The sequence below is a fragment of the Methylobacterium guangdongense genome (genome assembly GCF_038442355.1).
Classification (GTDB): domain Bacteria; phylum Pseudomonadota; class Alphaproteobacteria; order Rhizobiales; family Beijerinckiaceae; genus Methylobacterium; species Methylobacterium guangdongense.
This window is the reverse complement of sequence record NZ_JBBXMX010000019.1, coordinates 1-94,918: the sequence shown is the minus strand read 5'-3', so window position 1 is coordinate 94,918 and position 94,918 is coordinate 1. Positions and strand designations below refer to the sequence as shown.

Below are 94,918 nucleotides of genomic sequence, written 5' to 3'. Positions count from 1 at the left end.
GGCGGGCGCCGGCCGCGCCCTCGCCGGTGACGGTGACCGCCTGGCTGATCGGCCGGGTGACCGAGACCAGCACCTGCGGCTGGATCGCCTTGCCGGCGAGTTCGTTCTCGATCAGCCCCTGGACGTCTTGGGGCCGTCGGCCGGCGACCTTGATGCGGCCGGCATAGGGCACCGAGATGGCGCCGTCGCGCCCGACCGGCTGCTCGGGGATGAGGGCGGACTTGGAGCCGGCCGAGAAGCGGTCGGCCACCAGCGGTCCGGAGAACAGGCCGCCGGATCCGGCCTCCCAGATCGAGACCGAGACCATGTCGCCGATGCCGATGACCGGCTCGGTGGAGGGGCGGTGGTCGCCGAAGGAGGCGAGCAGGCTGTCCAGCGGGCGGCCGCGCAGGGCCTCGACCACCGCGGGATTGACGTCGATGATCTCGTAGCGGGTCAGCAGGCCGCCATCGGCGGTGGCCACCTCCGCCCCCGCCTGGATCGCACTCGCCGTCGGACCCGCCGCAGGCAGGTACGTGCACCCGCCGGCGGATCCGGCCGCCAGGGCGGCCATCAGGGCGGTGCGCGCCGTCTTACGCAGCATCACAGAGTCTTCTCCAGCCGATCCCGCGCCATCGCTGGCCCGGACCGGGACATCCAGTTAGATCGCCAAACGCTGCGATCGCTTTAACGGCCGTGCGACCGCCCTCGCGGAGGGCTGCATCATCCATCGCTAATACGTCACCAGCATGGCACCGCCACGCTTCGCGCCGGCAAGCTTGACCATATCACGGTGCGGCGGCGCTGTCCGCAGGCTCGGTCGCGATCGTACCGCGCAACGCCCGCCCCAGGGCGTCGGCCGCGATGTCGAGCCGGCGCGGGGGTGCCGCCGGCCGGCCGAACCGGAACAGCGCATAGTCGGTCGTCCGGCCGCCGAATCCCGGCGTGCAGGCGGGCAGCGAGGGGGCGTGATCGCCGAACACGCAGAGCGTCATGGTCTGGCCGCGCCCGGCGGCCAAGCGGTCGAGCCCGGCCACGACCGCCTCGACCATCTGCCCGGTATGGGCGACATGGTGCATGTACTGCGCCTGCGGATCGTCGAGGCCGGAGAGGCGGCCGGGCTTCCAGGGCCCGTGATTCTCCATGGTCACGCAGAACAGGAACAGGGGCGTGCGCCGTGCCCCGACCTCTGCCAGCAGGCGCTCGCCGAGGGCCACGTCCCCGACATAGGGGCCGACCCGCTCGGCCGTCCCGAACGCCTCCTCCATCACGAGGTCGCTGAAGCCGAAGGCCTCCATCACCTGCGCCCGGCGGAAGAAGTCCCGGTGGAACGGATGCAGGAACAGGGTGTCGTAGCCGCGGCTCCGGGCCAGCCGGGCGAGGCTCGTCGGCTCGTCGCCGCTGCGGGACGTGTAGGGGTCGTAGCGGCCGAAGCCGAGGGTTTCCGAGGGCCGCCCGGTCAGCACCGCGTGCTCGCTGCGCATCGTGTAGGCGCCGTGCGCCGGGACCTGGAGACGGCCGTACTGCGCGGCCCGGCTGCGGACCAGCTCCATCACCGGCAGGGCCGGGCCACCCAGGCGCTCCGGATCGATGAACGATTCGAGCTGGATCACCACCACCACGTCGTCCCCCGGGCCGGGGGGCAGTTCGGGCGGCTCGGGCACGGGCGCGCTGCCCGCGAAGGCCCGGGCGGCGTAGCCCAGAAGGCTCGCCGGCAGGCCGACCCGCGCCACGTCCGCCTCAAGGTCGGGGCGCGGAAACCAGCGGGCGATCAGCCGGGCGAGCGGCGGTCGCGGCGCGGCCCAGGCCAGGAGCGCGAGCAGCAGCGGCAGGCCGACGAGCGCCAGGACCCGCGGGAGGGTGGCGGCCGGCAACACGCTCGGCTCGGTCAGATACCAGAGCACGGTGACGCCCAGGGTGGCGAGGACCGGGATGCTGACCCGCGGATGCCACAGGGGCGGGATGTAGTAGAGCTGCGGGTGGCGCGGCACCTGCGGCAGCAGGGCGAAATCGCTGAACAGCAGCGGCTCGCCGATCACCGAGCGCTTGGCCCGGCTGACCACGATCAGCGCCGTGACGGAGATCACCAGGGTCAGGCCGGCGAGCCAGGGCCGCCAGGAGAATGCGAACCAGAACAGCAGGATCAGCAGGTAGCCGAGGAGCCGCAGGGCGAGATCCCGCGGGGCAAGGCTCGCCCGGGTGAGCGAATCCCCGGCGAAGAATTCCAGCGCGAGACAGAGCGCGAGCGCGAGGCCGGTGGCGATGAGGAACGTCGTCAAGACTCGAAACACTCGGCGTGGGGCAGCGTCAGCACTGCCGGGAAAAGATGTGCGCGGGCAAGGCGTTGCGGGCCGTTCCTGAAGCCGCGGAAGCGGAGCCGCCCCGGAGTCGCCCATCTGACAGCCGACATGAACGGCACGCGCTATCGCTTTGATGTCGCGGACACATCATGCCCTACCGTGGACCGGCCTCGCGGCCGACGCCCCTTCGGCTGCGCAGGGCCCGGACGATCGGGTTCAGGAGCCCGTAGCGCGCGCGCATCACCCAATGGGCGGTGCGGCCGATCGACAGGGCGCTGCGCGGGGCCGCCTCCCGGGCCGCGCTCAGGCGGTCGAGGAGCTGCTCCGGGCTGCACGGCTTCATCGCCACGGGGTCGAGATAGCGCGGGTAGAGAATCATCGCCCCCGCGACCAGCTCGTCGAGGCCGAGCCGACGGCCGCGATCGGCCCCGGGGGCCAGGTCCTCCGACAGGCCCCAGCCCGCGTAGAACGGCCGGCCATGGGTCGCCACGGTCAGGCCGCGGATCAGCGCCTCGAACCCGGCGAGCGACGTCATGGTCTCCACGTGATGCACCCGGTCGAGGAGATCGACGATGCTGATGCCGGCGACGATCCGGTCGGCGAGCATTAGCGCCTCCGCCTCCGGGATGAGGCCCGGGCGGAAGCCGGCCTCCACGTCGGGGTGCGGCTTGTAGAGCAGGAACGCGTCCGGATTGCGCCGCCGCGCCGCCTCAAGCAGCGCCCGGTTCGAGCGGACCAGCGGGGAGCCGTGCCGGACCGAGGCGTCGTCCTCCACCTGGCCCGGCACCAGCACGATCTTCCGGCCCGCGGGCCAGTCGAGGGCGGCGGCGTCGAGCCCGACATTGTACTTGCTGAGCCGGCGCGCCACGACCTCCTCGCGCAGGCGCTTCGCCCGGGCGACGAGATCCGGCGTGAAGTCCGACTCCGCCAGCAGGCGCTGCAGCCGGCTCTCCCGGCGCGGGTCGTAGTAGATGCCGAGATCGTCCACCACGATCGAGGCGCCGGGCTGCAGGCTCGCGCCGAGGCCGACCGAGCGCAGGAACCCGTCCTCCACCCGGGCAAGCGGCAGCCCGGCCTCCGCGCAGGCCGCCTCCAGCTGGCCCGGCGCCCGGGTCGCCCAGGCGAGGACGCGGCCCTGATGGCGCTGCCCCGCCGCGACGGCGGCCTCGGTGGTCATGGTGTGGAGCGGGCGTCCGGCGGGGCCGGCTCCCAGCACGTCGAGGGCGGGCCGCTTCCAGCGCGACATCCCGACATAGATCACCCGGCGGTCGTTCTCGGCGAAGCGCGCCCGGAGCCACGCCACCCGCTCCGTGCAGGCCGCCCGATCGATCGGCGCCCGGGTCCAGGGATCGAGGTAATGGACCCCGCCGTCCCCGCCGAGCGGCCGTCCGTCGAGGCTGATCCGCAGGGAGGCGAAGCCGCGCTCCGGATCGTCGTAGGGACTCAGAAGCGGGCCGGGCGCGACCGCGAGGCGGCGGCGGCCCATCAGCTCGAGCAGCCGGTCCGCCGCGCTCCCCGCCCCCCAGGCCACGCCGGCGGCGCCGGGATGCACCCGCCCGAAGGCGAGGCCCGTCGCGGCCTCGATCTCCGCCCGGAGGCGGCGGATCGTCCGGCCGGTCGCGTAGAGCGACAGGGGCGGTTCAAGGGGCATGGTCTCGACGCATCTCTGGTTGTCGGGCTCCGCACCACCGGGGGGACCGGGGGGACCGGGAGGACCGGGAGGTTCGCCCGCCTGTAGCGCATTTTCGCGCCGATGGCGTGGAATGGACAGTGTGGGATTTCGGGGACAACCCGGCCGGTTCCGCAGCCGCGCCATACACCTGAAAGGATTTGGACATACCGTCGCCGTGATTGGCCGCTCAATCCGAGTCGGAGCCGCAAATCCGCGACCGTTGCAGACGGGCCACGCGGGTGCGGAAATGCCGTGCTGCGGCACGGCCTTGGATTGCGAGGCCGCGGGGCCTCGTGCCACCTCACGGCAACGTGCCGGGCCGGTTCGGTCAGTCCCAGGGTCAAGGAAGAAGCGCCGCGGAATGCAACAGCCCGCCCTCGACGCCCTCCGCGACCGCCCGGCGACCTTCCTGTTCCTACAGGGTATCGCCACGCCGTTCTTCTCCGATCTCGGGAAGGCGTTGCGCGCGCGGGGCCATCAGGTCCGGCGCATCAATCTCTGCCCCGGCGACTGGCTGTTCTGGAACGGCGCGGCCGACAATTACCGCGGCCGCCGCGAGGCCTGGGGCATCTACCTCGAAGATTATCTGACCCGCGAAGGCGTCACCGACATCGTGCTGTTCGGCGATTGCCGGCCGTTCCACAAGGCCGCGCGGATGATCGCCGAGGATCGCGGCCTGCGGGTCCACGTGTTCGAGGAGGGCTATATCCGCCCGAACTGGATCACCTGCGAGCTCGGCGGCGTGAACGGGTTCTCGTCCCTGCCGCGGACCGCCGAGGAGATCCGCGCCCTGGCCCGGCGCCTGCCGCAGCCCGGCCGGGCGATGCCCTCCACGGGCGACATGGCACGCCGGAGCGTCTGGGACGTCGGCTACAACCTCGCCAACGTCCTGTTCCCCTACCTGTACCCGCATTTCCGCAGCCATCGGCCGACCCATATCGCGGCCGAATACGCGGGCTGGATCAAGAAGTTCGCCCGCCGCGCCCATACCCGCCGCGAGGCGGCCCGCTGCGACGAGATCTACCGCGCGGTCGGCTGCGACTACTTCCTGCTGCCGCTGCAGCTCGACAGCGACTACCAGATCCGGGTCCACTCGCCGTTCCTCGGCGTCGAGGGCTTCATGGACCGGGTGATCAAGTCCTTCGCGGATGCCTCGGCGGCGCCGACGCGCCTCCTCGTGAAGCTGCACCCGCTGGACAGCGGCCTGATCAACTGGCGCAAGTTCGCCCGCGCCTCTGCCCGCCGCCACGGCGTGAGCGACCGGCTCGACTTCATCGACGGCGGCGACCTGCCGGCCCTGATCAAGGGTGCCCGCGGCGTGGTCATCGTCAACTCGACGGTGGGGATGCTGTCCCTGGAGATGGGCTGCCCGACGCACGCGGTCGGCACCGCGATCTACAACATGGCCGGCCTGACCCATCAGGGCGACCTCGATGGCTTCTGGAAGAACCCGACCCCGCCCGACATGGGCCTGATGGCGGATTTCCGCCGGGTCGTGCTGCACCGGACACAGGTCAACGGCGGCTTCTTCTCCAAGGAGGCGATCGACCGGGCCGTGGCCGGCTCCGTGCCGCGGATGGAGTCGGCCCTGCCGGATTCGATGCTGGCGGCGGCGCGGGCGATCCGCGAGGCGGCGGAGCGGAACGGCGAGCTGGCGCCGGTCTACTGACGGCTTTCAGCGATCGGCTTTCATCGCCGCCGAGTCCCGCCGACCCTTGATCTTTCCATACCGGGCGGCGTAACCCGCCGCATGCCTCGCATTCTGATTACCGGCGCGTCGAGTGGCATCGGCGCGGCGCTGGCGCGCCACTACGCGCAGCCCGGCGTGAGCCTCATCCTCGTCGCCCGCAACGCCGGACGCCTCGAACGTGTCGCCGACGATTGCCGTGCCCAGGGCGCCGTCGTCGCGGTGGCCCGCCTCGATACCCGCGACCGCGCCGCCGCCATGGCGCTGGTTCACCGGACCGATGCGGAGGCGCCCCTCGACCTCGTGATCGCCAACGCGGCGGTGAACGGCGGCAACCAGGAAGGGCAGGTGGAGGCCGAGGACGTGGCCTTCGAGACCGCCGACATCAACTACACCGGCTCGCTCAACGTGGTGCTGCCCACCCTGACGCTGATGCTCCAGCGCGGGCGGGGCCAGATCGTCCTGCTGTCGTCCCTGGCCGCCTACGCCCCGTTGCAGGACGCGCCGGCCTATAGCGGTGCCAAGGCGGCCCTCGTCGCCCACGGCCTCGCCCTGCGGCAGAAGGTCGGGCCCCGGGGCGTGAAGGTCAACGTCGTGACACCCGGCTACGTGAAGACCCCGATGGGCGGCGAGCTGAAGGGCTGGCGTCCCTTGGAGATCAGCGCTGAGGAGGCGGCCGTGCGCATCGCCAAGGGCATCGCGGCCAACCGCGACGTGATCGCCTTCCCGTTCATCCTCACGGTGCTCGCCCGGACCGTGCTGCTCCTGCCGGAGAGCGTCCGCAAGGCCGGACTCTACGCCTTCCGGTTCCAGCGGCGGAAACGGCGCTGATATGGCCCGGCCCCGGATTGCGCTGTTCGTCCTGGAGGCGCTGCCGAACGCCCGGGTGGTCCGCCGGTTCGTCGCCGATCATCCGGCCGACATCGCGTTCGTGGGGCTGTCCAACGCCGAGCGGCCGTCGAGCGGGGGCCTGACCGGGCAGGTCCGGCGGCACCTCGCGCGCTCGGGCCCCGGCATCCTGCCCTATCTGGCGGTCAATTTCGGGCTGCCCGACCTCCTGCGCCCGCTGGCGCCGTTCACCCAGGCGGTCTCCGGCAGCGGCGACGCGCCCGAGGCGACCCCGCTCAAGACCCTCTGTCGCCGCCTCGGCATCCCGACCCTGACGGTCGACGACGTCAACGGCCCCGAGGTCGCGCAGACGCTGCGCGACGCGGCCCCCGACCTGATCCTCACCTACCATTTCGACCAGATCCTGAAGCCCGGGACGATCGGGCTGGCGCGGCTCGGCGGCATCAACGGTCATCCCGGCCTGCTGCCGCGCCATCGCGGCCCGGTGCCGACGATCCACGCGCTCTCCGACGGGCCCGGCAGCTTCGGCATGACCCTGCACCGGCTCGCCGCCGCGATCGATGCCGGGGCGATCCTGTCCCAGGAGGCTGTGCCGCTGCCCCCCGGCACCACCGCCACCCGGGCCGCCGTGGCGCTCCACGCCCATGGGCGCGGGATGCTGGACCGGCTGCTCGACGCGGTCGCCCGCACCGGCGCCCTGCCGGAGGGCCGGAGCTTCGAGGTTTTGCCGTACTGCCCGTTCCCGGACCGCGCCCTGCTGGCTTCCCTGCGCCGCCGGGGCCTGCGGCTCACCGACGGGCGGGATCTGCGGGAGGCGGTGAGCCTGTCCGGGCGGGTAACTTAACCGACCGTTAAGGCTGTCTGGTAAGGATGCAGTCGGCTCTTCTCTGCTCGCCCACAAGGCCCCGCGCATGCCGGATACCAGCGCGCTCCATGCGGCGTCCGACGTCCTCGCCGCGGGCCGGCAGGTCCAGGGCGGCCGGATCCGGGCGATCTCCGAGAACCTCGCCAACGCCGATTCGGTGTCCGAGACGCCGGGCGGCGCGCCCTACACCCGCAAGATCGCGGTGTTCGCCCCCGTGGTCCCCGATGACCCGCGCGACCCGGTCGGCCGCATCGTGCGCGACACCAGCGCGTTCCGCAGCCGCTACGACCCGTCGAACGTCGCCGCGGACCGCCGCGGCTACGTCCTGCTGCCGAACGTGAATGCCGCCACGGAGGCCGTCGATCTGCAGAAGGTGGTCCGGAACTACGAGGCCAACCTCAACGCCTCGGGCATCCTCGACAGGCTGAGCCGGGCGACGCTCGATCTCCTCAGCTAAGTCGGGCGTGGCGCCGTCCGTAGCCGGCGTAGACGGCGAGCCCGATCGCCAGCCAGAGCGCCAAGCGGATCCAGGTATCGGCCGGCAGCGAGGCCATCAGCACGAGGCAGGACAGGATGCCGAGCCCGGCGATGAGCGGCGCCGCCGGAACCCGGAACGGGCGCGGCCGGGACGGATCCTTGCGGCGCAGGATCAGCACCGTCGCGCAGACGAGGCAGAAGGCGAGCAGCGTGCCGATGCTGACGATCTCGCCCAGGATGTCGATCGGCACGAGGCCCGCTACCGCGGCGGTGAACAGGCCGATCACCGTCTGGCTGGCGGCGGGCACCCGCGTCACCGGATTGACCCGGCAGAAGACCGCCGGGAGGTATCCGTCGCGGGCCATGGCGAAGAAGATCCGGCCCTGCCCGTAGAGGGCGGTCAGCGCCGAGGTGGTCAGGCCGATCAGGGCGCCGATCTTGATCACGGTCGCGAAGGCCGAGAGCCCGATGGCGTCGACCGCCTTGGCCACCGGATCGGCGACGTCGAGGTCGCGGTAGGGCACGAGGCCGGTGAGCACGGCGGCCATCGCCACGTACAGCACCGTGGTGATCAGGAGCGAGCCGATCAGCCCCACGGGCGCGTCGCGCTGCGGCGCCCGGCACTCGCCGGCGGCGGTCGCCACCGTCTCGAACCCCACGAAGGCGAAGAATACCACCGCGGCGCCGCGGAAGACGCCGCTCCAGCCATAGGCGCCGAAGGTCCCGGCATTCTCCGGAACGAAGGGATGCCAGAGTTCGGGCCGGAGATGGACGGCGCCGACGCCCACGAAGGCCAGGATGATCGCGACCTTGCAGGCGACCAAGAGGCCGTTCACCAGGGAGGCCTCCCGGGTGGCGCGGGTCAGCAGACCCGTGAGCACCAGCACGATGGCGACAGCCGGCAGGTTGACGATCCCGCCGTCGCCGGGCGCCCCCGCGAGCGCCGCCGGCAGGCGCAGGCCGAAATCCGCCGCGAGCGACTGCGCGTAGCCCGACCATCCGACCGCCACCGTGGCGGCCGCGACGGCGAATTCCAGCACGAGATCCCAGCCGATGATCCAGGCGGGAAACCGGCCGAGGCTCTCGCGGGTGTAGGTGTAGGTGGAACCGGCCTCCGGGATCATGGCGGCCAGCTCGGCGTAGCACAGGCCGACGAAGCCGCAGGCGATCCCGCCAATCACGAGGGACAGGCTGAGCGCCGGCCCGGCATATTGCGCCGCCGCCGTCCCGGTGAGCACGAAGATGCCCGCCCCGATCGTGGCGCCGAGCCCGATGGCGACGAGGCCCGGGGCGGTGAGGCTTCGGGCGAGGGTCCGGTCCTGCCCGGACGCCACGTCGTCCCCCCTGGTCATCGCCGATTCCGCCATCCCGGTCGTGCTCCCTGATCGCCCGACAGACGGACGCGCAAGAGGCACGCCGCGCAGCTTGCCCAGGGCTTGTCGCACCACTGTCACGCGGACTGGATCACCTCCGAGGTTCCGCGTCGAGGTCCCTAGTCCGGCCGCTCCCGACCCGGGCTCGCGGTTGGCGTCCCCCCGGGCGCCGACGCCCCCGCGATCAGCCGCGTATCGGTCCGGAAGAGCCGGGCGACCCATCCGGCGAAGCGGATGAAGGCGCGGCCCTGCGGGGTGATCACGTAGCCGTCCGCGGTCGGGGTGACGTTGCCCGAGGCGCTTTGCTCGGCAAGGCGCCGCTCCATCTGGCGGAACGTGCCGAGATAGACCGCGTCGAACACCCGCCGCGCGCGCTCGGCATCGAATCTCTCGTCGGGATGTGCCGCCATCTGCCCGAGCAGGAACACGCTGACCGAGCGATCGACCGTGACGGGCAGGATCACGAAGCCGCTCAGGTTCAGGGACAGCGACAGCACACAGGCCCCGAGGGCGTCGCGCCGCCGCAGCCCCCAGGCGCGGCCGAGGCCGGAGAACGCCACGGTCGCCGCCAGCGTGAGCAGGAAGGCCACGATCAGCAGCAGGAGGCCGCGGTAGAACAGGATCGTCACCCCGGACCAGAGGTCCGTCTGGAACAGCAGCACGAAGATGCCGAAGCCGCCGGCGAGGGCGCCCGTGTACAGCAGCGCCTGAGCGGCGATCCAGCGCAGGGCCCGGCCGGCACGGGACGGGAGACGCTCAGTCATCGAGATCCTCGACGCGCAGGATCCGCACGCGCGGATCCGCATAGGCGGCCCTTGTGCGCCAAATCCAGGATTCGGGTTCGCCCCAGGGCTTATCCGCCGCCGTGACCACCAGGGCGCCGATCCCGGCCTCGGTCGCCCGACGGCGCACCTCCGCGGCGCGCAGGGTCGAATCGAAGATCGGCGTGACCACGGCGAGGCGCGCCGCCACCGCCTCGGGGCCTGCGCCGAACAGGCGCGCCTCGCGGTCGGCCACAGCCACGGGCTGCAGCCCGTACAGGCCGAAATCGAACACGCGCCGCGTGACAGGCGCGGCTTGCAGGACCAGATTCCGGGGCAGATGCGTGCCCGCCCAGGCATAGGCGGCGCGCAGCGACCGATCGATATCCGGGCGCCGGTTGAGGATGGCGAATTGCGGATGGTCGGCGGCCGGATAGGCGCGCATCCCGACGAAGCCGTAGAGCGTCGACGCGTAGCCGAGGATCAGCAGCGCGCCGAGCGATCCCGAGAGTCGGAGTCGCGCCCCCGGGCCGATCCGGGTCAGCGCCACGACGGTCCAGACGAGCGCCGAGACCTGCGCGAGCAGCACCACGCGGGCGCCGAGGTCGTTGTAGAGGATCGCCGAGCGGACGAAGCCGCCGAGCAGCAGGCCGGCCGCCGCACAGATCGTGAGCAGACGCCCCGCCTGCCTTGCATGGGCCTCCCGTCGCGGCACGATCTGCCAGAATAGGAGTGCGCCGCCCGCGAAGAGGCCCAGCGCGACGTAGTAGTTCATCGGCAGCAGGATCAGCCGGAGCAGATCGAGGCCCGGCCCGTCGTCGATCTGTTCCAGAGGGCCGAAGCGACGGATCGCGAAGCGGATCGTGCCGCCGGTATCGGCCCGGTTCTGGAGGATACTGAGGAGGTAAGGCGCGGCCAGGACCGCGCTGAGGGACCCGGCCGCCGCGAGCCGGGCGGCGTCGCGCCAGCGGTGCTCGAACCCGAGCAGCGCCAGCCAGAGCCCGGCCGCCGCGGCCGTACCCAGGCAGACCCAGACCGAGAGCCCAGCACAGGCCGCGAAGGCGATCGCCGCCGTGACGAGGCACGCGATATCCGCACGGCGATCCGGCCGCGCGTCATCGGCGCGCTCGGCGAGCACCAGGAGGCCGAGCCAGCCCGCCAGGGCGGCCGCCACGTGGTGCGGCACCCAGACCAGGGCGGTCGGCCAGTTGACGACCTGCTCGTTCAGCCATTCCGGAATCGGAATCCAGAAGCCCGAAGCGGCCCGGTTCAGGAGCACCAGCAGGATGTCGAGGCCGCCCGCCGGCAGGAGCACGAGCACCGCCCGGCGCAGGAGCCGGGGCGACACGTCCCGTGCGAGCCCCGTGGCGGCGAGGAGGCGATCCAGCAGACCCAGGAGTGCGATCCCGGTCCATGCGGCGAGACCCGCGAAGGCGGTGCGCCCGTCGACCAGCCGGCCGCCGGCCCAGTCCACCAGGGCGGTGAGCGTGTAGAAGTAGTAGTAGTATCCCGCCCGCTCGGGCCGGGCGAAGAACGGGTCCACGGGCGGCAGGCCGTGCTCGACGATCGCGCGGGTCAGGGCCGCGTGCTTGACGAGGTCGATGATCGTGAGCGGCTGGTGGAGGGCGGCGCCGGTGTCGATGTCGATCAGCGCGTAGGCCACGATCCCGAGCCAGAGCGCGCCGAGCGCGCCGGCCGGGCGATCGAGGGGCCCCCGCAGGTCCCGGAGGGCCGAACGCAGGACGGCGAGCCCGAGGCCGACATTCGCCAGGGCCGCCACGGGCACGCCGGCCGCCTGGATCAGCAGGGCGTCGAGGGCGGGCAGGAGCGCGATGCCCAGGAGGGCCGCACACAGGCCGCGCCGGCCTGGCGACAGCGTCCGGAACGCGAGCACGCCGGTGACCGAGCCCAACGCGTAGCCCGGCAGGAGGACGAGGGGAACACCGAGCAGCGCCGCGAGCAGGACACCGCACACATCCGAGAGGGTGCCGTTCATCGCCGGGCCGCGTTTCGTGCGCGCTCCCGCGTAGCACCGGGGCGTTAACCGTTTCCTTGGGACGCGGAGTCTTCCGCGTCGGGCAAACGGATCACGTCATGGTTTCGGAAGGTCGGGACCTTTCGCGAGTCCAGGGCGGAGCCCGGAGCAGGAACTCAGGGCTCTGCCCTAAAAACCCGCCCAAGGGCTCGCCCTAGGGAAACCCGGAATCTCAGGTCCAGGACGTCGTCAGGCGCGCTTGGCCAGGAGCTGCTCGATCAGCGAGCCGCCCTTGTCGATCGCCGCCAGTTCCTCGGCCACCGCGTTGACGGTGTCGCGGATCTGGTCGGGCGTGTGCTCGGAGGTCAGGAAGAAGCGCAGGCGCGAAGCGCGCTCGGGCACCGCCGGGTGGATGATCGGCTGCACGTTGATGCCGCGCCGGAACAGGCGGTCCGACAGGGTCACGGCCTTCAGCGAGTCGCCCACGATGATCGGCACCACGGCGAGGCCGAGGCTGAAACCGGTATCGAGGCCGAGCTTCTTGGCGGTGGTCAGGAACAGGGTACCGTTCTGGCGCAGGCGCTCGACCCGCTCCGGCTCGGCATTCATCACGGCGAGCGCCGCCTCGGCGGCCGCGGCGAGGGGCGGCGACATGCCGACGCTGTAGACGAAGCCGCCGGCCGAGTGCTTCAGGTACTCGATCAGTGCGATCGGGCCGCAGATGTAGCCGCCACAGGTCGAGAGCGTCTTCGACAGGGTGCCCATCCAGATGTCGACCTCCTTGGGGTCGACACCGCAATGCTCGAACAGGCCGGCACCGGTGCGGCCGGTGACGCCGAGGCCGTGGGCCTCGTCGACCATCAGCCACGCATCGTAGCGCTTCTTGAGGGCGATGAGCCCGGCGAGGTCCGGCGCATCGCCGTCCATGCTGTAGAGGCCCTCGACCACGATCAGCGCCCGGCGGTGCTCGTGGCGGGTGGACTGGAGCAGGGTCTCCAGCGCGTCGAGGTCGTTATGCGCGAAGGAACGGCGCTGGGCGCCGGAGAGCTGCGCGCCGGTCACGATGCTGTTGTGCGACAGGGCGTCGTGGAAGATCACGTCGCCGGCTTCGAGCAGGGCGCCGATGGTGGTCACGTTGGTGGCGTGCCCGCTCACCATCACGACGCAGCCCTCGGACCGGTAGTGCTTGGCCAGCGCCTGCTCCAGGCTGATGTGCCCAGGCCGCTCGCCCGCCACGACGCGGCTCGCCGAGGCCGAGGTGCCGTAGGAATCGATCGCCTCGCGGGCCGCGTTGCTCACCCGCGGATGGCCGTTGAGGCCGAGATAGTCATACGACGAGAAGTTGGTGAAGGTCTTCTGGTCGATCCGGGTGGTCGCGCCGGCCTTCGCGTCGTGGACGCGGAAGAACGGGTTGCCCAGGCCGATCAGCTCGGCCGCCTGGCGCTGGAGCTTCAGCTCGCGGTAGCCCGGCAGGTTCTCGAAATTCTGCGCCGCCGACTGGCCGGCCGGGGAGGCCGCCTTGACGGGTGCCGGGCGCGGCGTGGCGCGCCCGAGGCGGTTCGTCACGAAGCCGGCGAGCGCCGCGCGCCCGCCGTCAGGCCGTGCCGTATCGGTCATGGGTTGGTCTCTTTGATCGCGCTGGATGTCTGCTCGATGAGTTCCCGGAGAGGCGCCATCATCTGCGCATCGATCTCACCACCGACATGCTTCGAGACGAGGCTCATCGCGACGCCGGCGGCCTCATCCATGGGCGCGGAAACCGCCTGAATTAAGGACTCCGACAGCTCGTTGACGGTCATGCCCGAGGAGAGACCCGCGGGGGGCGCATCGAGGGCGAAGCGCTCCTGCAGGCTGGCGCCGAGCTCGACGCCCATCAGCGAATCGAGGCCGATCTCCGAGAGCTGGCGCACGCGGCTGATGTCGTCCTTCGGCAGGCGCAGGATGCGGGCGATGTCCTCGACGATCGCGTCCGACACGGTCTTGCGGACCGAATCGAGGTCGCCGCCCTTGAGCAGGGCCCCGATGTTGATCGCCTGGACGCCGCCGGCCTCGGCCTGCTGGTCCGATCCGAGTTCCGCGTAGCTCGGCGAGCGCATCGTGGCGAGACGCTCGCGCGCCTTGCCCCAGTGCATCGCCGCGATGGCGATGACCGCCTCGTCCGGGGACGCGCCCTGGCTGCCCAAGGCCTCGGCCATCAGGTCGAGGCAGCGGCGGGCCTCCATCGGCGTGACGCCGACGCGGCCGGCGAGGCCTTCCATGACCGCCTTGTTGCGGGCGAGCATGCCGACATCGCCAATCGCACCCCAGGCCACCGCCAGAGCCGGCAGGCCACGGCGGCGGCGCTGGCGCGCCAGACCCTCCATGAAGCCGTTGGCGGCCACGTAGGAGCCCTGGCCCGGGTTGCCGATGAAGGTCGTCGCCGAGGAGAACAGGACGAAGTAGTCGAGGCTCCGGTCGCGGGTCGCGGCGTCGAGATGCTGCGCGCCGATCACCTTCGGGCCGATCACCGCGTCGAGCGCAGCCGCGTCGATGTTGGAGATCAGGCCGTCCTGAAGAACCGCCGCGGCGTGCAGCACGCCGGCCAGCTTCTTGCCCTTCTGCTCGATCTCGGCGAGCAGCCGGTCCACCGAGGCGCGGCTGGTGATGTCGACGGCCTTGGCCTCGACGGTCACGCCCCGGGCCGATAGCTCGGCCACGATCGCCTTGGCCTCGTCGGTGGCCGCGCCCTTCCGGCCGGCCAGCACGAGGTGCTTGGCACCCCGGTCGATCAGCCAGCGCGCCGCCTCCAGGCCGAAGCCGCCGAGGCCGCCGGTCAGCAGGTGGACGCCCGTCTCCGACACCGTGAACGGCTTGGCCGTGTCCTTCATGATCGTGCCGGCCTTGGGCGGGCTGATCACGATCTTCCCGATGTGGCCGGACTGCTGCATCAGCCGGAACGCGTCCGAGGTCTCGGCCGCCGTGAAGGGCTGATAGGGCAGGGGCTTCAGGCCGCCGTCGTTGAACAGGGCCATCACCTCGCGGAACATCCGCGCGCCGTCGTCGCCCTGGTGCTGGATCACCTGATCGAGGTCGACGCCGAAGTAGCTGAGGTTCCGCCGGAACGGGCGCAGGCCGATATGGGTGTTGGCGACGTAGTCGCGCTTGCCCAGCTCGATGAAGCGGCCGAACGGCCGGAGCGCGTTGAGCGAGCGCTCCATCGCCTCGCCGAACAGGCTGTTCAGCACGATGTCGACGCCGTCGCCGGTGATCGCCCGGATCTCGTCCACGAAGGCCAGCGAGCGGGAATCGAGCACGTGCTCGGCGCCCAGCGCCTTCACCAGCGCCCGCTTCTCGCGGGAGCCCGCCGTGGCGATGACCCGCGCGCCCTTGAGCTTGGCGATCTGCAGGGCCGCCAGCCCGACGCCGCCCGCGCCGCCATGGACCAGCACCCACTCGCCGCGCCGCATCCGGGCGCAGGAGACGAGGCCGTAATAGGCGGTGAGGAACGCCACCGGCACGGTGGCGGCCGCCATCGGGTCGAGGCCCTGCGGCATCGGCGCGACGACGAGGTCCGGCACCACGATATGGGTGGCGAAGCCCGATTGGGCGAAGGCGACGACCGGGTCGCCGACCTTGAAGCCCTTCACGCCCGGGCCGACGGCCGTGACGCGGCCGGCGCATTCGAGGCCGAGGCGGGGGCCGGCGAAGCCGTCCTCCAGGATCTCCTCGGGGAGCATCGAGAGCGCCCAGAGAACGTCGCGGAAGTTGAGGCCGGTGGCCTCGACCGCAATCTCCATCTCGCCCTTGCCGGGGGTGCGGCGCTCGGCCGGTCCCCAGACCATCTCGCTCAGGCCGCCGGTGTTGCTGCGCTCCAGGCGCGCGGCCTCGGCCGGCACCAGATCCGCCGGATCCCGGTGCTGCGGTCGGCCGGCATGGAAGCGCACGACCTGCGTCCGCTCGTCGTCCAGCACGATCTCGGTCTCCGGCGTGCCGGAGAGGATGAGGTCGCGCAGCCGCTCGGAGGCGCGCTTCGACGACATCTCGGGCGAGAGGTCGATGCGGCGGACGTCGAGGTTCGGGGCCTCGTTGGCGAGGGTGCGGGAGAAGGCCCACACGCCGGCCTCGATGTTGGTGGTCTGGCCGCCGCGGTCGCGGGTCGCGCCGGGGGCGACGACCCAGAGCCGGGTCTGGCGCGCGCCGAGATGCTCGGTACAGCGCTTCAGGCTGAGGCAGCGGTCGCGCAGCCGCTCGGACGCCTCGCCGCCGCGGGTGAAGGCCCCGGCCAGGAACACCACCGTGTCGGGGGTCTCCTTCTCCAGCTCCATCAGGGAGGTCTCGGAGTCGAGGATGATCGAGACGTGCACCCCGCCCGCGACCAGCAGGGTCGCCAGGGAGGAGGCGGTCTCGGCCGCAAACTCGTCGTCGGAGCCGATGATGAAGGCGAAGCTCTGCGCCGGGGCCGGGCCCGGGCGCACCGGCGCCTCCGCGGTCAGCAGCAGGTCGTCGCCGTTGGCCGACGCCGCCCGCTCGACCTCGACCTTGACGAGGCCGTGGGCGCTCAGGATGCGCTGCCAGCCCTCGATATCCTCGAGCCGGCCCACGGGCAGGCCGCCCGCCGCCTCCTCGAACCAGCCGGCCGTCAGGCCGAACACGAGGTCGCGGAACAGGGAGGCGCCCGGCTCCACGGCCACCAGCAGGCCGCCGGTGGCGAGCGCCCCGGCGAGCTGGCCCGGCAGGCCGCGATCGCCGCGGTGCAGGCTGCCCGACGCCAGGATCAGGTCGTAGCTGCCCGGGGCGAGCTCCTCGGCGGTCTCCACCACGGCGGCGGCGCGGCCGAGGGACAGGCGGGCGCGCTCGGCGAGCCGGCGGTCGGTCTCGAACACGGTGAGCCGGGCTTCGGCGGCGGCCGCGAAGGTCGCGGTCTGGGCCGAGAGCGGGCCGAAGCCGACCTGCAGGACGCGCAGCGCCCGCTCCTTGGGGAGCTGCGCGCGGCTGCGCTCGATCAGGCCGGCGACCACGTCGGCGCCGTGGCGCGCGGTGGCCGAGCGCAGCACGAAGGCGTCGATCGCCCCCTGCGGCAGGGCCGGCGCGTCGCTCAGCGTGCCGGCGAGCAGCCGGTCGACCAGGGCGCCGACATCGGCGATCAGCACCAGCTCGGCCGAGAGGTCCGGATGATCGCCCGCGATCCAGCGCATGATCTCGTCGGGGGCCGGGAGGGCGGAGCCGTCACCCAGCGTCCAATTCTGGCCGGCACGCTCGGCGAGACCGCTGCTCTCCAGGGCGTAGAGGGCGTTCAGCAGCCAGGGGCGCAGGGATTCCGGCACGCGGCTGTCGGTAACCGAGACGGTCTCACCCTGGGCCAGCCCGGAGGCGAGGCGGAAGGCGAGCGAGGTCGCCCAGCCCTCCAGCAGGAGGTGGCCCGGCGACAGGGCGGCGTCGGACGAGCCCTTCGCCTCGGCGGCGAGCGGACGCAGCCGTGCGGCCACGCTCGGACGGCGCTCCATCGGGATCGCGGTCGGCTCGGTGGCGAGTTCCGGCACCTGCGAGATCGCGAAGGCCGAGAGGTCGCCGCCGTTCTTGGCGCGCAGGGCCTGGAACCGGCCCTCGCGGATCGTGGCGATCACCGCGCCCTCGGCGTCGAGCAGGGTGAAGTCCGCCAGGATCGAGCGCTCGTTGCAGCGGCGGGTGCGGATGATCGAGCGGGCGATCACCGCGCCGGGGCGCAGCAGCCGGACCTCGCCGAAGCGCACCGGGATGTAGGCCTTGCCGCCGTTCTCGCCGAGCAGGTCGGCGAACAGCAGGATCAGCCCGTGGAAGCAAGCGTCCAGCCGGTTCGGCACGAGGCCGTAGCGGGTGTCGGGCTCGGCCGGCAGCAGGTCGGACACGATGGTGGCGTCGTCCAGCCGGGCGCTCATGGCGACCTGCTGGAAGCTCGGGCCGAAGGCGAGGCCGGAGGCCAGGGCCTTGGCGTAGAGCGCGTCGCCGGTCAGCACGTGGTCGCCCGCCGTGTCGAAGCTGAATCCGTCGAGATCCGGCGCCTTCGGGGCCGAGAAGCTGCCCTCGACGATCTTGGCCTGGGCGTGGAGCTGCCAGGGGGTCTGGGTCAGGCGCGGACGGCTCAGCACCTGGATGCCGTTGCCGGAGCCCGACAGGCGCACCGCGACCTCGCGCAGGGCCTCCTCGGCGAATACCATCGGGGCGACGATCTCGAAATCGGCCAGCACGACCTCATCGTCGCGCAGGGCTTCGCGGACGCAGGCGAGCGCCATCTCGACGAAGCCGGCGCCCGGCATGATCACCTGGCCGTCGACCTTGTGATCCTCCATTTCGGGCACGGTCACCGGATCGACGAAGCCGTTCCACTCCAGCCCGTCGAAGGTCGTGCGCGAGCCGATCAGCGGGTGGTAGGGGCGGGGGCTCATCGCGCCGACGCCCTCGGTGGTGTCGGCGAGGCGGAACGGGCGGCGCTGCCACGGATAGGTCGGCAGGCGCACATCGCCCTTCGGCGCGTCGCCGAACAGAACGGCCTCGTCGACCTGCGCGCCCTGGACCAGGGCGGCGCTGACCGCCTTGGCGATCGGATCGCCGCCCGACGCCTTGCGGTGCATCACGCCGACCGTGGCGGTCTCGATGCCCAGCGGCTCGACGGCGTCGCCGACATGCGACATCAGCGTCGCGCGCGGGCCGACCTCGACGAACACGCGGGCGCCGCGGCGGGTGGCGTCCTGCACGGCCTCGCAGAAGCGCACCGGCTCGCGGATGTTGCGCCACCAGTAGCCGGCGCCGAAATGGCTGCCGTCCAGCACGCTGCCGGTGACGGTGGAGACCATCGCGGTGGTGCCGGCGCGGGACTTCAGGCCCGCGAGATCGCGCAGCAGCGGCTTCTCGGTCGGGTCCATCAGCCGGCCGTGGAAGGCGTAGGCGAGGTCGAGCTTGCGCCCGCGGCGGCGCTTGCGCGACAGGGCCTTGAGGGCGGCGTCGATATCGGCCACGGGCCCCGCGACCGTCACGGCCTTGGGGCTGTTGTAGGCGGCGATGTCCAGGGTCGGGAAGTCCTTGAGGAAGGTCTCGACCTCCTCGGACGGCATCAGCAGCACCGCCATGGTGCCCTGGCCGTGCGTCGTCTCCTGGTGGTGGCTGCGGTAGTAGATGACCCGGACCGCATCCTCCAAGGTCAGGATGCCGGCGGCCTCGGCGGCCGCGATCTCGCCCACGCTGTGGCCGAGGACGTAGGACGGGACCAGACCCTTGGCCTTGAGGGCGGCCGTGGAGGCGCTCTCGATGGCGAAGATCAGCGGCTGCGAGACGCTGGTCAGCGCGAGGCGCGTGTCGAGATCCTCGGCGTAGAGCGCGTCCTTCAGAGACCAGTCCGAATAGGTCTGGAACAGGGTGTCGATCCGGTCGAAGGTCGCGCGGAAGACCGCGTTCTCCTCGTAGGCCTCGCGGCCCATCCCGGCCCACTGGCTGCCGTTGCCCGAATAGATGAAGGCCACCTCGGCGACGCGGTCGACCGCGGTGCCCGTGAAGGCGTCCTGGCTGTCCTCGCCCTCGCCGACGGCGCGGAGCGCGGCGGCGACGTCGGTCTTACCGTCGAGCGCGATGGCGAGGCGGGTGGACATGCGCTCGCGGCGATGCGCGACGGCCGCCGCGAGGGTCGGAGCCTGCGCGGGCTCGGCCTCCAGGCGCTCGGCGTAGTCGAGGGCCAGTTCGTTCAGCGCCGCCCGGCTCTGGGCCGAGAGCAGCAGAACCTGGGCCTCGGGCTCCGGCGCCGTCTCGGCGGCCTTCGCCCACGCGGGCGCGTCGGTGATCACCACGTGCGCGTTGGTGCCGCCGAAGCCGAAGGAGTTGACGCCGGCGAAGCGCTCGCGCGAACCGCGCGCGATCTTCAGCGGCGCGCGCACGACGTCCAGGTTGAGCTCGCCGAACGGGATCTCGGGGTTGAGCTCGGCCGCGTGCAGCGACGGGGGCACGAGGTCGTGCTCCAGCGCCAGCGTCGCCTTCATCAGGCCGGCGAGGCCCGAGACCGGCTCGGTATGGCCGATATTGGTCTTGATCGAGCCGATCGGTAGCGGCGCCTGCCGGCCGCGACCGAGCTTCGAGCCGATGGCCGAGGCCTCGATCGGGTCGCCCACCGGCGTGCCGGTGCCGTGCGCCTCCATGAAGGCGAGGTCGTCGAGCGGGATCCCGGCCTCGCGATAGACCTTCTCCAGCAGGGCGCCCTGGGCGTAGCCCGAGGGGAGCGAGATGCCGGTGGTCCGGCCGTCGGAGTTGATGCCGGAGGCGGCGACCACCGCGCGCACGGGGGCGCCGTTGCGCCGCGCGGCCTCGGCCGATTGCAGCACGAACACCACGCCGCCCTCCGAGCGCACGTAGCCGTCGGCGTTCTTGGAGAACGCCTGGCACAGGCCGGTGCGCGAGAGCATCTGCGCGGTGGAGAAGCAGATGAAGTTGAACGGGCTCGCCAGCACGTTGACGCCGGCGACGACGGCCGTGTCCACGCGGCCCGACCGGATCGCCTGCACGGCGTTGTCGAAGGCGACGAGCGAGGACGAGCAGGCCGTGTCGACCGTGAAGCTCGGGCCCTTCAGGTCGAAGATGTAGGAGATGCGGTTCGAGATGATCGACAGCGTGTTGCCGGTCGCCGCGTAGGCGTCGCCCGAGGCCGCGTCGAGGATGCGTAGGTTGCCGTAATCGAGCGAGGAGGCGCCGACGAACACGCCGATATTGCTGCCGGCCACGCTCGACGGGCGCAGGCCCGCGTCTTCCAGGGCTTCCCAGGTCAGCTCCAGCAGCATCCGCTGCTGCGGATCCATCTGCTCGGCCTCGCGGGGCGAGATGCCGAACACCGCCGGATCGAACGACCACACGTCGTCGATGATGCCCGCTGCCCAGGTGTAGCTCTTGCCGCGCTCATGGGCGCGGGGATGCGCGAACCGCTCCAGGGAGAACCGGTCGGCCGGCACCTTGCTGACGGCGCAGCGCCCCTCGGAGAGGAGTGACCACAGGCCGTCCACGCTGGGGGCCCCGGGCAGTCGGCATGCGCGTCCGACGATCGCAATGTCTGTACGTTGTGTCACGTTCGGTTCGCACACGCTCGTTATCGGAAGTCGGCTCGGCTCGCGACGAGTGAGTACCCTCTCACCCCTTACTGTGGCACCATTGCGGTGTCCAACCAGCCTGGATGCGAGGTCATCCCCGCGCGGCGAAATTGCCGAAGGCTGTGACATGTATTCATCAGAGACCTATCCAATTCCGGCGATCAGAACGCCAAGTTTGGACCGGTCGACTGGTCGTCGAGACGCCGGAACGATCATCAGAAAGCCACAGTTTCGCCCCGCGACCGGACAGCCGTCTGACGGCGTTGCGCCACGGCCATAAGAAGATCTTCGCAGGTGATCCGCGGATCATCACACAGATCAGGACGGGTTCGGCCCGGCGCCGGCGCCGTTTCGCCCGACGCCGCAATAGATAAAGCCGTGGCGTGCCGCGCTCTCGGGATCGTAGATGTTGCGCAGATCGACCAGGACGGGGGTCGCACCGCCGGACGCCATGGCCTGCCGCAGCCGGTCGAGGTCGAGGGCCCGGAAGGCGTTCCACTCGGTGACGATCACCAGCGCGTCCGCACCTTCCGCGCAGGCATAGGCGTTCTCGGCGTAATCCACAGACGGCATCAGAGCCCGGGCGTGCGCCATCCCTTCGGGATCGTAGGCCCGCACCTGCGCGCCCGCATCCTGCAGGCCCGCCACGATCGCCAGCGACGGCGCGTCGCGCATGTCATCCGTGTCGGGCTTGAAGGTCAGGCCGAGCAGCCCGATCGTCCGGCCCCGCACCGAGCCGCCGCAGGCCTTGATGATCTTCCGGGCCATGGCGCGCTTCCTCTGGTCGTTGACCGCCACCACGGTCTCGACCAGCCGCAGCGGCGTGCCGGCATCCTGGGCGGTCTTGACCAGCGCCAGGGTGTCCTTGGGGAAGCACGAGCCGCCGTAGCCCGGGCCGGCATGGAGGAACTTGGTGCCGATACGGTTGTCGAGCCCGATGCCGCGGGCGACCTGCTGCACGTCGGCGCCGACCGCCTCGCACAGGTCGGCCATCTCGTTGATGAATGTGATCTTGGCGGCCAGGAACGCGTTGGCGGCATACTTGGTCAGCTCGGCGGTGCGGCGACTGGTCACGAGGATCGGCGCGGCGTTGAGGTAGAGCGGCCGGTAGACCTCGCGCATCACCGCCTCGGCCCGAGCCTCCTCGGTGCCGACCACGATGCGGTCGGGCCGCTTGAAGTCGGAAATCGCCGCGCCCTCGCGCAGGAATTCGGGGTTGGAGGCGACGGCGCAGTCGGCCGCGGGGTTGGCCTCGCGGATGATGCGCTCGACCTCGTCGCCGGTGCCGACCGGGACGGTCGACTTGGTGATCACCACGGTGAAGCCCGAGAGCGCGCCGGCGATCTCCCGGGCGGCGTCGAACACGAAGCTCAGATCGGCGAAGCCGTCGCCGCGGCGGGACGGGGTGCCGACCGCGATGAACACCGCGTCGGCCTCGGCCACGGCCTCGCGCATGCTGGTGCGGAAGGCGAGCCGGCCCTGCCGGACGTTCTCGGCCACCAGCGCGTCGAGCCCCGGCTCGTAGATCGGCATGCGGCCGGCATTCAGGCTCGCGATTTTGTCGGGGTCGCGGTCGATGCAGACCACGCCGTGCCCGAAATCCGCCAGGCACGCCCCGGACACCAGGCCGACATACCCGGCCCCAATCATCGCGATCCGCATCCGGCCCTCCCGGCCACAAGCTCGAGCTTGCTGCAGCGCAGCATGGGCCGGGCGCCGCGGGGGTTCAAGCCGGGCAACCCTGGTTCTGCTTCAATCTGTAGCCCGTTTGCAACACACGGGAAGGGTGACTGTTTTTTGACAGCGGCGCGGTTCCGGCGGGGCGGCGCCGGCGGAATCGGGTCGGCTTCCCGCGACAGCCAGCCCCACGCCAGCATCCCCGCGCAAGGCGGCTTCGCAGGCCCGACGGCTTCCTGTAGAAGCGCCCCCGCCCGCCGGGCGCGCCGCAAGGCCGCCCCCGGGACCTGACCCGCGGATCGGCCACGATCGGCCCAGGATCAGCGAAGGACCGCGATGACCGAATTGCCGAACGTGCACGTACGCGCCGAAGTCCTGGCTCAGGCGCTGCCCCACATGCAGCGCTACGATCAGGAGATCGTGGTCATCAAGTACGGCGGCCACGCCATGGGCGACCGGTCGGCGGCCGAGGATTTCGCCGAGGACATCGTCCTCCTCGAACAATCCGGGCTCAAGCCGATCGTCGTGCACGGCGGCGGGCCGCAGATCGGCAAGATGCTCGACCGGCTCGGGATCCAGTCCGAGTTCCGCGGCGGCCTGCGGGTCACCGACGCGGCCACCGTGGAGGTAGTCGAGATGGTGCTCGCCGGCCTGATCAACAAGCAGATCGTCGGCTGGATCTCGGCCGAGGGCGGGCGGGCCGTCGGCCTGTGCGGCAAGGACGGCAACATGGTCCGGGCCAAGCGGGCGCTGAAGACCATGGTCGATCCCGAGAGCCATCTGGAGCAGACCATCGACCTCGGCCTCGTCGGCGAGCCGGAGCATGTCGAGCGCGGCGTGCTCGACGCGGTGCTGAAGGCCGAGCTGATCCCGGTGCTGGCGCCGGTCGCCTACGGGGCGGACGGGCAGACCTACAACGTCAACGCCGACACCTTCGCGGGGGCGATCGCGGGGGCGCTGCGGGCCAAGCGCCTGCTGCTGCTCACCGACGTTCCGGGCGTGCTCGACAAGGACAAGAAGCTGATTCCCGAACTCACCGTGGAGGATTGCCGTCGCCTGATCGCGGACGGCACCATCACGGGCGGGATGATCCCGAAGATCGAGACCTGCATGTACGCGATCGAGCGCGGCGTGGAGGCGGTCGTCATCCTCGACGGCAAGGTCAACCACGCGGTGCTGTTGGAGCTGTTCACCGATTACGGCGCCGGCACGCTGATCCGGCGCGGCTGAGGGCGCGCTCCGGCGACCGGCCTGCGCGGGGCGGAAACTTCCGCCCCGCGCAGGCATTGTCCTGCTCCGGGCCAGCCCCGAGCCAGCCAGGCTTGCGAGCTTGACCACAAAGATGTCAGATTCGCCCGCCCGGGGGCCATGAATCCAAGGGGATACGGTGCATCACCCCGACAAGGCCCAGTTCACCACGCCCGACGCGCGCGGCTTCGCCGAGGTCGATACCTGGGTGTTCGACCTCGACAACACGCTCTACCCGAGCGACGCCATGGTCTGGCCGCAGGTCGACGAACGGATCACGCTCTACGTGATGGGGCTCTACGGGCTCGACGGAATCTCGGCCCGCGCCCTGCAGAAGTACTTCTATCACCGCTACGGCACGACCCTGAAGGCGCTGATGGTCGAGGACGGGGTCGATCCCCACGCGTTCCTCGATTTCGCGCACGATATCGACCACTCGACGATCAAGCTCGACAAGGATCTCGGCGACGCGATCGAGCGGCTGCCGGGGCGCAAGCTGATCCTGACCAACGGCTCGCGCCGGCACGCCGAGAACGTGGCGGCCAAGCTCGGGATCCTCGACCATTTCGAGGACGTGTTCGACATCGCGGCCGCGGACTTCGTACCGAAGCCCGAGCGCTCGACCTACGAGCGCTTCCTGAAGGCCCACGGCGTCGAGCCGACCCGGGCCGCCCTGTTCGAGGACATCGCCCGCAACCTCGCGGTGCCGCACGACCTCGGCATGGCGACCGTCCTGGTGGTGCCGAAGGTGATCGACCCCTACCGCGAGGCGTTCGAGCAGGAGGCGGTGCGCGAGCCGCATATCGACCACATCACCGACGATCTGGCCGCGTTCCTGTCGAACTGCGTGCTGCCCGAGGCCGGGGCGGTGCCGGCCTGAGGGCGGTCCGCGCGGGCTTCGCAACGGCAATCGACAAGCCGGGATTGATCCTGTAGAGAGCCGGCCAACTCACAACAGGATCGCCGAAATCCTGGCGCCGACCGCCCATGAGGGGCGTCACGGCGCGACGGCTGGAGCTATGCCATGAACATCATCGAGCAGCTGGAGCGCGAGGAAGTCGCGCGCCTGGCCAAGACCATTCCGGATTTCGAGCCGGGCGACACGCTCATCGTCAACGTCCGCGTGAAGGAAGGCGAGCGCACCCGCGTCCAGGCCTACGAGGGCGTCTGCATCGCCCGCTCGGGCGGCGGCCTCAACGAGAGCTTCACGGTCCGCAAGATCTCCTACGGCGAGGGCGTGGAGCGCGTCTTCCCGGTGCATTCCCCGATGATCGATTCGATCAAGGTGGCCCGCCGCGGCAAGGTGCGCCGCGCCAAGCTGTACTACCTGCGCGACCGCCGCGGGAAGTCGGCCCGCATCGTCGAGCGCACCGACCGCTACAAGACCAAGGACGCCCCGGCCGCGGCGCCCGCCGCCGCCGAGTGACCCCGCGCGCCCACGGCGCGCCCCGACAGATCACGAAACCGGTTCGGCCATGCCGAGCCGGTTTTTTCATGTCCCGGGCTCCTCGCCCCGCGTTCCGCGCCCGGAGCCCGGAACGTGACCCTCGCCTTGCGGACCGCGCCGGTCAGGCAGCGCGAACCTGTCCGAGAAAACGCGCGATCTCATCGGAGAGCGCACCGGATTTCCGGGCGAGTTCTGCCGCGGCACCCAGCACCTGATCGGCCGCCCCCCCTGTCTCTTCGGCGACGCGTGACACGTCGGCCATATTGGCGGTCACCGTATCGGTGCCGCCGGCCGCCCGCGCGATGCTTTCGGCGATCGCCCCGGTGGCGACGCTCTGCTGCTCGATGGCGGCGGCAACCGTGATCGTCAGCCCGTTGACCTCCGCGACGGTCCGACCGATGCCCTGGAGCGCATCGACCGCTTGCCGGGTCGACGCCTGAACGGTGCCGATCCGGCCCGTGATCTGCTCGGTGGCGGTCGCGGTCTGTTGCGCCAGCGCCTTCACCTCCGCGGCGACCACAGCGAAACCCCGGCCGGCCTCACCGGCGCGGGCCGCCTCGATCGTGGCGTTGAGCGCCAGCAGGTTGGTCTGGTGGGCGATGGCCGCGATCATGCTGGCGACGGCGCCGATCTGCTCGGCCCCATCGGCAAGCTCGCCGACGATGGCATCCGTGCGCTCGGCCTCGGCGGCAGCTTGGTTGGTCAACGCCGAGGATTGGGTCATCTGCCCGGAGATCGTCTGGATGGTGCTCGCCATCTCCTCGGTCGCCGAGGCCACGCTCTGCACGTTCGCGGCGGTCGCATGGGCGGCCTCCGTGACGCGGGTCGCGCGGTCGCTGGTCCGCGCGGCCGTCCGTGCCATCGCCTCGGCGGTCGCCTGCATCGTGGCGACCGCCGCCGAGACCTGCGTCATCAGCGTCCCGGCCGTGGCCTCGAACGCTTTGGTCAGAGTGTCGAAGATCTGGCCGCGCCGGACCTTGGCCTCCGCCTCCTGCGCAACCGCGTGATCCAACGCGGCCTTCTCGATCAGCGCGCGCCGGAAGATCTCGACGGCCTTGGACATCCGGCCGATCTCGTCGGCCCGGTCGAGCCCGGGGACGGCCGCCGCGACATCGCCCTCGACCAGGGTCTGCATCCGGCGGCCGAGCCGGTCGAGCGGGCGCGTGATGCTCCGCCCCACCAGGACCGAGCCGAGCGCCCCGAGCACCCCGATACCGAGGAGCAGCACCCCGGCCGTGGCGGCCAGGGACAGGAAGGCCGTCCGGATATCGTCGGTGTAGGTGCCCGCCGCGATGAAGATGTCCCAGGGCTTGAACCGGACGGCGCGCGTGGCCTTCGGATAGAGCCCTTCGCGCCCTGGCCGGGGGTACATGTACTCGGTCAAGGTCGTGTCGGATGTCTTCAGCGCATCGATGATCGTTCCGGCCACGCGCACGCCGTTGACCGACGTGTTCAGCTGATTGGTGCCGATCAGCTTCCGATTGGGCACCGCCAGGACGGTGCCGTCCATCCCGTAGATGGCGACGTAGTTGGTCCCGCCGTCGAAGCGCATGGCGATGGCCGTTTCGGTCAGCTGGTGGAGGGCGGCGTCCCGGGTCAGGGCACCGCTCCGCACCCGCCCGTCGAGATCCTGGGCGTAGCTCACGAACAGCTCGGTGATCGCCTGCAGGGACTGCGTCCGCTCCGCCACCATCTCCCGGTAATAGAGCCGCAATCCGACAAGCCCGATGATCGCTATCATCGCCGCCATGAGCACTGTCTGTGCCAGAATCCTGTAAGATAACCTCAAGTTAGAAAATCGAAAGCTCATGTCAAATCTCGTCTTTGACGATTTTTCGATGATCTGCAGAGCACAAAGAGCGATGTCAACATGATCCGCGTTGCAAAAAATCTTGCCTGTCAGGACGCCGTCACTGCAACGCCGCTGTATCGACCCAACCCGCAGCGGCTTGACGCATCGATGCAGCACAACCTCAGCTCCATGCGGATGCCCCGCTCGTGAGGGATCTGCGCCGCGGCCTGGCCCCGAGGCCGGCGGGCAGGCCCCAGGGGCACCGAGACGGTGGGGTGCGGGCGATCGACCGCGGGCGTCGGTGCGGTGAGGGTCAGGCCGGGGCGAAGGGCGCCGACGCACTTCGCAACGGCATCGGAGGGTTGACGGACCGGGCGGCGAACAGGCTCGAGGCCCGCCCGCAGCGGGGTGCGGGCCTATGTCCGGGACGCACTCACGCCGCCCGCGGGCGACGGTGCGCGAACAGCCAGGGCAGGACGCAGGCGGCCGACGCGGCGATCGACAGCGCGTAGGCCAGGACCGGATCCATCGCCCCGAGGGTCGCGTGCACGCAGATATAAAAGGCCAGGACGCCGAACGCCCCCTGGGCGCTGCCGCGCACCACGTCGAGCGAGGCCCCGACCCCGTCCTGCATCCGCGCGAAGGCGATCAGCGGCCAGGAGATGATCGGGATCGGCGCCAGGACCCCGCTCAAGCCCGGCCCGAGCAGGGGCGCGAGGCTGGAGACGAGCAGGACCAGGGTCGTAGCCGCCGCCAGCCGGGCCGGCATGTCCCAGCGCGGCGGCCGGCGGGCCGGCGCGACGGGGGCGGGGCCCGACCGGCACAGGGCGACGACCAGCGCCATCATCGGCAGGTCGATCGCCGTGGCGAGCCATAGGCCGGGGCGGACGAGCCCGTGCAGCAGGGCGCCGCCCAGCACGAAGGCCGCGAGGGCAAGGCCGATGGCGGCGACAGCGCCCAGCCGCGGGGCGCAGAGGGCGTAGGCGAGATAGCACAGCGTCACCGCGCCGAGCCCCTCCGCCGAGCCGACCGCCGCCTCGCGGGCGAAGGGCTCGCCCTGCTCGACCGCGAGGTAGATCGAGATCGGTGCCGAGGTGAGCGGCAGGCCCGAGAGCAGGCCGCCGACGAGGCTGCCCCAGCGGCGCGCCGCCGCCGAGACGGCCCACATCAGCGTCGGGGTGACAAAGATCTTGGCGGCGATCAGGCTCACGGCAGAGTCCAGGCCCCCGCCCGATCAGGCGGCCGCGGGCGGCCCGTCATCCTCCGGCTCGGTCGGCGAATGGAGGATGTCCTCCAGTTCGTCGACCAGCCGGTCGATCTGGTCCTCGGTGGCGAGCACCTTCAGGACCTCGCCGGTCTCCGTCTCCACGGCCAATTCGATATGCGGCCCGACCCGGGCCGTGAGGATCCGGGCCAGGATCTTGATGGCGCTCATGCGACTGTCTCCTCCGCGGCGATGAGGCCGACCGCCGCCGCCGGCCCGCAGGTCGAGACCCCCTCGCGGGATCCGGCGACCCGGTCCTCCAGCAGCGCGATCAGCGGGACGCACGCGCGGCCGAGTCGGTCCGCGAGGCGCCTCCCCAGGAAAGCCCCGGCCCCGCAGGGGATCAGGGGCGCTGTCTCCGAAATATCCGGCCGGCCGAGCAGCAGCGCGGCGGCATCGTGCAGGAGGCGCAGCTGCGCCTCGGCGAAATGCCCGGCGAGCAGGGCCCAGGCCGAACCCGGGGCCTCCGCCCGGTCCCGCCCGACGATCCGGGCGAGGCGGGTCTCGCTTTCGGCCACGGACTTGCCTTTCCGGTCGCCGCTCGCCTGCTGGTCGGCCCCCTCGGGGAGCAGACCGAGGATCCGATAGGCGTCCGCCATATGGGCGAAGGTCTCGGTCATCAGTCGCGTGCGTCGGCCGCCGAAGGGGGCGTGGTCGGCAAGCGCGATCACGGGCGTGCGCACCACGCCCGTGTAGACGAGTTCCCCCGTCTCCAGGCGCTCGGCATCGCTGTAGCCCGTAGCCGCCGGTCGGCCGCCGACGATCGGGATCAGATCGGTGGTGGTGGAGCCGATGTCGATGAGCAGGGCGTCCGGGGCGCGCCGCCCGGCGAGCGCCGCGGTGGCGTGCCAGTTGGCCGAGGCCACGTCGGCGGCGACCGCCGCGGCCGCCTCCGGGGCGACGAAGCCGGACCGGCCGGCATAGATCCGCACGGGGCCGGCCAGCCGCGCCGCCGCCCATCCGGACAGGGCAGCCACGCCCTCCCGCCGGTCGGCGAAGCAGTCGGTCAGCTCGCCCGTCATGGTGACCGCGTGCCGGGCCTCGCCCCGGGCCCAGTCGGGCAGGGCCGCCAGCGCCTGATCGAGGGCGGGTACGCCCTGCCAGAGGGGGCAGGGGACCTGGACGGCCGCCACCACGCGTCCGGCCTCCACCAGGGCGGCCTTGACGTGAACCCCGCCGAGGTCCCACCCGATCGTCGTCTGGGCTGGTGAGAGCATGGGACCGCGATGAACGCCTCGATGGACCACGGATTCGGGCGCCCCGGCTTCGCGGTGATCCCGGTGCTCGATCTCCGGGGCGGCCGCGTGGTGCGGGCGCGCCGGGGCGAGCGCTCCTCCTATGCCCCGATCGAGACGCCCTTGGCAAAGGGATCCGCACCCGACGCGGTGGCGCGCGGCCTGTGCGACGCATGGCCGGCCACGATCCTCTACGTGGCGGATCTCGACGCGATCATCGACCGGGCGCCGCCGGACCTGGCGGCGCTCACGGCGATCACCCGCGCCTGCCCGGGCATCGCCCTCTGGGTGGATGCGGGCTTCGCCGATCCCGCAGGCGTCGCGGACTTTCTGGCAACCGGCCTCGGCCGGCCGGTAATCGGCAGCGAGAGCCAGGCCGATCCCGGACTGGCGACGCGCTTCGGGGACCGCGCCGTGCTCTCCCTCGACACGCGCGGCGCGGAGCGGCTCGGCCCTGCCGCCCTCCACGACGACCCGTCGCTCTGGCCGCCCGAGGTGATCGCGATGACGCTCGCCCAGGTCGGGGCCGGGCAGGGGCCCGACGTCGCGGCGCTTGCGGCGATCCAGGCGCGGGCCCCGGATCGCCGGCTCTACGCGGCCGGCGGCGTGCGCGGCCCGGCCGATCTGCGGGCGCTGCGCGCGGCCGGGATCGCCGGTGCCCTGGTGGCCTCGGCGCTGCACGACGGCGCCCTGTCCCGGGCCGACGCGCGTGGTCTTTGAGATCGGCATCGTCTCGTCCCGCAAGCCGGTGACCACCTTCCGGGACGATGCCCCGGCCCGACGCTTCCGGCCCGCGCCGGGCGCTGCTAAACCCCCCGGCAGACAGCCCGATCGCGCGAGCGTGCAGATGGACAAGTTCACCACCCTGGAGGGCGTCGCGGCGCCCATGCGGACGATCAACGTCGACACCGACCGGATCATCCCGGCCAAGTACCTCAAGACGATCAAGCGGACGGGCCTCGGCAAGAGCCTGTTCGCCGAGATGCGCTACCGTGAGGACGGCTCGGAGAACCCGAACTTCGTGCTGAACCAGCCGGCCTACCGGAACGCCAAGATCCTGGTGGTGGGCGACAATTTCGGCTGCGGCTCGTCCCGGGAGCACGCGCCCTGGGCGCTGGCCGATTTCGGCATCCGCTGCGTGATCTCCACGAGCTTCGCCGACATCTTCTTCAACAACTGCGCGAAGAACGGCATCCTGGCGATCACGGTCGCCCCGGAGGATCTGGAGAAGCTGTTCGAGGACGCCGAGCGCGGCGCGAACGCGACCCTGTCGGTCGATCTGGAGGCGCAGACCATCCGGGGGCCGGACGGCGGCAGCCTGCATTTCGACATCGAGGCGGGCCGCAAGCACAACCTCCTGAACGGGCTCGACGAGATCGGCCTGACCCTGGAGCGCGTCTCATCCATCGACGCCTACGAGCAGAAGCTCGCCCAGCGGGAATGGGCCTGAGGGCAGGGGATTCCAAAGCGCTCAGCCCTTTGGCGGGTCGCCAGGGCGGAGCCCTGGCGCATCGGATCCGGCCCGCGCTAACGCGCAGTTAACCCTCGTGCTGCCTGATTCGGCCGCTAACCGCGGATGAGAAACAGGAACGCCAGGATGCGCCATCAGTGCTTCGGGTCGGGCGTCGCGCTCGGGTTCGGTCTCCTCGCCGCGGGTGCCGCGAGCCTGCCGGCACGCGCGGGTTTCGACGGCTGCCTCGCCGGCATCCAGGCCCAGGCGGCGTCCGCGGGCGTGTCGGCCCAGACTTTCCGGTCGGCCACGAGCGGCATCAGCTACGACGACAAGGTGATCGAGCTCTCCCAGGCGCAGCCCGAGTTCAAGACGCCGATCTGGGACTACATGGCCGCCCTGGTCGATGACGAGCGCGTCGAGGATGGCCGCGCGGCGATGCGCCAGAACGCGGCCGCCCTGGCGCAGGCCGAGGCCCGCTACGGGGTCGACCGCTACACGATCGCGGCGGTCTGGGGGGTCGAGTCGAATTTCGGCAAGAACCTCGGCAAGATGCCGCTGGTCCAGTCGCTGGCGACGCTCGCCTGCTCCAACAACCGCCGCCGGGACTTCTTCCGCGGCGAGTTGATCGCCACGCTGCGGATCATCGAGCGCGGCGACATCGCGCCGGAGCGGCTCACCGGCTCCTGGGCGGGGGCCTTCGGCCAGACCCAATTCATGCCGACCACCTATCACCGCCTCGCCGTCGACGGCGACGGTGACGGGCGGCGCGACGTGGTCGATTCGACCGCCGACGCCGTCGCCTCGACGGCCAACTTCCTGCATGTCGCCAAGTGGCAGCACGGGCAGGTCTGGGGCTACGAGGTGAAGCTGCCCCGCGGCTTCAACGTCGGGGCCGCCGGACGCAGGAACAAGAAGCCGGTCGCCCACTGGGCGTCCCTCGGCGTGACCCGGATCGACGGCCGCCCGCTCTCGGGGGAGGGGCCGGCCGGGATCATCGCGCCGGCCGGGATCGACGGGCCGGCCTTCCTGGTCACGAAGAACTTCGACGCGATCTACTCGTACAACGCCGCCGAATCCTACGGCCTCGCCATCGCGGTCCTGTCGGACCGGCTGCGGGGGAAGGCGGGCGTCCAGGCGGCGTGGCCGACCGACGATCCGCCCCTGTCCCGGGCCGAGCGGCGCGATCTCCAGACCCGGCTGGCCGCCCGCGGCTACGATGTCGGCGAGCCGGACGGCAAGGTCGGCCAGAAGACCCGCGACGCCATCAAGGACGTGGAGCGCCGCCTCGGCATGACCCCGACCGGCCGCCCCGGCGGCAAGGTGCTGGAAGCCCTGCGCGGGGGCTGACGACCGCAAGGCTACACGGGGTCGGGTGGCCGCATCGCAGCCTCCGCACCGTGTCGTTCCCGGGCACATGCAGCGCCGGCGGATTGCGACGCGCACCGTTTGTGCGGTGCTGTTGGTCCTGTGGATCCCGGACACGGGCGAGCGGTGAGCCCAGCGCGCCGATCCCGCACCGCGCCCGCCCTATACCCACGCATTCAGGGTCTCCAAAACACGCACCGATGTCGGGTCGTGCTGAGCGGCATCGGCCGAGTGGCACGCTCTACGCACATTCGTCCCTGCGCCCAGAGCGAAGCAATTCCGTGTCGCGCTGCCCTGGGTCGCTTCGCCATGCGCGCGATGACGGAGACAGCCGCCCCCCCTCGACAGCACGGGCCCGCAGGCCTCGACCTGAAAAAACCCGCGGCCTCTCGGCCGCGGGTTCGAATTCCGTCCGTGCTGCGCCGGTCAGGCGGCGGTGCGCTTGCGGGCTTCCTGCTTGGTGTCGACGCCGGCTGCTTTGATCTCGGACAGCTTCTGCGCGACGTTGCGCGAGAACACGAACTCGGCCGGGCGCTGGTTCTCCAGGCTGACCTCCGGGGCCATCGCGCCGTCGGTCTTGATGCCGCGGATCGCGTGGACCAGCGGCTTCCAGGGCTTGCGCACCGAATCGACCACCGAGGAGGCCTCGTAGCCCGAGTGGACCATGCAGTCGGCGCACTTCTCGTAGTTGCCGGTGCCGTAGGAATCCCAGTCGGTGGTCTCCATCAGCTCCTTGAAGGTCGCCGCGTAGCCCTCGCCGAGCAGGTAGCAGGGCTTCTGCCAGCCGAACACGGTACGGGTCGGGTTGCCCCACGGGGTGCAGTGATAGGTCTGGTTGCCGGCCAGGAAGTCGAGGAACAGGCCCGACTGCTGGAAGGTCCACTTCTCGCGGCCCTTCTCCTTCCCATGACGGAAGACGCCGCGGAACAGGTCCTTGGTCGCCTTCCGGTTCAGGAAGTGCTTCTGGTCGGGGGCGCGCTCGTAGGCGTAGCCGGGGGAGACGGTGATGCCGTCGATGCCCATCCGGGTCACGCTGTCGAAGAAGTCGGCGATCTTCTCGGGCTGGGAATTGTTGAAAAAGGTGCAGTTGATGGTGACGCGGAAGCCCATCTCCTTGGCCTTCGCGATCGCCGCCACCGCCTTGTCATAGACGCCGCGCTGGCACACCGACTGGTCGTGCATCTCCTTGTCGCCGTCCAGATGGATCGACCACGTGAAGTACGGGCTCGGCTTGTACTCCTTGATCTTCTTCTCAAGGAGTAGCGCGTTCGTGCAGACGATCGCGAACTTCTTCTGGGCGATGATGCCCTCGACGATCTGCGGCAGATCCTTGTGCAGGAGCGGCTCGCCGCCGGCGATCACCACCACGGGGGCGCCGCACTCGCGCACCGATTCGAGCGCGTCCGCCACCGGCAGGCGCTTGTTCAGGATCTCGTCCGGGTAATCGATCTTGCCGCAGCCGGCGCAGGCCAGGTTACAGCGGAACAGCGGCTCCATCATCATCACGAGCGGGTAACGCTTGCGACCCGTCAGGTGCTGTTTCAGGATGTAGCCGCCGATCTTCGCGACGTACCGGAGGGGGATACCCAAGATTGCGGCTCCTTCACTTCGTCGGCCCCGGAGGCATCGGGGTGCTTAACACGAAAAAAAACGCGATTTCTAGCGATCTAGCTTGGAACTAATCTCAATCGGCCCTGTTTCGGCGGGGCGATGACATCATATTCCGCGCCTGACGCATCGGTGCCACATGAGCCGCCGGCGCGGGTCTCATGGGCGAGGACATTCAGCCGTTGAGGACAGCACGTGCATTGCGTCGGCAATGCGACCGGAAATCCCGAAATTCGGTTGCACGGCAACAAACGCGGTGCGCTAGCGCACATATCCTCCGCGGCGACCGCGCCGGGTCCGCCGCGTTGCAATCTGGCACCACCCTCTTTACTGAACCCCGGGGCGGCGATGCAAGCCGGGGCCCGAGCCTTGGCCTATGGCAGACGGCTGCGCCGCGATCCATATCGGCCGCGATCGGCGTATGGACGCGTGCCGTGCGGCCGGGGCGGACCGTGCGGCGTTCTTCCACCCCGGCACGCATCCGAGCGGATTGCGGGGCGATCGGCACGCGGGCTTTGAGCCCTGCCGGAGCCGGTCACCGGGATCCCGATGTGATCGATGGCATGTGTCGGCCGCGCCGTGCGCGCGTCCGAGGCAAACAGGCAGGGTGCTCGTGATCGAAAGTCTCGTCGCGTTCTCGGTACGGTATCGGTGGATCGTGATCGCCCTGGTGGCGTTCGTCACGGTCGCGAGCGCCGGAGTCGCGGCGCATCTGTTCCGGATCAACACCGATGTCGAACGGCTGATCGATCCCAAGGAGCCCTGGCGCCAGGACGAGATCAATTTCGAGCAGGCCTTCCCGCAGCGGTCGAACACCATCGTGGCGGTCATCGACGGCCAGACGCCCGAGGAGACCGAGGAGGCGGCGGCCAACCTCGCCAAGGCGCTGACCGCGCACAAGAACCTGATCGAGACGGTCTACCGTCCGGATGGCGGCCCGTTCTTCGACAAGAACGGCCTGCTGCTGATGCCGCAGGCCGAACTCGACAAGACCCTCGAATCGCTGACCCAGCAGCAGGGGCTGCTCGGCCCGCTGGCCGCCGATCCGTCGCTGCGCGGCATCATGCGGGTGCTGACGCTCGGCGCCCGCGGCGTGAAGACCGGGGACGCCAAGCTCGAGGATCTCGAGAAGCCCATGGGGCAGATCGACGCCACGTTGCAGAAGGTGCTGGCGGGCCAGCCGGCGCGGATGTCGTGGCAGGAGCTGCTCTCCAACGGTGAGAGCAGCGTCACCGACAAGATGAAGTTCGTGGTCATCCAGCCGGTGCTGGACTTCAACGCGCTCGAACCCGGCTACCAGGCGACCAAGCTGATTCGGAACGTCGCCCAGGATCTCAAGATCGATTCCGAGCACGGCCTGCGCATGCGGCTGACCGGCACGGTGGCGGTGGCCGACGAGGAGTTCGCGACGCTCTCGGAGGATGCGGGCGTCAATTACAGCGTGACGGTCGGCGCGATCGTCCTGTTCATCTGGCTGGCACTGCGCTCGGCGCCCCTGGTCGCGTCCGTGCTGATCACGACCTTCGCGGGCCTGATCGTCACCGCGGGTCTCGGCCTGGCGATGGTCGGCGAGCTCAATCCGATCTCGGTGGCCTTCGCGGCCCTGTTCGTGGGGCTCGGCATCGATTTCGGCATCCAGTTCGCCGTGCGCTACCGGGCGGACCGCTTCGAGCAACCCGAGATCGGCGCCGCGTTGCGGGCCGCCGCCCGGGGCGTCGGCTGGTCGCTGACGCTGGCCGCCATCTCGCTGCTGGCCGGCTTCTTCGCCTTCCTGCCGACCGCCTTCCGCGGCGTCTCGGAACTCGGCCTCATCGCCGGCGTCGGCATGATCGTGGCCTATCTGTTCGCCCTGACGCTGCTCCCGGCCCTGATCGCCGTGTTCAACCCGAAGGGCGAGAAGGAAGCGGTGCAGACCAACTGGCTGGTCGGCGTCGATCCCTGGATCATCCAGCACCGCAAGCCGATCCTGCTCGTGGTCGGCTTGATCACGCTCGCGGGCGCGCCGCTGCTCTGGCATCTGCCGTTCGACTCGAACCCGATGCACCTGCGCAGCGCGAAGACGCAGTCGATCGCCACCTATCTCGATCTGATCAAGAACCCGGAGACCAGCCCGAACTTCATCGATGTGCTGGCCCCCAGCGTCGACGCCGTCCCGGCCCTGTCGAAGAAGCTGATGGCGCTGCCGGTCACGGCCTCGGTCAACAGCATCGACACCTTCGTGCCGCGCGACCAGGACAAGAAGCTCGCGCAGATCGCCGACACGGCGCAGCTCCTCGATCCCGTCCTGAACCCCGGGCGCCGGCCGCCGCCGCCCACCGACGCGGACAACGTCAAGGCGCTCAAGGACGCCGCCACGGCGCTGAACGGTGTCTCGAACGACGCCAAGGGCGACCAGAAGGGGGCACAGGCCGCCAAGCAGCTGGCCGGTACGCTGGACAAGCTCGCCGCCGGCCCGGTGCCGCAGCGCGAGGCGGCCTCCGTCGCCCTGACCAAGGATCTCGGGCCGCTGCTCGCGCGCCTGCGCGACCTGCTGCACCCGGAAAAGATCACGCTGGAGAACCTGCCGCCGCAGCTGAAGGCCGATTGGGTGGCGGCGGACGGGCGCGCCCGCATCGAGGTCCACCCGAAGGGCGACTCGAACGACGACACGGTGCTGCGCCGCTTCTCGGACGAGGTGCTGAAGGTCGCCCCGCACGCCACCGGCGCACCGGTGGCCACGACCCAGTCGAGCTACACGATCCTGGGCGCCTTCGTGCAGGCGGCGGTGACGGCCTTCGTGCTGATCTTCGTCATCCTGTCGGTCGCCCTGCGCAAGCCGTGGGACGTGGCGATGACGCTGGGTCCGCTGGTGATCGCGACCCTCTGGACGCTGATGGCGATGCGCATCGTCGGCATGCCACTGAACTTCGCCAACATCATCGCGCTGCCGCTGATGCTCGCGGTCGGCGTGGCGTTCCACATCTACTACGTGATCGCGTGGCGGGCCGGCGTGACCGACATGCTGGCCTCCAGCCTGACCCGGGCGATCTTCTTCTCGGCGCTGACCACCGGCAGCGCCTTCGGGTCGCTGGTCCTGTCGAGCCATCCGGGCACCGCGAGCATGGGCAAGCTGCTCGCGCTTTCGCTGTTCTTCACCCTGGTGGCGGCGTTCTTCGTGGTTCCGGCGACGCTCGGCGAGCCGCCGGTGCAGCCCGACGAGGATCGTCCCGAGGCCGAGAAGGCCGCCGGCGCGGCCCTGCGGAAGAGCACGGGGTTGCAGGATCCGGTGCCCGCCAAGTAGGGACCGGTCAGAGCGCCTTCTCGAAGAAGTGGTCCGGGTAGGGGTCGTCGTTGAAGCGGTCGATCTCCACCCAGCCCGACCGCCGGTAGAGCGCCAGGGCCTCGGGGAGGGCGCTGTTGGTGTCGAGCCGCAGCGTCCGGATGCCGAGGTCGCGGGCTGCCGTCTCGGCCGCCTGCATCAGCCGCTTGGCCAGGCCGAGGCCCCGGGCGGCGGGATCGATCCAGAGCCGCTTGATCTCCGCGACCGGGCCTCCGGTCCCCTTCAGGCCGACACATCCGACCGGGCAGCCATCCCCGATGGCGATCAGGAAGGTGCCGCGGGGCCGCACCATCGCGGTGGCCTCCGGGTCGCAGGACAGCGCGACGTCGAACCCGCCGGCGAAGCGGGTCGCCAGCTCGGCGTAGTAGGCGGCGAGGCAGGCACGGGCGGGCGGGCTCGTGGGATCTGCCTCGGCAATCGTCATATGATCCAAGCCTGAGCTTTTCATCGTCCACCGCGCATTCTAACCTCGTGGCATGACCATGATCGCTCTGGAAGAAGCAGCCACGAGCCTCGCGGAACTGGTTGCACGCGTCGAGGGCGGCGAGACCATTGTCGTGACGCGCAACGGTCGGCCGGTGCTCGACCTCGTGCCGCATCGCCGGACGGGTGGGCTCGATCTGGAGGCGGGCGCAGCGTTCCTGCGCGCGCATGGGGTCACGGATCCGTTTCCGTCCATTCCCGACGACTTCGACGACCCGTTGCCGGAGGATTTTCTGATTCGGCCGTTGCCCGAACCATGAAATTCCTTCTCGACACACATATCCTGATCGCCGCGATCGGTGGGCGCTTGGGGTCACGGCATCCGAAAATTGCCCGGTTGTTGACGCGAGGCGACAGTCAACACCACGCCAGCGTCGCGAGCCTTTGGGAGATCGCCATCAAGACGCGCCTCGGCAAGCTCAATCCTGGGATGTCTTTGAGCCTATTGCCCCAGGCGTTGGAGGTCGCGGGGATCAGGATTCTGCCTATCACGCACGTTCACGCCCTCGCATCTGTCGAGCCAATCCCGCCGACGAAGGATCCGTTCGATCGCATGTTGCTGGCGCAATGTCAGGTCGAGGGCTGTCTCTTGGTTACGGTTGACGGCGCCCTGCACGATCATCCGCTTGCGGCGCAAATCTAGGCTGAAACGTTACGCGAAATCCGAGAACCCGCCGGCGACGGCTCCTGACGCCGTGACAGCCGCGATCGAGGCGGGGGCAATCAGCGCGTCCCGCTCCTCGGCATACCGATAGCCCGCGGCCTCACCCGCAAAACCCGCCGCCGTCGCCGGATGCGTGTAAAGCTCGGTCAGGCCATCCGGAAGGTGCGTGAGGAGCGCCGCCACCCGGGCCGGCGTCATGGCGCCGGACCACGCAAGCCCCAGCGTCCGGTCCGGGATCAGAAGTCCGGCCTGCCGGGCACGCACGGCGAGCAGAGCCGCCCAGGGGGCGATGTCGAGGGCGGGCCGCGGGCGGGCGCCGGGCTCGGCCCGGCGCAGGATCTCCCGCGGCTCCCGGGGCACCCGCAGGGCGCACATCCCGAATTCGCGGCCGATGCGCAGCACCGCCCCGGCGATCAGCGGGTGGACGTGGAAATGCTTGTGGGCGTTGACGTGGTCCAGCGGCAGGCCGGTCGCCCGGTAGGCCTCGAACTGGGCGCGGATCTCGGCGGCGAGCTGGCGCCGGGCCGCGGGCTTGCGGGCGAAGTCGAGGCCGAGGCGGGCCATGTCGGCGCGCATCAGACCGGCCGCGTCGGTCAGGTCGGGTAGTTCGGCAGCCGGCAGGGTCGGCCATGCCTCCACGAGGACGAGGTGCAGCCCGATCCGCAGGGACGGCAGCCGCTTCGCCCGCGCCACGGCATCGGCGGCGGCGGGCGCCGCGACCATCAGGCTCGCGGCAGTGAGAATCCCGTCGCGATGCGCCTGCTCGACCGCCTCGTTGACCTCAAGGCTCAGCCCGAAATCATCCGCGGTAACGACCAGACGCTTCACAGGAACCTCGTAATGGGTGTCGAGAGGGCTCGCCCTCTCGCGAGTCCAGGGCGGAGCCCTGGAAGAGGTGCGGGGCCCCGCCCCGCGCCCCGCCGGGGCCGTGGGCCCCGGACCCCTGATTTTACGCCGCCTTGGCGGTGCCCTGGCGCTCCTTGAGGAAGCGGTAGAACTCGACGCCCTCGCGCAGGCGGCGCTTCATCATGTCGGGGGAGCGCACCATCTCGCTGACGATCGAGGCGATCTTCGGCGCCCGGAAATAGAACTTCTTGTAGAACTCTTCGACCGAGGTGAAGATCTCGGTGTGCGAGAGATGCGGGTAGTGCAGCGGCGCGACCTGCACGCCGTTCTCGTCGACGAGCTCGGCGTTCTCGATGTCGAGCCAGCCGTTCTCCACCGCCTGCTTGTACAGGAAGGTGCCCGGGTAGGGGGCCGCCAGCGAGACCTGGATCGTGTGCGGGTTGATCCGCTTGGCGAAGGCGATCGTCTCCTGGATCGTCTCCTTGGTCTCACCCGGCAGGCCGAGGATGAAGGTACCGTGGATGGCGATGCCCAGCTCGTGGCAGTCCTTGGTGAACTTCTCCGCGACCTCGACCCGCATGCCCTTCTTGATGTTGTGCAGGATCTGCTGGTTGCCGGACTCGTAGCCGACCAGCAGCAGGCGCAGGCCGTTCTCCTTGAGCACCTTCAGGGTCTCGCGCGGCACGTTCGCCTTGGCGTTGCACGACCACGTAACGCCGAGCTTGCCGAGCTCGCGGGCGATTTCTTCCGCACGCGGGAGGTTATCCGTAAACGTATCGTCGTCGAAGAAGAACTCCTTGGTCTGCGGGAACTCCTTCAGGCAGTACTTGATCTCCTCGATCACGTGGGCGACCGAGCGGGTGCGGTAGGTGTGGCCGCCGACCGTCTGCGGCCAGAGGCAGAAGGTGCAGCGGCTCTTGCAGCCCCGGCCCGAGTAGAACGAGATGTAGGGGTGCTTCAGGTAGCCGATGAAGTACTTCTCCATCTCCAGGTCGCGCTTGTAGACGCTGGTGACGAAGGGCAGCTGATCCATGTCGGTCATGATCTCGCGGTCCTCGTTGTGGACCACGACACCGTTGGCGTCGCGATAGGACAGACCCTTGATCTGCGCCATCGGCACGCCGTCGGCGACCTCCTTGACGGTGAAGTCGAACTCGTTGCGGGCGCAGAAATCGACCACCGGGGCCTGGGCCATGGCGCCTGCGGCGTCGACCGCGACCTTGGCGCCGATCAGGCCTGCGATCAGCTTCGGGTTGGCGGCCTTGAGCGCCTCGATCGTCTTCACGTCCGACTTGAACGACGGCACCGAGGTGTGGAGCACGACGAGGTCGAAGTCGTTGGCCTGGGCCACGATCTCGGCCAGCTTGATGTTGTGCGGCGGCGCGTCGATCAGCTTCGAGTTCGGCACCAGGGCGGCCGGCTGGGCCAGCCAGGTCGGGTACCAGAACGACTTGATCTCGCGCTTGGCCTGGTAACGGGAGCCGGCACCGCCGTCGAAACCGTCGAAGGTGGGGGCCTGGAGGAAGAGCGTGCGCATGGGGTTCAAGGCCTCAGGGCAGTGCGGGGGAGGGGATGGGTGGGGATCAGCGGAGCGGCGCGCCGGCGTCGCTGCCGAGCTCCGCGTCGGGGATCAGTGTGCCATCCGCAACCACGTGATAATCATGACCTTTCCATGTCACCGCCCCCGACACGAAGGCCCAGGAGAAGTTCAGGAAGGAGAGGATGTCGCGGATCGGCAACAGTCCGTAGGGGTGCGGGGCGAGGCCGAAGGCCCGCTCGACCTGCCGGCAGAGCAGGATCCGGCTCGCCAGGGCGAGGCCGGCCACCGCCAGGGTGCCGAGCCCGGCGCCCGGCAGCAGCGCAGCCACGAGGGCCAGCGGGAAGGCGTGGGTGACGATCGAGCCGGCATAGCCCGCCGGATCGACGGTGCGGATGGTGCGGTTCCAGCGCAGCTCGTGCCGCCACAGGCCGGCGAGTTCGGTGTCGACGCTGGTGTGCCCGATGGTGAAGCTCGGGATCGCGACCCGACCGCCGAGGCCCCGGAGCGCCGCGCCGATCGCGTAGTCGTCGGCCAGATCGTTGCGGAAGGTCCGGAAGCCGCCCACCGCCTCCAGGCTTGCCCGGGTGAAGGCGACGGTCGAGCCGAAGCAGGGTTTGGCGAGCCCCAGGCTCAGGCCCATCACGACGTTGGGCAGGAAGTGCGTGTCGATCGCCAGCGTCGAGAGCCGGTCGTACAGGCCCCGGAAGGCCGGCACCCCGTGGTACAGGCAGGTGACCCCGGTGACGCCCGCCTGCGACAGCTCGGCGACCAGACGCCCCAGGTAGTCGGGCCCGACCACCATGTCGCTGTCGGCCAGCACGACCACGTCGTGGGCGATCCGCTCGGCCATGTTGATCAGGTTGGAGACCTTGCGGTTCGAGCCGTGCTGGCGGGCGTCGATCACGAGGTCGATGCGGGCCGCCGGGTAGGCCAGCTTGAGCTGCTCCACCACGCCGATCGCCGGATCGGCGGCCTTCTGGACGCCGAACACGATCTGGACCGGCCCGGCATAGTCCTGGCGCAGGACGCTCTCGAGATTGGCGTAGAGGTTCGGCTCCAGCCCGCAGAGGGGTTTCAGCACCGTCACGGAGGGAAGGGGGGCACCGGGCGCCAGGGCCGGGACGGGGCGGGCCGCGTAGCGGGCCGCGCAGACGGCGGCCGCCAGGGCGTAGAGGCAGCCCGCCGCCGCCAGGATCAGGCAGATCAGCGACAGCCACCAGAGGGCCAGCAGCGTCAGGGCGGAAACATCCATCCGATCGGGTCCGTGCGATCGTCCCGCCGCCTCAGGCAGCGTTGGCCGCGAACGGCCGGTTCAAGGCGGCAGTCTCGGCGGCGTTCACGGCGTCGGCTTGGCGGCGAGCATGCCGTCGGCCCGCTGGCGCAGGAACTTCACGGCGCCGTCCGCGCCCCCCGCCTTCAGCGGCGCCGCGAGGGCGGTGCGCTGGGCCGCGAGCTCGCTCACGTCGCCGTTGAGCAGGACATCCTGGATGCGGTTGTCGGCGTTGACGACGAAATCGACATCGGAATCGTCGCCATCCGCCGCGGTGACCCGGGTCGGCACCACGCGCTGGGCGCCGCGCGCCTCGACCTTCGGCGTCACGTCGAACTTGCCCCCCGCCGCACGGGCGAGGCGGTTGGCATAGGTCACGGTCAGGCTGCGCTTGAACGCGTCGGTCACCGCCGCCTGCTGCTCCGGGGTGAAGCTCGACCACTTGGAGCCGACCGCGATGCGGGTCATGGCGGGAAAGTCGAAGGCCTTGTCCATCGCCGGCCCCACGGCCTCGACCCGGGCGGGGAGGGGGCCGGGGCCGTCCTTCAGGGCGGCCGAGAAGGCGGCGTAGAGATCGCGCACCGTCTGGACGGCCGGATCGTCCGCGGCCCAGGCGGCGACCGGGACGAGCAGGGGGGCGGCGATCAAGGGGGCGGCGATCAGGGCGGCCGCGAGCCGGCGGGTCAGGCGCACTTCTTCAACTCCTCGCCCTCGCCGAGCCGCGCCACCATGCGGGGCGGGGCATAGCTGTAGAACGGGCCGAGCGTCGCGGCCTGCGGCACCCGCTTCACGCTGCGCCCGGCCTCCACCTCGACCTCGCGCTCCTCCTCGGGGGCCTCCGCGCGCAGCTTGGCCTCGATCCGATGCCAGAGCAGCAGGCTCGGCAGGCCGACGCCGAGATCGGCGAAGCGCTTGACCAGCGAGAGGGCGAGCGCCGCCTCGGCCGGGATGTTGAACAGGCCGCAGAGGGCGATCAGGCCGCCCTCCTGGGCGCCGAGGGCGCCGGGCACCGCGAAGGCCGCCCCGCGCACGGCTTGCGCGAGGCTCTCGATCATCAGCGCCTGCGCGAAGTCGATCGGATAGCCCATGAAGTGCAGGCAGACATAGACCTCCAGGGTCCCGATCACCCAGCCGATGAGGTGGATGCCCAGAGCGGCCGCGAAGCGGCCGTGATGGGCGTAGAGGCGGCGCAGGCTGTCGTAGAGCTGGTCGATCGCCCCGAAGGCGCGCCATTCGCGGCCCGAGGCGAAGCGGCTGAGCAGGCCCTGGATCAGGCGATGCCCGGCCCGGCGCTGGATCAGGTAGAAGGCGCCCAGCGCCGGCACCGCCAGGGCGAGGCCGCCCTCCACGGTCCGGGCGATCGGCCCGTCGCCGCAGATCGCGACCAGCAGGGCGAGGCCCATCACCGTGAACAGGAGCTGGGTCAGCGCCTGGGTCATCAGGTCGACGAACATGCTGGCGCCCGCGAGCGCCCCCGGGACGCCCCGCTTGGACAGCAGGCGCGCCCCGACGAAGTCACCGCCCACGGTGGCCACCGGCAGCAGCGTGTTGATGCCCTCGCGCACGAAGCGCAGCGACACGCAGTCGGCGAGCCGGGCGGCGTCCATCGGGAACACGACCTGCCAGCCGAGTCCCGCCCAGGCGACCGCCACCACGCGGGCCAGCACCACCAGGGCGGCACCCCAGCCGGCACTCACCACGGCGGCCGAAACATCCTCAAGACCGGAGGACATGAACAGGCCGACGACCGTGCAGAGACCGGCGATCGAGGCCAAGGTCGTCAGGCGCTTCATTGTCGTCTTTCAAGCTCGCAAAAGGCTTGATGCGGGAAATCGGCCACGGTCGCGGCAGAAATAGGTCAGCCGGGCCGAGAACGTTTCTGCCACGTTGCAGCATGGATGAGCGCTGTCTATCACCCGTTTAACACACCGGGAGCCAAAGCGGCGGCGGGGCTGAAGGGCCTGCGTAGAAGGCCGCGGCACGTCGCAGAAGGGGCACACGTCATGGAGCGCGAATCGCCGATCACGGCCCTGGAGGCCGTGGCTGAGGACACGCATGCCGGCAGCTACGCGGGCGGAGCGGCGCCGGGCGTGCCCGCCCCGCACTCGCCGGTGATGGCGTGGAACGAGTGGGATCCGCTGGAGGAGGTGATCGTCGGATCCCTCGACGGCGCCACGATCCCGACCCACCATCTCACGGTGATCTTCAACCTGCCGCGCGCCGCGCAGCCGTTCTACCGGCTGGCGAGCGGCTGGAAGTATCCGAAGTTCATGAAGAAGCTCGCCCAGGCCGAGCTCGACAACTTCATCACCATCCTGGCGGGCGAGGGCGTGAAGGTCCGCCGCCCCGACGCGGTGGACTTCTCCAAGAAGTTCAAGGCGCCGCGCTGGACCTCGCGGGGCTTCTGCGTGGCCTGCCCGCGCGACCCGTACCTCGTCATCGGCGACGAGATCATCGAGAGCCCGATGTGCTGGCGCTCGCGCTACTTCGAGGGCGACGCCTACCGCTCGCTGTTCAAGGAATACTTCCGCGCCGGCGCCCGCTGGACCTCGGCGCCGCGGCCGCAGCTGACCGACGACCTCTACAATTACGACTACCGGGTGCCGAACCTGAAGGCCGGCGAGCCCATGCAGTTCACCGTCAACGAGTTCGAGCCGGTCTTCGACGCCGCCGACTTCGTGCGCTGCGGCCGCGACCTGTTCGTGACCCGCTCCAACGTGACCAACCTGATGGGCATCGAGTGGCTGCGCCGCCACCTCGGCCCGGGCTTCCGCATCCACGAGATCGAGAGCCGCTGCCCGCAGCCGATGCATATCGACTCGTCGTTCATGCCGCTGGCCCCCGGCAAGGTGCTGGTGAACCCGGACTACGTCGACGTCGAGAAGCTGCCGGCCGTGCTCAAGAAGTGGGACGTGCTGATCGCCCCGCGCCCCGACCCGGTCGAGGGCTTCATGAGCAAGATCTCGATGTGCTCGCCCTGGACCTCGATCAACGTGCTGGCGATCACCGAGAAGAAGATCGTCGTCGACCAGAGCCAGCCGACGCTGATCAAGGCGCTCAAGGACTGGGGCTTCGATCCGATCCCGGCGCCATTCCTGAGCTACGGCCCGTTCGGCGGCTCGTTCCACTGCGCGACGCTCGACGTGCGCCGCCGCGGGGTGCTGAAGTCCTACTTCTAAGCAGGTTTCGCAAAAGTGGCTGCCGGTTCTGCGACAAGAACCTGCGACCACATAAGGACCTGAGCGGACGAAGCGTTGGCCTGCCCATGGTACACGGCAGTGACGCCACAATCCCGAACAGGACGCAGGTCCCCTCTCCCGTGCGGGAGAGGGACAGGGTGAGGGATCAGGTCTTCCCGGAGAGGGCGCGACCTGTCGACGCTTCAGTGGTGCGCTCGATCCTGAAAGTTCTCGGCCCTCACCCCAACCCTCTCCCGCACGGGAGAGGGGGCCGGTCGCGCTCGCCAACCCGGTCCGCAGACAACTGTCGTGTACCGTGGGCAGCCCAACGCAAGTCTGCTTGGGAGCCGGACGGGGATCGCGGCCTCAGTGCGCCGCAATCCCTTCGATCAGCGCCTTGTTGAACCCCTCCGGATCGGACATCTGCGGCGCGTGGCCAAGGTCCGGAAACTCCACGAGCCGTGCCCCCGGGATCGCCCGCGCGGCCGCCTTCCCCAGCTCGGGATAGTGTCCGAGGCTCGCCCGCACCTCCGGCGGGGCGAGATCCTTGCCGATCGCCGTGTTGTCCTTCTGGCCGATCATCAGCAGCGTCGGCACCGCGATCTGCGGGAAGCGATAGAGCACCGGCTCGGTGACGATCATGTCGTAGACCAGCGCCGAGTCCCAGGCGACCGCCTCCTTGCCGGGGCCGTTGTTCAGCCCCGCCAGCATCGTCACCCAGGGCTCGTAGCGGGCCTCCCAGCGGCCGGCGTAGTAGGTCGCCGTCTCGTAGGCGCGGATCGATTCCGCCGAGACCTTCAGCTCGCGCTGGTACCATTGCGCCAAGGAGACCGGCGGCAGGCCCTTGGCGCTCCAATCCTCCAGGCCGACCGGATTGACCAGCACGAGCTGGTCCACATCCTTCGGGTAGAGCAGGGCGTAGTGCGCGGCCAGCATGCCGCCGGTCGAGTGACCGACCAGGATCGGCCGCTCGACCCCGAGCTGCGCCAGCAGCGCATGCGTGTTCTCGGCGAGCTGCCGGAAGGTGAACTGGTAGGCGGCCGGCTTGCTCGACTTGCAGAAGCCGATCTGATCGGGCGCGATCACCCGGTAGCCGGCCGCGCCGAGCGCCCGGATCTGGCTCTCCCAGGTGGCGGCGCAGAAATTCTTGCCGTGGAGCAGCACGACGGTGCGGCCGTTCGGTCTCTCGGCCGGCACGTCGAGATAGGCCATCTGGAGCGTCTGGCGCTGCGAGGGAAACGTGAAGCGCTGCACCGGGAACGGATAGGGGAAGCCTTCCAGCTCCGGGCCGTAGGCCGGGGCGGCGATGGGATCCGCCATCGCCGTGCCGAAGGTGGCCAGCGCGAGGAGCGCGCCGGTGAGGATGGGTCGAAGCATGGGCCGCGTCGGTGCCTGTGTGCCAGCGGCGTGAGGCGCCGCGCCGCCGGCACAGATCGGGCATCCGAACGGCACTGTCCATGCCGCGAGCCCGGTGCATCAGCCACCGGGCCCGGGCCGGACAGCACGGGGCAGCCTCAGGCCGCGGCCGGCTGCGCCACGGCAGCCTGGTCACGCTTGGCGTACCAAGCGTCGGACATCGAGAACGACGCGAACCGGCGCTCATACCCCTTCCGGGCCATCAGTTCGGCGAGCGCTTCGCGCTGCTGCGGATCGGCATGCGCAACGCTGAGCAGCGTCACGTCGTGTTCGGCGAAATCGAAGGACTCCAGAAGGTCGAGGGTATCCTCCTCGGCGTTGACGCTCAGGAAGTCGATCGTGCGCGGGGCATCCGCCGCCTGGAGAAGGCTGCGCAGCGTGATCGTCTCGACCTCGTACCGCTTTCCGCTCCGCCGCGCGCCCACCCCGGCCGATGCCTCCTCGGCATGCTCCGGGTCGTTGAACAGGATCTTCAGGCCGTCGTCGGTGTAGACGAACTTGTTGGTGACGTAACAGGTCCGGTCGGCGCGCAGCTTCTCGTGCCGGCTGCGCGCCGGCTCCGCGATGGCCCCCTGCCAACCGTAGAGTTTCTCGAGCAGCCGCGTGGTGCCGGCGCCCCGGTCGTCCGCGGCACCGAACTCGACGAAGTAGCCGTTCCGCTTCTCGCCGAGCTCGAACAGGACCCAGAGATCCTGAAGGAGCGGCGCCGTGGAGAGCGCCGCGCGCCGGGCCGCGAAGGTCAGGAAGTCGATCGACTCGGCGTAAGCCTCCTGGCTCGGACCGACGAGGCTCTTGATCTCCGCGATTGATCCTTCGAGCGTATCCCGGACCCCCAAGACCGACCTGAAGACGATTCCCAGCTCATTTTCCACGATCCAACTCCTCTACACACGCGTCTTTGCGATCGACCCATCGCAGGCCCAGGAACCTTTTCGGCCGACAATCATCGATCAGCGTGGCATCCTGCCCGACGCGCCCAGGCCTCCGACCCAGGCGCGACGCCGATCGATGGCACCCGCCAAGACAAATCCATCTCGCCGTTACCGTCCAGCACACAATTCAGAGGTCATATTCGTGATCGATGGTCGCCATCATGATTTAAGAGACAAATAATATCGATGCCTATACTATAAATATTCGAAACTTTAGCCTTTCCGACGGCAAAGCTCGCGACGAGATGTTGCAAACGATCTGGGATGAGTCAATGACATCGGCCACGAAAACGATCTTAACGCTTGCTATCGTGACCAGCCTCGGCACAGCTCCGGTTCAAGCCGCGGATGCCTGCGACGTGCTCGCCGCCCGGGTGATCCGCGACACCGGCGCCTCGCTCGCCGGCCGGGTCGGGCCCTACGCGGTGTTCCGCGCCGAGGATGCGGAGCGGATGAGCCTCGATTGCCGCAAGCCGGCGCGGATCACCGTGGCCTCCCGGGATCGGGAACCACCGCCCGCGTACTTCGTCCTGGTCGGCCGCGCGGCCCGGGCTCTGGCCGGGGCGGATCCCGCCGCCGCCGAGGCGCTGGCGCTCACCCTGCATCAGGCGAGCCTCCTGGCGGATGCCCCGCGGCGCGGCGCGTCCGGCCGGTCGCTGATGCTGTGCGAGACCGGCCCGCGAACCGATGGCCTCCGGGAGGATCTGACGGTTTGCCGGGTCGCACCCCGTGCCGGGCTTTCGCGGATCCGCCGTGCGGGCTAGACCGCGCGCATGTCGAATCCCGAGACTCCCGCCCCGATCGTTCAGGTCGGCACCGCCCGCTTCGCCAATCACCTTCCGCTCGCGCTGATCGCCGGCCCGTGCCAGCTGGAGGGGCGGAACCACGCCCTGGAGATCGCCGCCGCCCTCAAGGAGATGGCGGCGCGGGCCGGGATCGGCCTCGTGTTCAAGACCTCGTTCGACAAGGCGAACCGCACCTCGGGCAGCGCGGCCCGCGGCGTCGGGCTCGACGAGGCGCTGCCGGTCTTCGCGGAGATCCGCGAGACGCTCGGCCTGCCGGTGCTGACCGACGTGCACGCCGCCGAGCACTGCGCCCGGGCCGCCGAGGCCGTGGACGTGCTCCAGATCCCGGCCTTCCTGTGCCGCCAGACCGACCTGCTCCTGGCCGCCGCCGCGACCGGCCGGGCGGTCAACATCAAGAAGGGCCAGTTCCTGGCGCCCTGGGACATGAAGCACGTCGTCGCCAAGGTGACGCAGGCCGGCAACCCGAACGTCATCGTCACCGAGCGCGGCGCCTCCTTCGGCTACAACACGCTCGTCTCGGACATGCGCAGCCTGCCGATCATGGCGCAGGTCACCGGCGGCGCGCCGGTCGTGTTCGACGCGACCCATTCCGTGCAGCAGCCCGGCGGCCAGGGGGCGAGTTCCGGCGGGCAGCGGGAATTCGTCGCCGTGCTGGCCCGGGCCGCCGTGGCGGTGGGCGTGGCGGGCGTGTTCATCGAGACCCATCCCGATCCCGACCGGGCCCCCTCCGACGGCCCCAACATGGTGGCGCTGAAGCACATGCCGGCCCTGCTCGACGAATTGATCGCCTTCGACAGGCTGGCCAAGGCCCGCGCCGCGTAAACGGGGTTTCCAAAGGGCGAGCCCTTTGGTGGGTCGTCAGGGCAAGGCCCTGACCGATTCAAGGGCGCCGCCCTGGACCCGCGAAAGGGCCCGCCCTTTCGAAACCCCGATCAGGCCGGCTCCAGCACGTGGATCCGCAGGGGCTGGACGAGGCCGTAGCGGCCGTCCGGCTCGCGCTCGGCCGCCGCCTCGAAGGCGGCCTCCACCGCGGGCCGACGGGCCTCGATCGTCGCCCTGCGGGCGGGGTCCACGGCACAGACCCGCTTGAGGAAGGCATCGAGGTCCGCGAAGCTCTCGTGCCGCTCGATCGTGACGTCGCGGCGGCAGGCGAGGGTGCCGCGGGCCAGGGCGGCTGCGATCGCGTCCTGCGCCGCCGCGCGCACCGCGGTCTCGTCCTCGATGGGTTGCAGGGCGTCGAAGAAGCTGCCGGCCGCAAGCGGCTCCACCACGACGAGACGCCCGCCGGGGACCAGCACGCGCGCCGCCTCCACGAGGGCGGCGGCGGGGTCGGGCACGTGGTGCAGGGCGTTGAGCAGGACGGCCCCGTCGAAGCTGTCATCGGGGAACGGCAGGGCCTCCCCCGAGGCCGCCTCGAACCGCGCCCCCGGAACGGCGGCCCGGGCCTGGGCGAGCGCCGCGGCGCCCGGGTCGACGCCGGTCAGAGCCGCGCCGTCCTCGGTCAGCCGCTTGGCGAGCGTCCCGCTTCCGCACCCGATATCGAGGATCCGCTTTCCGGACAGCGGCGCGAAGGTCTCGCGGATCAGGGTCAGGGCATCCATGGTCGGTCCTCCAGGACCGCCATCATAGGGCCGACACCGGGCGGAGGCGATCTCACGGGCCCGGCGGCCCACGCGGACCGGGAACCCCGACCCGGACCATCTTCACAAGGTTTCAGGCCGCGCGGCACCCGAAACGGTCAAGCTGCACAGACGGCCCGGTGCATCGTTCATGATGAACCGCGGTTCATAAAACCGTGTGTGTGCGGTCCCGCACGCCAAGACCTGCGAGAACTTGGAACTGTCCCCGGGTAGCTACGTTATTGGGCAGGTTCGATCGAGGATCGAGAAGGAAGATCATGCGCAAGATCGGTATCATCGCCACCGCCGCCGCCCTGGCCCTCGGCAGCGTTGCCGTCACCTCCAGCGCCGAGGCGCGTCCCTACGGCTACCATGGTGGCTACGGTGGCTACGGCCACGGCTACTACCGCGGTCGCCGCGGCATCGGCACCGGCGCCGCCATCGGCCTCGGCATCGCCGGCCTCGCCGCCGGTGCGATCGCCGCCGGCGCGGCGCGCGACAGCTACTATGGCGGTGGCTACGGCTACGCCCCGTCCTACGGCTACGGCTACGCCCCGGTCTACGGTGGCTACGGCTACGCCAGCCCGGGCTACGGCTACTACGGCTACGGCTACTGAGCTTTCAGAGCCGGGACATCAGGGGGCGGCCGGCGCAAGCCGGTCGCCCTCTCTTTTTGCGACTGCGTCGCGGATCATGGATGCGGATGCCGCGCGTCGCTCACCGCCCACGGTAGGGCGCGACGCCCGGATCAGGCAGCCAAGCGTTCTTCGGCAGCTCGCCCGTCTGCCAGAACACGTCGATTGGGATGCCGCCGCGCGGATACCAGTATCCGCCGATGCGCAGGTAGCGCGGCGCCAGCAGGTCCCGCAGCCGCTTGCCGATCGCCACCGTGCAATCCTCGTGGAACGCCCCGTGGTTACGGAACGACCCGAGATACAGTTTCAGCGACTTCGATTCGACGAGCCAGTCGCCCGGTACGTAATCGATCACCAGGATGGCGAAGTCGGGCTGTCCGGTGACCGGGCAGATCGAGGTGAATTCGGGTGCGGTGAACCGGGCTACGTAGTCCGTATCCGCGTGCGGGTTCGGCACCCGATCGAGGCGGGCGTCCTCGGGCGAGGCCGGCAGGGGCGCCGGCTGGCCGAGCTGGAGTGTCTCGGATGTGGTCATCGGACCTCTATAAAGCCGTCCGCGGCGGTGCGCATCCATCTGCGCCGCGACGCAATCTTCACCGCTCCGCGTCAGGGTCCGATCGGTGTCGGCGCGGCCCGACCGGAGCTGGGTCCCATGCGTCTCGCCGCCCTCGGATGGTTCGGACTCTGCGTCGTCACGGCCGCGCCTGTGCCGGCCTGGGCCCGCGGAGACGACGCGACCCAGCGCATGCTCGACGCCATGACGCGTCACGATCTCTGCGCCCGCGACGACGCCCAGTTGCGCAAGCTGACTCGCGCCCTGGCGCCGGGCCGCCGCCCGACCGCGGCGCGATCCCGTTAGGGTTGCCGCGGCGCTTGTCGCGACGCGGGCCGAAGTCCGATCACGGCCGCTTGCCGCCGAACGCGGCTTGACGGATAAGCCGCCGCGATGCGCCGCACCCGCGATTGGGGGGCGGTCGCCGACCCGCGGCCCCCGCGAGAGGACGTTCCATGACCGCGATCACCAATATCAGCGCCCGCGAGATCCTCGACAGCCGCGGCAACCCCACGGTCGAGGTCGATGTCATCCTGGAGGACGGCTCCTTCGGCCGCGCCGCGGTCCCCTCGGGCGCGTCCACGGGCGCCCACGAGGCGGTGGAGCTGCGCGACGGCGACAAGAACCGGTTCCTCGGCAAGGGCGTGCTGAAGGCGGTCGAGGCGGCGCAGACCGAGATCCTCGACGCGATCGGCGGCATGGAGGCCGAGGACCAGGTCGCGGTCGACGAGGCGATGATCGAGCTCGACGGCACGCCCAACAAGGCGCGGCTGGGCGCCAACGCGATCCTGGGCGTGTCGCTGGCGGTGGCCAAGGCCGCGGCCGAGGCTTCGGGCCTGCCGCTCTACCGCTACGTCGGCGGCGTGCAGGGCCGGGTGCTGCCGGTGCCGATGATGAACATCATCAACGGCGGCGCCCATGCCGACAACCCGATCGACTTCCAGGAATTCATGATCATGCCGGTGGGCGCGGACTCGATCGCCGAGGCCGTGCGCATGGGCTCCGAGGTGTTCCACACCCTCAAGGGCAAGCTCAAGAAGGCCGGCCACAACACCAATGTCGGCGACGAGGGCGGCTTCGCCCCGAACCTGCCGTCGGCGGAAGCCGCCCTCGACTTCGTGATGGACGCGATCAGCGCCGCCGGCTTCAAGCCCGGTCAGGACATGGCGCTCGCCCTCGACTGCGCCGCCACCGAGTTCTTCAAGGACGGCAGCTACGCCTACGAGGGCGAGGGCAAGACCCGCACCATCGAGGCCCAGGTCGATTACCTCGCGCAGCTCGTCGCCACCTACCCGATCGTCTCGATCGAGGACGGCATGTCGGAGGACGACTGGGCCGGCTGGAAGCTCCTGACCGACAAGATCGGCGCGCAGTGCCAGCTGGTGGGCGACGACCTGTTCGTCACCAATGTCGAGCGCCTGTCCCGCGGCATCGGCGAGGGCACGGCGAATTCGATCCTGATCAAGGTCAACCAGATCGGCTCGCTCACCGAGACCCTGGCGGCGGTCGATATGGCCCAGCGCGCCGGCTACACCGCGGTGATGTCGCACCGCTCGGGCGAGACCGAGGATTCGACCATCGCGGACCTCGCCGTCGCCACCAATTGCGGGCAGATCAAGACCGGCTCGCTCGCCCGCTCGGACAGACTGGCCAAGTACAACCAGCTGATCCGCATCGAGGAGGGCCTCGGCCCGCAGGCGCTCTACGCCGGCCCGTCGGCGCTGAAGCAGCTCGCCCGCCGCTGAGGACGGGCAGGCCCGCCTCGCCTGGGCGAAGCGGGCCTTGGGCTTTGGGCGCGCGCACCCTTGTCCCGGACAGGTGGAGCGGCAGCGGAACCTGATCCGGGAGCCAGCGCAAGAACAGGCCGCGTCAGCGGCACAGGCTGAACCTGACGGACGCTTCGCGCCGTCCTAGGCTGGATCCCGGAACGCATTCCGCTGGCGCTGCATGCGCTCGGGACAAGGGCAGCGCCCGAAGCAATCCACTTGGAGCGCAACGAGAAGGTCGGCTTTCACGCCCCCGGCACGGTCCAGACCCGCATCGGCCGCGACAGGCCGCGCAGCTCAATCGTCCCGACCGGCTCCAGCGGACGGCCGCAGCGCTCGGCAAAGGCCTCCGACACCAAGAGGTCGTGGCCCAGCGCCGCGCACTGGCTCTCGATCCGGCTGGCCTCGTTGACCGCCCGCCCGATGATCGTGAAGTCCAGCCGCCGCTCGGTGCCGACATTGCCGTAGATCACCGTCCCGAAATGCACGACGCACTCGGCCGCGAGTTCGGGCAATCCGGCGGCGCGGCGCCAGGCGTTGAGCGCCACGTTGGCGGCGAGGCCCTCGGTCGCGGCGTCGAGGGCGGCCCCGCAGACCGGGCAGGGGAGGGTGTCGGCGTCCGGGGCCGGGAAGATCGCCAGGAACCCGTCCCCGAGGAACTTCAGGATCTCGCCGCCGTGGCGCTCCACCGGATCGCCGAGGGCGTCGAAATGCGCGTTGAGCCACGTGACCATGTCGGCGGGATCGACCCGATCGGCCAGGGCGGTGAAGCCGCGGAGATCCGTCAGCAGGATCGCGGCCGGCACGGCCCGCCCCTCGCCCCGCCGGATCTGGCCGTCGAGGACGCGCTCGGCCGTGGACCGGCCGAGATAGGTGGCCGACACTTCGCGGAACGTGTGGGCGAGACCCATCTTGGCGATCGCCAGCGTCAGGAACGGCAGCACCTCGGCGATGGCCGCGAGGTGCGCCGCGGTGAACCCGGCGGCCGCGCGGGTGCAGAACGAGACCGCGATGCCGCGCAGCGCAGTGCCGGGCGCGAACTCGACGATGTGCAGGACGTAGTCGACCCCGCCCTGGGCCCCGAGGGTCTGCAGGACCGGAAAGTCCGCCTCCAGCCCGGGGGCGTCGAGGCGCCAGCGCCCGAAGCTCTCACCCTGTTCCACCAGCGCGTAGACCGGGCTCAGGAGCCAGTCCGCTTCCTCGTCGGCGCCGTGGGCATTGGCGACGAAGGACATGCCCTCGCCCGCGTGCCAGTTGAGGCTGACGCCGCGCAGCGTCGGGTCCAGCGCCGGGGCCATGACGCTGACCCGCCAGACGGGGATGCCGGCGTCGACCAGCGCCTCGGAGAAACCGGTGAGCAGGGCGTCGTGATCGTCGGTCGCCGTGGCGTGCGCGGCGATCCAGCGCCCCAGATCCGTCAGGTCCATCCCAGGCTCGCCCCCTGTTCGTGCCGGCCGCGGCGCGCGACCGCAAAGATCGGTTAACCTTTCCGCGCGAGGGTCGCGCCATGGTCGTGCGCCGCCGAGTCAGAATGGTCGTGTTGCCGCTGGGTCTCTGGACCCTGTCGGCGCTCGTCGTGGGCTATTTCGTGTGGCAGGCCGAGAGCGGCAACCGGGGCCTCGAAGCCAAGAAGGCGCTGAAGATCCGCGCCTACCAGCTCACCCAGGAGCTGAACGCCGTGAAGGCCGAGCGGTCCACCTGGGAGCACCGGGTCGCCCTGCTGAAGAGCGATCAGATCGACCGCGACCTGCTTGAGGAGCGCGCGCGGATCGTCCTGGGCCGGGTTCACGCGAACGACGTGGTCATCATCACGCCGTAACGTCCGGCGGCGCTGTTTCCCCATTCCCGCCAACCCTCTGACAAGAGCGGCTTCCTGTCAGAGCGGCAGCCCTCGCTTTCCCTTCGTCGCTGTCCTACACCCCCCGAAGTCGCGTGGAATCATGGGGAGTGCGCCGATGGATGCCGCCAAGGAGCCCGCAAAGGACGCCTCGTCTGGATCATCGCAGGCCGGAAGCCCCCAGGCTGCCGAGGCGCACAAGCCGGCACCCAACATGCCGCAATTCACCCGCGAAGAAGACCTCCACGCCTACCACGAGATGCTGCTGATCCGGCGCTTCGAGGAGAAGGCCGGCCAGCTCTACGGCATGGGCCTGATCGGCGGCTTCTGCCACCTCTATATCGGCCAGGAGGCCGTGGTGATCGGCATGCAGATGGCCTCGGTCGACGGCGACCAGGTCATCACCGGCTACCGCGACCACGGCCACATGCTGGCCTGCGGCATGGACCCGAAGGGCGTCATGGCCGAGCTGACCGGGCGCCGCGGCGGCTACAGCCGCGGCAAGGGCGGCTCGATGCACATGTTCAGCCGGGAGAAGCAGTTCTTCGGCGGCCACGGCATCGTCGGCGCGCAGGTCTCGCTGGGCACGGGCCTCGCCTTCGCCGACCATTACCGGGAGAACGGCAAGGTCAGCCTGACCTACATGGGCGACGGCGCCGCCAACCAGGGCCAGGTCTACGAGAGCTTCAACATGGCGGCCCTCTGGAAGCTGCCGGTCGTCTACGTGATCGAGAACAACCGCTACGCCATGGGCACCTCGGTGGCCCGGGCCTCGGCGCAGACCGATTTCTCGAAGCGCGGCCTCTCCTTCGGCATCCCCGGCGAGCAGGTCGACGGCATGGACGTGCGCACGGTCCGCGAGGCCGCGACCCGGGCGGTCGAGCACGCCCGCACCGGCCAGGGGCCGTACATCCTGGAGATGCAGACCTACCGCTATCGCGGCCACTCCATGTCCGATCCGGCCAAGTACCGGACCAAGGACGAGGTCTCGAAGATGCGCGACGAGCACGACCCGATCGAGATGGTGCGCAAGCGCCTGCTCGAGCTGCACGGGGTGCCGGAGGCGGATCTGAAGGCGACCGACGCCAAGGTCCGCGAGATCGTCAACGCCTCGGCCGAGTTCGCCACCAACGATCCCGAACCGGATCCGTCCGAGCTCTGGACCGATATTCTGTTGGATGCGCACGCCTAGCGCGATCCTGAAACCCTGGCCGCCCCTATCGAAAAGACGACCGCAGAGCTGAGCATGGCGACCGACATCCTGATGCCCGCCCTCTCGCCCACCATGGAGGAGGGCAAGCTCGCCAAGTGGCTGAAGAAGGAGGGCGATCCGATCAAGTCCGGCGACGTGCTGGCCGAGATCGAGACCGACAAGGCCACCATGGAGGTGGAGGCGATCGACGAGGGCGTCCTCGCCAAGATCCTGATCGCGGAGGGCACCGAGGGCGTCGCGGTCAACACGCCGATCGCCGTCATCGCGGGCGAGGGCGAGGATCCGGCGAGCGTCCAGTCCGGCGGCGGCGCCAAGTCCAATGCGTCCAAGCCCAATGGTGCAGGCGGCCATCCGGCTCCGGCGCCCGACATGCAGGCCGAGGGCATGGCCGACAAGCCCGCCGCCGCGGCCAAGACCAGCGACGACGCCCCGAAGGCGCCGGCGGCGCCTGCCGTCATCACCAACAAGGCCGACGAGCCGGTGATGGAGGAGTTCCCGGCCGGCACGCCGATGGTCACCACCACGGTGCGCGAGGCCCTGCGCGACGCCATGGCGGAGGAGATGCGCCGCGACGGCGACGTCTTCGTCATGGGCGAGGAGGTCGCCGAGTACCAGGGCGCCTACAAGATCACGCAAGGGTTGCTGCAGGAATTCGGCGCCAAGCGGGTGGTCGACACGCCGATCACCGAGCACGGCTTCGCGGGCATCGGCGTGGGCGCGGCGCTGGCCGGCCTGAAGCCGATCATCGAGTTCATGACCTTCAACTTCGCCATGCAGGCGATCGACCACATCATCAACTCGGCGGCGAAGACGCTGTACATGTCCGGCGGCCAGCTCGGCTGCCCGATCGTGTTCCGCGGCCCCAACGGCGCGGCCGCCCGGGTCGGCGCCCAGCACAGCCACGACTATGCCGCGTGGTACTCCAACGTGCCGGGCCTCAAGGTGATCGCGCCCTACACGGCGTCCGACGCCAAGGGCCTGCTCAAGGCCGCGATCCGCGACCCGAACCCGGTGATCTTCCTTGAGAACGAGATCCTGTACGGCCAGTCCTTCCCGGTGCCGCAGCTCGACGATTTCGTGCTGCCGATCGGCAAGGCGCGGATCCACCGCCCCGGCACGGACGTGACCATCGTGTCGTTCTCGATCGGCATGACCTACGCGCTGAAGGCCGCGCAGGTGCTGGCCGAGCAGGGCATCGAGGCCGAGGTGATCGACCTGCGCACGATCCGCCCGATGGATTCCGAGGCGGTGGTCAAGTCGGTGAAGAAGACCGGCCGCTGCATCACCGTGGAGGAGGGCTTCCCGCAATCCGGCATCGGCGCCGAGATCGTGGCCCGCCTGATGGCCGACGCCTTCGATTACCTCGACGCGCCGGTCCTGCGGATCACCGGCAAGGACGTGCCGATGCCCTACGCGGCGAACCTCGAGAAGCTGGCGTTGCCGAACGTGGCGGAGGTCGTCGAGGCCGCCAAGAGCGTCTGCTACAAGTGACCGGCGCGCGGGCGGCACCGTCGCCCGCCCCGGCCCGGATCGAGGAACAGCCGGCGCGCCATGAGCCAGGATCCCAGCGGCGACTTCGCCGAACTCGCCATCCCGCCCGACGCCCTGGAACAGGGCGGCATCGAGGTGCTGCGCGCGGCCGTGGTCGACGGTGCGGTGAGCGTGGCTTTGCGCCGCTCCTTCGACGACCCGGCGACCTGGGGAAGGCTGCTGATCGACCTCGCCCGGCAGGCGGCCCGCGCCTACGCGCTGGAGACCGACCTCTCGGAGGAGGAGGCGCTGGAGCGCATCCGCGCCGGCTGGGAGGCCGAGGGGCTCGACCCCGGCGGCCTCAACTAGCGATGGCGTCCGACCATGGCTGAGGCGGTTCTCCGGCAGGCGACCTACGCGGATCTGGAGGCGGTCCCGGAACATCGCGTCGCCGAGATTATCGACGGGGTGCTGGAGGCGCATCCGCGGCCGAGGCCGCGGCACGGCATCGCCGCGGCGCGCCTGTCGGGAGAGCTGGATCGGCCATTCGCACGCGGTCGCGGCGGCCCCGGTGGATGGATCTTCATCATCGAGCCTGAACTTCACCTCGGATCCCAGGTGGTCGTGCCCGATCTCGCCGGCTGGCGCCGCGAGCGGATGCCGACCGAACCCGAGGATGCATTCATCGAGACGCCCCCGGATTGGGTCTGCGAGATCCTCTCGCTTTCAACGACTCGTCTCGATCGCGGGCCGAAGCGCCGGATCTACGCTGAAGCCGGGATCGGACACCTCTGGCTGCTCGATCCGGCCGCAGGCGTGCTCGAAGGCTTCGCCCTCGCGGACGGGCGCTGGGTTCTCCTCGCCACGATCCAACGCGGCGAGACCGTGGCCCTGCCGCCCTTCGACGCCGTCCCGTTCCCCCTCGACGACCTGTTTCCCTTCGACGATCCGGCCGCCCCGGCCCTGCCCGAGACCTGATGCCATGCCGATCAACGTGCTGATGCCCGCGCTGTCGCCCACCATGGAGAAGGGCAACCTCGCCAAGTGGCTCAAGAAGGAGGGCGATCCGATCAAGTCCGGCGACGTGCTGGCCGAGATCGAGACCGACAAGGCCACCATGGAGGTGGAGGCGATCGACGAGGGCGTCCTCGCCAAGATTCTCGTGCCCGAGGGCACCGCGGACGTACCGGTCAACGACCTGATCGCCATCATCGCCGCCGAGGGCGAGGACCCGTCGAGCGTCCAGGCCGGCGGCGCGCCGAAGGCGGCCTCCAGCGGAGCGGCCGAGCCGGCGCCGAAAGCCGACGCCTCGGCGGCCGACCAGAACACCACGCCCGGCGGCGGCCACATGTCGTACGAGCGGGTGAACGCCGCGCCGGAGGGCGCGCAGCCGAGCGGGGCGCCGCAGGCTGGCGCCCAGGCCGGCTCCGGCGGCCGGGTCTTCGCCTCGCCGCTCGCCCGGCGGATCGCCAAGCAGGAGGGCGTGGAGCTCGGCGCCGTCCAGGGCAGCGGGCCGCACGGCCGCATCATCGCCCGGGACGTCCAGGCCGCGAAGGCCTCCGGCGCCACCAAGGCCCCCGCCACCGCTCCGCAGGCCGCCGCCGAGGCGCCGAAGGCGGCCCCGGCTCCGAAGGCCGCCCCCGCGGGCGGCGGCGCGCCGGCCGGGCTTACCACCGATCAGGTCAAGGGCTTCTTCGCCAAGGATGCCTACGAGGAAGTTCCCCTCGACGGCATGCGCAAGACCATCGCCAAGCGCCTCACCGAGGCGATGCAGGTCGCCCCGCACTTCTATCTGACGGTGGATTGCGAGCTCGACGCGCTGATGAAGCTGCGCGAGACGCTGAACGGCTCTGCGGCCAAGGACAAGGACGGCAAGCCCGCCTTCAAGCTCTCGGTGAACGACTTCGTCATCAAGGCGATGGGCCTCGCGCTGACCCGGGTGCCGGCCGCCAACGCGGTCTGGGCCGAGGACCGGATCCTGCGCTTCAAGCACGCCGAGGTCGGCGTCGCGGTGGCGATCGACGGCGGGCTGTTCACCCCGGTGATCCGCCGGGCGGACGAGAAGACGCTGTCCACCATCTCCAACGAGATGAAGGACTTTGCCGCGCGCGCCCGCGCCAAGAAGCTGAAGCCCGAGGAGTATCAGGGCGGCGTCACCTCGGTGTCGAATCTCGGCATGTTCGGGATCAAGCACTTCACCGCGGTGATCAATCCGCCGCAATCGAGCATCCTGGCGGTGGGGGCGGGCGAGAAGCGCGTCGTCGTGAAGGACGGGGCGCCGGCGGTGGTCCAGGTGATGACCTGCACCCTGTCGTGCGACCACCGGGTGCTCGACGGGGCGCTCGGCGCGGAGCTGGTCTCGGCCTTCAAGGGGCTGATCGAGAACCCGATGGGCATGCTGGTGTGAGGGGGGCGCTCTCCTCCCCTTGCGGGGAGGAGCGCGTTTCCCCTCCCCCTTGCGGGGAGGGGTCAGGGGTGGGGGTGGTTCAGAAACCAGCGACCCGGTGCCTTCTGCACCACCCCCACCTCCAGCTCCTCCCCGCAAGGGGGAGGAGAGCGCGCGTCGGCTAGAAATGCGTGTAGACTCGAGTCATTCGCGCGGAGGCGAGATGTGGTTGGCTCGAGATGAGGCTTACGGCGCTCTTCGCGTCACCCGCGCGCCCTATCCAACTGATAGTACACTCGTTGGTACGGAATATACTGCCATGCCGTGGAACGAGCCGCCGAAGACTTTCGTCGCAGCGCGAGCACAGACGAACGCGAAGACGCTGCGGCGCGCGCTCACGGAAGCGGAGAAGCGCCTCTGGTGGCATCTCCGCCATCGCCTGCCGATGGACGGCTCGCATGTCCGCAGGCAGGTCGCCCTCGGCCCCTACGTGGCGGATTTCTGCTGCCTGTCGGCCCGCCTCATCGTCGAGGTCGATGGCGAGCAGCACGGCTTCGAAGCCGGGTCGGCCTACGACACCCGGCGCGATACCTATCTAAAGTCGGAGGGCTTCCGCGTCCTGCGCTTCTCGAACCGTATGGTCCTGCGGGAGATCGATACCGTCCTCGATACGATCCACGCGGCGCTGGCCGCATCCGAAGCGCCTCATCCGGAGTCAGCCGGCGAGGCGGAGCCACCCCCACCCCCAGCCTCCTCCCCGCACGGGAGAGCGGCGTTCGCGGAGCGGTAAATGTCCGACACCTACGACGTCCTCATCATCGGCGCCGGGCCCGGCGGCTACGTCACGGCGATCCGCGCGGCGCAGCTCGGGTTCAAGACCGCCGTGGTCGATCGCGAGCACCTGGGCGGCATCTGCCTGAACTGGGGCTGCATCCCCACCAAGGCGCTGCTCCGCTCGGCCGAGATCTATCATTATTTCCAGCACGCCGGCGATTACGGGCTGACCGCGGAGAAGGTCGGGTTCGACACCGCGGCCATCGTGAAGCGCTCCCGCGGCGTCTCGGGGCGGCTGAACGGCGGCGTCGGCATGCTGCTCAAGAAGAACAAGGTCGACGTGATCTGGGGCGAGGCCGCGGTCGACAGCGTCGCCAAGGGCAACCAGCCCGGCCAAGTCACCGTAAAGGAATCCAAGCGCGCCGAGCCGCCGAAGGGCGCCAAGGGCGCCGGCACCTACCAGGCCAAGCACATCATCGTGGCGACCGGCGCGCGCCCCCGGGCGATCCCCGGGATCGAGCCCGACAAGAAGCTGATCTGGACCTACTACGAGGCCATGGTCCCCGAGACGATGCCCAAGAGCCTGCTGGTGATGGGCTCGGGCGCCATCGGCATCGAATTCGCCTCGTTCTACCGCACCATGGGCGCCGAGGTGACCGTGGTGGAGCTGCTGCCGCAGATCCTGCCCGTGGAGGATGCCGAGATCGCCGGCCTCGCCCGCAAGCGCTTCGAGAAGCAGGGCATCAAGATCCTCACCGGCGCCAAGGTGACCAAGGTCGAGAAGGGCGCGGATTCGGTCACGGCGACCATCGAGGGTGGCGACGGCAAGACCCAGCAGATCACCGCGGAAAAACTGATCTCGGCGGTGGGCGTGGTCGGCAACATCGAGGGCATCGGCCTCGAGAAGCTCGGGGTGAAGATCGACCGCGGGATCGTGGTGACGGACGGGCTCGGCCGCACCAACGTGCCCGGCCTCTACGCGATCGGCGACGTCGCCGGCCCGCCGATGCTCGCCCACAAGGCCGAGCACGAGGGCGTCCTCTGCATCGAGACCATCAAGGGCCTGCACACCCACCCGATGGACAAGGCCAAGATCCCGGGCTGCACCTATTGCCAGCCGCAGATCGCCAGCGTCGGGCTGACCGAGGCCAAGGCCAAGGAGCAGGGCTTTGCCGTGAAGGTCGGCCGGTTCCCCTTCGCGGGCAACGGCAAGGCGATCGCGCTGGGCGAGCCGGACGGGTTGATCAAGACCGTGTTCGACGCCAAGACCGGCCAGCTGCTCGGCGCCCACATGGTCGGCGCCGAGGTGACCGAGCTGATCCAAGGCTACGTGGTGGCGATGAACCTGGAGAGCACCGAGGAGGAGCTGATGCACACGGTGTTCCCGCACCCGACGCTCAGCGAGATGATGCACGAGAGCGTGCTGGATGCGTATGGGAAGGTGATCCATACGTAGGCGGGAAGATTTTAAAACAGATAGTCGCCTGTAATAACTATCGACATCATTCCTACTACCGTACTAGTGCCTCGGGACAATGCGTATAGAATAGTCCCGAGGTACTTCTGAGCGCGCATTAGCAAAAGTGCCGGCGATAAGTAATCGAGTGAGATTTTTCATTAAATAATTTACCGCAACGGAAACCAAATTAATAATTTAAAAATCCTGTAAAATTTAAAACAGGTTGTGAACATGCGCTGATGGTTCGAGGTAATATAAGTCGGCCGATTTTGACTACTTGATCAGACTTCACGACGTCCTTCAATACCGAATGCACGATGCAGCATTAAATGAATCGTAATGCGTGCGCTCATGCCAAGCAGAGCCGTATTATAAACCGGGTCGTCTCGATGGGAAAAATAAAAACGCTCTCCCGGCGTTGGCTTAATTCCAATCGCTCCAACTCTGTACAGCGTACCCAACGCTTCTTTCATGAATTCCGAGGGATCACCTCCAATTTCATATAACTTTGTAGCTTCATCATAGATGGGATCGAAGTTCCAGCGCTTTTCGGTGAAAGGCAGAGCCAACTCCATCACAGGCTCTTTATCACAAAGATCTCTAAAATCAATTGTAGTCTTTTTGAAAGACTGAAGGTAATCGAGCAATCTTGGCAAGCTTGGAAATGCGCTTTGCCATTCTTCTTCAATGGCTTGCCGTCGTATGCGAGAATACTCAGCTTCCGCTTTGCGTATCGCACCAGCAGTTACATTGGTACTACCTTCGCTTTGGTTGAGGCACTCGTTTATAAACACGAGCACATCTCGTGGGCGCATCAAAGTACGCTCAAGAATATAGTCAAAAGGATCTGAGGTGTTTACTTTGTTGGTGAATATATCTTCGAAGCCAACAGGCTGGCCAGAAGAATACTGACGTCGGAAGGTGAGAGCAAGTCTCTTATCTACGAATTCTTTGAGCTACCCACGTGTCCAACGCAGCCGAACAAAAAACTCCTCTAATTTTTCACGCTGGAATGTCAGGTCGCCAGTCTCTTGGACAACTCGTTCGAGAATATCAGCGCGCAACGCGACCACGATCTTGAGATTAGTAATTCGACGAAAGGCTTTCAGACTCTCGATTAGTGCACGGATTAACTTAAATCGAATTGAAACATCTACCCATCGTTCATCAAGACGGTCAATGAGGATAAAATATTTGGCACCAAAATCATCATTTGCCTGCTCTGACAGCATTTCAATAACACCGCCGAGATCACTAAGCTGGTCGCTATTTATTATTTTCTTGGCCCGCGCGACTAATTCGCTTTTCTTCTCATTACTTAGTCGCTTCTCGTACTGGCCGCCCGCCTTAAATTTCTGAACCTCTGTACCCAGTTCGACAGCTAATTTGCCTTCATAGCGCTGAGCGATTTCTTTGATGTTTTCATCCATAGTGATCCAAAAGCGCCCCTCCCACTCTCGGAGATAGTCCAGGGATTTGCGCTTCCGCTGGTCAAGCCTGAACTTATCAACTAAGCGGGAGAATGCAGTTCGAGATTTATATTCGTCTGTTACTTTATACCTCAGTCGTATAAACTCGATGCACAGCACATGCTTCCAAAGAGCCAAGAATAATAAATCGAGATCACCACCTATAGACTGAACGAAGCGTAATACGTCAGAGTTGCTTACATAGCTTAATGCCATATCCGATGGATCTATTACGATCGCATTATCGCAAGTATCTTCGATATAACGGATAACAGCCGTCTTGCCAGCTCCCGTACGGCCGGCAATTACCATACCAGGCGACCTAACACTCTTGCAGGTAGCAACAGCTGGATGATCTACAAAACAGTTAAACAAATACTCATCATCGCGCTCGGCTGATATACTTCCAATTGTCATTCCAGGCCGAACAACCAGAGGATTGTCAGGCTTTTTGGCCTTGCCCTTAAATTTCGCCACCGATGCGTCTCGCTATCCCGCCAACTCGAGATTGTATCCAACGCGAACACAATGGCAACACATCAACCTTCGGTGAGCGGAAATAGTAAGCGATCACCCCCGCCCCACCTCCACCGGCTCCGCCTCGTCCGGCGAGGGCACATACGCGCACCACTCACAGATCCCCCGCTCGGCCCCCCGGGCCGCGTTCCGCTGCGAGCAGAGCGGACACACCAGAAGCTTCAGCCGCCCGCCGGCGCGCAGGGCCAGCCCGCGGCCCCGGAACGTGACCTCGGTCGCGCCGTCGCCCGGCGGACGCTCCCGGACCCAGCCGCTCACCGGGCCACCCCGTCGGCCGGACGCGCGGCCCCCGCGCCGTGGCGTCCGTTCGATCCCGTTCGCATGCGATGCCCCCCAAGCTCAGCCGCGATGATCCCGCCGGGTTAAGCCCTGAGCCGGCGAATGGCTCCGCTTCCGGCTGTGCATGGGCGCGGGATGCGGCGCGGGCCGTTCGCCCGTATGACTCGTCCCGGTACGAAGCGGGCGCGAGGCGGAATCCGATGCGGGGCGAATCGATCGAGGCGGTGGGCGGGCTGCCCACCTATGCCGACGTGGCCCGGGCGGCCGACCGGATCGCGGGCGTCGCGCACCGCACGCCGGTGCTCACCTCCCGCACCGCCGACGCGATGACCGGCGCAAAGCTGTTCTTCAAGGCCGAGAACCTGCAGCGGGCCGGGGCCTTCAAGTTCCGCGGGGCCTACAACGCCATCAGCGCCCTGTCGGAGGCGGAGCGCGCCCGCGGGGTGATCACCTTCTCGTCGGGCAACCACGCCCAGGCGATCGCCTTGGCGAGCCGGCTGCTCGGCGCCCCGGCCACGATCATCATGCCGGCGGACGCCCCCGCGGCGAAGATCGAGGGCACCCGCGGCTACGGCGCCGAGGTGATCCTCTACGACCGCTACAGCCAGGACCGCGAGGCGCTCGGCCGGTCGATCGCGGAGCCCCGGGGCCTGACGCTGATCCCGCCCTTCAACCATCCCGACGTCATCGCCGGGCAGGGGACGCTCGCCCAGGAGCTGATCGAGACGGTGGGCGACCTCGACATGCTGGTGGCCTGCCTCGGCGGCGGCGGCCAGCTCGCGGGCTGCGCGCTGGCCGCCGCCGAGCTGTCGCCGGGCTGCCGGGTGATCGGCGTCGAGCCGGAGGCCGGCAATGACGGGCAGCGCTCGTTCCGCGACGGCACGATCGTGACGATCCCGGTGCCCCGCACCATCGCCGACGGGGCGCAATCGACGGCGCTCGGCCCGCTCACCTTCGCGATCATCCGGAGCCACGTGGCCGAGATCGTCACCGTCACCGACGACCAGCTCGTCGAGACGATGCGGTTCTTCGCCAGCCGGATGAAGATCGTGGTCGAGCCGACCGGCTGCCTCGCGGCGGCGGCGGTGCTGCACGGGCTGGTGGACGTGAAGGACAAGCGGGTCGGGGTGGTGATCAGCGGCGGCAACGTCGATCTCGCGACCTTCGCGCGGCTCACCGCCGGGGCTGCGTGAGTGGAATTGGGTCGGGAGTCACACGGCAACCATCGGGAAGCACCGGACCGGCGATCCAACGCACCCCCTCATCCTGAGGTGCCGGAGCGCAGCGGAGGCCTCGAAGGAGCCCTCCAGCCAGCCGCGCGATCCCTGGAGCCCTCCTTCGAGGCCCGCTTCGCGGGCACCTCAGGATGAGGGGGTTGGTGCGATGAGCCGATCGCCTTGTGATCGGGCACGGCCCTCCGGCGCCGAATGCCGGGCGGGTGTGACCCGGGCGCGGTGGACCGAGTGCAACCCAATGCTTATCTTATCGGCGTCAGAATGCGCGTCCCCGGGCCTTGAACCCGGCTGGGCGGGAGGGTGACGATGTCGACTGGGTTCAAGGTTCTCTCGCTGACCGATCGGGCCGCCGACCGGATCAAGGCGATCATGGCGGATGCCGACCGGCCGATCGCCGGCCTGCGCGTCGGCGTCCGCAACGGCGGCTGCGCGGGCATGTCGTACACGATGGAATATGCCGAGGCCGCCAAGCCCGGCGAGGACGTGGTCGAGGATCGCGGCGTGCGGGTCTTCGTCGATCCGAAGGCGGTGCTGTTCCTGCTCGGCACCGAGATGGACTTCACCACCACCAAGCTCGCGTCGCAGTTCGTGTTCAACAACCCGAACCAGACCTCGGCCTGCGGCTGCGGCGAGTCCGTGGCGATCACGCCGGTCTCGGCCGACCGGATCCCCGCGCAGGCCTGAAGTCCCGGGTTTCCAAAGGACGCGTCCTTTGGTGGGGTGTCGGGGTGAAACCCCGGCCTACGGATCTCGGACCCCTCTCGGGGGTCCGGGATCCGTACCGCAGGGCTCTGCCCTGCACCCGCGAAAGGGCCCGCCCTTTCGAAACCCGTTACGCCACCTGGGTCAGGGCCTCGGCCGTGTCGTCCACGGCGCGGTTGCGGCCGCCGCGCTTGGCCGCGAACATGCACAGGTCGGCTCGCTCCATCAGCGAGGCCAGCGTGTCGCCCGGGCGCAGCACCGCGACGCCGAGCGACACCGTGACCTTGCCGAGCGATTCGCCGGTCGAGCGCTTGACCAGCTCGCGTCCCATCACGCTGGCGCGCAGGGTCTCGGCCACTTGCCGCGCCGCCGCGCGGTCCGCCCCGGGCAGGACGATGCCGAACTCCTCGCCGCCGAAACGGGCGAGGTGGGCCGATTTGCCCGCCTTCTCGCGCATCACGATCGCCACGAGGCGCAGCACCTGATCGCCCGTCAGATGGCCGTACTGGTCGTTGAAGCGCTTGAAGAAGTCGATATCGAGGATGATCAGGCTCATCGGGCCGGCCTGCAGGCGGGCCGCCTCCATCGTCGCCTTCAGGGTCTCCTCGAACCGCTTGCGATTCGCGAGGCCGGTCAGCGCGTCGGTGAGGCTCTCGAGGCGGGTCGCCTCCAGCGTCTCGCGCAGGGTCTCGATCTCGCTGCGGGTCTCGCGCATGCGGGCTTCGAGCACCCGGTTGTTCACCGCGACCTCCCGGGTGGTGGAGGCCAGCGTCGCCACGATCTCGCCGAGTCGCGCGCCGCTCGGCAGGCCCTGTGCGAGGTCCTGGGCGAGGCCGCGCAGGGATTCGCCGTATTGGGCGGTGGAGCCGAGCGACAGGTCCAGGATCTCGGTGACCGCCGCGATCTCGCTCAGCACCACGGTGCTGATCTCGCCGGCGGCGTTCGCGAGCCGCCGCCCGTCGAGGTAGGTCTCGTGCAGCGCGTCGATATCGGCCTCGGTCAGGCCGCCCTTCTGCGTGGTCAGGCGCTTCACGGCATCGCTGAGCAGCGGAATCTCCGCCGACACGTAGGTGTACCAGACCGCGTAGGCGCGCGGCGTCGGGGCAGGGCCATAGTCGCGAATCAGATCCTGCGCCCGCTTCGCCAGCGCGAAGCTGCGGTCACGATCCGAATGGGTCTCCTGGCTCATTCCCGTCCCGCCGCACGCGGGCTGGCGATGCGTCACTGCATCGGGCCCGAAAACTAATGTACGGCAGGGTGGTAGCGAGGAGGTTAAGCCGGAATAGCCTCGGTTATTTCTCTTTCTTCGCCAGAACTGGACGAAGCAGGAAGGCGGGCACGTGCGAGCCCAGGCCGACGGGGGTGTCGCCCTCGGCCTCGTTCCGGCGGCCGCGCTCGTCCCGCACCCGCTCCTCGCGTCCCGATTCGCGACCCGTCGCGCGGCGCGGCTCCGGCGTGGGCCGGCTCTCGGCCCGCGGGGCAGCGGCCCCGGATCGGCCGCCGCGCGCCCTCGGGCGCTCCGCAGCCTCGGCCGCGACCTTCCCGTCGCCCCTCCCGCCCCGTCCGGCTTCCTTGGTGGAGCGGGATCCGCGGCGGCCCTCGCCGGAGCGGCCGCGATGGCGGGTGCCGGTCTCGCCGCCGGACTCGGACACCGTGGACAGGTCGCCGTCGAGCCACGGGATCGGCTGGCCGATCAGGGCCTCGATGGCGCCGAGCGACCGGGAATCCTCCGGCGCGACGAGGGTGTAGGCGGTGCCGCTGCGTCCGGCGCGGCCGGTGCGGCCGATCCGGTGGACGTAGTCCTCGGGGTGGTGCGGCACGTCGAAGTTGAAGACGTGGCTGACCGCCGGGATGTCGAGGCCCCGGGCCGCCACGTCGCTGGCGACCAGCAGGGCGGTCTCGCCGTTCCGGAACGCGTCGAGGGCGGTGGTGCGGGCGCGCTGGTCCATGTCGCCGTGGAGCGCGGCGGCGTCGAAGCCGTGGCTCACCAGGGACTTCTGCAGCAGGGCGACGTCGCGCTTGCGGTTGCAGAAGATGATGCCGTTGTTGAGCTCCGCCTCGCCGCGGATCAGGTCGCGCAGCCGCTCGCGCTTGGCATGGCCCTCGGAGCCGGTGGCGACGAGGCGCTGCGTGATCGTGGTCGCCGTGGAGGCGGGCCGCGCCACCTCGACCCGCTGCGGGTTGTGCAGGAACATGTCGGCCAGCCGCTCGATCTCCGGCGGCATGGTGGCCGAGAAGAACAGGGTCTGCCGGGTGAACGGCACCATCTTCACGATCCGCTCGATATCGGGGATGAACCCCATGTCGAGCATCCGGTCGGCCTCGTCGATGACCAGCAGCTCGACGCCGGTGAGCAGGAGCTTGCCGCGCTCGAAATGGTCGAGCAGGCGGCCCGGCGTGGCGATCAGCACGTCGGTGCCGCGCATCAGCTTGGCATCCTGGTCGGCGAAGGAGACGCCGCCGATGATCAGCGCGACGTTGAGCTTGTGGTTGGTGCCGTAGCGGTCGAAATTCTCGACCACCTGGGCGGCGAGTTCGCGGGTCGGTTCGAGGATCAGCGTGCGCGGCATCCGGGCGCGGGCGCGTCCGTTCTCCAGCAGCGTGAGCATCGGCAGCGTGAAGGCCGCGGTCTTGCCGGTGCCGGTCTGGGCGATCCCGAGGACGTCCCGGCGCGCCAGCACATGGGGGATGGCCTCGGCCTGGATCGGCGTCGGCTCGGTGTAACCCGCCGCTTCGACGGCATTCAGGACTTTCTCGCTCAGTCCCAGGTCGGAAAAAGGCATCTGCGTTCAGGAACCGTTGCGCGCCCGGCCGGCGCGATGGACACCGTCGCGGCAACGGCTGGGAAAGGCTCGCGCGGGGCGCTGGTACGCTCCCGGGGCCGCGGGGCGCAGTCCCGATGTCAGTTAGGGGCTTGGCGCGGCTTGTCAATCTCGCAATGCGCACAGGCGCGCCACCACGCACAGGCGTTCAGCGGCGGAGGGGCTCCGTGGCGGGCACGGCGACCGGGCTGAAACAGGGGTCGAGATGCGTCCCCCGCGCCGCCCGGGCCGCGGCACCCGGCGTGACCGCGCCGGTGGTCTCGGGATCGGCCGGGATCGGACTCGCCCCGGCGGCCATGCGGACGGGACCGCGGCCGGAGGGATCGTCGGCCACGTTCCACCGGGCGAGTTGCGTGGTGCCGGCGACCGCTACGAGGCCGGTGATCACCGACACGCGCAGCGACCACGCGAGCAGGCTCAACGGCGCGGCCGATCCGCCCGCATCCGGGGCGGCCATCTCCGTCATCGGCCGTCGTCGGCCGAAGGATTTCGGACCCTGATCGCGCCGGACCTGCATCGTCGACTCGCTTCGCCGAACGCGCCGCCGGCCATCGGCCATCCTCGCGCAACAGGGTTAATCACAGCTCTACAGTCTGTAACGCAGGCGAGCGACGTCGGCGCCGCGCACCGCACGCATGCAGGCCGGCCCTTAAAAGAGCGCGGCCATAGAGCAGTAACGTCATACGATCACCGCCAGATAATCTCGGATATAACTGCGACAATCTGGTATTAAAGCCAATACATCGAAAGTTAACTACTCAAAATCGGCAATATATCAAATATATAACAGCAGGAACGTGTTCATGATTCATTGAATGAATCGATCTAGTCTGCCGTAGCTTGTTGCAGGAAAGCGACAGATCTTGGAAGCCAGAGCGCATAGAAGGCTCCCGGCTCACGCTCAACTTGGGACCATCGCAGACATGAAGACGCTTCTCCTCGCATCGACTGTGCTCGTCAGCACTGCCGTCGCTGCCTCCGCGGCGGATCTGCCGCGCCGCGCCGCCCCGCCGCCCACTTTCACGCCGGTGCCGGTCTTCACCTGGACGGGGTTCTACCTCGGCGTGAACGCCGGCTACGGCTTCGATGCCAACAACCGCCGGACCACCAACTACAACCTCCCGGCTGGCTCCGTGGTCGGCTCGGAGGACACGGCCGGCGTCATCAGCGTGCGTAACCGCGCGAACAACGACGGCTTCAGCGGCGGCGCGCAGATCGGGTACAACTACCAGTTCACGCCGGGCTCGGGCGTCGTGATCGGCTTCGAGGCTGATGCTCAGTACGTCGACTTCGCCCGCCGCTCGAACGGCACGCAGGACTATGTCGGTCTCGGCTATCCGGGCGCGGCCTTCACCAGGCCGCGCGCCTACGTCGCCACCAGCGGCAACGGCCTCGACTACTTCGGCACTGTGCGCGGCCGCCTCGGCTACGCCTTCGACCGCACCCTCGTGTACGCCACCGGCGGCTACGCCTACGGCTCGGGCCAGGACGACCAGAACTTCGCCGGTCGTCGCTTCCGCGACAGCTTCCGCACGGGCTACGCGGTCGGCGGCGGCGTCGAGTACGCCCTGCCCACCGACTCGTTCCTGAACTTCTTCCACTCCTCGGCCGTCACGCTGAAGGTCGAAGGCCTGTACGTGAATCTCGACCGGCAGAAGAACGCCGCGGCCGGCGTCTACGTCCCGAGCCTTCTGCCGCCGAACGGCGTGGCCTACCTCAACGGCGGCGCCGCCAAGACCGAGTTCGCGGTTGTCCGCGCCGGCGTGAACTACAAGTTCGGCTCGTACTGAGATCGACGACCGGAGCCGGGTTCTTCCGGCGCCGTAATGAAGGGGTTCGACCGCGAGGTCGGGCCCTTTTTCGTTTCCTATGCCTGGGCGTACCGGACGGGTGCGACATGGACGGCCGGAACCGGATCGGCACCGGGCGATTGTGACCGCGGCGCCTCGCGGGATCAGGGCGCAGCGGAGCGATCAGCCATGCGGAGCCGAATCCTTCTCCTGTCGCTGGCAGCGATCGGCCTCGCGGCCGTTCCGGCGCACGCCCAGGATGCCAGCGTGATCGGGAAGGGCACCGTGCTGCCCGGAACCGGGCCGGGAACCACGGTCGGCGGCACCGGGACCGGCCGGCTGATGGAAGCCGCCAACGCCGAGGACGCGAAGAAGCGTCAGGGCCTGAAGCCCGTCGCGTTCCTGACGACCAAGATGATCGGCGTCGAGGTGCGCAACCAAGGGGGTGACAGCGTCGGCAAGATCGATGACCTGCTGATCACCGATGGCGGAACCCTGAAGGCGGTGGTGATCGACGTCGGGGGCTTCCTCGGGCTCGGCAGCAAGCGCATCGCGGTGGAACCCGGCGCCGTCGTGCTGCGGCCCGGCGGAGACCGATTCTCCGCCATTCTCAACATGGGCAAGGACGCGATCTCCGCGGCTCAGCCCTTCGATCCGGCGAAGGCGATCGCCGCCCATTGAAGGCTCACACCGGTACGGCAGGGGCGATCGAGGGTTTCCAAAGGGCTGAAGCCCTTTGGCGGGTCGCCAGGGCGGAGCCCTGGCTGATCAGGCGACCTCAGATATCGAGATCCGCCCCCTCGGCGAAGGCCGCGCGCTCGCTGATGAAGGCGAAGCGCGCCTCGGGCTTGTTGCCCATCAGGCGCTCGACCGTGTCGCCGGTCGATTCCCGGGCCTCGTCCAGGACCGCGACGCGCAGGAGCGTGCGCTTCTTCGGGTCCATGGTGGTCTCCTTGAGCTGAGCCGGCATCATCTCGCCGAGGCCCTTGAACCGCCCGATCTCGACCTTGCCGCCCTTGAACACCGTCTTGATGATCCGCTCACGATCCGCGTCGTCCCGGGCATAGGCCACCTTCGAGCCCTGCTGCAGCCGGTAGAGCGGCGGGATCGCGAGGTAGAGGTGACCCCGATCGATCAGCTTGGGCATCTGCCGGTAGAAGAAGGTGATCAGCAGTGAGGCGATATGGGCGCCGTCGACGTCGGCGTCCGTCATGATGATCACCTTGTCGTAGCGCAGGTCCGTCTCGCGGAAGGCCGAGCCGGTGCCGCAGCCGAGCGCCAGGGTGAGATCCGAGATCAGCTGGTTGGCGCCGAGCTTGTCGCGCGAGGCCGAGGCGACGTTCAGGATCTTGCCGCGGAGTGGCAGGATCGCCTGGGTCGCCCGGTCCCGGGCCTGCTTGGCTGAGCCGCCGGCCGAATCACCCTCGACGATGAAGATCTCCGAGCCTGCGGTGCCGGCCGCGGAGCAGTCGGCGAGCTTGCCGGGCAGGCGCAGCTTGCGGGTTGCGCTCTTGCGGGCGACCTCCTTCTCCTGGCGGCGGCGCAGGCGTTCCTCGGCCCGGTCGATCACCCAGTCGAGGAGCTTGTTGGCCTGGGCCGGGGAGGCGGCGAGCCAATGGTCGAAGGCGTCGCGCACCGCCGTCTCGACGATGCGCTGGGCCTCCACGGTGGCGAGCTTGTCCTTGGTCTGGCCCTGGAACTCGGGCTCGCGGATGAAGACCGAGAGCATCGACGCGCAGGTCGCCATGACGTCGTCGGTGGTCACCGCGGTCATGCGCTTGGCCTGGTTCACCCGCTCGGCATGCTCGCGCAGGCCGCGCAGCAGGGCGACGCGCAGGCCCGCCTCGTGGGTGCCGCCCTCGGGGGTCGGAATCGTGTTGCAGTAGGAATGCGAGAACCCGTCCTCGGCGACCATCCAGGCCACCGCCCATTCGAGCGAGCCGTGCGAGCCCGGCTTGGTGATCTTGCCGGAGAACATCGCGTCGGTGACGAGGTCCTTGCCCTCGATGTCCCGGGCGAGATAGTCGCGCAACCCGTCGGGGAAGCGGTGCACCGCCTCCGCCGGCACGTCCGCCAGCCCTTCGAGGAGGGCTGGGGCGCAGCGCCAGCGGATCTCGACGCCGCCGAACAGGTAGGCCTTCGAGCGCGCCATCTTGAACAGGCGGCGCGGGTCGAACTTCAGCGAGCCGAAGATCTCGGCATCGGGGTGGAAGCGCACCCGCGTGCCGCGCCGGTTCTGCACCCGGCCGACCAGCTCCAAGGCGCCCTGCGCATGGCCGCGCGAGAACGTCTGGCGATAGAGGGTCTGGTTGCGCGCCACCTCGACCTCCAGCAGGTCGGAGAGGGCGTTCACCACCGAGATGCCGACGCCGTGCAGGCCGCCCGAGGTCTCGTAGACCTTCGAGTCGAACTTACCGCCGGCATGCAGCGTGGTCATGATGACCTCCAGCGCCGACTTGCCGGGGAATTTCGGGTGCGGGTCGACCGGGATGCCGCGGCCGTTGTCGGTGACGACGAGGGCGCCGGTCTCCTCAAGCTCCACCTCGATGAAGCTGGCATGGCCGGCGACCGCCTCGTCCATCGAGTTGTCGATCACCTCGGCGAAGAGGTGGTGCAGCGCCCGCTCGTCGGTGCCGCCGATATACATGCCGGGCCGGCGCCGGACCGGCTCCAGCCCCTCCAGCACCTCGATGTCGGAGGCGGTGTAGCCGGCCTCCGGCGCGGCCGAGGCGAGCGCCGTCACGGAGGCCGAGGCGTCCAGGCGCCGCCGCGGCTCGGGCGGACGGGCGGCCGGGCCCTTGCCGCCCGGCCCGAACAGGTCGCGCGCCGGATCGCTCACGCGCGGCCTCCGCGGGCGCGGCGTGTCGGCCGGCTCGGCTTCGCGCAGACGAATCTGGGGTCGTGGTGCATGCGCCTTCATCCCCGCATCATAGCGGAACAAACCATAAACATCAAAGCCATTCGCCCGAAGCGGCTCGCTTTGGCGACGCGGCCGTACCATCGCATGCTGCGCCGCGGCGAGCGAGGGGCGAAGCTCCTCGGGGATCTCGAAGCCCGAACGACCGTCATCGGGACTTTGCACAACGAGGGGTTAAAGCTTCCCGTAGCATATCCGTCCGGTCTCAGTAGATCTCCACCGGAACGGTTCCGCTGGATCGACGTTGAAGGCGGAGAAGAAACTTGACCGTGGTCAGGGAGCCGCAGTCGATGAGTGACGCCGCGATCGAGGCTCGCCGCCTGACGCTGATTCGCTTCGAGCACGCGGCCGGCGCCGCCTTCGGGTGCGACGACGACGCGGTCGACCTGCCGCAGGCGCGGGCCCTGGTGAACGCCACCACGATCGCCCTGGCGACCTTCGCCACCGCGGTGGCGGCGACGATCACCTATCTGGTCTGAGCCGGACAGGATGTCCGCAGCCTTTTGCTGCGGCGGTCCATCCCAGCGCCCACCCGCGCCCTCATCCTGAGGTGCCGCAGCGGAGCGGAGGCCTCGAAGGAGCCCTCCAGCCAGCCGTGCGATCCCTGGAGTTCTCCTTCGAGGCCCGCTGATGCGGGCACCTCAGGATGAGGGGAGGGGCCAGGAGTCCCGTCGCGGCGTCTCAACACGCCCGTCAACGGATCCCTCAGCCGGCGCTCGACTTCTTCGCCGGGGCCTTCTTGGCGGCCGGCTTCTTCGCGGCGGTCTTCTTGGCCGCCGGCTTGTCGCCGCTCGTCGCGCGCGCCGAACTCTTCCGGACAGCACCCCGCTTCGCCGGCTTGCCGCCGCCCGCGGCGCGCTTGGCGTTCACCAGGGCGATCGCCTCGTCGAGCGTCAGCGCCTCGGCGGCCATCGCCTTCGGCAGCGTCGCGTTCACCTCGCCATCGGTGACGTAGGGCCCGTACTTGCCGGCCTTGACCACGAGGTCGCGCCCGCTCGCCTCGTCCTTGCCGAGCGGCCGGCCCGGATCGGCGGCCGGACGGCCGCGACCGCCGCCCTGCTCCTTGGCGACGATCAGGTCGATCGCGCGGTTGCCGCCGATCTCCAGCACGTCGTCATCCTTGCCGAGATTGGCGTAGGTCTTCCCGTGCTGCACGTAGGGCCCGAACCGGCCGAGATTGGCCAGGATCGGCTCGCCGGTCTCGGGATGGCGCGCCACCTCGCGGGGCAGCGACAGCAGCGCCAGAGCCTTGTCGAGATCGACCGACGAGGGGCTGAGCCCCTTGGGTAGCGACGAGCGCTTGGGCTTGGCCGCCCCCTTCTCGGTGGAGGCCTCGCCGAGCTGCACGAACGGACCGAACCGCCCGTCGCGGATCGTCACCGGCAGGCCCGTCGCCGGATCGTCGCCCAGCACCCGCACGCCCGGCTGTCCGCCCTCGGCCGAGGAGCCGTCGCCGTCCCCCTCGACGCCCGAGGCCGAGAGCTGGCGGGTGTACTTGCACTCCGGATAGTTCGAGCAGCCGATGAAGGCGCCGAACTTGCCGAGCTTCAGGGAGAGCTGGCCGGAGCCGCAGGTCGGGCAGGTGCGCGGGTTCGAGCCGTCGCCCTTGTCGGGGAAGATGTGCGGGCCGAGCAGCCCGTTCAGCGCCTCCAGCACGTCGGTGACGCGCAATTCCTTGGTCTCGCCGATCGCCGCCGAGAAGTCGCGCCAGAAGTCGCGCAGAACCGCCCGCCAGTCGATCTCGGCGTTGGAGACGCGATCGAGCTGCTCCTCCAGGTCGGCGGTGAAATCGTACTCGACGTAGCGCCGGAAGAAGCTCTCGAGGAAGCCCGTGACGAGCCGCCCCTTATCCTCCGGCTGCAGCCGCTTCTTCTCGATCTTGACGTATTCGCGGTCGCGCAGCGTCTGGAGGACCGCGGCGTAGGTCGAGGGCCGGCCGATGCCGAGTTCCTCCATGCGCTTCACGAGGCTTGCCTCGGAATAGCGCGGCGGCGGCTCGGTGAAGTGCTGGGTCGAGCTGATCCGCTCGCGCTTGAGCGGGTCGCCGGCCTTCATGGGCGGCAGGCGGCGGCTCTCCTCGTCCTCCTCGTCGTCCTTGCCCTCCTGATAGAGGGCGAGGAAGCCGTCGAACTTCACCACCTGGCCGGTGGCGCGCAGATCGATCGTGCGGGGCCCGACCTTCGCGGCGACGTCCACGGTGGTCCGTTCCAGCTCGGCCGATTCCATCTGGCTCGCCATGGTGCGGGTCCAGATCAGGTCGTAGAGCTTGGCCTGCTCGGGCTCGAGGTGGCGGGCGACCATCTTGGGCAGGCGGCCCATATCGGTCGGCCGCACCGCCTCGTGGGCCTCCTGGGCGTTCTTGGCCTTGACGCTGTACTTGCGCGGCACGTCCGGCACGTAGCGGTCGCCGAACTCCTTGCCGATCACCCGGCGGGCGTCCTGGATCGCCTCCGGCGCCATGTCGACGCCGTCGGTCCGCATGTAGGTGATGATGCCGACGGTCTCGCCGCCGATGTCGACGCCCTCGTAGAGGCGCTGGGCGACCCGCATGGTCTGGGCCGGCGCCATCCCGAGCTTGCGCGATGCTTCCTGCTGGAGGGTCGAGGTGGTGAAGGGCGGCTGCGGGTGGCGCTTGGCGGGCTTGGCCTCGACGCTCGCCACCTGGAAGGTCGCGAGTTCGAGGTCGCGTTTGAAGGCGGCCGCTTCCTCGCCGGTGCCGACATCGAGGCGCTGGATGCGCTTGCCGTCGGCGCCCACGAGGCGGGCCTCGAAGGTGGCGCCGTCCGCGGTCGTCAGGGTCGCGATGAGCGTCCAGTACTCGCGCGGCTTGAACCGCTCGATCTCCATCTCGCGCTCGACCACGAGGCGGAGCGCCACGGACTGCACGCGCCCCGCCGAGCGGGCACCCGGGAGCTTGCGCCAGAGGACCGGCGAGAGGTTGAAGCCCACGAGGTAGTCGAGGGCCCGGCGCGCCAGATAGGCATCGACCAGCGCCTGGTCGATCTCCCGCGGCTTGCGCATCGCCTGCTCGACCGACGCCTTGGTGATGGCGTTGAAGGTCACGCGCTCGACCGGGATGCCCTTGAGCGCCTTGCGGGCGGTGAGCGCCTCCAGCACGTGCCAGGAGATCGCCTCGCCCTCGCGATCCGGGTCGGTGGCGAGGATCAGCTTGTCGGCCCCCTTGACCGCCTTGGCGATCTCCGCGACCCGGCTCGCCCCACGGTCGGCCAACTCCCAGACCATGTGGAAGTCCTGCTCGGGATCCACCGAGCCGTCCTTGGCCGGCAGGTCGCGGATATGCCCGAAGGAGGCGATCACTTCATAGTCGCGGCCGAGATACTTATTGATCGTCTTGGCTTTGGCCGGCGACTCGACGACGACGACTTTCATTCAGACCTCTGCCCCTAACGGAGCCTGGGCGCGACGGACGAATTCTGTTCGTAATTCGCGTGGGACGTATGCCCGCCGTCGGGCCGGGGCCGCGCGCCGGGGACAAGTGGGTCACGGGCGGCGGGATGTCAAATCGTGAGGTTGTCCAGCTGAGCCGCTGCGCGGCGCTTTTCGTGCTGGGTCCCGGATCGGCTTCGGCTTCGCTTCACCTGTCCGGGAAAGAGGCGATGCAGGATGACACGCAACCCTTTCCCGGACGCATGCAGCGAAAGCGGAATGCGATCCGGGATCCAGCACGCGACGTGCCGCGTCAGCGGCTCGGAATCACGGCGGACGCCTCAGATCCCCGCGTACCACTCGTAGCCGCGATCCTCCCAGTAGCCGCCGCTGCCCTGGCCGATCCCGTCGAGCGATTCCACCATCTCGACCCGCATCACGTACTTGGCCTGCTTGTAGCCGAGCTGGCGCTCGACCCGCAGGCGCAGGGGGGCGCCGTTCGAGACCGGCAGCGGCTTGCCGTTGAGGTCGTAGGCGAGGATCGTCTGCGGGTTGAAGACATCATAGAGGCCGATGCTCTCGTAGTAGCGGATCGGGATCCCCGTCGGCTCGGGCTCCGGGGCGGGGCTACCCTGGCCCCAATCGTCGTTGGGCGCGTCGGTGGTGGTGGACGAGCCGCCCCAATCGTCGGCCGCGGCGAGCTGGACATAGGCCTCCCGGACCGCCCCCGGATGAGTCGGGCGCCAGAGGGACGCGCCCTGGTTGCGCGCCTTGCCGCCGCCCTTGGGTCCGGCCTCGACCTCCAGCGTGTCGGCGCAGTGGAACACGGCGTAGCGCGCCTGCGACTTCAGCCCGGCCTTCTTCAGGATCTCGGCGAGCGGCACGCCGCTCCACTGCCCGATGCAGCTCCAGCCCTCCACGCAATCGTGCCGGGTGATCTGGGTGCGCGCGGGCAGGGCGCGCAGGTCTGCGAGACTCAGCGACAGCGGCGTCTGCACGAGCCCGTCGACGGAGAGCTTGAAGTCCGAGAAGTTCTGCGCCGCCATGGCCCGGTAACCCCGGTCCGGCGGGTCGATCGTGCCGTTCGGCTTGAACCAGGGCGAGATCATCGAGGCCGGGAATTCCCGGGCCAGGGTCGTCGGCGACATCAGCAGGCGCTGGACGTACTGGTTGGCGTCCTCGCCGACCTTCAGGGTGCGCTGACCCGTCTCGGTCCCGGCGAACTTGTCGCAGCCGCCGAGGAGCGCGGTGCCCATCAGGCCGGCGCCCGCGGTGAGGAGCTTGCGGCGGTGGAGGATCATCGCGCGGTCTCCCGGTCGCGGCCGAGGCTGAACCAGCCGGTGATCATGCCGCGCATGTTGTTGACGAGCCCGGAGACGATCACGAGCACCACGTGGACCACCACGAACAGCACGATCAGCCCGGCCGCGATGAAGTGGACGCTGCGGGCCGATTGCCGGCCGCCGAACAGCTCGGTCAGCCAGGGCCAGGCGGCATCCATCCCGGGCGACATGGCGAGGCCGGCGAGGACCATGGCGGGCAGGAGGCCGAGAATCAGGACGAGATAGGTCAGCTTCTGGATCACGTTGTAGCGCTTGGCCTCGGTGCCCTCGGGGAAGCGCAGGAGCAGGTGCTCCTTCACCGAGCCGCCGAAGTCGCGGATCTGGTCGCCGTCCGGGATCAGGCGGCGGCGGAGCTGGCCGCTGAACAGGCCGTAGAGCAGGTAGACCGCGCCGTTGATCACGAGGAACCACGCGAACAGGAAGTGCCAGCGCCGTCCCGTGGCGAGGTCCTGATCGGCCGGCAGGGTCGCCCAGGCCGGGAAGGCGCGCTCCACCTCGGTGCCGTCCTGCTTCGACAGGCCGAGCACGCCGGTGGTGTCGAGGGTGTGCGAGCCGATCGTCACGATGCCGCGATTCGTGCCGTCGCGTCCCTGATCGCTGGTGATGGCGAGGGCCGGATTGTCGAAGGTCGAGGTCGCGCCCCAGTAGAGGGCCGGGTGGGCATTGAAGATCTGCAGGCCGCTCATCAGCAGGACGAGCAGCACCGCGGCGTTGATCCAATGCGCCAGCCGGATCACCAGCGGGTGGCGGTAGAACCAGCGGCGGCCCCGTCGGTCGACGGTCTCGGGGGCTTCGAGGGCAGGGGAGGCGGCCAAGCGTCTGGATCCCGGGTCAGCGGCGCGGGGCCGGGAGCGTACGAATCCCGACCGTTCGGGCGGATACGTGGCGCAGGGCCGTTCGGTTACCATCCGCCGGAAAAAAGGCCGCAGGCGACGCCCCGTCCAAGCAGCGACGCCGACTCGGAAAATCGACTTGCCAGGATCCGCGCGCCCTCCCTCCCCCCTCTGCGGGGGAGGGTGGCCCCCGAAGGGGGTCGGGAGAGGGGAACGACGGTGCAGAATGAGGCTGCGCCCATCTTTAAGGTTTCGCCCAATCCTGAACCCGGGTTCCCCTCTCCCGACCCCTTCTAACGAAGGGGCCACCCTCCCCCGCAAAGGGGGGAGGGGGATGCGCGGGGCCGGTCGGTCCACGTCTTCTCATATCGATGTCTGCCGAACAGCCTTGCCCCTCGGGCGCGCCGCACCTACACCCGGGCCTCATCATGACGAGCCTCGCGCCCTTCCCGCACCGGCACCTCCTCGGCATCGAGGGCCTGACCCGGCCCGACATCGAGGGGCTGCTCGACGCCGCCGATGCCGCCGTCGACATCTCCCGGCAGGTGGAGAAGAAGCGCACGACCCTGCGGGGCCGCACGCAGATCAACCTGTTCTTCGAGCCCTCGACGCGGACGCAATCCTCCTTCGAACTCGCCGGCAAGCGGCTCGGCGCCGACGTGATGAACATGTCGGTGGCCTCGTCCTCGGTGAAGAAGGGCGAGACCCTGATCGATACCGCCGCGACGCTGAACGCCATGCGGCCCGACATCATCGTGGTCCGCCACGAGTCGGCCGGCGCGGTGCATCTGCTCGCCCGAAAGGTCGATTGCGCGGTGGTCAATGCCGGCGACGGCGCCCACGAGCATCCGACCCAGGCGCTCCTCGATGCGCTGACCATCCGCCGCAACAAGGGCCGGATCGAGGGTCTGCAGGTGGCGATCTGCGGCGACGTCCTGCATTCGCGGGTGGCGCGCTCGAACCTCATCCTGCTGCAGGCCATGGGCGCGCGGGTCCGCCTGATCGCCCCCTCGACGCTGCTGCCCGCCGGCATCGAGCGCTTCGGCGTCGAAACCTTCACGGACATGCGCAAAGGCCTCGTCGGCTGCGACATCGTGATGATGCTGCGCCTCCAGCGCGAGCGCATGAACGGCTCGTTCGTGCCCTCCGTGAAGGAGTATTTCCGATACTTCGGCCTCGACGGCGAGAAGCTGGCGCTGGCCAAGCCCGATGCCCTGGTGATGCATCCGGGGCCGATGAACCGCGGCGTCGAGATTTCCTCCGAGATCGCCGACGGGGCGCAGTCGCTGATCCGCGAGCAGGTCGAGATGGGCGTCGCCGTCCGCATGGCCGTGCTGGAGGCGCTCGCCCGACACCTGCCGAACGGGTAGGGCGGCGCGGCTCGTTGGGGGATGCCACGCGCCACTTTCCCGGACGCCTGCAACGCAGTGGAAGGCGATCCGGGACCCAGCACGAGAGGCGCCGCGCAAGCGGCACAGGTTGAATCAGATGGACGCTCCGCGACGTCTTGCGCTGGATCCCGGGTCGCAGTCCGCGTGCGCTTCATGCGCCCGGGAAAAGGGTGGCGCGGGCCGCAGGCCGGACAATCCCCGCCCAGCTTCACCCGCCCGGCTTGCCCCTGACCCGGTCGTGGCGCAGTTTCCTGCCGAAAATCGGCCCGGATCCGTATAAGGGGCCGGCGTAACATGCAGATCGCTTCATGACCGCCTACACGCTCGCCGACCTCGCCGCCCTCGTGGCGAGCCGCGCCGGGACCGATCCCGCCACCTCCTACACCGCCAAGCTCCTGTCCGAGGGCCCCGCCAAGGCGGCGAAGAAACTCGGCGAGGAGGCGGTGGAGGCGGCGATCGCGGCCGTCCAGGGCGACAGGACCGGCCTGCGCAACGAGGCCGCGGACGTGCTCTACCACCTCGTTGTCCTGCTGCGGGCCGGCGGCGTGGACCTCGCCGACGTGATGGCCGAGCTGGAGCGGCGCACCGCGCAGAGCGGCATCGCCGAGAAGGCCGCGAGGCGCCCCGCGTGAACGCGGCCGCGCTGCCCGGCACGGTCGAGGCGATCCTCGAAGCGTCGGACGGGCTCTCGCCCTATCGCCGCTTCAGCCGCGAGGAATGGGCCCAGCTGCGGGCCGACACGCCGCTCACCCTCAAGCAGGAGGATCTGGAGCGGCTTCAATCGATCAACGACCCGATCTCGGTGGAGGAGGTGGTCGCGATCTATCTGCCGCTGTCGCGGCTGCTCGCCCTCTACGTCGCGGCGACGCAGGGGCTGTTCAAGGCGACGCAGCGCTTCCTGCTGGCCGAGCGCGAGACCAAGGCGCCCTACATCATCGGGCTCGCCGGCTCGGTGGCGGTGGGCAAGTCCACGACCGCCCGCATCCTGACCGCCCTGCTGGCGCGCTGGCCCAACACCCCGAAGGTCGATCTCGTCACCACCGACGGGTTCCTGCTGCCCAACGCCGAGCTCGCCGCCAACGGCCTGATGGAGCGCAAGGGGTTCCCCGAGAGCTACGACACCGCGGCGCTGCTGCGCTTCCTCCACGACGTGAAGGCGGGCCACAAGCGGGTGACCGCGCCGCTCTACTCGCACCTCGTCTACGACCGGGTGCCCGGGGAGGAGCGGGTGGTGGAGAGCCCCGACATCCTGATCGTCGAGGGCCTGAACGTGCTCCAGCCCGCCCGCCTGCCGCGGGACGGGACCGCGATCCCGTTCGTGTCCGACTTCTTCGACTTCTCGATCTATCTCGACGGCCACGAGGACGACCTGCACCGCTGGTACGTCACGCGCTTCATGAAGCTGCGCCAGACGGCATTCCGCGATCCGCGCTCGTACTTCCGGAAATACGCCGAGATCCCCGAGAGCGAGGCGCTCGACATCGCCGACCGGCTCTGGACCACGATCAACCTGCCCAACCTGCGCGAGAATATTCTGCCGACCCGCCAGCGGGCGAGCCTGATCCTGACGAAGGGCGCGAGCCATCGGATCGAGAGCGTGGCGTTGCGGCGGCTGTAGGCTTCTTGAAGTCCCAACCCTCCACCTCATCCTGAGGTGCCCGCGAAGCGGGCCTCGAAGGAGGGCTCCAGAGATCGCGCGGCTGGCTGGAGAGCTCCTTCGAGGCCTGCGCTGCGCTCCGGCACCTCAGGATGAGGTGGAGGATTGGAGTGGCCGTTCTACGCGAACGGAAATTCCGCCTCCGCCACATACGGCCCGCCCCCGGTCGAGTCCCGCGCCGAGAACAGCGTCACCCGGTCCATGGCGAACGTCAGCGGCGCGAAGACCGGCGCCTGCGAGAGATACATCGCCGTCGCCTCCGGGGTCGCGTCGCGGCGCAGCCGGGCCAGCGTGATGTGCGGGGTGAACTTCCGCCGTTCCGGCTCCACCCCGGACCGGCGGACGAGCCGCTCCTGCTCGGCCTGGAGATCCGTCAGCGCCGGATCGGCCGCCACCGAGGCGTAGAGCGCCCGGGGCTTGTCGCCGCCGAACAGGCCGAGGCCGTCGAGCGTCACCGTGAGGGCCGGGCGCGCCCGCATCTCGGCGAGCGCCTCCATGACGTCGTCGGCCGTCCGCGCATCGATGTCGCCGATGAAGCGCAGCGTCACGTGGAAGTCGTCCGGGTCGATCCAGCGGGCGCCGGGCAGCCCACCCTGATAGACCTCGAGCGCTTCGGCGACCGCATGCGGCACGGCGAGCCCGGTGAACAGGCGCGGCACTAGCGCGACGCCCCCTGCCGGAGGCCCCCCAGAAACGTCTCCACCGTCGGCAGCATGCGGGCCGCGATGGTCTCCACCCCCTGCCGATTCGGGTGCAGCATGTCGTCGAGGTGCTGGGCCCGGTCGCCGATGATCCCGTCGAGGAAGAACGGGTATAGGGTCAGGTCGTAGCGCTTGGCGAGCGTCGGGAAGATCGCGTCGAACCGCGCCTTGTAGTCCGGCCCGAGATTGGGCGCGGCCTGCATGCCGGCGATCAGGACCGGGATGCCCCGGGCCTTCAGCCGCGCGATGATCGCCGACAGCGCCCCCTCGGTCACCGTCGGGTCGGTGCCGCGCAGCATGTCGTTGGCGCCGAGTTCGAGGATCACGCCGTCGGTCCCGTCCGGCACCGACCAGTCGACCCGGTCGAGGCCGCCGGTGGCCGTGTCGCCCGAGACGCCGGCATTGGCGACCGTCACGTCCGCGCCCCTGGCCTTGAGCATGCGCTCCAGCACGGCGGGGAAGGCGGCGTCGGCCGGGAGCTTGTAGCCCGCGGTGAGGCTGTCGCCGAGGGCGACGAGCTTGATCGGGCCGCCGGGGGCGGCCTGCGTCGCTGTCATGAAGGGGACCATCAGAAGCGCTAGCGCTGCGGCAAACAGGGCCGTGCGCCGGAACACGGCGCCGCCGTCATGGCGCGGCCCCAATGGGCGACCCATATCGCGGTGCAACCACGGCCCGTGCAGCCAGGATCGTAACCAGGACAGGACCTCGCGCGCCATGCTCGTCATCGCCCACAGATCGTCCGCCCAATGAACCAAGGCAAGGTGGTTGGCGCACCCGCGATCGCGCTGTCCGACATCGATCTCAGCCTCGGACGCGGGGCCGCCCGGGTCCACGTGCTGCGCGGCATCTCGCTGACCATCGACCGCGGCGAGGCGGTGGGGCTCGTCGGGCCGTCCGGCTCGGGCAAATCGACGCTGCTGATGGTGATGGCCGGTCTGGAGCGGCCCGATTCCGGCGGCGTCGTGATCGAGGAGACCGACCTCGTCCGCCTCGACGAGGACGCGCTCGCCCGGTTCCGGGGCCGGCGGATCGGCATCGTGTTCCAGGCCTTCCACCTCGTGCCGACCATGACGGCGCTGGAGAACGTGGCGCTCCCGCTGGAACTCGCCGACCGGCCGGGCGCCCTGGAGCGGGCCCGCGCCGAGCTGGAGGCGGTGGGCCTCGGGCACCGGCTGCACCATTACCCGGCGCAGCTCTCCGGCGGCGAGCAGCAGCGCGTCGCCATCGCCCGGGCGGTCGCCCCCGACCCGGCGATCCTGGTGGCCGACGAGCCCACCGGCAACCTCGACGAGGCCACCGGCCGGCAGATCGTCGATCTCCTGTTCCGGCTGAAGCGGGACCGCGGCGCGACTTTGGTGCTGGTCACCCACGACAACGGCCTCGCCCGCCTGTGCGACCGCACCGTGCGCCTGCGCTCCGGGCGGATCGAGGAAGCGGTGGCGGCCTGATGCACGGCACGATCACCCGCCCCGAACCCAACCGCCGCCGCATCCCGCTCACCCTGCGCCTCGCTCTGCGCGAGCTGCGCGCCGGGCTCTCGGGCTTCGCGGTGTTCCTCGCCTGCATCGCGCTCGGCGTCATGGCGATCGCGGGCGTGGCGTCGATCTCGCGCTCGCTCTCGGACGGGCTCGGCCGGGAGGGCCGGCGCATCCTCGGGGGCGACCTCGCCTACAACCTGATCAACCGCGAGGCGACCGACGCGGAGAGGCAGGCCCTGGCGCGGGAAGGCAAGCTCGACGTCGTCGCCTCCCTGCGGGCGATGGCGGTGGCGCCGAGCGGCGATGCGGCGCTCGTCGAGCTGAAGGCCGTCGATCCCGCCACCTATCCGGCCGCGGGCGAGCTCGCCACCGACCCGGCGGGCCGCCCGGCCGATCTCCTGGCGGACCGCGACGGGGTGCCGGGGGCGCTGGCCGACCCGGCGCTCCTCACGCGCCTCGCCGTCAAGGTCGGCGACCGGATCACGATCGGCGGCCATCCGATCGCGATCCGCGGGACCATCGTGTCGGAGCCCGACAAGATCGCGGGCGGCATCGGCTTCGGGCCGCGGCTGATGATCTCCGAGCCGACCCTGCGCGCCACCGGCCTCGTCCAGCCCGGCAGCCTCAACCGCTGGAGCTACCGCCTCATCCTGCCGCCCGGCACGCCGGATGCCGACCTCGACGCCGCGCAGGCGCGCATCAAAGCCGCGACTCCGGAGGCCGGCTGGGAGATCCGCTCGCGCAGCAACGCCGATCCGCGCTTCGCCAAGAGTATCGAGCGGTTCACGCAGTTCCTGACGCTCGTCGGGCTCACTGCGCTGATCGTCGGCGGGGTCGGGGTCGGCAACGCGGTCCACGCCTTCGTGGAGCGCAAGCGGCCCTCCATCGCGACCCTCAAGAGCGTCGGCGCGCCGGGCTCGCAGGTGGTCGCCCTGTACCTGACGCAGGTGATGCTGATCGCCGGCCTCGGCACGCTCATCGGCCTCGTGATCGGGGCGAGCCTGCCCTTCCTTCTCGACGCCCTGTTCTCCGCCGACCTGCCGCTGCCGCTCAATCCGACGCTCGCCCCGGGGGAGCTGGCGCTGGCGGCCGCCTACGGGTTGATCACCGCCTTCGCGTTCGCGATCACGCCGCTCGGCCGCGCCCACGACGTGCCGGTCTCCGGCCTGTTCCGCGACACGGTCGATCGCGCCCGGGTGCGCCCGCGCTGGCGCTACCGGATCTGGCTGGCCCTCAGCCTCGCGGCGCTCGTCGGCCTGTCGGTGGCGACCGCCTTCGACCGGCGGGTGGCGCTGATCTTCATCGCGGCGGCCGCCATCGCGTTCGGCCTGCTGCATCTGGTGGCCCTCGGCCTGATGGCGGCGGCCCGGCGCCTGCCGCATCCGCGCTGGCCGGCGCCCCGGATGGCCCTCGCCAATCTCCACCGGCCGGGCGCCCTGACGCCCGCCATCGTCCTGTCGCTCGGCCTCGGCGTGACGCTCCTCGTGACCCTCAGCCTGATCGACGCCAATGTCCGCCGGACGATCAGCGCGACCCTGCCTTCCCGGGCGCCGAACCTCTTCTTCCTCGACATCCCCTCGCGGGACGCCGCCCAGTTCCGGGAATTCCTGGCGCGCTCGGCGCCGAACGGGAAGATCGAGGACGTGCCGATGATGCGCGGCCGGATCGTCGCCCTAAACGGCGTGCCGGCGGGCAAGATCCGCGCGCCGGAGGACGCCGCCTGGGTGCTCGACGGCGACCGCGGCATCACCTACGCCGACACGGTGCCGGAGGGCTCGAGCCTCACCGAAGGCGCGTGGTGGAGCGCCGAGCAGGGCGCCAAGCCGCTCGTCTCCTTCGAGGCCGACCTCGCCCGCCAGCTCGGCCTGAAGCTCGGCGACACCGTGACGGTGAACGTGCTCGGCCGCGACCTCACCGCGACGATCTTCAACCTGCGCCGGGTGGAGTGGCGCAACCTCGGCATCAACTTCGTGATGGTGTTCTCGCCCGGCACCTTCCGCGGCGCGCCGCATTCGGACCTCGCCACCCTGACGCTGCCCGGCGGCACCGATGCGGGGGTCGAGAACCACATCCTGCGGGACGTCGCAAAAACCTTCCCGTCGGTGAGCGCCGTGCGGGTGAAGGACGCGCTCGACGCGATCGGCGACCTCGTCGGCCGGCTGGTCCTGGCGATCCGGGGGGCGAGCGCGGTGGCGGTGCTGGCGAGCCTGTTCGTTCTGGCCGGCGCCATCGCGGCCGGGCACCGGGCGCGGCTCTACGATGCCGTGGTGCTCAAGGTGCTCGGCGCCAGCCGGTCCCGCCTGCTCACCGCCTACGCCATCGAGTACGCGGCCCTCGGCCTCGCCACCGCCCTGTTCGGGCTGGCCGCCGGCACGCTCGCCGGCTGGGTGATCGTCGCCAAGGTGATGCACCTCGACTTCCGGCTGGACCTCTCGGGCGCGCTGGTGGCCGCGCTGGCCGCCGTGGCGCTGGCGATCCTGCTCGGGCTCGCCGGCACGTGGCGGATCCTGGGGCAGAAGCCGGCGCCGTACCTGCGCCAGATCTGAGCGGAGCAACCCGCCGGACTGGCTCGTGAAGCCCGATCGATCCTGCCGAATTTGGCTGTCCGATCCCGCTGCCAAGCGCCGCACCGGCCGGCGGGATGACGCTCGGCCTATCGGACGTCCCACACGCCAGCGGCCCGACGGTCGCCGGCTTGCCCCGCGCGCGTTTCGGCGGTGCGGGCGCCAAGGGGGTAATCATCCGACATGCACAGGACCTGTGATTGCTGCGCCCAGACCGGTCTGCGTTTGGGCCGCAGACATCTGCTGTTCGGGGCCGCGGGCGTTCTGGCGGCCACCGCCCTTCCGAGCGGGGGCGCGCAGGCGGCCAGCCCGGTGGCGAAGACCCAGCTGAGCCCGGCCGACGCGCTCAGGCTGATGAAGGACGGCAACGAGAACTTCCGGAACGAGGCGCCGTCGCTGGCGGCGAACGGCCGTGAGCGACGGCTCGAACTCGCCCGCGGGCAGGCGCCGTTCTGCGTGCTCGTGGGCTGTTCCGACAGCCGGGTCTCGCCGGAGATCCTGTTCGGGCGCGGCCTCGGCGAGCTGTTCATCGTCCGCAATGCCGGCAACACCGTCGACACGGCGGCGCTGGGCAGCATCGAGTACGCCGTGGGCGTCCTCGGCGTGCCCCTCGTGATCGTCCTCGGGCACCAGTCCTGCGGCGCCGTCGCGGCCGCGGTGGATGTGGTCCAGACCAACGCGACCTTCCCGGGTGTCATCGGCGAGATGGTGCAGCCGATCGTGCCGGCGGTGCTGGAGGCGAAGGCCCAGGGCGGCGACCTGCTCGAAGCCTCCGTCCGGAGCAACGCGCGCCGGGTCGCGAAGCGACTCACCACCCAGAGCCTGGTCATCAAGGACGCGTTGAACGCCGGCACCGTGAAGGTCGTGGGCGCCCGCTACGGCCTCTCCGACGGCCACGTGGAGTGGATGGAGGATATCTGAGCCCCGCGGCGGGCAGCGGCGGCCCGGCGTTGCGTGGCCGTATCGAGCGGTGCCGTTAAGCAGCCGTCAAGATTTCGCCCGGGGCCGGTGAAGTGCAGGGGCCGGGCGAGAGCGGGTCGAACGCGGTGCACCGGCGGGGATTGCGTTTTAATCCCTGATCCGATGGACAAAAATACATCGTCCGGACATCGAAAACCGGCCCCGCAACCGTGGCCGGGGACTTGTGTCGGGGGCGCGCGCGCAACATATTCCGGGACGAGGCGCCAGTCCGGCGCCAGAGGTCCTGCGTGGGCCTCGCCTGAAACACCACGCTGAGAGAGCCTCCGCAAGGAAACTCCCATGGCATTCGAGAACAGCCCCTTCCGGTACGGCGCCCAGCAGCCGACGGGCTACGCCGGCACCCAGGTCGAGGTCGACCAGGGCCTGCGTGCCTTCATGCTCGGCGTCTACAACAACATGATCGTCGGCCTCGGGATCTCCGGTCTCGTCGCCCTCGGCCTGAACATGGCCTCGGTCGCGGCCTACCAGGGTACGCGCCCGGTCCTGACCCAGTTCGGTCAGGTGCTCTACACCAGCCCGCTCAAGTGGGTGCTGATGCTCGCCCCGCTGGCGTTCATCTTCGTCTTCTCGATGCGGATGGACCGCATGTCGGCCGCCTCGGCGCGGACGATGTTCTTCGCCTTCGCGGCGGTGATGGGCGCCTCGATGTCCTCGCTCCTGCTGGTCTTCACCGGCGCGAGCGTGGTGCAGGTGTTCTTCATCACGGCGGCGGCCTTCGGCTCGCTGAGCCTGTGGGGCTACACCACGAAGCGCAGCCTGTCGGGCATGGGCTCGTTCCTGATGATGGGCCTGATCGGCATCATCCTTGCCTCGCTGGTGAACATCTTCTTCGCCTCGTCGGCCCTCCAGTTCGCCATCTCGGTGCTGGGTGTGCTGATCTTCGCGGGGCTGACCGCCTACGACACCCAGAAGCTCAAGGAGATGTATCTCTACGGCGGCTTCAATGGTGAGATGGCGGCCAAGATGTCGGTCAACGGCGCCCTGACGCTCTATCTCGACTTCATCAACATGTTCCAGTTCCTGCTCAGCCTGATCGGCGACCGCCGCTAGGCAAGACGGACTGAACAAGACTGAATGAGGAAGCCCCGGCGGGACACCGCCGGGGCTTCTTTTTGCCTGACGAGCCGGCGCTCGGGCGCTACCCTGCCGGCATGCTGCGACTCACCGGCCTCTCCGCCTTCCCGATCACGCCGAGCGACGCCGAGGGCCGCGTCGAGGCCGAGGCCCTGCGCCGGCTGCTGGAGCCGCTGGCGGCGGCCGGGGTCGATTCGATCGGCCTGCTCGGCAGCACCGGTACCTACGCCTACCTGTCCCGCGACGCGCGGCGCCGCGCGGTGGAGATCGCCGCCGAGACCGTGTCCGGCCGGGTGCCGCTCCTGGTCGGCATCGGCGCGCTGCGCACCGACGAGGCGATCCGTCTGGCGCAGGATGCGCGCGCGGCCGGCGCGGCCGCGGGGCTCCTCGCGCCCGTGTCGTACACGCCGCTCACGGACGCCGAGGTGTTTGCGCATTTCGAGGCCGTGGCGGGGGAGGGCGGCCTGCCGCTGGTGATCTACGACAATCCGGCGACGACGCATTTCCGCTTTGCGCCGGAGCTGATCGGCCGGATCGCGTGCTTGCCGGGCGTGATCGCCGCCAAATGCTCGGCGCCGGGGCCGGACGCCGCCGCGGCCGGCGTGGCCGTTCTCCGGGCTGCCGTACCGACCGGTTTTCCGGTCGGGTTCAGCGGCGACTGGAACGCCGCCGAGGCGCTGATCGCCGGGGGCGCCGCGTGGTTCAGCGTGGCGGCGGGCCTGTTCCCGCGGGCGTGCCTGGCCATCGTCCGGGCGGCCGAGGCGGGGGACGCCGATCGCGCCCGGGCCCTGAACGCCGAACTCGAGCCGCTCTGGGCGCTGTTCCGGGCCCATTCCAGCCTGCGGGTCGTCTACGCGCTGGCCGAGATCCTCGGCCTCTGCCGGGCCGAGCCGCCGCGTCCGATCCGGCCGCTCCCGCCAGAGGTCCGGGCGGAGATCGCCGCGACCCTCAGTGGGCTGTCCCTGTCCTGAGATCGGCCCGTCACACCGCCCGGGGCGCCGGCTCCAGCACGGCGAGCACCCGGGCGAGCTCGGTGCCGCGCTTCAGGATCTGGCCGCTCGCCGCGATCACCGCGTAGGCGCCCTGGCGGCGGGCGAGCTTCGGATCCTTCTCGATCCGGTACAGCGGCATCTCGGAGGTGCGGCGGTAGATCGAGAACACCGCCTTGTCGCGCCGGAAATCGAGGGCGTAGTCGCGCCACTCGCCGGCCGCGACCTGCCGGCCATAGAGGTTCAAGATCACGCGCAACTCGTCCCGGTTGAAGGCGATCTGGGGCGGCGCCGCGCGGGCCGGGAAGGGAATCACGTGGCCGGCCGCCTCGTCGGGCCCCGACCCGACGCCCATCCGCTCAGTCATTCGAACTCCCGCGCATCCTTGCTTTGCCGAATGATGGCCCCCGCCGGAGCGGCCCGCAAGGGTGCTGACCGGGCCCATTCGTGTCGCCCAGGACACATCCAAGCGACAAAAAACACCGTTCCGCCCGATTCGCGCCTTTTGCGAGCCGCGTTGCGGTGGCACAACAGGCGTCGAACCTCGCCGGTGTCTGACCGGCCGGCGCCCGCGACCCAGCTCCCCAGCCATCGGTCGCCGGTCGGGCTCCCAGGGCCCGGCACTCCGAGGTTTCGAGACCCAAGGACTTCAGGCCGCCCCACCCGGGCGGCCTTTTTTCTGTTCCGGTCCGGGCCGGGATGCCTGTATGCCACACGCCATGGGGCCGCCCGCCTTCGACGACGCCTTCCTGCAGGATCTCGACGCGCTGTTCGCGTGGCGCCGGGACGTGCGCCGCTTCCGAACCGACCCGGTCGATGCGGACCGGCTCGACGCCTGCCTCGCGGCGGCCCACCGGGCCCCGTCGGTCGGCAACAGCCGACCCTGGCGCTTCGTGCGGGTCTCGGACCCCGACCGGCGGGCCGCCATCATGGCGAGCTTCGGCCGCTGCAACGCGGCGGCGGCGGAGCGCTACGATGCGGATCGGGCGGCGCGCTACCGGGCCCTGAAGCTCGCCGGCCTGCGGGAGGCGCCGATCCACCTCGCGGCCTTCTGCGATACGGCGACCGAGACCGGCCTCGGCCTCGGCCGGGCCAGCATGCCGGAGACCCTGGCGTATTCGGTGGTCGGCGCGGTCCAGTGCTTCTGGCTGGCGGCCCGGGCGCGGGGGCTCGGCGTCGGCTGGGTCTCGATCCTCGAACCCGAGGCGGTGACGGCGATCCTGGCGGTGCCCGAGACGTGGCGGCTCGTCGCCTACCTGTGCGTCGGCCATCCGGTGGAGGAGCACCGCGATCCGGAACTGGAGCGCCACGGCTGGCAGGACGAGGATGCGCGCGGCCGCAGGTTGTTCGAGCGCTGAGCGACGCCGCCGCAAGGTCTGAAGTCGGGCCCAAGATTTCGGCAGGTGGATTTACGTTGCTGCTTTACCGTAATCCCTGCTTTCAGGTGCCATCCCCACGTCAACCAGTGCTTCCCCTGGAACGCCAAGCTCGACCGTGGATTACTCGGCCGCAGCGTATCGTGCGTATCGAGGAACGGGTTATGTCGGGTCGGGTGGCGGCTTCATGGGGATTGGCCGGCGCGATGCTGGCCGGATGTCTTGGCGGCGCGCAGGCGCGCGAGATCGTGCCGTTCCAGAACGGCGTCGCGCCAGGCTCGATCGTGATCAGCGTGACGCAGCGCAAGCTCTACTTGGTCAACGGCGACGGGACGGCGATCCGCTACCCCGTGGCGGTGGGCAAGCCCGGCAAGCAATGGTTCGGCACCGCCGCGATCGACGGCAAGTACGTGGCGCCGGCCTGGTCGCCGCCCGCCGAGGTCAAGCGCGACAACCCGCGCCTGCCGAACCTGATCGCAGGCGGCTCGCCGCACAACCCGATGGGCGCGGCCGCCATGACGCTGCAGGGCGGCCAGTACGCGATCCACGGCACCAACCGCCCGAGCTCGGTCGGCACCTGGGCGTCCTATGGCTGCATCCGGATGTACAACCAGGACGTGGTCGATCTCTACGCCCGGGTCGATGTCGGCACGCCGGTCTACATGACGCACTGACATCAAGTCCGGGTTTCGAAAGGTCGGGACCTTTCGCGGGTCCAGGGCAGAGCCCTGGTGCCGGACTTCGTCCGGTGCCGGGCTTCGCCCGATCTCAAGGCTCGGCCCTGAGAACCCGCCAAAGGGCGGAGCCCTTTGGGATCCCGGACTCTCAGCCGGCCGGCGGCGCGGTCGCTTCGACGGCCGTGAAAGTCTCCAGGATCCGGTAAGTGTGCTCGGCCCCGGCCGGCACGCAGTAGGAATCGCCGGCCGCAAGGGTGACGGTCTCGCCGCCCACCACCAGCTCTGCCTTGCCGCTGATCACGTAGCCCACGGTCTCGTGGGGGGATGTGGTCATCGGCTTGTCGTTGTTCGGCTCCTCGCCGCGCCACATGCGCATGCCGAGCCGTTCGCCGCGGGCCAGGGCGATCTCGCCGTGCGGCCCCTCGGCCGTCCCCCGAGCCGATACCTTCGTCGCCATTGCGTGCTCTCCCTGTCGATCAGGCAGGGGCAACGGCCCTCGGGCCGCCGCGTTCCGGCCGTCAGAAGTCGACCGCGAGGCCCTTAACCTCCCAGTCGTCGTAGCGCACCGGCTCCAGGCCGCCGCGACCCTGGCGCTCCGGCTTGGCGCTGATCTCGGCCGCGCGGGCGTCGATCGCGGCGCGGCGTTCGGCCGCCTCCGCCAGCGCACGCTCCGCCGCCGGGCTCAGCGTGCGGGATGCGGCCCCGGTTGCGTTCTGGTCGTTCTGGTCTTGCATCGCGCTCGCTCGGGTGTGAGGGCGTTAAGTCGAGAGAATTCGGCTTCGGAGCAGAAGTGGCATCGCGGGACATCGGCCGCAACACGCGGACCAAGACTTCACCGCAGGGGACGGGCGCCGACACGGCGGGCCTCGGCGCCCGGCGGGCCGCGCAGCGGGCGGTCGCGGCGCTGATCGGCCAGGAGCGCCCGCCCGCCCTCGACGAGGCGTTGGCGCAGGCGATCCGCACCGAGGCGCTGGCGCCGGCGGACGCCGCCCTGGCCCGGGCCATCGCGGTCGCGACCTTCCGGCGCTACGGTCAGATCCGCGGGGCGCTCAGCCATCGACTGGAGCGCGGGCTCCCCACCGCCAAGCCCCAGCTCATGGCGCTCCTCGCCACCGCGACCGCCCAGATCCTCGATCTTGCGGTCCCCGACCATGCCGCCGTCGATTGCGCGGTGCGGCTCGCCAAGGCGGACAACCGGACGGCCCATCTCGCCGGCCTCGTCAACGCGGTGCTGCGCCGGATCGCCCGGGAGCGCGCCGCCATCCTGGCCGAGGGCGCCGACGCCCTGGCGACCAACACGCCGAACTGGCTCGCCCGCCGCTGGAGCGCCGCCTACGGGCCGGAGGTCGCGGGCGCGATCGCGCGGGCGCATCTGGCGGGCGCCGCGATCGACCTGACCCCGCGGGGGGACCCGGCGGACTGGGCCGAGCGGCTCGGCGCCGTGCGGCTCCCCACCGGCTCCCTGCGCCTGCCGGAGAACGGGCCGGCGATCCCGGATCTGCTGGGCTTCCAGGAGGCGGCGTGGTGGGTGCAGGATGCCGCTGCGGCGATCCCCGCCCGGCTGCTCGCATCCGGTCCCGGCGCCCGCGTCCTCGACCTCTGCGCCGCCCCGGGCGGCAAGACGATGCAGCTCGCCGCCACGGGCGCGCACGTCACCGCAATCGACCGCTCCGCCCCCCGGCTGGAGCGCCTGCGCGAGAACGTCGCGCGGCTCGGCTTCGATGTGGAGATCGTGGTGGCGGACGCCCTGGCGCTGGAGGGGCAGGACCATGACGCGGTGCTCCTCGACGCCCCCTGCTCGGCCACCGGCACGATCCGGCGCCACCCGGACGTCGCCTGGACCAAGGCGGAGGCCGATATCGGCCGGCTCGCCGCGCTTCAGGGCAAGCTTCTGGACCACGCGGCCGGGCTGGTGCGGCCGGGCGGACGCTTGGTCTACTGCACCTGCTCGCTGGAGCCGGAGGAGGGCGAGGCGCAGGTCGCGGCCTTCCTCGCACGGGATGCGCGGTTCACGCGCGTACCCGTGCGGGCCGAGGAGGTCGGCGGCGCGGCTGAGCTGATCGACGCGAACGGTGATCTGCGCACGCTGCCGTGTCACTTCGCCGAGGTGCCGGGTGCCCGCGGTGGGCTCGACGGGTTCTTCGCGAGCCGGTTGCAGCGCGCGGGGTAGGGGCGGCTCGTTCGAAGGGCAGTGCCGGCGCGGATGTCGCCCTTGACAATGTTCCTATTTTGTGCTCATTAGCCGCCACCTGTCCGCGGCGTTGCCGGGGTGACCCTTCGGGGTGATCCGGCGGCGTCCTTCGGGGGCCCGTCCGGTAGCTGACCGGTCGGGTCTGCGGATGGGGCGGTGCCCGCGTCGGTGGCTTCAGCCGCCATCGCCCCGGGCGGCGGAACCGGTACAGGGCGTGCTCGGATGCGGGGCGTGAGAAACAACGCTGAACCCGG

Annotated in this window: 80 protein-coding genes and 2 pseudogenes; 43 read left to right on the top strand and 39 right to left on the bottom strand. The window is 69.8% G+C overall.

Annotated features, from left to right (window positions below; all coding sequences use genetic code 11):
• From AAHG09_RS25855 to AAHG09_RS25845, 3 genes are all read right to left on the bottom strand, one after another.
• The coding region (locus tag AAHG09_RS25855; RefSeq protein WP_342110364.1) for a polysaccharide biosynthesis/export family protein at positions 1–583 on the bottom strand (583 nt) is incomplete at its 3' end.
• A 184-nt stretch (positions 584–767) separates the two neighbouring features.
• The gene (locus tag AAHG09_RS25850; RefSeq protein WP_342110363.1) at positions 768–2,258 is read right to left on the bottom strand and encodes an LTA synthase family protein; all 1,491 of its coding nucleotides are present in this window, start codon (positions 2,256–2,258) and stop codon (positions 768–770) included.
• Between the two features lie 175 nt (positions 2,259–2,433).
• Positions 2,434–3,930 (bottom strand): capsular polysaccharide export protein, LipB/KpsS family, encoded by a 1,497-nt coding sequence (locus tag AAHG09_RS25845; protein WP_342110362.1) that lies wholly within the window; start codon positions 3,928–3,930, stop codon positions 2,434–2,436.
• A gap of 382 nt (positions 3,931–4,312) precedes the next feature.
• Here AAHG09_RS25845 and AAHG09_RS25840 point away from each other — a divergent pair, with 382 nt between their 5' ends.
• The 4 genes from AAHG09_RS25840 (at position 4,313) to AAHG09_RS25825 (ending at position 7,809) form a co-directional block, all read left to right on the top strand.
• Positions 4,313–5,620, top strand: coding sequence for a capsule biosynthesis protein (locus tag AAHG09_RS25840; RefSeq protein ID WP_342110361.1), 1,308 nt, complete (start codon positions 4,313–4,315; stop codon positions 5,618–5,620).
• A gap of 81 nt (positions 5,621–5,701) precedes the next feature.
• Positions 5,702–6,469, top strand: a complete 768-nt coding sequence (locus AAHG09_RS25835; RefSeq protein WP_342110360.1) for an SDR family NAD(P)-dependent oxidoreductase — start codon at positions 5,702–5,704, stop codon at positions 6,467–6,469.
• A gap of 1 nt (position 6,470) precedes the next feature.
• On the top strand, positions 6,471–7,331 hold the full coding sequence (locus AAHG09_RS25830) for a formyltransferase family protein (RefSeq protein WP_342110359.1): 861 nt from the start codon (positions 6,471–6,473) through the stop codon (positions 7,329–7,331).
• Positions 7,332–7,398: 67 nt separating this feature from the next.
• The gene (locus tag AAHG09_RS25825) at positions 7,399–7,809 is read left to right on the top strand and encodes a flagellar basal body rod C-terminal domain-containing protein (protein WP_342110358.1); all 411 of its coding nucleotides are present in this window, start codon (positions 7,399–7,401) and stop codon (positions 7,807–7,809) included.
• Here the strand turns inward: AAHG09_RS25825 and AAHG09_RS25820 are convergent.
• From AAHG09_RS25820 to AAHG09_RS25795, 6 genes are all read right to left on the bottom strand, one after another.
• The gene (locus AAHG09_RS25820) at positions 7,802–9,196 is read right to left on the bottom strand and encodes an amino acid permease (protein WP_342110357.1); all 1,395 of its coding nucleotides are present in this window, start codon (positions 9,194–9,196) and stop codon (positions 7,802–7,804) included. The genes AAHG09_RS25825 and AAHG09_RS25820 overlap by 8 nt on opposite strands.
• A 125-nt stretch (positions 9,197–9,321) precedes the next feature.
• Complete coding sequence (locus tag AAHG09_RS25815; RefSeq protein ID WP_342110356.1) at positions 9,322–9,966, bottom strand: hypothetical protein; 645 nt, start codon at positions 9,964–9,966, stop codon at positions 9,322–9,324.
• A complete protein-coding gene (locus AAHG09_RS25810) occupies positions 9,959–11,959 on the bottom strand; it encodes a hypothetical protein (RefSeq protein ID WP_342110355.1) in 2,001 nt (666 codons plus the stop codon). The genes AAHG09_RS25815 and AAHG09_RS25810 overlap by 8 nt, the downstream gene beginning before the upstream one ends.
• A gap of 228 nt (positions 11,960–12,187) precedes the next feature.
• Positions 12,188–13,555, bottom strand: coding sequence for an aminotransferase class I/II-fold pyridoxal phosphate-dependent enzyme (locus tag AAHG09_RS25805; RefSeq protein WP_342110354.1), 1,368 nt, complete (start codon positions 13,553–13,555; stop codon positions 12,188–12,190).
• A complete protein-coding gene (locus AAHG09_RS25800; protein ID WP_342110353.1) occupies positions 13,552–20,994 on the bottom strand; it encodes an SDR family NAD(P)-dependent oxidoreductase in 7,443 nt (2,480 codons plus the stop codon). The genes AAHG09_RS25805 and AAHG09_RS25800 overlap by 4 nt, the downstream gene beginning before the upstream one ends.
• 339 nt (positions 20,995–21,333) lie before the next feature.
• Positions 21,334–22,677 carry a UDP-glucose dehydrogenase family protein gene (locus AAHG09_RS25795; protein ID WP_342110352.1) on the bottom strand — a complete coding sequence of 448 codons (1,344 nt, stop codon included), beginning with the start codon at positions 22,675–22,677 and terminating at the stop codon, positions 21,334–21,336.
• A 351-nt stretch (positions 22,678–23,028) separates the two neighbouring features.
• Between AAHG09_RS25795 and argB the strand changes: the two genes are divergently transcribed.
• From argB to rplS, 3 genes are all read left to right on the top strand, one after another.
• Entirely contained in the window at positions 23,029–23,922 is an 894-nt protein-coding gene (gene argB / locus AAHG09_RS25790; protein WP_243996940.1) for an acetylglutamate kinase, read from the top strand.
• A 157-nt stretch (positions 23,923–24,079) separates the two neighbouring features.
• On the top strand, positions 24,080–24,820 hold the full coding sequence (locus AAHG09_RS25785) for a pyrimidine 5'-nucleotidase (protein ID WP_342110351.1): 741 nt from the start codon (positions 24,080–24,082) through the stop codon (positions 24,818–24,820).
• A 144-nt stretch (positions 24,821–24,964) separates the two neighbouring features.
• Positions 24,965–25,366 carry a 50S ribosomal protein L19 gene (rplS, locus tag AAHG09_RS25780; protein WP_342110350.1) on the top strand — a complete coding sequence of 134 codons (402 nt, stop codon included), beginning with the start codon at positions 24,965–24,967 and terminating at the stop codon, positions 25,364–25,366.
• A gap of 142 nt (positions 25,367–25,508) precedes the next feature.
• Here the strand turns inward: rplS and AAHG09_RS25775 are convergent, their stop codons facing one another.
• The 4 genes from AAHG09_RS25775 to AAHG09_RS25760 form a co-directional block, all read right to left on the bottom strand.
• On the bottom strand, positions 25,509–27,137 hold the full coding sequence (locus AAHG09_RS25775) for a methyl-accepting chemotaxis protein (protein ID WP_342110349.1): 1,629 nt from the start codon (positions 27,135–27,137) through the stop codon (positions 25,509–25,511).
• A gap of 475 nt (positions 27,138–27,612) precedes the next feature.
• Positions 27,613–28,389 carry a hypothetical protein gene (locus tag AAHG09_RS25770; RefSeq protein WP_342110348.1) on the bottom strand — a complete coding sequence of 259 codons (777 nt, stop codon included), beginning with the start codon at positions 28,387–28,389 and terminating at the stop codon, positions 27,613–27,615.
• A gap of 24 nt (positions 28,390–28,413) precedes the next feature.
• Positions 28,414–28,614: a hypothetical protein gene (locus tag AAHG09_RS25765; RefSeq protein WP_342110347.1), complete on the bottom strand. Its 201-nt coding sequence runs from the start codon at positions 28,612–28,614 to the stop codon at positions 28,414–28,416.
• Positions 28,611–29,660 carry a hydantoinase/oxoprolinase family protein gene (locus AAHG09_RS25760; RefSeq protein WP_342110346.1) on the bottom strand — a complete coding sequence of 350 codons (1,050 nt, stop codon included), beginning with the start codon at positions 29,658–29,660 and terminating at the stop codon, positions 28,611–28,613. Before AAHG09_RS25760 ends, AAHG09_RS25765 begins: the two co-directional genes overlap by 4 nt.
• Positions 29,661–29,681: 21 nt before the next feature.
• Here AAHG09_RS25760 and AAHG09_RS25755 point away from each other — a divergent pair, with 21 nt between their 5' ends.
• The 3 genes from AAHG09_RS25755 (at position 29,682) to AAHG09_RS25745 (ending at position 32,478) form a co-directional block, all read left to right on the top strand.
• Positions 29,682–30,398, top strand: a complete 717-nt coding sequence (locus tag AAHG09_RS25755) for a HisA/HisF-related TIM barrel protein (RefSeq protein WP_342110345.1) — start codon at positions 29,682–29,684, stop codon at positions 30,396–30,398.
• 127 nt (positions 30,399–30,525) lie between these two features.
• The gene (leuD, locus tag AAHG09_RS25750) at positions 30,526–31,128 is read left to right on the top strand and encodes a 3-isopropylmalate dehydratase small subunit (protein WP_342110369.1); all 603 of its coding nucleotides are present in this window, start codon (positions 30,526–30,528) and stop codon (positions 31,126–31,128) included.
• A gap of 147 nt (positions 31,129–31,275) precedes the next feature.
• Positions 31,276–32,478 carry a lytic murein transglycosylase gene (locus AAHG09_RS25745; RefSeq protein WP_342110344.1) on the top strand — a complete coding sequence of 401 codons (1,203 nt, stop codon included), beginning with the start codon at positions 31,276–31,278 and terminating at the stop codon, positions 32,476–32,478.
• Positions 32,479–32,922: 444 nt separating this feature from the next.
• Here the strand turns inward: AAHG09_RS25745 and hpnH are convergent, their stop codons facing one another.
• Entirely contained in the window at positions 32,923–34,086 is a 1,164-nt protein-coding gene (gene hpnH, locus AAHG09_RS25740) for an adenosyl-hopene transferase HpnH (protein ID WP_043386340.1), read from the bottom strand.
• 631 nt (positions 34,087–34,717) lie between these two features.
• Between hpnH and AAHG09_RS25735 the strand changes: the two genes are divergently transcribed.
• Positions 34,718–37,384, top strand: coding sequence for an MMPL family transporter (locus AAHG09_RS25735; protein ID WP_342110343.1), 2,667 nt, complete (start codon positions 34,718–34,720; stop codon positions 37,382–37,384).
• A gap of 7 nt (positions 37,385–37,391) precedes the next feature.
• Here the strand turns inward: AAHG09_RS25735 and AAHG09_RS25730 are convergent.
• Positions 37,392–37,844, bottom strand: a pseudogene (locus AAHG09_RS25730) (GNAT family N-acetyltransferase); the annotation flags it as partial.
• Between the two features lie 55 nt (positions 37,845–37,899).
• Between AAHG09_RS25730 and AAHG09_RS25725 the strand changes: the two are divergent.
• Entirely contained in the window at positions 37,900–38,166 is a 267-nt protein-coding gene (locus tag AAHG09_RS25725; RefSeq protein ID WP_342110342.1) for a type II toxin-antitoxin system Phd/YefM family antitoxin, read from the top strand.
• The gene (locus AAHG09_RS25720; protein WP_342110341.1) at positions 38,163–38,549 is read left to right on the top strand and encodes a type II toxin-antitoxin system VapC family toxin; all 387 of its coding nucleotides are present in this window, start codon (positions 38,163–38,165) and stop codon (positions 38,547–38,549) included. Before AAHG09_RS25725 ends, AAHG09_RS25720 begins: the two co-directional genes overlap by 4 nt.
• Positions 38,550–38,558: 9 nt before the next feature.
• Here the strand turns inward: AAHG09_RS25720 and hpnK are convergent, their stop codons facing one another.
• The 5 genes from hpnK to AAHG09_RS25695 form a co-directional block, all read right to left on the bottom strand.
• Positions 38,559–39,398, bottom strand: coding sequence for a hopanoid biosynthesis-associated protein HpnK (gene hpnK / locus AAHG09_RS25715; RefSeq protein ID WP_342110339.1), 840 nt, complete (start codon positions 39,396–39,398; stop codon positions 38,559–38,561).
• Positions 39,399–39,519: 121 nt separating this feature from the next.
• Entirely contained in the window at positions 39,520–40,953 is a 1,434-nt protein-coding gene (hpnJ, locus tag AAHG09_RS25710; protein ID WP_342110338.1) for a hopanoid biosynthesis associated radical SAM protein HpnJ, read from the bottom strand.
• A 46-nt stretch (positions 40,954–40,999) separates the two neighbouring features.
• Entirely contained in the window at positions 41,000–42,208 is a 1,209-nt protein-coding gene (hpnI, locus tag AAHG09_RS25705; protein ID WP_342110337.1) for a bacteriohopanetetrol glucosamine biosynthesis glycosyltransferase HpnI, read from the bottom strand.
• Between the two features lie 84 nt (positions 42,209–42,292).
• Positions 42,293–42,919 carry an MlaC/ttg2D family ABC transporter substrate-binding protein gene (locus AAHG09_RS25700; RefSeq protein WP_342110336.1) on the bottom strand — a complete coding sequence of 209 codons (627 nt, stop codon included), beginning with the start codon at positions 42,917–42,919 and terminating at the stop codon, positions 42,293–42,295.
• A complete protein-coding gene (locus AAHG09_RS25695; RefSeq protein WP_342110335.1) occupies positions 42,910–44,019 on the bottom strand; it encodes a flippase-like domain-containing protein in 1,110 nt (369 codons plus the stop codon). Before AAHG09_RS25695 ends, AAHG09_RS25700 begins: the two co-directional genes overlap by 10 nt.
• Positions 44,020–44,229: 210 nt before the next feature.
• Between AAHG09_RS25695 and AAHG09_RS25690 the strand changes: the two genes are divergently transcribed.
• Positions 44,230–45,405, top strand: coding sequence for an amidinotransferase (locus AAHG09_RS25690; RefSeq protein ID WP_342110334.1), 1,176 nt, complete (start codon positions 44,230–44,232; stop codon positions 45,403–45,405).
• Positions 45,406–45,771: 366 nt separating this feature from the next.
• Here the strand turns inward: AAHG09_RS25690 and AAHG09_RS25685 are convergent, their stop codons facing one another.
• Together AAHG09_RS25685 and AAHG09_RS25680 are read right to left on the bottom strand one after the other, a co-directional pair.
• Positions 45,772–46,782, bottom strand: a complete 1,011-nt coding sequence (locus AAHG09_RS25685) for an alpha/beta fold hydrolase (RefSeq protein ID WP_342110333.1) — start codon at positions 46,780–46,782, stop codon at positions 45,772–45,774.
• Positions 46,783–46,919: 137 nt separating this feature from the next.
• Positions 46,920–47,693 (bottom strand): FkbM family methyltransferase, encoded by a 774-nt coding sequence (locus AAHG09_RS25680; RefSeq protein WP_342110332.1) that lies wholly within the window; start codon positions 47,691–47,693, stop codon positions 46,920–46,922.
• A gap of 332 nt (positions 47,694–48,025) precedes the next feature.
• Here AAHG09_RS25680 and AAHG09_RS25675 point away from each other — a divergent pair, with 332 nt between their 5' ends.
• The gene (locus AAHG09_RS25675) at positions 48,026–48,517 is read left to right on the top strand and encodes a hypothetical protein (RefSeq protein ID WP_342110331.1); all 492 of its coding nucleotides are present in this window, start codon (positions 48,026–48,028) and stop codon (positions 48,515–48,517) included.
• Positions 48,518–48,526: 9 nt separating this feature from the next.
• Entirely contained in the window at positions 48,527–49,381 is an 855-nt protein-coding gene (gene kdsA / locus AAHG09_RS25670; RefSeq protein ID WP_342110330.1) for a 3-deoxy-8-phosphooctulonate synthase, read from the top strand.
• A 110-nt stretch (positions 49,382–49,491) separates the two neighbouring features.
• On the opposite strand, the gene AAHG09_RS25665 is transcribed toward kdsA, so the two are convergent.
• Complete coding sequence (locus AAHG09_RS25665; RefSeq protein ID WP_342110329.1) at positions 49,492–50,160, bottom strand: class I SAM-dependent methyltransferase; 669 nt, start codon at positions 50,158–50,160, stop codon at positions 49,492–49,494.
• A 296-nt stretch (positions 50,161–50,456) separates the two neighbouring features.
• Between AAHG09_RS25665 and AAHG09_RS25660 the strand changes: the two genes are divergently transcribed.
• Positions 50,457–50,795, top strand: coding sequence for a hypothetical protein (locus AAHG09_RS25660; protein ID WP_342110328.1), 339 nt, complete (start codon positions 50,457–50,459; stop codon positions 50,793–50,795).
• A 100-nt stretch (positions 50,796–50,895) separates the two neighbouring features.
• Here AAHG09_RS25660 and queF read toward each other — a convergent pair whose 3' ends face one another.
• Positions 50,896–51,348, bottom strand: a complete 453-nt coding sequence (queF, locus tag AAHG09_RS25655) for a preQ(1) synthase (RefSeq protein ID WP_342110327.1) — start codon at positions 51,346–51,348, stop codon at positions 50,896–50,898.
• 117 nt (positions 51,349–51,465) lie between these two features.
• On the opposite strand from queF, the gene AAHG09_RS25650 reads away from it, so the two are divergent.
• Positions 51,466–51,672 carry a hypothetical protein gene (locus AAHG09_RS25650; RefSeq protein ID WP_342110326.1) on the top strand — a complete coding sequence of 69 codons (207 nt, stop codon included), beginning with the start codon at positions 51,466–51,468 and terminating at the stop codon, positions 51,670–51,672.
• Positions 51,673–51,821: 149 nt separating this feature from the next.
• The gene (eno, locus tag AAHG09_RS25645; RefSeq protein WP_342110325.1) at positions 51,822–53,111 is read left to right on the top strand and encodes a phosphopyruvate hydratase; all 1,290 of its coding nucleotides are present in this window, start codon (positions 51,822–51,824) and stop codon (positions 53,109–53,111) included.
• 266 nt (positions 53,112–53,377) lie between these two features.
• On the opposite strand, the gene AAHG09_RS25640 is transcribed toward eno, so the two are convergent.
• A complete protein-coding gene (locus tag AAHG09_RS25640; protein WP_342110324.1) occupies positions 53,378–54,559 on the bottom strand; it encodes an adenylate/guanylate cyclase domain-containing protein in 1,182 nt (393 codons plus the stop codon).
• 80 nt (positions 54,560–54,639) lie between these two features.
• Between AAHG09_RS25640 and AAHG09_RS25635 the strand changes: the two genes are divergently transcribed.
• The 8 genes from AAHG09_RS25635 to lpdA all read left to right on the top strand — a co-directional run bounded on the left by AAHG09_RS25635 (position 54,640) and on the right by lpdA (position 62,268).
• A complete protein-coding gene (locus AAHG09_RS25635) occupies positions 54,640–54,951 on the top strand; it encodes an FtsB family cell division protein (protein ID WP_342110323.1) in 312 nt (103 codons plus the stop codon).
• Between the two features lie 136 nt (positions 54,952–55,087).
• Positions 55,088–56,161 carry a pyruvate dehydrogenase (acetyl-transferring) E1 component subunit alpha gene (pdhA, locus tag AAHG09_RS25630; RefSeq protein ID WP_342110322.1) on the top strand — a complete coding sequence of 358 codons (1,074 nt, stop codon included), beginning with the start codon at positions 55,088–55,090 and terminating at the stop codon, positions 56,159–56,161.
• A gap of 54 nt (positions 56,162–56,215) precedes the next feature.
• Positions 56,216–57,673, top strand: a complete 1,458-nt coding sequence (locus AAHG09_RS25625) for a pyruvate dehydrogenase complex E1 component subunit beta (protein WP_342110321.1) — start codon at positions 56,216–56,218, stop codon at positions 57,671–57,673.
• Positions 57,674–57,733: 60 nt separating this feature from the next.
• Positions 57,734–58,021 carry a DUF5076 domain-containing protein gene (locus tag AAHG09_RS25620; protein WP_342110320.1) on the top strand — a complete coding sequence of 96 codons (288 nt, stop codon included), beginning with the start codon at positions 57,734–57,736 and terminating at the stop codon, positions 58,019–58,021.
• 15 nt (positions 58,022–58,036) lie between these two features.
• Positions 58,037–58,630, top strand: coding sequence for a Uma2 family endonuclease (locus AAHG09_RS25615; protein WP_342110319.1), 594 nt, complete (start codon positions 58,037–58,039; stop codon positions 58,628–58,630).
• Between the two features lie 4 nt (positions 58,631–58,634).
• The gene (locus AAHG09_RS25610; RefSeq protein ID WP_342110318.1) at positions 58,635–60,059 is read left to right on the top strand and encodes a pyruvate dehydrogenase complex dihydrolipoamide acetyltransferase; all 1,425 of its coding nucleotides are present in this window, start codon (positions 58,635–58,637) and stop codon (positions 60,057–60,059) included.
• Between the two features lie 298 nt (positions 60,060–60,357).
• Complete coding sequence (locus AAHG09_RS25605) at positions 60,358–60,828, top strand: endonuclease domain-containing protein (protein WP_342110317.1); 471 nt, start codon at positions 60,358–60,360, stop codon at positions 60,826–60,828.
• The gene (gene lpdA, locus AAHG09_RS25600; RefSeq protein WP_342110316.1) at positions 60,829–62,268 is read left to right on the top strand and encodes a dihydrolipoyl dehydrogenase; all 1,440 of its coding nucleotides are present in this window, start codon (positions 60,829–60,831) and stop codon (positions 62,266–62,268) included.
• Between the two features lie 284 nt (positions 62,269–62,552).
• On the opposite strand, the pseudogene AAHG09_RS31995 reads toward lpdA, so the two are convergent.
• Together AAHG09_RS31995 and AAHG09_RS25585 are read right to left on the bottom strand one after the other, a co-directional pair.
• Positions 62,553–64,157 (bottom strand): annotated as a pseudogene (locus tag AAHG09_RS31995) (P-loop ATPase, Sll1717 family).
• Positions 64,158–64,310: 153 nt separating this feature from the next.
• Complete coding sequence (locus AAHG09_RS25585; protein WP_342110313.1) at positions 64,311–64,535, bottom strand: hypothetical protein; 225 nt, start codon at positions 64,533–64,535, stop codon at positions 64,311–64,313.
• Positions 64,536–64,756: 221 nt separating this feature from the next.
• Between AAHG09_RS25585 and AAHG09_RS25580 the strand changes: the two genes are divergently transcribed.
• Entirely contained in the window at positions 64,757–65,749 is a 993-nt protein-coding gene (locus tag AAHG09_RS25580) for a threo-3-hydroxy-L-aspartate ammonia-lyase (protein WP_342110312.1), read from the top strand.
• Positions 65,750–66,097: 348 nt separating this feature from the next.
• Complete coding sequence (locus AAHG09_RS25575; RefSeq protein WP_342110311.1) at positions 66,098–66,475, top strand: HesB/IscA family protein; 378 nt, start codon at positions 66,098–66,100, stop codon at positions 66,473–66,475.
• A 148-nt stretch (positions 66,476–66,623) separates the two neighbouring features.
• Here the strand turns inward: AAHG09_RS25575 and AAHG09_RS25570 are convergent, their stop codons facing one another.
• The 3 genes from AAHG09_RS25570 to AAHG09_RS25560 form a co-directional block, all read right to left on the bottom strand.
• Entirely contained in the window at positions 66,624–67,682 is a 1,059-nt protein-coding gene (locus AAHG09_RS25570; protein ID WP_342110310.1) for a GGDEF domain-containing protein, read from the bottom strand.
• Between the two features lie 103 nt (positions 67,683–67,785).
• Complete coding sequence (locus tag AAHG09_RS25565) at positions 67,786–69,276, bottom strand: DEAD/DEAH box helicase (protein WP_342110309.1); 1,491 nt, start codon at positions 69,274–69,276, stop codon at positions 67,786–67,788.
• A 187-nt stretch (positions 69,277–69,463) separates the two neighbouring features.
• Entirely contained in the window at positions 69,464–69,781 is a 318-nt protein-coding gene (locus AAHG09_RS25560) for a hypothetical protein (RefSeq protein WP_342110308.1), read from the bottom strand.
• A gap of 457 nt (positions 69,782–70,238) precedes the next feature.
• Between AAHG09_RS25560 and AAHG09_RS25555 the strand changes: the two genes are divergently transcribed.
• Both AAHG09_RS25555 and AAHG09_RS25550 read left to right on the top strand, forming a co-directional pair.
• On the top strand, positions 70,239–71,105 hold the full coding sequence (locus AAHG09_RS25555) for an outer membrane protein (protein ID WP_342110307.1): 867 nt from the start codon (positions 70,239–70,241) through the stop codon (positions 71,103–71,105).
• A 189-nt stretch (positions 71,106–71,294) separates the two neighbouring features.
• Positions 71,295–71,786, top strand: coding sequence for a PRC-barrel domain-containing protein (locus tag AAHG09_RS25550; RefSeq protein ID WP_342110306.1), 492 nt, complete (start codon positions 71,295–71,297; stop codon positions 71,784–71,786).
• Positions 71,787–71,883: 97 nt separating this feature from the next.
• Here AAHG09_RS25550 and parE read toward each other — a convergent pair whose 3' ends face one another.
• Complete coding sequence (parE, locus tag AAHG09_RS25545; protein ID WP_342110305.1) at positions 71,884–73,944, bottom strand: DNA topoisomerase IV subunit B; 2,061 nt, start codon at positions 73,942–73,944, stop codon at positions 71,884–71,886.
• A 368-nt stretch (positions 73,945–74,312) separates the two neighbouring features.
• Here parE and AAHG09_RS25540 point away from each other — a divergent pair, with 368 nt between their 5' ends.
• On the top strand, positions 74,313–74,501 hold the full coding sequence (locus tag AAHG09_RS25540; RefSeq protein WP_342110304.1) for a hypothetical protein: 189 nt from the start codon (positions 74,313–74,315) through the stop codon (positions 74,499–74,501).
• Between the two features lie 226 nt (positions 74,502–74,727).
• Here the strand turns inward: AAHG09_RS25540 and topA are convergent, their stop codons facing one another.
• The 3 genes from topA to AAHG09_RS25525 form a co-directional block, all read right to left on the bottom strand.
• Positions 74,728–77,412 carry a type I DNA topoisomerase gene (gene topA, locus AAHG09_RS25535; RefSeq protein ID WP_342110303.1) on the bottom strand — a complete coding sequence of 895 codons (2,685 nt, stop codon included), beginning with the start codon at positions 77,410–77,412 and terminating at the stop codon, positions 74,728–74,730.
• Positions 77,413–77,750: 338 nt separating this feature from the next.
• Positions 77,751–78,710, bottom strand: a complete 960-nt coding sequence (locus AAHG09_RS25530; RefSeq protein WP_342110302.1) for a molybdopterin-dependent oxidoreductase — start codon at positions 78,708–78,710, stop codon at positions 77,751–77,753.
• Positions 78,707–79,567 (bottom strand): cytochrome b/b6 domain-containing protein, encoded by an 861-nt coding sequence (locus tag AAHG09_RS25525; RefSeq protein ID WP_342110301.1) that lies wholly within the window; start codon positions 79,565–79,567, stop codon positions 78,707–78,709. The genes AAHG09_RS25530 and AAHG09_RS25525 overlap by 4 nt, the downstream gene beginning before the upstream one ends.
• Positions 79,568–80,013: 446 nt before the next feature.
• Between AAHG09_RS25525 and AAHG09_RS25520 the strand changes: the two genes are divergently transcribed.
• The 3 genes from AAHG09_RS25520 to coaA all read left to right on the top strand — a co-directional run bounded on the left by AAHG09_RS25520 (position 80,014) and on the right by coaA (position 82,594).
• Positions 80,014–80,955: an aspartate carbamoyltransferase catalytic subunit gene (locus AAHG09_RS25520; RefSeq protein WP_342110300.1), complete on the top strand. Its 942-nt coding sequence runs from the start codon at positions 80,014–80,016 to the stop codon at positions 80,953–80,955.
• Between the two features lie 329 nt (positions 80,956–81,284).
• On the top strand, positions 81,285–81,608 hold the full coding sequence (locus AAHG09_RS25515; protein WP_342110299.1) for a phosphoribosyl-ATP diphosphatase: 324 nt from the start codon (positions 81,285–81,287) through the stop codon (positions 81,606–81,608).
• Positions 81,605–82,594: a type I pantothenate kinase gene (coaA, locus tag AAHG09_RS25510; protein WP_342110298.1), complete on the top strand. Its 990-nt coding sequence runs from the start codon at positions 81,605–81,607 to the stop codon at positions 82,592–82,594. Before AAHG09_RS25515 ends, coaA begins: the two co-directional genes overlap by 4 nt.
• Positions 82,595–82,752: 158 nt before the next feature.
• Here coaA and thpR read toward each other — a convergent pair whose 3' ends face one another.
• Both thpR and AAHG09_RS25500 read right to left on the bottom strand, forming a co-directional pair.
• Complete coding sequence (gene thpR / locus AAHG09_RS25505; RefSeq protein WP_342110297.1) at positions 82,753–83,292, bottom strand: RNA 2',3'-cyclic phosphodiesterase; 540 nt, start codon at positions 83,290–83,292, stop codon at positions 82,753–82,755.
• Positions 83,292–83,987, bottom strand: a complete 696-nt coding sequence (locus AAHG09_RS25500; RefSeq protein WP_412760094.1) for an arylesterase — start codon at positions 83,985–83,987, stop codon at positions 83,292–83,294. The genes thpR and AAHG09_RS25500 overlap by 1 nt, the downstream gene beginning before the upstream one ends.
• 93 nt (positions 83,988–84,080) lie before the next feature.
• On the opposite strand from AAHG09_RS25500, the gene AAHG09_RS25495 reads away from it, so the two are divergent.
• The 5 genes from AAHG09_RS25495 (at position 84,081) to AAHG09_RS25475 (ending at position 90,402) form a co-directional block, all read left to right on the top strand.
• The gene (locus AAHG09_RS25495; protein WP_342110296.1) at positions 84,081–84,782 is read left to right on the top strand and encodes an ABC transporter ATP-binding protein; all 702 of its coding nucleotides are present in this window, start codon (positions 84,081–84,083) and stop codon (positions 84,780–84,782) included.
• A complete protein-coding gene (locus AAHG09_RS25490) occupies positions 84,782–87,358 on the top strand; it encodes an ABC transporter permease (RefSeq protein WP_342110295.1) in 2,577 nt (858 codons plus the stop codon). Before AAHG09_RS25495 ends, AAHG09_RS25490 begins: the two co-directional genes overlap by 1 nt.
• 201 nt (positions 87,359–87,559) lie before the next feature.
• Entirely contained in the window at positions 87,560–88,297 is a 738-nt protein-coding gene (locus tag AAHG09_RS25485) for a carbonic anhydrase (RefSeq protein WP_342110294.1), read from the top strand.
• Positions 88,298–88,636: 339 nt separating this feature from the next.
• A complete protein-coding gene (locus AAHG09_RS25480) occupies positions 88,637–89,407 on the top strand; it encodes a Bax inhibitor-1/YccA family protein (protein ID WP_342110293.1) in 771 nt (256 codons plus the stop codon).
• Positions 89,408–89,508: 101 nt separating this feature from the next.
• Positions 89,509–90,402, top strand: a complete 894-nt coding sequence (locus AAHG09_RS25475) for a dihydrodipicolinate synthase family protein (RefSeq protein ID WP_342110367.1) — start codon at positions 89,509–89,511, stop codon at positions 90,400–90,402.
• A 10-nt stretch (positions 90,403–90,412) separates the two neighbouring features.
• On the opposite strand, the gene AAHG09_RS25470 is transcribed toward AAHG09_RS25475, so the two are convergent.
• Positions 90,413–90,787, bottom strand: coding sequence for a DUF2794 domain-containing protein (locus AAHG09_RS25470; RefSeq protein ID WP_342110292.1), 375 nt, complete (start codon positions 90,785–90,787; stop codon positions 90,413–90,415).
• Positions 90,788–91,139: 352 nt separating this feature from the next.
• On the opposite strand from AAHG09_RS25470, the gene bluB reads away from it, so the two are divergent.
• Positions 91,140–91,778: a 5,6-dimethylbenzimidazole synthase gene (gene bluB / locus AAHG09_RS25465; RefSeq protein WP_342110366.1), complete on the top strand. Its 639-nt coding sequence runs from the start codon at positions 91,140–91,142 to the stop codon at positions 91,776–91,778.
• 182 nt (positions 91,779–91,960) lie between these two features.
• Positions 91,961–92,470 carry a L,D-transpeptidase gene (locus AAHG09_RS25460; RefSeq protein WP_342110291.1) on the top strand — a complete coding sequence of 170 codons (510 nt, stop codon included), beginning with the start codon at positions 91,961–91,963 and terminating at the stop codon, positions 92,468–92,470.
• A gap of 151 nt (positions 92,471–92,621) precedes the next feature.
• On the opposite strand, the gene AAHG09_RS25455 is transcribed toward AAHG09_RS25460, so the two are convergent.
• Entirely contained in the window at positions 92,622–92,930 is a 309-nt protein-coding gene (locus tag AAHG09_RS25455; RefSeq protein ID WP_342110290.1) for a cupin domain-containing protein, read from the bottom strand.
• A gap of 61 nt (positions 92,931–92,991) precedes the next feature.
• Positions 92,992–93,207 (bottom strand): DUF1674 domain-containing protein, encoded by a 216-nt coding sequence (locus AAHG09_RS25450; protein ID WP_342110289.1) that lies wholly within the window; start codon positions 93,205–93,207, stop codon positions 92,992–92,994.
• Between the two features lie 56 nt (positions 93,208–93,263).
• On the opposite strand from AAHG09_RS25450, the gene AAHG09_RS25445 reads away from it, so the two are divergent.
• Positions 93,264–94,643 (top strand): RsmB/NOP family class I SAM-dependent RNA methyltransferase, encoded by a 1,380-nt coding sequence (locus AAHG09_RS25445; RefSeq protein ID WP_412760093.1) that lies wholly within the window; start codon positions 93,264–93,266, stop codon positions 94,641–94,643.
• The last annotated feature ends 275 nt before the right edge of the window (positions 94,644–94,918 follow it).

Excerpts from the sequence above, each read along its gene's own strand:
- AAHG09_RS25845 (WP_342110362.1), bottom strand. The coding sequence starts at position 3,930 with ATGCCCCTTGAACCGCCCCTGTCGCTCTACGCGACCGGCCGGACGATC.
- AAHG09_RS25840 (WP_342110361.1), top strand. The coding sequence starts at position 4,313 with ATGCAACAGCCCGCCCTCGACGCCCTCCGCGACCGCCCGGCGACCTTC.
- AAHG09_RS25835 (WP_342110360.1), top strand. The coding sequence starts at position 5,702 with ATGCCTCGCATTCTGATTACCGGCGCGTCGAGTGGCATCGGCGCGGCG.
- AAHG09_RS25830 (WP_342110359.1), top strand. The coding sequence starts at position 6,471 with ATGGCCCGGCCCCGGATTGCGCTGTTCGTCCTGGAGGCGCTGCCGAAC.
- AAHG09_RS25825 (WP_342110358.1), top strand. The coding sequence starts at position 7,399 with ATGCCGGATACCAGCGCGCTCCATGCGGCGTCCGACGTCCTCGCCGCG.
- AAHG09_RS25820 (WP_342110357.1), bottom strand. The coding sequence starts at position 9,196 with ATGGCGGAATCGGCGATGACCAGGGGGGACGACGTGGCGTCCGGGCAG.
- AAHG09_RS25815 (WP_342110356.1), bottom strand. The coding sequence starts at position 9,966 with ATGACTGAGCGTCTCCCGTCCCGTGCCGGCCGGGCCCTGCGCTGGATC.
- AAHG09_RS25810 (WP_342110355.1), bottom strand. The coding sequence starts at position 11,959 with ATGAACGGCACCCTCTCGGATGTGTGCGGTGTCCTGCTCGCGGCGCTG.
- AAHG09_RS25805 (WP_342110354.1), bottom strand. The coding sequence starts at position 13,555 with ATGACCGATACGGCACGGCCTGACGGCGGGCGCGCGGCGCTCGCCGGC.
- AAHG09_RS25795 (WP_342110352.1), bottom strand. The coding sequence starts at position 22,677 with ATGCGGATCGCGATGATTGGGGCCGGGTATGTCGGCCTGGTGTCCGGG.
- argB (WP_243996940.1), top strand. The coding sequence starts at position 23,029 with ATGACCGAATTGCCGAACGTGCACGTACGCGCCGAAGTCCTGGCTCAG.
- rplS (WP_342110350.1), top strand. The coding sequence starts at position 24,965 with ATGAACATCATCGAGCAGCTGGAGCGCGAGGAAGTCGCGCGCCTGGCC.
- AAHG09_RS25775 (WP_342110349.1), bottom strand. The coding sequence starts at position 27,137 with ATGGCGGCGATGATAGCGATCATCGGGCTTGTCGGATTGCGGCTCTAT.
- AAHG09_RS25765 (WP_342110347.1), bottom strand. The coding sequence starts at position 28,614 with ATGAGCGCCATCAAGATCCTGGCCCGGATCCTCACGGCCCGGGTCGGG.
- AAHG09_RS25760 (WP_342110346.1), bottom strand. The coding sequence starts at position 29,660 with ATGCTCTCACCAGCCCAGACGACGATCGGGTGGGACCTCGGCGGGGTT.
- AAHG09_RS25755 (WP_342110345.1), top strand. The coding sequence starts at position 29,682 with ATGGACCACGGATTCGGGCGCCCCGGCTTCGCGGTGATCCCGGTGCTC.
- leuD (WP_342110369.1), top strand. The coding sequence starts at position 30,526 with ATGGACAAGTTCACCACCCTGGAGGGCGTCGCGGCGCCCATGCGGACG.
- AAHG09_RS25745 (WP_342110344.1), top strand. The coding sequence starts at position 31,276 with ATGCGCCATCAGTGCTTCGGGTCGGGCGTCGCGCTCGGGTTCGGTCTC.
- AAHG09_RS25725 (WP_342110342.1), top strand. The coding sequence starts at position 37,900 with ATGACCATGATCGCTCTGGAAGAAGCAGCCACGAGCCTCGCGGAACTG.
- AAHG09_RS25720 (WP_342110341.1), top strand. The coding sequence starts at position 38,163 with ATGAAATTCCTTCTCGACACACATATCCTGATCGCCGCGATCGGTGGG.
- hpnJ (WP_342110338.1), bottom strand. The coding sequence starts at position 40,953 with ATGCGCACGCTCTTCCTCCAGGCCCCCACCTTCGACGGTTTCGACGGC.
- hpnI (WP_342110337.1), bottom strand. The coding sequence starts at position 42,208 with ATGGATGTTTCCGCCCTGACGCTGCTGGCCCTCTGGTGGCTGTCGCTG.
- AAHG09_RS25695 (WP_342110335.1), bottom strand. The coding sequence starts at position 44,019 with ATGAAGCGCCTGACGACCTTGGCCTCGATCGCCGGTCTCTGCACGGTC.
- AAHG09_RS25690 (WP_342110334.1), top strand. The coding sequence starts at position 44,230 with ATGGAGCGCGAATCGCCGATCACGGCCCTGGAGGCCGTGGCTGAGGAC.
- AAHG09_RS25685 (WP_342110333.1), bottom strand. The coding sequence starts at position 46,782 with ATGCTTCGACCCATCCTCACCGGCGCGCTCCTCGCGCTGGCCACCTTC.
- AAHG09_RS25675 (WP_342110331.1), top strand. The coding sequence starts at position 48,026 with ATGACATCGGCCACGAAAACGATCTTAACGCTTGCTATCGTGACCAGC.
- kdsA (WP_342110330.1), top strand. The coding sequence starts at position 48,527 with ATGTCGAATCCCGAGACTCCCGCCCCGATCGTTCAGGTCGGCACCGCC.
- AAHG09_RS25665 (WP_342110329.1), bottom strand. The coding sequence starts at position 50,160 with ATGGATGCCCTGACCCTGATCCGCGAGACCTTCGCGCCGCTGTCCGGA.
- AAHG09_RS25660 (WP_342110328.1), top strand. The coding sequence starts at position 50,457 with ATGCGCAAGATCGGTATCATCGCCACCGCCGCCGCCCTGGCCCTCGGC.
- queF (WP_342110327.1), bottom strand. The coding sequence starts at position 51,348 with ATGACCACATCCGAGACACTCCAGCTCGGCCAGCCGGCGCCCCTGCCG.
- AAHG09_RS25650 (WP_342110326.1), top strand. The coding sequence starts at position 51,466 with ATGCGTCTCGCCGCCCTCGGATGGTTCGGACTCTGCGTCGTCACGGCC.
- eno (WP_342110325.1), top strand. The coding sequence starts at position 51,822 with ATGACCGCGATCACCAATATCAGCGCCCGCGAGATCCTCGACAGCCGC.
- AAHG09_RS25640 (WP_342110324.1), bottom strand. The coding sequence starts at position 54,559 with ATGGACCTGACGGATCTGGGGCGCTGGATCGCCGCGCACGCCACGGCG.
- AAHG09_RS25635 (WP_342110323.1), top strand. The coding sequence starts at position 54,640 with ATGGTCGTGCGCCGCCGAGTCAGAATGGTCGTGTTGCCGCTGGGTCTC.
- pdhA (WP_342110322.1), top strand. The coding sequence starts at position 55,088 with ATGGATGCCGCCAAGGAGCCCGCAAAGGACGCCTCGTCTGGATCATCG.
- AAHG09_RS25625 (WP_342110321.1), top strand. The coding sequence starts at position 56,216 with ATGGCGACCGACATCCTGATGCCCGCCCTCTCGCCCACCATGGAGGAG.
- AAHG09_RS25620 (WP_342110320.1), top strand. The coding sequence starts at position 57,734 with ATGAGCCAGGATCCCAGCGGCGACTTCGCCGAACTCGCCATCCCGCCC.
- AAHG09_RS25615 (WP_342110319.1), top strand. The coding sequence starts at position 58,037 with ATGGCTGAGGCGGTTCTCCGGCAGGCGACCTACGCGGATCTGGAGGCG.
- AAHG09_RS25610 (WP_342110318.1), top strand. The coding sequence starts at position 58,635 with ATGCCGATCAACGTGCTGATGCCCGCGCTGTCGCCCACCATGGAGAAG.
- AAHG09_RS25605 (WP_342110317.1), top strand. The coding sequence starts at position 60,358 with ATGCCGTGGAACGAGCCGCCGAAGACTTTCGTCGCAGCGCGAGCACAG.
- lpdA (WP_342110316.1), top strand. The coding sequence starts at position 60,829 with ATGTCCGACACCTACGACGTCCTCATCATCGGCGCCGGGCCCGGCGGC.
- AAHG09_RS25580 (WP_342110312.1), top strand. The coding sequence starts at position 64,757 with ATGCGGGGCGAATCGATCGAGGCGGTGGGCGGGCTGCCCACCTATGCC.
- AAHG09_RS25575 (WP_342110311.1), top strand. The coding sequence starts at position 66,098 with ATGTCGACTGGGTTCAAGGTTCTCTCGCTGACCGATCGGGCCGCCGAC.
- AAHG09_RS25570 (WP_342110310.1), bottom strand. The coding sequence starts at position 67,682 with ATGAGCCAGGAGACCCATTCGGATCGTGACCGCAGCTTCGCGCTGGCG.
- AAHG09_RS25565 (WP_342110309.1), bottom strand. The coding sequence starts at position 69,276 with ATGCCTTTTTCCGACCTGGGACTGAGCGAGAAAGTCCTGAATGCCGTC.
- AAHG09_RS25560 (WP_342110308.1), bottom strand. The coding sequence starts at position 69,781 with ATGACGGAGATGGCCGCCCCGGATGCGGGCGGATCGGCCGCGCCGTTG.
- AAHG09_RS25555 (WP_342110307.1), top strand. The coding sequence starts at position 70,239 with ATGAAGACGCTTCTCCTCGCATCGACTGTGCTCGTCAGCACTGCCGTC.
- AAHG09_RS25550 (WP_342110306.1), top strand. The coding sequence starts at position 71,295 with ATGCGGAGCCGAATCCTTCTCCTGTCGCTGGCAGCGATCGGCCTCGCG.
- AAHG09_RS25540 (WP_342110304.1), top strand. The coding sequence starts at position 74,313 with ATGAGTGACGCCGCGATCGAGGCTCGCCGCCTGACGCTGATTCGCTTC.
- topA (WP_342110303.1), bottom strand. The coding sequence starts at position 77,412 with ATGAAAGTCGTCGTCGTCGAGTCGCCGGCCAAAGCCAAGACGATCAAT.
- AAHG09_RS25530 (WP_342110302.1), bottom strand. The coding sequence starts at position 78,710 with ATGATCCTCCACCGCCGCAAGCTCCTCACCGCGGGCGCCGGCCTGATG.
- AAHG09_RS25520 (WP_342110300.1), top strand. The coding sequence starts at position 80,014 with ATGACGAGCCTCGCGCCCTTCCCGCACCGGCACCTCCTCGGCATCGAG.
- AAHG09_RS25515 (WP_342110299.1), top strand. The coding sequence starts at position 81,285 with ATGACCGCCTACACGCTCGCCGACCTCGCCGCCCTCGTGGCGAGCCGC.
- AAHG09_RS25500 (WP_412760094.1), bottom strand. The coding sequence starts at position 83,987 with ATGGGTCGCCCATTGGGGCCGCGCCATGACGGCGGCGCCGTGTTCCGG.
- AAHG09_RS25495 (WP_342110296.1), top strand. The coding sequence starts at position 84,081 with ATGAACCAAGGCAAGGTGGTTGGCGCACCCGCGATCGCGCTGTCCGAC.
- AAHG09_RS25490 (WP_342110295.1), top strand. The coding sequence starts at position 84,782 with ATGCACGGCACGATCACCCGCCCCGAACCCAACCGCCGCCGCATCCCG.
- AAHG09_RS25485 (WP_342110294.1), top strand. The coding sequence starts at position 87,560 with ATGCACAGGACCTGTGATTGCTGCGCCCAGACCGGTCTGCGTTTGGGC.
- AAHG09_RS25480 (WP_342110293.1), top strand. The coding sequence starts at position 88,637 with ATGGCATTCGAGAACAGCCCCTTCCGGTACGGCGCCCAGCAGCCGACG.
- AAHG09_RS25475 (WP_342110367.1), top strand. The coding sequence starts at position 89,509 with ATGCTGCGACTCACCGGCCTCTCCGCCTTCCCGATCACGCCGAGCGAC.
- AAHG09_RS25470 (WP_342110292.1), bottom strand. The coding sequence starts at position 90,787 with ATGACTGAGCGGATGGGCGTCGGGTCGGGGCCCGACGAGGCGGCCGGC.
- bluB (WP_342110366.1), top strand. The coding sequence starts at position 91,140 with ATGGGGCCGCCCGCCTTCGACGACGCCTTCCTGCAGGATCTCGACGCG.
- AAHG09_RS25460 (WP_342110291.1), top strand. The coding sequence starts at position 91,961 with ATGTCGGGTCGGGTGGCGGCTTCATGGGGATTGGCCGGCGCGATGCTG.
- AAHG09_RS25455 (WP_342110290.1), bottom strand. The coding sequence starts at position 92,930 with ATGGCGACGAAGGTATCGGCTCGGGGGACGGCCGAGGGGCCGCACGGC.
- AAHG09_RS25450 (WP_342110289.1), bottom strand. The coding sequence starts at position 93,207 with ATGCAAGACCAGAACGACCAGAACGCAACCGGGGCCGCATCCCGCACG.